Raw genomic sequence first — 85,810 nt, 5'->3', positions numbered from 1 at the left:
GGATTTCACCCGCGCGTGGTTCGCCTGGCAGAACACCCTCTTCGGGGAACTGATTCTCAAGCTCGTAAACGACGGGAAAACGGACCTGCTGAATTCCATCCGATAAGAAGAACCGCGCATCCATCGTCCGGAAGGCCCTCTCCCCGGACTTGTTGCGCGGCTCCGAACGCCGCAATGTCGCTGCTCCCGTCTTTTTCCGGCCTTGCCGTCCCTTGGTGGATCGGTTATGAACCGGCCTGCCGGCGTCCGTGCGAAAGGCAGGGGGGCGGGAAATTGCGGGTTTGTTAACGAAAAGATGCGCTCCCTTCCGGGGCGCATCTTCCGTTTCTCCGAAGCGGGGCCTATTCCTCGACCTCTTCGAAATTGCTCTTGTCGACGCCGCAAACCGGGCATGCCCAGTCGTCGGGAATCTCCTCGAACGGCGTTCCGGGGGCGATGCCTCCGTCGGGATCGCCGACTGCGGGATCGTAGATCCACTCGCAGACTACACAACGATACTTTTTCATCTTTTACTCGTTTTATAAGGTGAATAATGGGTATGCAAATTGGCTGCCGCTTATGCCTCCTCCTCGGCATCTTCGTCGGGGCGGTTTCCGCCCGGCGGGGTGAGTTCGGCCACCAGCCGGTCGGCATCGGCGCACGAGACGTAGAGCCGGTCTTCGTAGATGTCCGTGATCTCGACGAAATTCCGCCACTCCGAGGCGTAGAGCCGCACGCGGTCCAGCCTCCGCAGGTCGATGAAGTGTCCGTAGTAGCCGAAGAATCCGCATCCGCCGAAGATCGGCAGAAACCATTTCATGCGTTTGGGGTCCACCCGACGCACCGAGGCGATTTCGTCGCGGCGTATTTCGGTGATGTCCAGCAGACAGCGCACTTCGATCGTCTCGTCCGACACGACGATCTTGCGGGGAATCGACAGCGACATCAGGGCCACCAGCGCCACGATGAACGAGGTGAACCACGCCGAGAGGTAACCCCCTTCGTACAGGTGGTACAGCAGGCCGCCCAGCAGGACGAAGACGATGATGTAAATCAGCGTCCAGTAGATCGTGCTGTGATCGAAGCGGTATTTATACGTGCTCTGCATCGGTAGTCCCTTCTTCGTTTTCGGCCTCTTCGCGTGTGGCGATCAACGCTTCGGCGATGACGAAATCCCCGGGGGTTGTGAGTTTGAGGTTTTCGCGCTCGCCCTCCGCCAGGCAGACCGCCTGCCCGACGGCCTCGACCACCGAAGCGTCGTCGGTGAACTCCGCGCGGTATTCGCTCTCGTAGGCGCGGCGCAGGACCTCTGCGCGGAAGATTTGCGGGGTCTGCACGATGCGCAGAAGCCGGCGGTCGACGATGTGCGACGCAGCGCGCCCCGCGGCGTCCGCCTCTCCGTCCGTTTCGCGGAACGAATCCACCGGCTCCACGACCGGAATCGCAGCCCCGTGTTTTGCGGCGGCTTCGGCCACACGGCGGATCATCGCGACGCTCCCCAGCGGGCGCACGCCGTCCTGCACGGCGATCAGCCCGGGGTCGGACGTCAGCGCGGCCAATCCGTTCCTCACCGAGTGGAACCGCTCCGCGCCTCCCGCGGCGATTTTGTGTTCGGCGACATCGAAACGCGCCGAGAGGTTTTTCCAGAACCCGATGTGCTGTTCGGGAAGTACCGCCACGATCTCGGCGCCGGGCAGCGCCGCGGCGAACGTGTTGATCGTGCGCGCCAGTACGGGCATGCCGTCCAGAAACCGGAACTGCTTGGGCCGTGCGCCGCCTGCGCGGCTTCCGCTGCCCCCTGCTACGATGATGACTCCCGTGCGTTCCATAGGCCTGTCGTTTTATTGTTTGTCGGGTGCTTGTACGGTTGCGTGCAGGACGAGCGAATCGAGCTGCGTGATCTGCTCCTCGGGGCTGACTTCGCCGTTGAGTTCAGCCGTGATGCGGTCGCGGACGAATTCGAACAGCGCGCGGTTCTCCCTGGCGATCGGCTCGGCGGGTTCCGACGGAATCTTCAGCGGGTCGATCGGCGTGCCGTTCTTCCAGACGCGGTAATCGAGGTGCGGGCCGGTCGATGCGCCCGTCGAACCGACGTAGCCGATCAGCTGACCCTGCGACACGCGCGAACCTTTGACGATGCCCTTGGCATAGCCGCTCAAGTGGAGATAACCCGTCATCAGGTTGCCGGCGTGCTTGATCTTGAGCGTGTTGCCGCCTCCGCCGCCCCAGCCTTTGAAGGTCACCGTGCCGTCGGCCACGGCGTGTACGGGCGTACCTTTCGGCGCGGCGTAGTCGACGCCCGTGTGCGGGCGGTAGACCTTGTAGATCGGGTGTTTGCGGGCGTAGGAGAATTTCGAACTGATGCGCGAGTATTTCAGCGGGGCCTTGAGCATCTGCTTGCGCAGGCTCGCGCCGTCCGCCTCCCAGTACTGGATTTTGCCGCCCTGGCGGAACGGGATGGCGTAATACTCCTTGCCGCCCTGCGAGAACTTCGCGCCCCAGATGCGCCCGATGCCCACCGACACCGTGTCGTCGATGAACCGCTCGTCGTAGATCACCGTGAAGTCGTCGCCCTTCTGGATGCCGAAGAAATCCACCGTCCACTGGTAGATGTCCTCCAGTTCGGCGGCCAGAGCGTAGGGCAGCTGCTGCTCCATGATCGCGCCCCAGAGCGAGGAGTTGATCACGGCGCTTTTCTTCGTGCGGCGCAGCGTGTAGGCCTTGGCGTCCTTGCGCACGGAGACCGAGTCGTCGTGGAATCCGAAGACCACATAGTCGGTGACCGATATTTCATAGGCGAGGTAGTCGAGATGGGGTGCGTAGAGCGAATCCTCGTGGATAAAGGCCGTGTACTTGTGCCCGGCGCGGATGTTGCGCAGCGGGAACACCTCCTTCGAGGCTTTGTCCAGCCGGTCGACCGCGAGGGCCGACACGCCGAATCCGTTGAGTATTTTCCCCAGCGTTTCGCCGCTTCCGACCTCCCCGGTCTCGGCGCGGTAATCGTCGGTATTGATGCCGTAGAGCATGTTGTGAGGCTCCTCTGCGTCCTCCACTTCCACCGCCGGACCCTGGGGCCGGTTGCAGGCGCCTGCCGCTGCGAGCAGCAGGGCGCATATCATTATTTTCAGACCGTTCATAAGATGAAGACAAAGATAGTGCAAGACGGGCGCAAATGCAAACTTGTTTGCAATTTGCCGAGCCGCCGCCTGTATAAGGCGCTGCCAAAGATAGTGCAAGCCGGGCGCAATGCCAAATTTTTTTTGCGGATCGCTTGTCGTCGTGCGGTGCGGACCGCAGGGGCTGTCGGTGCTTTTTGACCGTCCGGGAGACAGAACCGCGGCGGTTGCCGCGGGGTATAGCTACCTTTTGGTGTCAAAAGGTAGCGGCTTTCGCGGGAACAACCTCCGGCCCGCGTTGAGCGGGCGCAGCAAGAACAAGACTATGCAGCCTCCCGCTCCGGGCACGCGGGCTGTCGGTTGTTCTTTCTCCGCTGCAAGCGAGAATGCGGCGGTTTAAAACCGCTTCCAGGGGCGATCGTAGGCTTCTGTGCTTCCTGCTTGTTCCGAACGCATCCTTCCCGCCACGTTCCGCGGCGAACGACTCCCGCTTGGCAAAAAAGGCGTTCAGAAAGATGCGGACTAAAAGCGCGAGCGGAGGGGACGGTTTGTTTACAAACCCGCGAATAGTCGCCCGGAGCCAGCGTTAGGCCGCGTCTTTTAGCCTTTTTTGTCGGCGGGTCGGTTTTTGCGCCGCTTTTTGCCGACCAAAAAGCGGCAAAGAACACCAGTCGCAGACTGCGATCAGTACTTTTTGCGGAAAAAAGGTACAAAACACCCGCGACATCGTCACGGCTTTCTCGCTACTTTTGACACCAAAAAGTACAAAGTACCCCGCGGGCGAAGACCGCGGTTAACAGCCGACCAAAAAGCGGCAAACAACATCAGTCGAAGACTGCGATCAGTACTTTTTGCGACCCAACAGCATCTGGAAATCCCCGCGACAGGGAGCGGTGCCCGGGCCTCCGTTTCCGCAAAATCAGTCGCTATTTTCCGCCCTGGAACCAGATTTGCGACTTTTGGTTTGGTGGTCCCGGGAAAAATCGTTACCTTTGAAAGTTATCTGTTCAAACCGATAGAAAGATGCTCAAATGCCTGCTCGCGCCTGCGGCCTTCCTCTATAAAGCGGGGGTGACGTTCCGTCACCGCCTCTTCGACTGGGGCATCCTCAAAAGCGAGAAGTTCGACATTCCGATCATCTGCATCGGCAACATCACCGTCGGCGGCACGGGCAAGACCCCGATGGCCGAAATGGTGATTGCCTACATGTCCCAGATGCACAATGTGGCGCTGCTCTCGCGCGGCTACGGACGCCGCACGAAGGGGTATCTTGAAGTTCGGGCCGATTCGCACTACCGCGACGCGGGCGACGAGCCGCTGCAAATCAAACTCAAGTTTCCCGATACGGTGGTCGCCGTCTGCGAGAAGCGTTCCGAAGGTATCCGCCGCATCTGCGCCGAGCATCCCGAGGTCGATCTGATCGTTATGGATGACGGCTTCCAGCACCGCTACGTGGAGCCGAAAATCAATATCGTGATGATCGACGCCACGCGGCCCGTCCAGCACGACAGGATGCTGCCCGTGGGGACGCTGCGGGACCTTCCGGAGGAGTTGCACCGCGCCCACTATTTCGTAGTCACGAAATGCCCCGAGCGGATGGCCCCGATCGACCGCCGCATTCTGCGCAAGGTGTTGATCCAGGTGGCCTACCAGCGGGTCTATTTCACGCGTTTCGAGAGTTTCATGCCCCAGCCTCTCTATGCCGAGGAGGCGTCCGGCGAGCCGCTGGCGCAGGGGCGGCCGGTGATCGCCCTTTCGGGCATCGGCAACCCGAAGCCCTTCGTGCAGACGCTCCGCGAACGTTACGAGGTCGTGGCCGAGATGACGCTCGACGACCACCATGTCTACAAAGTCCGCGACATGAACGCCCTCGCGGCGCTTCTGGAGAAGCATCCGGGCGCGGTAATTGTTACCACCGAGAAGGATGCCGTCAAGATGACCAACCGGGCGAAAATCCCCGCCCGGGTCCGCAGCAACCTGTACTATTTACCGATAAATATTTCATTCATAGAGGATTCGGCAACGGATTTTCTGCAAAAATTAGAAGAAGATGTTAGAGGAAATTAAGAAAACCGCCGCTTTCGTCAGAACCCGGACCGAGGATTTCGCGCCCGAAGTGGGGATTATACTCGGAACCGGACTGGGCGATTTCGCCGATAAGATCGACGCCCGGTTCATCATCGAATACAAGGACGTTCCCGGATTCCCCGTTTCGACGGTCGAGGGCCACAAGGGCCGCATGATCTTCGGAGAGATCGAAGGCCGCCGGGTCGTCGCCATGCAGGGCCGCTTCCACTACTACGAGGGCTACACGATGCAGCAGGTGACCTTCCCGGTGCGCGTGATGCAGCAGATCGGCATCAAATACCTCTTTGTGTCGAACGCTTCGGGCGGCATCAACCCGTCGTTCCGCGTGGGCGACCTGATGGTCATCACCGACCACATCAACCTGATGCCCAATCCGCTGATCGGTCCCAACATGGCCCAGCTCGGGCCGCGCTTCCCCGACATGCACAACTGCTACGACAAGTCGCTGATCGCCGCTGCCACGAAGATCGCCGAAGAGGAGTCGATCAAGCTCCAGTACGGCGTCTATGTCGGCGGCACGGGTCCCACGTTCGAGACGCAGGCCGAATACCGCTATTTCAAGGCCATCGGCGGCGACGCCGCGGGCATGTCGACCGTTCCCGAGGTGATCGTGGCGCGTCACATGTCGATTCCCGTCTTCGGCGTGTCGGTCATCACCAACTGCGGCCTTTCGGACGAGGTGGGCGATCACGAGGACGTGCAGCGTCAGGGCAAAAAGGCCGGCGTGCGCATGGAGCTTCTTTTCCGTCGAATGATTAAAAACCTGTAAACTTATGGTAAATAAGGTTATATTGATCGGCAACGTGGGCCTCGATCCCGAGGTGCGTACGACCGAGGGCGGCGTGAAGGTCGCCCGCGTCCGTCTGGCGACGACGGAGCGTCTGTTCGACCGGGCGTCGAACGAGACGAAGGAACACACCGAGTGGCATACGATCACCTTGTGGCGCGGTCTTGCCGACGTGGTGGACCGTTTTGTCCGCAAAGGCTCGCAAATCTATATCGAGGGGCGCCTGCGCACCCGCGAATGGATGGACAAGGACAACAACAAACGCTATACGACCGAAATTCTGGCCGACACGATGAACCTCTTGGGGCGTCGCTCGGACAATCCCGCTTCGGACGGCGCTCCGGCTCCCTCCTACGGCGCACAGCCGCAGGGGGCTTCCTATGGCCAGCAGGGCGGTTATCAGCAGCAGACACCCCGTCCGGCAGCGGCTCCGCAGCCCCAGCCGGCGGCTCCTTCGGTCCCGGCCGACGATCCGGACGACCTGCCTTTTTGATTTTCGATTTATAAGCGGCTGTTTCCGCACATCCCTCGAACGGGGCGAATGGAATGTACTTCAAGTACTACCCATCCGCTCCGTTTTTCACGATGCGCGAAACTCACTCGCTTAAAATCAAAAATTGCAGGGATAATCCGAAAAATCCGTTCTCGGAGGGTTTTATGGCTGATGGCTTGGAGTGCTACCGGTTCAGCCACTGCCTGAAATCGGGCACGCGGTCGGTGCTGACGAACGCCTCCTCCCCTTCGGCGAGGGGCGGGTGGAGCACCACCTTGATTCGGCTGCCCGAGTAGCGTATCATCTCCCGGATGGCGTCGAAGGCGACGATGAAACGGCGGTTGATCCGAAAAAAGAGGTTCGGCGGCAGTTTTTCGCCCACTTCGGTCAGCGTGCGGTCGACGATGTAGTCTTTTCCGTCGTGGGTCACGAGGTGGAGGTACTTGCCGTCGGCCATGAAATAGGCGATCTCGGCCGTGGTGACCGATTTCATCCGGGCGCCCATGTGTACCAGGAACCGTTCCTGGTAAACCGGTGGCGTCTGCGTCGGGGCTCCGTGCTCCGCAGACGCGCTTCCCCCCCCCGATAGAAGCCCCAGCTTGTCGATCGCCCGCTGCAAATCCTCGCGTCCGAAGGGTTTCAGCAGGTAGTCGATGCCCTTGTTTTCGAAGGCTTTCAGGGCATAGGAGTCGTAGGCCGTGATGAAGATGACCGGCACGGAGATCTCCGTGCGCTGGAAGATGTCGAACCCGCTGCCGTCTCCGAGGTGGATGTCCATGAAAATCAGGTCGTGACCGACGCCGGCGATGACAGCGGCGGCCTCCGCGACCGACGATGCCGTGGCGACGACCTCGATCTGCGGCGCGACCTCTGCGAGCGTCGTGCGCAGCTCCGCGACCGACAGCGGCTCGTCCTCTATGATAATGGCTCTCATGGCGTGTAAAATTATAAAAAAAACAGTCCGGTGCAAAAACCGGACTGTTTTTTCATCGGGACTCCGAAGGTCTCCGGACCGTTCCCTCGGTTCAGTCGTTCAGCTCGGGGTTGCTGTCGATGGCCGACTGCGGGAAGGGCAGCGTGTAACGCGCGTCATTCGCATTGAGCGTGTAGGTCCGGTCCTTGTAGGTTTTGACGATGGCCGGCCGGGTCGTCCGGCGGAGGTCCATCCAGCGGTGTCCTTCTCCGATCAGTTCGCGGGCGCGCTCGTCGGCGATCTCTGTGCGCAGCTGCTCCGCATCCATCGCTCCGACCTTCGTGCGCTGGGTCTCCATCGCCTCGGGTTTCAGCCGCTTGGCCTTCAGGTCGAGCAGGTATCCCTTGGCCTTTTCCAGTTCCGCAGGCAGGTATGAGCCGGCTTCGGCGGCGATGAGGTACATCTCGGCGATGCGGATCGACACGCGGTCCGACGACGAGCGGTTCACGCAGTATCCCAGCAGCGTCGGCGTCCAGTTTTCGTCGTAGGCATTCACCGGGTTGAGGTAGTTGCGGCGGTTGTCCGTCGCTTCGTCCAGCAGCCCGAGGATCTTGTCCGACAGGATGCTGGCGCCGCGCAGATCGCCGTTTCCGCCGCCGAACGGGCGTTCCCAGGCCAATATGGCTTCCGGAGAGGTCGCTTTCCACGGCAGGTCGCCGCTTTCGGGAGAGGCATTGAAATCCACCAGTTCGTATTTGGGCAGCAGGCCCGTCGCTGCATCGTAAGCCGCCTGCCAGTTGCGCATGTAGAGCATGACGCGTGCCTTGAAGGCGGCGAGCGCATCGAGCGAGAACCGGTAGTTGAGCGTCGGACTCTCCTGTTTCTCCAGGGTCATCGTCCTTTCGGCGGCCTCGATGTCTTCGACGATCTGCCGGTAGACTGCGGCGACGTTCGTCGGGCGGTATTTCTGCTCGATGTCAATGTAGGTGGACAGGGGTACGCCCCGGTCGGTCGAAGCGGTCTGCGGATCGTAGGGCTTCCCGTAGAGGTTCACCAGATCGAAGTGTGCGTAAGCGCGCATGGCATAGGCTTCGCCGAGAATCTGCCGCTTGTCTTCCGAGGAGTCGTCGTCCGCGTCCGCCACGCCGTCGATCACGGCATTGGCCTGGAAGGCGGCGCGGTAATAATATTGGTAGGGATACTCCCACATCTGCGTTTCGTACTGCCAGGTGTAGTTGTAGGAGAGGGCTATGGCGTCGCTGCTGTCGAAGAAGTTGCCTTCGTGGAACATGCCGACCTCATCGGACAGCAGTCCGGTGTAGGCCTTCGAACTGGTGTAGGGAAACCGGCTGTAACCCTCGGTGAGCAGCGCCCGGTATTCCGAGGTCTTGTGGGGAATCACCTTTCCGACAGGCTCGATTTCCAGGTAGTTGCACGAGGCGAGTCCCAGTGCGGCAAGCAGGATATATGCGTTTTTTCTCATTTTTTCAACGTATTAGAAGGTAATGTTCAGTCCGACCGAGTAGGTGCGCGCCATCGGCTGCGCATAGATGTTGCCGTAGGTCTCGGGATCGAAATAGCCGTCGTAGTTCGTGGCGATCACCAGCGGGTTGCGGGCTTCGAAGTGCACGCGCAATCCGGCCATGCGCAGTTTGCGTGTGATTCGCTGCGGGAAGGAGTATCCCAGCCGGATGCTGTTCACGCGGAAGTAGTTGATCTTCCTGTTCCAGATGTCGAGGCTGTTAAACAGGTTGACGTTTGTCGGGAAATTGTCCATGATCCAGTAATAGACCCTGTACGGATCGGGATTCTCGTCCCAGTCGCCCCAGGCCGAACCGTCGGCCTGCAGGTTGCCCGTGAGCGAAGGATAGGTTCCCGAGGTGTTGGACGGCGACCACACCTTGTTCATTTCGGTGGTGTAGTTTTGCCCGGGGTTGGTCTGCGCGGGGTTGTAGAAGGGCGAGCGCGTCATGAGCTGTCCGAAAACGAAGTTGCACGAGATCGCCAGGTCGAAATTCTTGTAGTAGAACCGGTTGTTGAAACCTCCCGTCACATCCGGGTTGCGGGAACCGACGTAGGTCAGGTAGCTGCGCACGTCCTTCTGCGATACATTCATCGCCGGACCGTATTCGAAATATTCCGGAATTCCCAGTCCCCAGGGGTCGCTGGCTTCCACGCGGAAACCGACGAACTCCTGGAGCGAGATCTTCTTTCCGTCGCGCCAGAACATCGGAATGCCGTTTGCGTCCAGCCCGGCGGTTTTGATGGCGAACACGGCGCCCGACGAATAGCCTTGCAGCGAGGGGCTCCAGCTGTTGTCGTCGATACGCACCTTTTCGACCTTGTCGGTGTTGTGGGCGATGTTGATCGAGGTCTCCCAGCGGAAGTCTCGCGTGCGGACGTTCACCGTGTTGAGCGTGAATTCGATACCTTTGCTTGAGATTTCGCCGTAGTTGCTCGATGTCGAGATGAATCCCGTCTCCGAAGGGATCGTGCGCGTGGTGATCAGGTCCTTGCTTCGGCGTCCGTAGAGTTCGAACGTGAAGCCGATACGGTGTTCGAAAGCAGCGAAATCGAGGGCCGTGTTCCACGAATAGGTCGTCTCCCAGCGCAGGTTCTGGTTGGGCGGCGACGTTACGTCGATGCGGTCTTCGCTCGCTCCGCCGAGCGAGGTGCTGTTCCACGTACCGAGAATGTAGGGCGAGGTGGTGCGGTCGATATTGCCCTGGGCGCCGTAGGATACCCGCAGGCGCAGGTTGTCGAGCCACCGGGCGTCGCGCAGGAACCGTTCGCGGTTGATGCTCCATGCGCCCGAGATGGACCACATCGGGTTGAACTTGTATTTGGGGTCCACGCCGAAGAGGTTCGTGCCGTCGTAGCGCATCGAACCGAAAACGGTGTAGCGGTTGTCGTAGGTGTACGACCCTGTGAAGAAGTACGACATGTAGCGGTTTTCGTAGAAGCTTTTCGTATACTGCCTGAAACTCTCGTCGTCCAGCAGGTCGCTGTCTTCGGGTACGTTGATCGGTTTGGTCGTCATCGTTTTGTGGTCGTATCCGAATCCCTTGGTGTGTACGGTCGTGTTGGTTACGCCGCGCATCTCCAGACCGGCCATCAGGTCTAGTTCATGCTTTCCGCCGAACGTGCCCGCATATTCGGCCTGCGCTTTCCAGTTGTACTGCGAGAGGTCGCCGTTCCAGTTCTGGATTACGCCGCCTTTCGGCAGGCGCACTACCTGATCCACCATTGATTTGAGCTGATACTTGCGGGTGAAGTAGGTGTTTTCCTGCGCCATTTTCTCGGTCGCGGAGTTGTCGACCTGCAGGCCGAACTGCGTGTAGAGTTTCAATCCCTTCACCGGACGGTAATCCAGGTCGAAAATCGTCTTGATCGAACGGGTCTTGAGCGTGTACTCCGTGCGGGCGCGTTCCTCCAGGAAGTTGAAGTCGAGCACGTCGGTGTTGCCCGTATTGACCGTCATGTCGGGGTCGTACGCGTAGCTGCCGTCGGGATTGTAGGCGTTGAGGTAGGGGTTCACCGTGCGGGTGTAGCGCGACGGGTTGGTGAACACGTCCGTGTCGGAGAGGTAGGAGTCGTTCTTGTTCTGCCCCACGAACACCGAGGCTCCGAAGCGCAGGTTCTGCAGCAGGTCGTAGTCGGTCTTCATCGTGAGGTTCAGACGCTCGAATCCCGTTCCGACGGTCGTTCCCTGCTCGTTGTAGTAGCCGCCCGAGAAGTAGTAGCCGGTCTTGCCGCTGCCGCCCGAAATGCTGACGCTGTACTGCTGGTTGAGCGCAGTCCGGTAGATTTCGCGGCCCCAGTCGGTGCCGTTGCGGCGCAGGGCGCCGATCGCGCTCTGCGTCTCGGGGGAGAGCGATGCGAGGCTTCCGCCGTTGACGAGCGCCGGGCGCTCCCCGGCCTTGTCCAGGATGCGGGCTACGCCGCCCATGCCCGGCAGGTAGTTGAGCCGGGCGTTCGCCGCCAGCCCCAGCTCCAGATCGACCTTCTGCGAGGCGTTCATCAGGTTGAGGCGCGAGAGGTCGGGACGGTCGGTCACGAACAGCGATGCCGAGACGTTGACGCGCATCGCTTGGTTGCGGAGGCCTTTCTTGGTGGTGATGATGATGACGCCGTTCGCCGCGCGGGCGCCGTAAATGGCCGTCGCGGCGGCGTCTTTCAGTACGGTGATGTCCTCGATGTCCCACGGGTTGAGTCCCGCGATCGACATGTTGTAGAGGTTGTCGACGCTCTCCTTCGACGACCAGTCCTTCGGAATGTCGTTGCCTTCGAGCGGCATGCCGTCGAGCACCCACAGCGGGTCGGTGTTGCCGTTCAGCGTCACGGTGCTTCGGATCTTGATCTTGCTGGCCGCGCCCGGTCCGCCCGTGGTGGGGGTCGACACGAGACCGGCGATCGAGCCGGAGAGCATTTCGTCGACGCTCGCCACGCCGTCCCGCGCGATGTCCGACATCTTGACAGAAGAGATCGACGAGGTCAGTTTGCGTTTCTCGATGCGCTGGTATCCGGTCACCACCACGGCGTCCACCTTGTTGTCCGACGCCGAGAGGTAGATCGTGAAATCGCTCTTGCCCGAAATATCGAGGGTCCGGGCTTCGTAGCCGAGGTAGCTGACCACGACTTTCCGGACGCTTGCGGGCAGTTTGAAGGCGAAGCGTCCCTGCTCGTAGGCGATTGTTCCCTGCGGATTGTAGTCTTTGGCCTGGGTCTCCTCGGGTGCGATGAAGACGGTTGCTCCCACGAGCGGAGCTCCGTCGGCGCGGTCGAGCACCTGGCCCGTGATCTGCCGGGTCTGCTGCGCCAGCGCCAGCAGGGGACAGACCAGAACGAATAGCGTAAGGAATTTTTTCATATTACAAATATAGATGTGTTTGAGTTGTTTTTCTGTTAAATCGAATCTGTTTTTCCGATATTGCTTCGAGATCGTAACCTCTTTAACAGCCCTTTCAGTTGCCGCAAAGCCGTCTTCCCGGGGTGGAAGACGGCTTTTGCAGCGTTTTGGTTTATAACATTCGCAAGGCTTCTTTCAGCCTCAATTCGAGATCGCGGTAATGGTTCCGGGTCGCCTGGTCGTCGCTTTGGAAGCGGCCCTGCACGACGGTCAGCAGCCTTCGCATTTCAGCCCGTTTGGCCGACGTGGTTTCGCTCACGCGCTGCATCATGTCGTAGTTGCGCGCCGTGCGCAAGCCGATCTCCTCGGGTCTCGGCAGCGGTTCGAGGTTCAGCTCGGGAGCGTCCTGCATCAGCGAGCAGGTGCATCCGCGCCCGTCGTGCGCGTGGTCGCGGAGCGTCGATCCCAGCTTGGTGGTCTTCACCATCGTCAGGTTCGACGAGACGATCAGCGCGTCGACGTAGTTCTTCTGGCTCATCCGTTCCCAGATCGAGAGCGAGCGGCCTCCGGGGCGGATGAAGACGGCGCGCGTGATGTCGTCCATCATCTGCTCGGGCGTGTAGGTCTTCGCCCCGCGCCCCTGCCGCGCCTCGACCTCGTACATGCGGACCAGCCGCTGGTCGGCCAGCAGTTCGTAGTAGGTCTTGTACTGGAGTTCGCGCGCGAAGTTGTAGGGGGCGTATTCCATCTGTCCCACGGGCGACGATCGCTGCGCATAGGCCTTGTCCCACGCCTTGGCGCCGAACAGCCATTCGGGGGTGGTGAACACCTCGTCGATGAGGTATTTGACGCTCTTGCGCTGGTAGTCGGCCGGAACCGGCACGTAACGGTCGATGTCGTGTCCCGCCACGACGTTGTTGAGGTAGAAACCGCCGACATTGGTCTTCACATGGTCGGCATAGGCCAGCCACTGGAAGACGATGGCCATCAGCAGCCGGCCGCCTTCGTATTGCAGTTTGCCCTCCTCCGAGGTCCAGTCCGTCACGTGGGGAATGATGCGCCGGAGGTTTTTCAGGCCGTATGTGCTGGCCAGCACGGCGTCGTTGCTCAAGTCTTCCGACTGTGACCGGGGGTCGATGCCTTCGCGCGACTGTTCGCCGTACCAGTATTCGGGATCGTTCTCGTGCTCGCGCAGCCAGGCGTTGAGCGTCGGCAGCTCCTCGTGCGGGTCCTGCACGTCGAGCCAGCGGTAGCCCCAGTTGATGGCGTGTTTGTCGTAGGTTCCGATCTTGGGCGTCAGTTGCGTGATGCCGTCCTCGGGCTGGGCCACGTAGTTGAAGCGGGCGTAGTCCATGATCGAACTGGCCGTCCCGTTCGTTGCGGTGTAGCTCTTCGAGCGGAGCGAATCCACCGGCACGGAGTACGAAGCCCCGAAATTGTGCTTCAGTCCGAGGCTGTGCCCCAGCTCGTGCGACGAGACGAAGCGCACGGCATTGCCCATCACCTCCGTCGGCAGCGTGTTGCCGCGCGCTGCGGGATCCACGGCGCCGGTCTGGAGGCGGATCCAGGCGTGGAGAATGCTCATCACGTTGTGCCACCAGATGATGTCGGCCTCGATGATCTCGCCGCTCCGGGGGTCGATCACCGAAGGGCCCATGGCGTTGGCCATCTCCGAGGCGGCGTAGGTCACCACCGAGTAGCGCACGTCGTCGATGTCGAACTCCCGGTCGTCGGGGGTGACCTCCCGTGCTACGATGGCGTTCTTGAAGCCTGCGGCCTCGAAGGCCTCCTGCCACTCGACGATGCCTTTCTTGATGTAGGGAACCCATACGGGCGGGGTCGCCGGGTCGATCCACAACTCGATCGGCTTCTGCGGTTCGACCAGTTCGCCTTTCTTGTAACGCTCCACGTCCTCGGGTTTCGGCTCCAGCCGCCAGCGGTTGATGAACGCGCGTTCCTCGGCCTTCTGCTGTTCGTCGTTGAAGTAGAGGTGCCCGATCTCGAAATAGCCCACGCGGTCGTCGGAGAACCGCGGTCGCATCGGCTCCCTGGCGAGCAGCACCAGGTTCGAGGTGATCTCCACGGTCAGGGGGATCGTCGTGCCCTCCTCGGTGTGCGAGGTCGAGAGGAGCGATTTGACGATGATGTTTTCGGGGAACGATTTGACGGATTCGATCTTCGAAAGGTCCTTCTTGGGCGAACCGGGCAGTCCGATGGAGCCGAAAACGTTGTTGAAACTCTTTTCGCTGCCGTCGAAGACCTTGTTGACCTTGATGACCACCGATGCCGAATCCTTGCCGTAGGCATCGATCGGGAATTGCTCGATCGCCGTTTCGCGGTAGTTGTCCCTTACGGAGCGGGTGATGCGGTCGCCTTCGGGCGAGGTGATGCGCGGGTCGTAGGTCATGACCCATACCTTTTTATAAAGGGTATCCTTGCGGAAACGCACGATCTTCTCGCCGTAGCCCATGCCTTTGTTGACGCCCGCGTCGTTCAGGGCGTAGGGGACGCCCGAAATCTTGTTGACGATCAGTATGTCGCGGCCCATCAGCGAGTCGGGAATCTCGAACAGGAAGTCGGTTCCCTTGCGGTGCACGTCGAACATGCCCTTGTCGGTCACGGCGCCTTTCAGCAGTTCTTCGTACCCTTTCTTCTCTTTTTTGGTCGTGTCGGCCTTCTCGGCCGCGGCTTCGGTTTTCTTCGACTTGCGGCCCGGCTTGCCCTTCGCTTCGGCCGTCGGGGCCGTCAGCAGGAGGAGCGTCGCCAGCGCAAGCATGCTCCCGATCAATCGTCTCTTGTTCATCGTTTATTATTGCAGTTATCGCGCGAATCGGTAAAATCCGCAGGATGCAATAATAAAATTTAAATTTTTACCGGAAAAACGATCGGGGGCGAATGCCCGGATCGGGGGAGTGAATGCCTCAATCAGGCGGATTACTTTTCGGGCGGCAGCAGCGGCAGACGGCACCGGAAGGTTCCGGCGCCGACCGAAATCGAGATGTTCTCTTCGGTGTAGAACCGATATACCGAGCGGATTCGTTCCAGTCCCATGCCGAGCGACTCCTTGTCGCCGTCGCTGCGCGGCGTGTAGTTGTTCTCGATCAGGAAGCTTTCGCCCTCGGTGCGGATGCGGATGTGCAGCGGGTTGCCGCCCGTGATGCTGTTGTGCTTCACGGCATTCTCGACCAGCGTCTGGAGGCTCATCGAGGGAATCCGCCAGTTGCGCAGCGCGGGGTCGATGGCCGAGGTGAGTTCGATGCGGTCGTCGAAGCGGATTTTCTGAAGCGTGTAGTACTGCCACGTGAAGTCGATCTCCTCGGCGAGCGTCGAGAGTATCTGCTTGCGGCGTTCCAGCACCCGGCGGTAGACGCGCGAGAGGGTTAGCGTGAACTCCCGGGCCTGATCGGGGTTGCAGCGGATCAGCGCGTAGAGCGAATTGAGCGAGTTGAACAGGAAGTGGGGGTCGATCTGCTCCAGCAGCTGTTGCAGGTGGAGCTGTGCCGACTCCCGTTCCGAATGGCGGCGCAGATCGTATTCGCGGCGCCAGCGGCGTTGTGCCAGGACGAGCAGCACGGCGAAGAACAGCATCGAGATCACGGCGGCGAAAACCGTGTAGAAGTGAAAATCGTCGATCTCCTGCTCGATGACCAGCCGCGGGATGCCGATGCCTGCCACCCAGCGGCGTCCGCCCAGCTGAATGGGGTAGTAGATGCGCTCCTCGTCGATGTTGAGATAGTCCGAGATCGCATGAACGGTGACGCTCTGTCCGGTGGCTGCGACCTTCCGGAATGCCGCCAGTCCCGTCGAGTCGCTCGCCGGACGGCCCAGTTTGAGGCTGTCGGGATGGTAGACGATCACCCCTTCGGGATCGAACAGCGTGGCGTATCCGCTGCTGGCCGGACTCTGCGTCATGCAGGTATAGATTTCGGGCAGCGGAAAATCAATGCCGCATATATGCCTGTGGCCCGTGCGGTCCGTCACCGGGCAGGCCATGCTCCAGACCTGAATCCGTCCCGAACCGGTCACATGGCTGCGCACCGAGTCGCCGTCCGTTGCGGCGATGAGCCGCTGCCGGAAATCTCCGGCTGCCTCCGTGGTGCGGGGCGTTTTTCCGCGCGGGTAGCTGCGGATCGTGCGGCCCCCGGCTTCAGCGAACCAGACGCACCCGGCTTTGGGGTCCATCCGCATCAGCGTCGCCGCGAGCACGTGCAGTTCGGCGTCCGTCGGCGCGGTGCGCTCGCGCATGAATTGCACCGAGGCGTCCAGCACCCCCTCCGAACGCTCGAACTCGACCTGTAACAGTCTGTAATGGTATTCGCTGATATGCCTGACGATACGGCCGCTCATCTGCACGGCCACGCCGTTGATCGTGCGTCCGGCGATCAGGATGCCCGCCACGAGCAGGATCAGCAGAACCGTTCCCGTTATCAGAAGCCGCCCTTTGGGGGTATGTCGCTGTCGTGCCATGCGGAACAAATGTAGTGATTTTTTCGCCCCTGCGAAGAAAAACCCCGCGGAAATCTTTCTGCGGGGCCTTGTCTGGTCAGTCGTCCTTGCGTATGTTCAGCCGCTCCCAGAGCCACTCCGGAATCAGCTTCCAGAAGAAGACCATGAGGGCGTAGCGGCGGTCGATGACCACACGACGGCGGGGATGCCGCAGTACGTGCATGATGCGTGCCGCGACCTTTTCCGTGCGCATCAGCATCGGGTAGCGGCCGTCGCCGGAGAGCAGCGGCGTGGCGACGAATCCCGGGCGGATGTCCGTAAAGCGGATGCCGCAGTTTTCCATGCGGGAAAGCTGTGCCAGCGCGTCGATGTAGGTGTTCTGCATCCGCTTGGTCGCCGAATAGGCCGGGGCCGATCCGAGACCTTTCGTGCCGGCGATCGAGCTGATGACGGCGATCCGTCCGCCGCCGTGGCTGCGGAAGTGGCCGAAAGCGGCCGTGACCATCCTGACGAACCCTTCGCCGTTGGTGCGCAGGGTGTTCAGTTCTATGTCGGGGCGCAGCGCGGTGTTGCGGCTGCCGATGCCCGAGGCGTGGAAATAGATCTCCATGCCGCCCAGCCGTTCGACGAGCCGGGCAAGACGTTCGGGAGCGTCGTCGCGGGTGATGTCGATGGTCTCGGTCTCGACCTGGCCGGGGGCTTCGGAGCGGAGGGCTTCGAGGGCCTCCTTGCGGCGTCCGGCGGCTCCGACCCGCCATCCTGCGCGGATGCAGAGCCGGGCGACTTCGAGTCCGATGCCCGATGTGGCGCCCACGATGACGATACGTTTCATGGCGGTTTGATTTTCAGGGTTTCACACACCGAATATACGAAAGGAATGCCGGAAAAGCAAATCTTCCCGGAAAAGAGAAAGAACCCCGGAGGGTTCTCTTTGTCTTATCGGTTTTTTCCGGGTTTCGGATTCTCCCCTTGGAGCGGGGTGAGCAGCGCTGTGCGCTGTTCCGCGGTCAGCCGGGCCGGGGCGATGCGCAGCAGGTAGTGGGTGAGGCTGTTTTCCTCGCCCGAGGTGTAGGCCTGCACGAGTTCCCATCCGCGGCACACCATGTAGTTGAGCGCCTCTATCCCCGAATTGAAGAGCAGTCTGTTGCCTGCGGCGTCTGTCAGGAAGTTGTATTTCAGGACTTCGGTCTTCTGCCCGAAATCGAACAGCACGCCGTTGTCGCGGTGCGTGGGCAGGTGGTGGGCCGTGATCTCGCAGTAGACATGGGGCGGCAGCGTCGGCAGGGTGTCGGCCTCGATGCTCTGCGCCGAACCGAGTCCGGCGTACGCCAGCGCTGCGAGCAGGAAAAGGACCCTTTTCATCGGACCGTCATTTTTCGTTCAACTCGTACTGTACGCACTCGATTCCCACGCGGCGCAACAGGTTCAGCCCCTCTTCCGAACGGTAATCCTCCGAGTAAACCACCCGCCTGATCCCCGCCTGAATGATCAGTTTCGAACATTCGATGCAGGGTGCGGCGGTGATGTAGAGCGTCGATCCGTCGCAGTTGTTGGCCGATTTGGCGACCTTGGTGATGGCGTTGGCCTCGGCGTGGAGCACATAGGGTTTGGTGTGGCCCTCGTCGTCCTCGCAGACGTTCTCGAAACCCGACGGCGTGCCGTTGTAGCCGTCCGAAATGATCATCTTGTCCTTGACGATCAGCGCCCCGACCTTGCGGCGTACGCAGTATGAATTTTCGGCCCAGATACTCGCCATGCGCAGGTAGCGCATGTCCAGCTGGCGTTGCTTCTCCTCCAGGTAACCCATAATTTTGAATTCTGGTTCTAAATTATGAATCGGAACTGTCAGGGTAAAGGCTTACAGGCCTTTACCGTGACAGTTCTTATACTTCTTGCCCGATCCGCAGGGACACGGATCGTTGCGTCCGGCCTTTTTCTCGGCGTGCAGGGGCATCGGCTTCTGCCGCTCCTCCTGTCCGGCCTGGGCCGCGGCCTGCATGCGCGAAGCCTGCAACTTGTTGACGTCGACCTTGGCGCGCTCCTGCTGCTGGCGCTGCACCGCTTCGGCGTTCTGGTCGCGCACGGGAATATAGGCCTTGTTCAGGATGGCCAGCACGTCGCGGTTGACCTTGATGATCATTTTCGAGAACAGTCCGAAGGACTCGAACTTGTAGATCAGCAGCGGGTCTTTCTGCTCGTAGGTGGCGTTCTGCACGCTCTGGCGCAGGTCGTCCATCTCGCGCAGGTGTTCGCGCCATGCGTCGTCGATGGTGGTGAACATCACCACTTTCGAGAATACCTTGTAAATCTCCGCGCCGTCCGAGCTCTGGCATTTCCGCAGGTTGACCGGCACGTTGTAGCCCAGGTGTCCGTCCGTCAGCGGGAAGTAGATGTTCGAATCCAGCTGGTCCTTGCGGTCCTCGTAGATGCGCTCCATGACCGGACGCACCGTGTCGGCCACGGCCTTCGCGCGGCGTGCGTAGGCCTCCTTGAGGGCCTTGACGATCGCCTCGACCAGTTCGCCGGGTTTCGCGTCCTTGTACGTCGCCTCGTCGATCTGCGGCTCCACGGCCACCTCGCGGATCAGCTCCATGCGGAAATCCTCGAATTCGATGCCGCGGTTCTCCTCCACGAAGTTGTCGGCGTAGTCGTACATGATGTTGTTCAGGTCGATCTCGATGCGCTCGCCGTAGAGTGCGTGGCGACGGCGGGTGTAGATCACCTCGCGCTGCGAGTTCATCACGTCGTCGTATTCCAGCAGTCGCTTGCGGATGCCGAAGTTGTTCTCCTCGACCTTCTTCTGGGCGCGCTCGATGGCCTTGGTCATCATGCCGGCCTGAATCACCGAACCGAACAGACGCATCAGGTCGTCTTCGAGCGATACGAAGAACTGCGACGATCCGGGGTCGCCCTGACGTCCGGCGCGTCCGCGCAGCTGGCGGTCGACGCGGCGGCTCTCGTGACGCTCCGTGCCGATGATCGCCAGACCTCCCGCGGCCTTCACCTCGGGCGTCAGCTTGATGTCGGTACCGCGGCCGGCCATGTTGGTCGCGATGGTCACCTGTCCCGAGCGTCCTGCCTCGGCCACGACCTGCGCCTCCAGCGCGTGCTGCTTGGCGTTCAGCACGTTGTGCCTGATGCCGCGCAGTTTGAGCATGCGGCTCAACAGCTCCGAGATCTCGACCGACGTGGTGCCGACCAGCACCGGACGTCCCGCCTCGACGAGTTTGACGATCTCCTCGATCACGGCGTTGTATTTCTCGCGCTTGGTTTTGTAGATCAGGTCCTGACGGTCGTCGCGGACCACCTTGCGGTTGGTCGGGATCACCACGACGTCCAGTTTGTAGATGCTCCAGAACTCCGACGCCTCCGTCTCGGCCGTACCGGTCATGCCGCCCAGCTTGTGGTACATGCGGAAGTAGTTCTGCAACGTGATGGTGGCGAAGGTCTGCGTCGCGGCCTCGACCTTCACGTGCTCCTTGGCCTCGATGGCCTGGTGGAGTCCGTCCGAGTAGCGGCGTCCTTCGAGGATACGGCCCGTCTGCTCGTCGACGATCTTCACCTTGTTGTCCATCACCACATACTCGATGTCCTTTTCGAACATGGCGAAGGCTTTCAGCAGCTGGATCACCGTGTGCACGCGCTCCGACTTGATCGAGTAGTCGTTGATCACCTCGTCGCGTTTCTGCGCCTTCTCCTCGGGCGTCAGGCTGCTTTTCTCCAGTTCTGCGACTTCGGCGCCGATGTCGGGCATCACGAAGAATCCGTCTTCGTTGAAGTATTTCGACAGCGCCTCGTGGCCCTTGTCCGTGAGTTCCACCGAGTTGAGTTTCTCGTCGATGACGAAGTAGAGGTCGTCGGTGATCTCGGGCATGCGGCGGTTGTTGTCCTGCATGTAGGTGTTCTCGGTCTTCTGCATCAGCGCCTTGACGCCCTGTTCCGAGAGGTATTTGATCAGCGGTTTGTACTTCGGCAGACCCTTGTGGGCGCGGTAGAGCTTCACGCCGCCCTCGTCGTTCTTGCCCTCCGAGATCAGCTGGCGCGCCTCGGCCAGCAGGGCCGTCACGAGGTTCTTTTGCAGGTTGTAGAGGCTTTCGATGGCCGGGCGGTACTGCTCGAACATCTGGTCGTCGCCCTTGGGCACGGGTCCCGAGATGATGAGCGGCGTCCGGGCGTCGTCGATCAGCACGGAGTCGACCTCGTCGACGATGGCGAAATGGTGCTTGCGCTGCACGAGGTCCTTGGGCGACGAAGCCATGTTGTCGCGCAGGTAGTCGAAGCCGTATTCGTTGTTGGTTCCGAACGTGATGTCGGCCATGTAAGCCTCGCGGCGGGCGTCGGAGTTGGGCTGCGTGTCGTCGATGCAGGCCACCGACAGTCCGTGGAACTGGTACATCGGGCCCATCCACTCGGAGTCGCGCTTGGCGAGGTAGTTGTTCACCGTCACCATGTGCACGCCCTTCTTGGCCAGCGCGTTGAGGAATACGGGGAGCGTCGCCACGAGGGTCTTGCCCTCGCCCGTCGCCATCTCGGCGATCTTGCCCTGGTGGAGCACCACGCCGCCGAACAGCTGCACGTCGTAGTGGATCATGTCCCATTTCGTGTCGTTGCCGCCGGCGAGCCAGTGTGTCGCGTAAACGGCCTTGTCGCCCTCGATGGTGACGAAATCCTTCGTCGCCGCCAGGTTGCGGTCGAAGTCGTTTGCCGTCACCACGACCGTCTCGTTCTGTGCGAAACGGCGCGCCGTGTCCTTCATAATGGCGAATGCCTCGGGAAGGATCTTGTCGAGCACCTCCTCGATTTTCTCGTCGATGCGCTTGGTCGTTTCGTCGATCTCCTTCGAAATTTTCTCCTTCTCTTCGAGCTGCGTTTCGGGCTTTTCGAGTATGGCTTTCAGCTCGACGATGCGGGCCTCGTCCGCGGCGATGAAGTCGGCGATCTGCTTTTTCAGCGCTTCGCTGTGCGCGCGCAGCTCGTCGTTGGTGAGTTTCTCGATCGAGGGGTAGACGGCCTTGATCTTTTCCAGATAAGGCTCGATCTGTTTGCGGTCCTTGTCGGCTTTCGAGCCGAAGAGGGCTTTGATTATACTTGCAACTATATCCATAATGCGTTTATTGTTTTCTCGGTTCGGGTTCTAAATCTTACAAAGATACTCATTTTTTGCGATTTGTCAATCTTCGGCGAGGCTTTTTGCGATCCGCCGTCCGACGGGACATTCCGCGCAGCGGCGTGCGGCGCAGTATTCGGTGGCCAGTTGCAGCAGGGCCTGCGATTCGAAGGCGTTGCGCGGACGCACGCCGGCGGCCTGCCATGCGCGCATGTAGCGGTTGTCTTCGGCCGGCAGACGTTCGAGGAGCGTCAGGGCGCTGTCGCGCAAACGTTCGCTGCCGGTGTAGCTTCCGTAGGCGAATTGCAGGACGGCGACGAGGTTGATTCCGATGATGTTGGCCTTGAACGCCCCGATGCGCTTGGGACTTTCGTCGCTCTCGGCGCCGGGGACGTGGTGCGTGCGCCAGTAGGAGGGCGCTTCGATGCAGAAAAGCCGCCGGACGTCCTCCTCCGTGCGGCAGGCCATGGCGCGTTCCATGATGAACTCGTCCTGCGCGAAGAACTCCGCGGCCTGCGCCAGCCGCAGCACGGGGTGGTTGGCCGGACGAATCTCCGTGAGCGCCCACTCCGAAGCGTCCGTCGCCTCGATCCCGTATTTGGCTGCGAGGTACTCGAAACTGCGCCGCAGATCGAGCGTGTAGGCGTCGCCGCGGTAGAGTTCCAGAAGCCCCGAGGCGCCGAGAAGCATCGCTTCGACGGCATGCGGGGCGAGCCGTTCGCGCAGCACGATTTTGTAGGGGACCTTCCGGGCCAGCCGCAGGAAGGCTTCCTGATTCTGACGGTCGCCCAGCGTGCGGAAATAGAGCAGGTAGAAAGTCTGGTTCCAGTTCCCGTCGGCTTCGCCGTGCAGGGTTTCGACCGTGCGCATTTTCCGTTGCAGGCGGTCGAAGATCAGCGCCGTGCAGATTTCGGTGCGTTGCAGTCCGTCGAGCGCGGCCAGATAACCGCCGCAGGCGTAAGTCCCGGCCCCGGCCCGCAGCCGTTCGATCGTCCGTGCCTCCGCCTCCGTCATATCAGAACAGGTTGAGTTCCAGCAGGGCCTCTTCGGACATCATGCTCTTGTCCCACACGGGGTCGAACGTGAGGATGACGTTCACCGATTTCACGCCCTTGACCTTGCCGACCTGTATGTTCACGTCCTCGACCAGCATGTCGGCCATCGGGCAGTTGGGGGCCGTGAGCGTCATGCGGATCGTCGCCACGCCGTCGGGCGTGTAGTCGATTTCGTAGATCAGCCCCAGGTCGTAGATGTTGACCGGGATTTCCGGGTCGTATATGTTCTTGAGGGTCGCGACGATGTCCTTTTCCACCTCAAGTATTTCGTCAGGTGACATACCCTAATTGTGAATTATGAATTGTGAATTATGAATTGCTTTTGGCCTGAAAAGCCAAAGCGTACAACCGCATCTGCTTGACCATCGCCGCCAGCCCGTTGGCCCGCGTGGGCGAGAGGTTGGCCGCAAGTCCGATGGCGTCGATGAAATAGAGTTCCGTATCGAGAATCTCCTGCGGCGTGCGCCCGTTCAGCACGCGGATCAATAACGCGATGATGCCCTTGGTTATTATGGCGTCGCTGTCGGCCGCGTAGTACACCCGGCCGTCCTCCAGTTTCGCATCCACCCACACCCGCGACTGGCAGCCCTCGATCAGGTACCGTTCGGTGCGGTGTTCTGGGGCGATGGCCGGGAGCGTCTCGCTCAGGCCGATCAGGTAGTCGTATTTGTCGAGCCAGTCGTCGAATACGGAAAACTCTTCGATGATCTCGTCTTGTATGCTATCCATGGTATAACGTTTTTTTATGGTCGTTTCTCTTCCGTGCGTCGTTTGCCGGTCTGATTCCATTCCGCCCCCCCCCTCCCTTGGGAGGGACCTGTCGCATGCGACCGGGTTTCGGTCGGAATTACGCCTCGTTCACTCTGCAATTTCCTCTAAAACTCCGCCCTCCGATGCCGCCGGTTCGCGAATGCCCGCCAGACGCGCCAGCGTCGGAGCCACGGCCGTCATGTCCACGCGGCGGTTGACCCGCTGCATGCCTGCGCCCTTGCCGTAGAAGACCAGCGGCACTTCGGTGTCGTAGCCGTACATCGACCCCGACATCGACCAGCAGCGTTCCTGCTCCTCGATCCAGCCGGGCATCAGGTTCAGAATCACGTCGCCCGAACGGCGGGGATAGAAACTGTTCTGCATCCGGCGTGCATAGCCGCTGCCGAAATAGCTCGTGCGCATGGCCGTGGCGGCCAGCGCGTGGGAGATGCCGCTGAACTGCATGGCGAAGATGGCCACCTCGTTCTGTACCTCGGCGAGGTTCAATCCCCGCTCGTAGATCAGGTTGTGGTTGAGCCACAAACACTTGTCGCTGTAATCCACCACCCAGTCGCCTACGCCGTAGCGGACGTTCAGGAATCCGTTGACGATCACTTCGAACTGCCGCGGGTTGAAGCGGTCGGCCTCCTCGGCCCCGGCGTCGAACGCAGGGCTGGTTCCGTGGTCGGAGGTGAGCACCACCGTCACGCTGCCGTCCTTGACCTGTGCGAATACGAAGGTCAGGAAGTCGGCCAGGTCGCGGTCCAGGCGGTAGTACATGTCCTCGACCTCGATTGATTCGGGCCCGTAGGCCTCGCTGATGCGGCGCGGCGAGTCGAGGCAGACGTTCAGCAGGTCGGGGATCTTGTCCTCCCCGAGGCGGTATTGCGCGATGGCCTGTTTGGCCAGCCCCAGTACGGCCGTGTTGCCCGCCGGGGTGTAGAGCATGCGTTCGAAATCGCTCCGCAGTTTCAGACGCCCCGAGCCGCTTTGGTCTTTGTCTTTCTTGCTCTTTCCGCTCAGCGCGATGTCGTAGTTGCGGGTGTTGAGGTAGCGGCCGCGTTCGAGGAGCGTGCGCCACTCGCCCGAGATGTACGAAAGGTTGTAGCGTTCGCGGTTGCTGCGGGCGATCCATTCGGGCACTTCGGCGGCGTAGTAGGGCGAGGTCACCCAGTCGCAGCGCGCCGAGTCGAGCCAGAACACCTCTCCGCCGTGCCCGGCCGTCACCACGGCCGAAACGGCCTCGGGGGCGATCGTGACGGCGCGGCTGCCCGGGGCGTGCCGCAACAGCGTCTCCGCGAGCGTCGGGGCGATCAGGTGGTAGGCGCCGGGACCTTTGCGGCCTGCGGTCAGTTCGACGGTCCGGTTGGTGGTGTAATCCACCCAGCGCGAGCCGATCACGCCGTGGGTCGAGGGCATGGCTCCCGTGGTGAGCGTGGCCAGCGAGACGGGCGTAGTGGTCTGCAAATAGTCGTAGCGGCTGTCGGCATAGACCGTGCCGCCCTCCGTGAGGCGGCGGAAACCGCCTTCGCCGAAGTTTTCGGCGTAGCGGTCGAGGTCTTCGCCGCGCATCGAGCCGACGACGATCTGGACGATCAGCCGGGGCTGTGCCGCGGCGCTCTGAAGCGTCCCGAAAGCGGCTATGGCATATAGAAAGAATTTTTTTGTCATCTGTGTCGTGAGTTGGCCGCAAATTTACGAATTTATTTCGAGACATCGGCGGAAATAGGCCGTTTCCGACTGAAAATCCATCTCCGGAAGTGCGGCGATCCGTTCCAGCTGACGGCGGCAGAAGGCGCGGTGCGCCTTGCCCTGCGGGTTGCGGGGGCGGTGGGCGGCCGCTGCGACGATGGCTTCGGCCTCCGGAAGCAGGCGCAGGGCTTCGTCCGTCAGGACCGCCGGGGCGAATTTCTCCCAGACGTAGGCCACGGCCTGCGGCGCGGGGTGCACCAGGTCGTCGGCGTAGAAGCGGTAGTCGCGCAGGTCGTCGGTAAGTATTTCGAACGCAGGGAAATACGCCGAGCACTTGAACCTTTCCGTCAGCTGCTCGGCGGCCAGCCGCAGCGTCGCCTTGCTCACGGCGTTGCCCGCCAGGGTGTCGCCTGTATGCCGTACCGGGCTGACCGTCAGGATGATCTGCTTTCCGGCGAGCGGCCCTTCGATCAGCTCCGCGAACGTCTCGACGATCTCCTCCACCGAAAGCCGTCTTTTGGAAAATTCCGCGGCGGGCCGGCGGTGGCAGTTGGCGACCGCTTCGCCCTGACGCTCGTAGACCCATGCCGTGCCGAAGGTGAGGACGATGCGGTCGGCCGTGCGGAGTGCGTCGGCCCCGGCCTGCCGCGCGGCGTTCATTTTTTGCAGGGCTTCGTCGGCCGTCGGGGCCGAGAAGTCGCCGTGGAACCCGAAATGGTGCCACACCTCGCCGTCGAACCCCAGCTCCCCGCGCGTCACGGGCGCCGGGTCGGCATAACAGCGGATCGCCGCGGCGATGGAGAGCGGATTGAACAAGATGCCCGAGGGGTTTTCCGCCACCCGGAATTTGGCGCCGGCGAGTTTTCGGGCGATGTGCGCGGCGAAGCACGACCCGAGCGCGAGCACCCGGTTTTCGTAGCCGATTTTCACCCCGAGGGATGTAATTTCGATTTCGGTGCGGAATTTCATGGCGTACAAATGTACAAAATTTCTTACCTTTGTTCTATGATTCTGAAAGCAAACTGCAAAATAAATCTGGGTCTCGACATCCTGCGCCGTCGTGCGGACGGGTTTCACGATCTGGAAACCGTCATGTTCCCCGTTGCGGGCCTTTATGACGAGGTGGAGGTGGTGCGCACCGCTGCGCCCGGCGCGGAGTTCCGCGCCGAAGGGCTGGCCGTGGACTGCCCTCCCGAAGAAAACATCTGTCTCAAGGCGTTCCGGCTGATGCAGCGGCATTACGGCGTGGACGGGGTGGCTATCCGCCTCGGCAAGCGCGTGCCTTTCGGCGCGGGGCTGGGCGGGGGATCGTCAGACGGCACGGCGGTGTTGCTGGCTGTCAACGAGCTGTTTGCACTGGGGCTGTCCGAAGCGGAGCTGATCGCCCGGGCCGCAGAGCTGGGCAGCGACACGGCGTTTTTCGTGCGCAACACGCCGCAGTTATGTAAAGGAAGAGGTGAGGTGATGGAGCCTTTCGCGTTGAATCTGAAAGGAATGACGCTCGTCATCGTCAAGCCCGGCGAGGGGGTTTCGACCCGCGAGGCTTATGCCGGGGTGCGGCCGCGGATTCCGGAGGTGCCGCTCGCGGAGCGTCTCGGGAGGCCTGTGGCCGAGTGGCAGGGGCTGGTGACCAACGATTTCGAAGAGCATATCTTCGCCGCGCATCCGGCCATCCGTGCCGCCAAAGAGCGCCTGCTGGCCGAAGGGGCCGTTTACGCCTCGATGTCGGGCAGCGGCTCGGCGGTTTTCGGACTCTTCGCGGGGCATGAAAAAAGCGAAAGGCTGTGCAGCCTTTCGCCTTTCGTATTCGGTCTGTAAACCGCTGCGCCGGGGCTTTCGGCGGCGGTTTCCTGCTATTTTGCCGGAAGCGAATCCGTGGGCTGCCGCGCCGTTTCGGTCCCGTTAGTTGCGTCCCCGTCCGCTTCAGCCTTATCAGTTTCGGTTCCGTCCGCTTTGGTCCCGTCGGTTTCGCGCCCCTCGTTGAGGGTGTCGGCGATGCCGTCGGCAACGTGCTGCAAGGGGCCTGCTTCCGCCGTTTCCGGCTCTCCGGAGCGGGCGACTCTATTTGCAGCCCGCCACGGGCATCTTGGCGATGCGCGCGATATGGCGTCCGCCTTCGAACTCGGCGGCGAAATAGGCGTCGAGCATCTTGACGGCTTCGTCGTTGGTGATGAAACGCGCCGGGAAGACGATGATGTTCGCGTCGTTGTGGCGGCGGATCAGCGACGCGATCTCGGTGTCCCAGCAGAGACCCGCGCGGATGCCCTGATGTTTGTTGAGCGTCATGGTCATCCCTTCGCCCGAACCGCAGAGCGCGACGCCGCGTTCCAGTTCGCCGTTTTCGATCGCTTCGGCCAGCGGGTGGGCGAAGTCGGCGTAGTCGACGCTCTCGGGCGAGTGTGCGCCGAAATCGAGCACCTCATAGCCCATGGCGTTGAGGTAACCCACCAGGAATTCTTTCATTTCATAGCCGGCGTGGTCGCTGGCGATACCTATTTTCTTCATCGTATTTCGGTTTATTCGTGTTCGGCATTACAAAGATACAAAAAAACGGGCGGTTGTCAAACCGGATTGCATGCTGCCCGGCACGGTAAGACATTCCGACTCCGAAAAGGAGCGTTGCGGTCCCGGCACCAAAGATAAATAAAAATCGTGTCGCACGGCATTTCCCGGTCCCGAATTTGTGTTATTTTTGCACCGTGAAGATTTTTCTCGCCATACTGGGCTGCGCGGCGTTCGTGCTGGGCGTCGTCGGCATCTTCGTGCCGCTGCTGCCCACGACGCCGTTCCTGCTGCTGGCCGCGGCCCTCTGGGTTCGCTCCTCGCCGCGGCTCTACGAGTGGCTTCTGGCGCACCGCTGTTTCGGCGGGTATATCCGCAACTTCCGCGAAAACCGCGCCATACCGCTGCGCGCCAAGGTCGTTTCCATAGCCCTGATGTGGGGCACGATGCTCTACTGCATCTTCGGACTGCTCGACGGGAGGTGGTGGGCGCAGGTCGGCCTGCTGGCCGTGGCCGTCGGCGTCACATGGCACATCCTTTCGTTCGCAACGCTCCGCAAGTGATTTCCCGGCTTAAAAAGCCGGTTTTAGAGGGCGGAGGCGGGACGGTTCGTTTCCGGTCCGGGTCTGCGCAGTCCCCGGTTCATTTATCCGGTATTCCTTCGGAAACCTTTTCCTCGCTCGAAATCAGCTTCGTCAGGCGGTATTTCACCTCGTAGTCGCCCTTCGCGTCGTCGTATTCGGCGACGGGACGGATGAGGAGCCGGGCCTCGAAGCCCGGTTCGAAATCGAAGCCCTCGATCTCCCACGGGAACGGCTCCCACTGCGGGTCGGTGTAGCGCATGTCCTTGATCCAATAACCGCTCGTTGCCGGACTGTCGGCGCGCCGGGAGGCGATGGTGACCTCGAACTCCGGACTGAATTGCAGCGGGTCGATGGCCGGCTGCATCCGGGTGCGCGAAATCAGCCGTTCCATCGTGTAGCGGCGTTCGGGGCCGTCGGCCGGAGGATTGGGGATGGGGTCGATGCGGACCAGCATTTCGGTCTGGTACCCCTTTTCGAAGGTGAAATTCGCGATGGAGCCTGAAAACGTGCGCCATTCGGCGTCAGGGGCGGTTTTGACGATGTAGGCGGGGACGTGGCCGAAGCCCATGAAAATGCCGGCGACGCCCTTTTCGGAAGCCACGGTCCAGGTTTCGACGCGCGATTCGTCGTCGTCGCAACTGCCGAGCACGAGCGGCAGCAGGAGCAGCAGGAAGCGAAGTTTTTTCATAGGAGCAGATGTTTCCCGTAAAACGGAGCCAACACCCTGATACTGCACGGTCTGGCACAAAAAAACGGACCGGAGTCCGTTTTTTCGTATAGTCGGGTCGCGTTCGCTCGATAAGAAGCGGACGGGTTATTTCGCCGCGCGTTTGCGGTCGTTCTCGTCGAGCAGGATTTTGCGCAGGCGCATCGAGTGCGGCGTGACCTCGACATACTCGTCGCCCTGGATGTATTCGAGCGCCTCTTCGAGCGTGAAGACCTTCGGAGGCGCGATCGACGTCTTGTCGTCCGATCCCGAAGCGCGCATGTTCGTGAGCTGCTTGGCCTTGGTGACGTTGACCGTGATGTCGTTCTGGCGCGTGTGCTCGCCGATGACCTGTCCGGCGTAGACCTGCTCCATCGGGCTGATGAAGAAGCGGCCGCGGTCCTGCAACTTGTCGATCGAATAGGCGTAGGCCGTGCCGGTCTCGCCCGAGATGATCGAACCGTTGGTGCGCATCTCGATCTCGCCGACCCACGGTTCGAACCCTTTCAGGCGGTGTGTCATAATGGCTTCGCCGGCCGTGGCGGTCAACATGTTCGACCGCAGGCCGATGATGCCGCGCGAGGGAATGTCGAATTCCAGGCGCGTGCGTTCGCCGTCGGAGGCCATGTTCGTCAGCGTGCCCTTGCGGCGCGTCGTGAGGTCGATCACCGTGCCCGAGTACTCCTCCGGGCAGTCGACGGTCATCTCCTCGATCGGCTCGCACTTCTTGCCGTCGATCTCCTTGACGATGACGTGGGGCTGGCCCACCTGTAACTCGTAGCCCTCGCGGCGCATGGTCTCGATCAGCACCGAGAGGTGCAGCACGCCGCGCCCGAAGACGTTGAACGAGTCGGCCGAAGGGCCGGGCGTCACGCGCAGGGCGAGGTTCTTCTCCAGCTCGCGGTCGAGCCGCTCCTTGATGTGGCGCGAGGTGACGTATTTGCCGTCCTTGCCGAAGAAGGGCGAGTTGTTGATCGTGAAGAGCATCGACATCGTGGGTTCGTCGATGGCGATGGGGGGCAGCGGTTCGGGATTCTCGTAGTCGCAGACCGTGTCGCCGATTTCGAAGCCGTCGATGCCCATGATGGCGCAGATCTCGCCGCAGGGAACCTCCTCGACCTTCTTCTTGCCGAGGCCCTCGAAAACCATCAGCTCCTTGATCCGGGTTTTCTGCATCGTCACGCCGTCGCGCTTGGCGAGGGTCACCATCTGGCCCGCCTTGAGCGAGCCGCGCGTGACCTTGCCCACGGCGATACGGCCCGTGTAGGCCGAATATTCGAGCGACGTGATGAGCATCTGGGGCGTGCCCCCGACGATTTTCGGCTCGGGGATCTCGTCGATGATGGCGTCGAGCAGCGGAACGATCGAGTCGGTCGGCTCGTTCCATTTGTGCGACATCCAGCCCTGCTTGGCCGAGCCGTAGATGGTCTTGTAGTCGAGCTGCTCCTCGGTGGCGTCGAGCGAGAACATCAGGTCGAAAACCTGCTCGTTGACCACCTCGGGACGGCAGTTGGGCTTGTCGACCTTGTTGATGACCACGATGGGCTTCTTGCCCAGCGCAAGGGCCTTCTGAAGCACGAAACGCGTCTGCGGCATCGTGCCCTCGAAGGCGTCGACCAGCAGCAGCACGCCGTCGCACATGTTCAGCACGCGCTCGACCTCGCCGCCGAAGTCGGCGTGGCCCGGGGTGTCGATGATGTTGATTTTGTAGTCCTTGTAGATGACCGAAACGTTTTTCGAGAGGATCGTGATGCCGCGTTCGCGTTCCAGGTCGTTGTTGTCCAGTATGAGTTCGCCGGCCGGCTTGGCGTTGTCGCGGAGGATGTGCCCCGCCAGAATCATTTTGTCGACGAGCGTCGTCTTGCCGTGGTCGACGTGGGCAATAATCGCAATATTGCGCAGTTTTTGCATAAAAGTATATTTTGTGCTGCAAAGGTAACAAATTCTCGGGAAATTATACTAAATTTGCTTGTTTCTCAAAATTCTTAAAAAAGTTAAATAATGAAACCTGCCTTCAACGTTCGCCAGCAGAGCGAAATTTTCATAGGCCCGCTGGCCGACATCCTCTCCGGGGTGCTCCCCGAAGGGCGCGTGGTGGTGGTCTCCGACTCCACGATCGACCGGCTGTACCATTCGGTGCTGGCGCAGTACGACACCGTGCTGATCGGCCTGGGCGAGAGCGTCAAGACGATGCAGACCGTCGAGATGATCTACCGCCGTTTCATCGAGCTGGGCGTGGACCGTTCGACCTTCGTGCTGGCGGTCGGGGGCGGCATCGTCACCGACGTGGCGGGATTCGCCGCATCGACCTACATGCGCGGCGTGAAATTCGGATTCGTCTCGACGACGCTGCTGGGGCAGGTCGACGCTTCGGTGGGCGGCAAGAACGGCGTGAACGTCGACGGCTACAAGAACATGGCCGGGACCTTCACGCAGCCGCAGTTCGTCATCTGCGACCCCGCGCTGCTGCGCACGCTGCCCGAGCGGGAGTTCCGGGCCGGGCTGGCCGAGGTGGTCAAGGCGGCGATCATCGCCGACGCCGATCTGTTCGGGCGTATCGAGCGGACGACCTTCGAGGCGCTGCGCACGGATACCGATCTGTTGTCGGACGCCGTTTCGGCGGCGATCCGCGTCAAGGCCGACATCGTCGAGCGCGACGAACGCGAGTCGGGCGACCGCCGCAAGCTGAACCTCGGGCACACGCTGGCGCATGCCATCGAGAAGGCCTCCAACCGCATGAACCACGGCGAGGCCGTGGCGGTGGGAACGGCGCTGATCGCCGGGGCGGCGGTGAAGCTGGGTGCGCTGACGCAGGCCGACTGCGACCGGATCGTGAATGTGCTGACGGCGCTGGGCTTCGACCTGACGCCGCCCGTGGAGGTGAAACGCCTGCTGAAAGAGGTCGGCAAGGACAAGAAAAACGAAGACGGCATGCTGCGGATCGTCCTGCCGGTCGGGATCGGCGACTGCGAGGTGCGGCCGATGACGATGGATGCCTTCGCGGCGTTGTTTTAGAGTTGGTTCCGGCGCTTTCGGTACAGAGAGGGTCGGGTGTGCGGTAGATACAAAAAAAATCCGGTCGAATCATTCGACCGGATTTTGCTTATTCCTGATAGCGTTTCCGCAGACTCTCGGCATAGGTGTCCCAGTCTGCGATCGGTTGTTTGGCGACGCCCGATTCGACGGCGGCCTTCGCAACGGCGGGGGCGACGGTGCACAGCAGGCGCGGATCGAGCGGCTTGGGGATCAGGTAGGTGCGCCCGAATTCGAGCTTCTCGACCCCGTAGGCGCGCAGGACCATGGTCGGAACCGGCTGGCGGGTCAGTTCGGCCAGCGCATGCGCCGCGGCGAGTTTCATCTCCTCGTTGATCTTCGTGGCCCGCACGTCGAGCGCACCCCGGAAGATGTAGGGGAACCCCAACACGTTGTTGACCTGGTTCGGGTAATCCGAACGGCCCGTGGCGAAGATGATGTCGGGGCGCGAGAGCATCGCGGTATCGTAGGCGATTTCGGGATCGGGATTGGCGAGGGCCATGACGATCGGGTTGCCGGACATCGTGCGCAGCATCTCGGGCGTCAGCGTGTCGGCCTTCGAGACGCCCAGGAACACGTCGGCGTCGTGCAGCGCCTCGGCCAGCGTCGTGATGCGCCGCGTGGTGGCGAATTCGCGCTTCATCGGGTTGATGTCCTCGCGGTAGACCGTGACCGCTCCATGACTGTCGCAAAGCACCATGTTCTCGCGGCGGATGCCGAGCTCCACGAACAGGCGCGCGCAGGCGATGGCGGCGGCTCCGGCGCCGTTGACCACAACGCGCATTTTGTCCAGCTCCTTGCCGGCGATCTTCGCGCCGTTCAGAAGCGCCGCCGAGGAGATGATCGCCGTGCCGTGCTGGTCGTCGTGCATCAGGGGAATGTCCAGCTCCTCGCGCAGGCGGGTCTCGATCTCGAAACACTCCGGGGCCTTGATGTCCTCGAGGTTGATGCCTCCGAAGGTGGGAGCGATGGCTTTCACCGTGCGGATGAACTCCTCGGGATCGGTCGTGTCGACCTCGATGTCGAAGGCGTCGATGCCTGCATAGGTCTTGAAGAGCATGCTTTTGCCCTCCATGACGGGCTTGGCCGCCAGGGGACCGATGTTGCCCAGTCCGAGGACGGCCGTGCCGTTCGAGATCACGGCCACGAGGTTGCCCTTGCCCGTGTATTTGTAAACGTCGTCCGGCTCTTCGGCGATGGCCAGCGACGGAGCCGCCACGCCGGGCGAGTAGGCCAGCGACAGATCGTACTGCGTATGATAGGGTTTGGTCGGGACGATCCCGATCTTACCGGGGTGGCCTTCGCTGTGGTAGCGCAGCGCCGCGTCGTCGAGTTGCGTTTTTGTGTTCATCTCTCTCATTTTCCGTTAGTAACCTGTTAACCTCTAACGGCAAATATAACACAAAAACTGCTCCGATCTTAACAAATTTTAGAATTTTCGGAAATTTTTTTAGAAATAAAACCGCCGGCCGCTGTTGACGCCCGTCCGGGTGCGGGTGGAGCTTTGGATGCCCGGGAGTCGGCGTAGAAGGTGTAACTGACGCCGACGCTGACGCGGTAGGAGATGCGGTATTCGCAGCCGATGCCGAAATGCACGCCGAAATTGCGGATGGAGCGTTTGTCATAGTGACGGCCGAGGTGTTCCGGGCGTGTCGGCAACTCCCCGCGGTCAGAAGAGCGAAGCCTCTCCGTCGCGCGGGTGGGTGAATCCGAGGTGCTGGTAGGCCAGCGGCGTCGCCTCGCGGCCGCGGGGCGTGCGTTGGAGGAAGCCCTCCTTGATCAGGAACGGCTCGTAGACCTCCTCGATCGTCCCGGCCTCTTCGCCCACGGCCGTGGCCACGGTGTTCAGACCCACGGGACCGCCGTTGAATTTCTCGATGATCGTTCCGAGAATCTTGTTGTCCATCTGGTCCAGTCCGCGCGAGTCGATGTTCAGCGCCGCGAGGGCGATGCGCGTGATTTCCAGGTCGATGTGCCCTTCGCCCTTGACCATTGCGAAATCGCGCACGCGGCGCAGCAGGGCGTTGGCGATACGCGGCGTGCCGCGCGAACGCAGGGCCACTTCGTGGGCCGCGTCGTCGTCGATCGAGACGTCGAGGATGCGCGCCGAGCGTCGCACGATGCCCGCAAGCACCGGGGCGTCGTAGTATTCGAGGTGGCACTGGATGCCGAAACGCGCCCTGAGGGGCGAAGTCAGCAGGCCGCTGCGCGTTGTGGCGCCGATGAGCGTGAAGGGCGCCAGCTCGATCTGGATCGAGCGGGCCGAGGGGCCTTTGTCCAGCACGATGTCGATTTTATAGTCCTCCATCGCCGAGTAGAGATACTCCTCGACGATCGGGCTGAGGCGGTGGATCTCGTCGATGAAAAGCACGTCGCCCGGATTGAGGTTGGTCAGCAGGCCCGCCAGGTCGCCCGGCTTGTCGAGCACCGGCCCCGACGTGACGCGCAGCTGCGCCCCCATTTCGTTGGCGATGATGTTCGCGAGGGTCGTCTTGCCCAGTCCCGGGGGGCCGTGCAGCAGGACGTGGTCGAGCGAGTCGCCGCGCATGAGCGCCGCCTTGATGAAGATATGGAGGTTTTCGACGATCTTGTCCTGCCCGGAGAAGGTTTCCAGCTCCTGCGGGCGGATTTTGTTCTCGAATTCGAGATCGCTCTCCGTGTTGCGTACGATTGACATGATGCAAAGATAGCGATTTTCGGCAAATCTGCGCCCTCGGGGCGAAAAAACAATGCGCCGGGAGGCGGGCCGGAGGCCGGTTCGGGGCGCACGGCCGGTGTGGGAACGCACGGCTGGTGTTGGAGCGCGATCCGGGGCATGGCCCGGGAAGGGCCGGCTCGCTTCGCCCGGGGGAGGCCTGCCCGCAACGCAGTTGCGGGCGGACCCCCGGGAGCTGCCGCCTGAAAACGGAGTCGAGGTTCCGGAGAACGAATCTTCCGACCACACGCGCCTCTGCGGGGCGCTGCGGCAGGACGCAAAAAATCCGGTCCGCAGAGTGGCGGACCGGAGCAGCTGCCGTGAGGGAGTGGCTACTTCTTCTGCGGCAGGTCGAGTTTGATCTCCTGGGGACCGTTTTTGTTGGTCTCGATATGCAGGACGACGCCCTTCTTGCCTTCGAGCCGTTCGGCGAGCGGCGTGAGGTTGAACGAAACGTAATAGCCGTCGGTATAGCCCTGCGTGTCGCCGCCGGGGTTGTGGCGCAACTCCAGTTGCAGGTAATCCGTTTCGGCCGCTTCGGACTGTTCGGCGCCTCCGTCACCCTTTTCGCCTTCGTCTTTCACCTCGTTGACGATCACCGTGAACGTGTGTTTCGAATTGTCCGATACGGGGTAGAGCGCATAGAAGGTCAGCCACTCTTTCGTGAGGTTGAACGTATTGCCCTGGAAGCCCGTTTTGGCGCTGCCCAGCTCTTCGAGCCGAGCCGCGTCGGTCACGATCTCCGAAGTGCCGGTGTAGATGTTTTCCACGAAATAGAGGTCGATGTTGTAATCGTAATCGGCAATGCCGTTCTGCAATGTGAACCAGATGATGACCCGCTGCGTTTTGTCGGGATCGGGCTTGTAGCCCGGGACGCGGGACTTGTTGCCGGGGTAGAGCGTCTCCCCGTTGTCGCGCTGGAAATAGTAGTCTCCGCCGTCGAGCGTGCGGACGGTGGTGATGAGCGTACGGAGCGGTTAGCCGCCGTCGTCGTCGTTGCAGGAGGTAAAAGCAGTGACAGCTATAGCTGCGATGAGGAATAAACCGAATTTTTTCATAATATCCATATTTTATGTTACCTTTCGCTCTTAAAACGTCCGGCAGGGCCGAATACTGCATGCGAAATAAATTTTTTTCACCCATGCAGTCTTTTGCCTTCTGCGGCATTTATAGAGTGTATTGAGTAATGCAAATGGAGGAACAGATACTGGCCGAAGGGTGCAGGAAGGGGGACGATATGGCCCGCAAGGAGCTGTACGACCGCTATGCAGGCCGTCTGTTGTCGATTTGCATGCGTTACGCCGGAGACCGCACGACGGCCGAAGACCTGCTCCACGACGCTTTCCTGAAGATCTACGGGGCGTTCGACCGTTTCACCTACCGGGGAACCGGCTCGCTGCGCGCCTGGATCGAGCGGATCACGGTCAACGTGGCGCTGGAGTGGATACGCAGCCGCAGCAAGCTGGGAAGCGTGACGCTCGACGAGGGGAAGGCCGCGGCGGAGGTGGCGGAACCGGACGTGGCGGAGATGGCCCGCGTTCCGCGCGAGGTGCTGATGCGGTTCATCGGCGAGCTGCCCGAGGGTTACCGGGCGGTGTTCAACCTCTACTGCATCGAGGAGTATTCCCACCGCGACATCGCCCGGATGCTGGGAATCAACGAGAAAAGCTCCTCTTCGCAGTTGTTTCGCGCCCAGGCCATGCTGGCCCGCAGGATCAGGGCTTATTTGGAGACGCATTGAAATCGAGAGGATGCAGCTCCGGAATATCAGAAAAAGGTGGATCATCCGGCGCTGCCGGACTCACATAGAACTATGAAACAAGACAAGGATTGGATCAAAGCCATGCGGAACGCGCTTCGCGACGCCGAACTCCCGCCTCCGGCGGGGGGATGGGAGCGTTTGCAGCGCGAGTTGGGCGGTGCGGCTCCGGGGCCGGAGGTTTCCGGGACAAAACCCCGCGGGTCCGTATGGCGGATCTACCGGCCGCGGATTGCCGCCGCAGCCGCTGCCGTGCTGATCTTGGCCGTTGCGGGTGAATTCCTGCTCCGGCCGGACAAGGCGTTGGAAAATGATGGGACTGTTATCGCATCGGTGGCGGAAGACGGAGCAACCGCGGTTGCCATACCGCAGCCCGCGGAGCCGGAAACCGTACGGGACGCCCTTGCAAAGGCGGTGGGGCTGCCCCGGGAGCAGGTTGCTGGGGAGGCATCCTCCGCGGGGCGGCGGTCGCTCCTCGCTGCGGCCGCAGGGCAGCCTGCGCAGACGGCGGCTCTGAAAAATCTCCGGACGGACGGTGAGCCTGCGGTCCGGCCCGGAGAGGTCGCGGCGGAAGTTTCCGGAGAGGCGGCGAAGGCGTCGTCCGGTGAAGTCGCGAAGACGGCCTCCGGAGATACTGCGGAGGCGGAGGCTTCCGGCGAAAGGGCTTCGAAGCAGGCTTCCGGGCGGCCCGCAACGCGGTCGGCGGCCGGCGCGGCCGGTCGCGCCGGGTTCTCCGACGAGCCGTTCGTAGCCTACACCAAACCGCATAAAAAGGCGTCGTTCTCCCTGTTTGCCGGCGGCGGCGTGGCGGGCGGAAACAGCGAAGGTCTGGCTCCCCGGATGCTCAACACCTCGGTGACGAACGATGCTTCGTCGGTGATCGGCAACGGCAACAGCCTGGCGCCCCTGCGCAGCAGCGGATACGGCGAGAGTTCGTTCCGCCACCACCAGCCGTTGAGCTTCGGCATCGCCGTGCGCAAGGAGTTCGCCCACGGACTGTCGCTGGAAAGCGGCGTGAACTACACCCTGCTGCGTTCGGACGTGAGGATGCAGTACACCTCGGACGACGTGGCGCAAAAACTCCATTTCATAGGGGTTCCCCTCCGCTTCAACTGGCAGTTCCTCGAGCGCGGCCGCTTCTCGTTATATATGGGTGCGGGCGGCATGGTCGAGAAATGCGTTTCGGCCCGGCTCGGCTCCGAGACCGTCGACGAACCGGGCGTGCAGTGGTCGGCGCTTGCAGCCGTGGGGGCGCAATACCGTGTAGGCGGTATGGTGGGGCTTTATTTCGAGCCTGAAGGATCGTATTACTTCACCGAAACCGGATTGCGTACGTCGCGTACGGATTCACCTCTGACGCTGACCTTGAGACTGGGCGTGCGCCTCTCTTTTTGAAGTCTGATTTTATAAATCGCACATTTATTGTATAAGAGGAGTTCGCACCGGGAGTGCGGATTCCTTTTATCGTATTACGGGCAGGCGTGTCTAAAAGTGGCATTCGGGCGATTAAATATGCTATTTTTTGTTGTATGATCGAAATTTGTTACTATTTTTGTTGAATAAATTAAGTGACGCCCGACTTTGCATTCGCCCAGATACGATAAAAAAAAGCACAAGTGCGCTTGTTGCGCACCTGTGCCTGGTAGTCCCGACGGGAATCGAACCCATATCGTAAGAACCGGAATCTTATATTCTATCCATTGAACTACGGGACCGGGTGTGCAAAGATGCAAAAATTTTTTTAATATTCGAAAAAAAATGCGAGAAAAGCAGAATAATTGGCAAAGAATCGAGGCCGTAATCAAGTGGGCGAATATGTCGACCAACTATTTTGCGCTATATATCGGCCTGGCGCGCGGCGAAAACCTCTATCAGATAAAGCGGGGCAACAACGGCATTTCGCTGGACGTCGCCGACCGTATCGTCAGCAAATTCCCCCAGGTCGACAAACTCTGGCTGCTGACGGGGGAGGGGCAGATGTTCTCCGAGGAGCGGATACGCGGCGCGCAGATACCTTATTATAATGTGGATGTCGAACAGGGCATCGCACATCTGGAGCATCTCGACGCCGAGAGCAACCTCGTCGTGCCTCCGGTGGGGGCGTGCGACCTGGCGATGTGCTATACGGGGCGTGCGATGGGAAACATCGTGCCGCCCGGAACGGTCGTGCTGCTGAAAGCCGTGGACCGCGATGCAATTATTCCCGGGGGTGAATATGTGATAGTCTGCCGAAAAATTGTAACTTTGCGGATAGTTCGGGCCGCCGACGAGGAGGGCAAAGTCCGCCTGGTGGCCGGGGATCGGGAGAATTACGATGACATCGTTTTGAACGTCAACGATATAGTCTCGGTCTACAAAGTGAAGGGAAAATTGATCATAAACAGTTGAAGAGTATGTTTTCAGGCATCGTGGAACGTACGGCGGAAGTGGTTTCGATCCGCACGGACCGTCAGAACAAGGATTTCACGCTCCGGGCGGATTTCTGCAAGGAGTTGAAAATCGACCAGAGCATAGCACATAACGGCGTATGTTTGACAGTTGTGGACATCACGGAGGACACCTACACCGTGACGGCCATGAAGGAGACGCTCGACAGGAGCAACCTCGGGTTGCTGCGCGAAGGCGATCTGGTCAACCTCGAACGGTCGATGAAACCCGATGCCCTGCTCGACGGGCACATCGTGCAGGGGCACGTCGACCAGACGGCGGTCTGCACGGCGAAGGAGGATGCCGACGGAAGCTGGTACTTCACCTTCGAGTACGAGCCGCAGGGCGCCGGACTCTGCACGGTCGAGAAAGGTTCGGTGACGGTCAACGGCGTGAGCCTCACGGTCTGCGACTCGAAAGAGAGCAGTTTCCGGGTGGCGATCATTCCCTACACCTTCGAGCACACGAATTTTTGCCGCATCGAAGTCGGTTCGGTCGTGAACCTCGAATTCGACATCGTCGGCAAATACATCGCCCGGCTGATGCAAAACTACATGAAGTAAGCCTATGGTACACATCAAGACAAAGGAGGGCGCGTCGCTGTGGATCGCCCTGCTTGCCACGGCGATCGTCGCCGTGGGGATGGTTATACAGCATATCGAGTGGTGGATCACGCTCTGCACGTCGGTCGGGGTGTTCGTCGTGGTGGCGCTCGCGGCGCTGTTCATCATCCGCAAGTACGTGGCTTACAAACTCAAGCCGATCTATTCGATCGTGCTTTCGCGCGACGTGCACACCAACGAGATCTTCTCGGAACTGAAGGACAAGCGCGTCGAGAACATCGGCGAGGAGCTGACGGCCTGGGCCGACACCAACGACCGGGAGATCGCCCGGCTGAAAGAGGCCGAGTGCTTCCGCAAGCAATATCTGGGCAACGTGGCCCACGAACTGAAAACCCCGATATTCAATATCCAGGGATATATTTCGACGCTGCTGGACGGAGGGCTGGAGGACGAACTGATCAACCGCAAATACCTCGAACGCGCCGAGAAGAGCATCGACCGTCTGATCAACATCGTCAACGACCTCGACACCATTTCGAAACTCGAAAGCAGCATGAACAAGCTCAATCTGGAGCGATTCGACGTGGTGGCGCTGGCCAAGGAGATCGCCGAGCAGGCCGAGATGGAGGCCGACAGGAAGGAGATCCGGATTTCGGTCAAGGGGACCGACAACCTGCCTTCGCCCTTCTGGGTGCTGGCCGACAAACACTACATCGGGCAGGTGTTCGTCAACCTGATCATCAACTCGATCCGCTACGGCAAGGAGGGCGGGCAGACCCGCATCCGTTTCCGCGACATGCTGGATAAAATTCTGATCGAGGTGGAGGATAACGGTTCGGGTATTGCCAAGGAGGACCTGCCGCGTGTGTTCGAACGCTTCTACCGTACGGACAAGGGGCGGTCGCGGGAGCAGGGCGGCACGGGACTCGGGCTGGCCATCGTCAAACATATCGTCGAAGCGCACGGCGAACGGATCACGGTCCGCAGCGAACTCGGCGTGGGCAGCACGTTCTCCTTCACGCTGAAGAAGGTGAATTTGCAGGAGATGAAATAGAATGTACGAAATCCGGAGTAAGATCCGTTAGCATTTCGGTCTGAATTCCGGTTGCGTCGCGACAAGTCCTTTACGTGGGTCGTTTGAGAGACGGCTTTCGGACGAGAGGCGCGGGGCGTACGCCGTCTCCCTCCCCGAAAGAGGGGCGGGGTGGCAGATTCGAATGCGACGCCGGAGACGGCGACTGTGACCGCCCGAAAAGGAATCGGGGCTGAATAATAAAGAAACAACTTAAATAAATGATTCTACAACCTCTTTCCGTTGTCTGGAATTTCGATCCGGTGCTGTTCAGCATCGGGTCGCTCGACATCCGTTATTATGGGCTGATGTGGGCGCTGGCCATTCTGATCGGCGCGAAATTCTTCGATAACTTCGTCAATCGAGAAGGACTTCCCGCAAAGGTCTCGGAGTCGATTTTCATTTACGGAACACTCGCCACGATCCTCGGCGCGCGGCTCGGCCACTGTCTGTTCTACGACACGATGGAATACCTTTCGAAGCCGTGGACCATCATCACGGGATTTCGCGACGGAGGAATGGCCAGCCACGGCGCGGCCATAGGCCTGCTGATCGGGTTGTGGCTCTTCTCGCGCCGCAACAAACTGCCTTATATCTGGTCGCTGGACCGCATTATGATTCCGGTGGGCATCGGCGGTGCGATCGTGCGGTTGGGCAACCTGTTCAACTCGGAGATTTTCGGCCAGGCGACGACCCTGCCGTGGGGCTTCGAGTTCGTCCGTTCGCACAAGTGGGTGGCCGAGTTCGCCCCTGCGGCGGTGCACCCGACGCAGATTTACGAGGCGCTCTGCTACCTGGCGACTTTCGGCATCCTTTGCTGGCTCTATTACAGGAGGGACATTGCGCGCCGCCGTCCGGGCATTCTGTTCGGAATCGGCCTGATCGGTACGTTCCTCACGCGCTTTTTCATCGAGTACATCAAAACCGAGCAGGAGCCTTTCGAAGTGGGCTGGGCTTTGGACATGGGCCAGTGGCTCAGCATTCCCTTCATCCTGCTGGGAATCTATATGATCTGGCGGGGCGCGACCCGGCCCGGAACGGTTCCGGCCCCGGTGCCGAAAGCCCCGGCCGCAACGCCTAAAAAGAAGAAAAAATGAACGCGAACCCGATGGAAGAGCAGATCGGCAGGCTTGTCGGCAACCTGCTGGCCGGCGGCGGGGAGATTTTTCTGCCCGGCGTAGGCTCGCTCTACACCGAGCGGCAGGGAGCCAGGCGGCTCAACCGGCGAACCGTACTGCCGCCGAGCCGCACGGTGGCCTTCACCTCGCAGCAGCGGGGCGTGTCGCTGGTCGACGAGATTGCCCGCGTCATGCGTGAGGCCGGCGGATACGAAAATCCCGAAGCCGAGGCGCAGGCCGTTTACGACCGCTGGATCGCCCGGGTGCACCGGGCCGACCTGCTGACCGTCGAGGGTGTCGGGGAGCTGAAATTCAAGAATTTTATCCCCGACGAGGCGTTCGACCTCCGGCTGAATCCGCAGGGGCGCGAACCCGTGCGGGTTCGTGTGCAGCGCCGTTTCGACTGGCCGCTGTGGGTCGGCATCGCGGCAATCGGGATTGCGGCGGTCTATGGCGGGCGGGAGTTCCTGCTGCTCTATCCGGAGGCGCCGGAAGCGGCGGCCGTGACGGAGATTCCCGCTGCGTCCGACAGCTTCGGGACCGTCGAAGCGCCCGATGCTTTGGTCGAGGCTCCTCCGACGGAACGGTCTGTGGCCGGGGTGTCCGCTGCGCAGGCGGGGGGCGCGGCTTCGGGGGCTTCCGTTCCCGATGCAGCCCCGGAACCGGAGACCGCCGAAACGCATCCGGCGCAGGAGCAGGACGCCCCGACGGCGTTGCTTTCGGGCCGCCACTATGTCGTGCTGGGGGTTTTCAGCACTGAAGAGAACGCCCGGCGCGCCGTGCGGGAGACCGAGGCCAGGGAGTCGGCGCTCCGTTGCCGGATTTATCGTTTCGGAGGGAAATTCATGGTTTCGCCCTTCTCGTCGGACGATGCCGGAGCCTGTGCGCAGTTCATCCGCGTGCAGGACGGGCGTTTCCCCGACATGTGGACCTACACCGCCCGCTGATGGCCCTTGCGGAGTTGATAATCCGGGCGATCGACTGGTTTTACATCCGGCCCGTCGCCGCGGTCCTGCCCCGGCAGGTGTTCCGTTACGCGGTCTGCGGCGGTGTGACCTACATCCTGTTCGATCCCGTCTGCTATTTCCTCTTTTACAATTTCATCGTGGCGCACCGCTACGTCGACCTGGGATTCGTGGTCGTCTCCCCGCACATCGCGGCGATGATTCTCGTCTTTCCGTTCACCTTCTTCGTGGGCTTCTGGCTCAACCGTTACGTGGCGTTCCGCCGGTCGCCGATCGGGGCCGGGACGCAGCTTCTGCGCTACCTGCTTTCGGTGGCGGGGTCGGTGCTGCTGACCTATGCGGGGCTGAAGTTCTTCGTGGAAGTCTGCGGCGTGTGGCCCACGCCGGCGAAGATGGTCACGACGCTGCTGACGACGGTTTACAGTTTCCTCGCAGCCAAATATTTCACCTTCCGCCACGCGGAAAAACCGGAATAGACAAGAACCTGAATTCCATTCATAGCCGAATGACTTTTCGTGTCGTCGGGAGCGGACTTTCAGGCCGATTTTTGCAGAATGCCCGATTATGAATTGTGAATTGTGAATTTTGAATTCTGATTCCGGTTCTCCTCCCGCAGTTTCTGGAGTTCGTACATCCGGTCGCGGAATTTCGCCGCGGCGAGGAAGTCCAGCGATTTGGCTGCGCGTTCCATCTCCTCGCGGGCCTTGTCGATCAGCGCGTCGATGTTCTCGCTGGCCGTGTAGCTTTTCTGCACGTCGGCCGCCGCCGCGTAGTGGTCTTCGGCGATGGGGTAGGCCGTCATGTTGACCTCCGACGTGTCGACGCGGCCCGCCAGCAGCGCGCTCTGTCCCGAGCCGCTCTTCTGCGCCTGCCGCGGCAGCATTTCGTGCTCCATGTTGTAGCGCACCTGCTTCTCGCGGCGGCGGTTGCTCTGCTCGATGGCGTAGCGCATCGAGTCGGTGCAGGTGTCGGCGTAGAGGATCACGTTGCCCTGCGAGTGGCGCGCGGCGCGTCCGGCGATCTGCGTGAGCGACCGGACGTTGCGCAGGAATCCCTCCTTGTCGGCGTCGAGGATCGCCACGAGCGCCACCTCCGGCAGGTCGAGTCCCTCGCGCAGCAGGTTCACGCCCACCAGCACGTCGAACATCCCGGCCCGCAGGTCTTCGAGAATCTGGATGCGCTCCAGCGTGTCGACGTCCGAGTGGATGTAGCGGTTGCGCACGCCCACGCGGTCGAAGTATTTCGAAAGCTCCTCGGCCATGCGTTTGGTGATGGTCGTCACGAGCACCTTGTCGTCGTTCTTCACGCGCTTGTCGATCTCCCCGATCAGGTCGTCGATCTGGTTCAGCGTCACGCGCACCTCTAACGGCGGGTCCACCAGCCCTGTGGGGCGGATCAGCTGTTCGACGATCACGCCCTCGCTCTTCATCAGCTCGTAGTCCGCGGGCGTGGCGCTCACGTAGATCGACGTGCCCTGCAACTGTTCGAACTCCGAGAAGGTCAACGGGCGGTTGTCCTTGGCCGCCGGGAGGCGGAAGCCGTACTCCACGAGGTTCTCCTTGCGGGCGCGGTCGCCGCCGAACATGGCGTGGACCTGCGGCAGGGTGACGTGGCTCTCGTCCACGACCATCAGGTAGTCCTTCGGGAAATAGTCGATCAGGCAGAAGGGGCGCGTCCCGGCGGCGCGGCCGTCGAAGTAGCGCGAGTAGTTCTCGATGCCCGGGCAATAGCCCAGCTCCTTGATCATTTCGAGGTCGTACTCCACGCGCTGCTTGATGCGCTGCGCCTCCATCGGACGCCCGGCGCGTTCGAAGAACTCGATCTGCTTGCCCAGGTCGAGGTAGATCTGCTGCACGGCGGCGTTGATGCGCTCTTTGGTCGTCACGAACAGGTTCGTGGCGTAGAGCGTGATGCTGTCGAGAGAGGCGATGCGCTGTCCCGTGACGGGGTCGATCGACTGGATGGCCTCCACCTCGTTGTCGAAGAACATCACGCGGAAGCACTGGTTGCCGAACTCGCCGAAGGCCGCCATGATGTCCACCGTGTCGCCGTTGACGCGGAACGTCGCAGGCTCCAGCTCGCGTTCGGTGCGGGTGTAGAGCGCCTCGACCAGCTTGTAGAGGAAATGCTTGTAGCTGACGACCTGCCCCACCTTGATGTTGATGGCCGTGGCGTGGAAGTCCGCCGGGTTGCCCGCGCCGTAGAGGCACGAGACGCTCGACACGACGATCACGTCGCGGCGGCCCGACAGCAGCGTGGCGACCGTGCCGAGGCGCATCTTCTCGATCTCGGCGTTGATCTGGAGGTCTTTCTCGATATAGGTGTCCGTCGAAGGCAGGTAGGCCTCCGGCTGGTAGTAGTCGTAATACGACACGAAATATTCCACGGCGTTCTCCGGGAAGAAGTTGCGGAACTCCCCGTACAACTGCGCCGCGAGGGTCTTGTTGTGGCTCAGGACCAGCGTCGGACGGTTCAGCCGCGCGATGACGTTGGCCACCGTGAAAGTCTTTCCCGAACCCGTCACGCCCAGCAGCGTGTTGTGTTTGGACCCGTGTTCGATCGAGCTGACGAGCTGCCCGATCGCCTCCGGCTGGTCGCCCATCGGGGCATAGTCCGATACTAACTTGAAATCCATAGATGCAAAGGTAGTGAAGAATTAAAAATTAAGAATTAAAAGTCGCGAATTATTTCCTCGTGTTCGAATCTCATGCCGAAGAAGTGCGGGGACATCGGATGGAAGACGGCGGGCGGAGAATAATTTTTAATTCTTAATTTTTAATTCTTAATTCGATTATTCGTACCTTTGTAGGCTATGATCGACCGGGAAACAGTAGACCGCATTTACGCCGCCGCCAATATCGTGGATATTATCGGCGAATACGTCACGCTCAAACGAAAGGGCGTGAACTATGTCGCGTGTTGTCCTTTCCACAACGAGAAGACCCCGTCGTTCGTAGTCTCTCCTTCGAAAGGCCTTTATAAATGTTTCGGTTGTGGGAAGGGCGGTAATGCCGTGACTTTCGTAATGGATCAGGAAGCCACAACCTATGCCGAGGCGCTGAAGATGGTGGCCAAGCGTTACGGCATCGAGGTTAAGGAGGAAGCGTTGACCGAAGAGGAGGTGCGCCGCAACGACGACCGCGAGTCGATGTTCGCCCTGAACGGCTGGGCCGCGGAGTATTTCGCCAACTACCTCCAGCGCGAGACCGAAGGACAGAGCGTGGGACTGGCCTACTTCCGCCAGAAGCGCGGGATGACCGACGCCACGATCAAGAAATTCGGACTCGGATTCTGCCCCGCGAAGGGCGACCGGATGTCGAAGGACGCCCTGGCGGCGGGTTACAAGAAGGAGTTTCTCCTCTCGACGGGACTTTCGCTGGTCAGCGACCGGGACGGCTCGTTGTACGACCGGTTCCGCGACCGCGTGATCTTCCCCGTGCACAACATTTCGGGGCGCATCGTGGCGTTCGGAGGCCGCACGCTGCGCACCGACAAGCAGGTGGCCAAGTACCAGAACTCCCCCGAGAGCGAGATATACAGCAAGAAACGCGAACTTTACGGTCTCTATTTCGCCAAGAAGGCCATTCAGCAGCAGGATTTCGCCATCATGGTCGAAGGATACACCGATGTGATTTCGATGCATCAGGCAGGGGTCGAGAACGTCGTGTCTTCGTCCGGCACGTCGCTTACGACGGAGCAGATACGCCTGCTGAACCGCTTTACGAAGAATATCACGGTGATCTACGACGGCGATTCGGCGGGCATTCACGCCTCGCTGCGCGGTATCGACATGATCTTGAAGGAGGGCATGAACGTGCGCGTGGTGCTGCTGCCCGAGCCGGAGGACCCCGATTCGTTCGCGCGCAGCCATACGGCATCCGAGTTGCAGGAGTATATCCGCGCCAACGAGCAGGACTTCCTGGAGTTCAAGGCCAAACTGCTGTTGCAGGACGCCGAGGGCGACCCGATCCGCAAAGCGGCGCTGATCGCCGACATGGTGCAGTCGGTGTCGGTGATTCCCGATCCGATTCAGCGCTCGGTCTACATCAAGGAGTGCGCGCGGATCATGGACATCGACGAGCAGATACTCATTTCGGAGGTGGCGCGCAAGCGCATGACCACGTCGGGCGACCGCGAGACCGACGAGTTCCTGCGCCGTCAGACGACCCTCCGGCAGCGGGAGGCGCAGCAGCCCGGGGTGGAGTTCGTCAAACAGGTCGAGGCGGGGAGCAGTTTCGAGACGCTGGAGCGCGAGATCGTGAAATACCTGCTCAAGTACGGGCACTGCTCGTTCGATTTCAAGGAGGGCCGGACGATGGTGGCGTGCAACGTCGCGGAGGTGATTTTCTCGGAGCTCAGCGACGACAACATCGCCTTCCGCAATCCGGTCTACAACAAGATCATGGCGGCCTACCGCGAGCAGTGGGCGCAGCTGGGGACGGGGGTGGAGGTTCCGGCGCACGTCTTCCTGAACCATATCGACCCCGAGGTGTGCAACATGTCGGTGGACATCCTCACCTCGGACGACAACTATGTGGCCAGCGAGCTGTGGCGGCGTAAGGAGATCCACATCGACACCGACGCCGAGATGCTGGCCGTGGGGGTTCCGAAGGCCGTGACGCTCTACAAGTTGAAGGTGATCGAGGCGCTGATCAAGGAGTTGCAGGGCCGGCTGGGCGACGAGAACATTTCCGACGAGGAGATGCGCGACGTGGTGCAGCGGCTTACGGCCTACAATCAGGTCAAAGTGACGATTGCAAATAAGATACAACGATTGATTTTATAACCCGTATTTGACGGGCCGCATTGAAGGGAGACTTCGGGATAAGGATTTTTTAAGAAAAAGGGGGCGGGTCTCGGGTCGTACACGCATCACTGCGCATACCGTGTGCAAACAGAAAATAAACAGAAAGATGTGTAAAACATATCAAAGATAAAAGAATTAGTTACCTTGACCGATTCCCACCCCCGCAATTAAAATCGCAATTTGTGTGCCGTTTTTGAGTATTATGAGTGAACAGAAAAAGATAAATATCCGGAACAAGCGCGCGACGTTCGACTATGAGATTCTGGAAGAATACGTTGCGGGCATCGTGCTCGTCGGAACGGAGATCAAGTCCATCCGCGCCGGCAAGGCCTCGATGGTCGATACGTTCTGTTATTTCGACAAGGGCGAACTGTGGGTGCGCGGCGTCAACATCGCCGAATACGCCTGGGGAACGTGCAACAACCACGTGCCGCGCCGCGACCGCAAGCTGCTGCTCACGGCCCGCGAACTGGACAAGTTGCAGCGCGCTTCGCAGGACAAGGGCCTGACGATCGTGGGCCTGCGGCTGTTCCTGAACGAGCGCGGCCTGGCGAAGGTCGTCGTGGGGCTGGCCCGCGGCCGCAAGTCGTACGACAAGCGCGAATACCTCAAGGAGAACGACGCCCGGCGCGAGATGGACAAGGCGATGAAAAACTACCGGTAATGATAAAGGCTATATTTTTGGACGTCGACGGAACGCTGATCAGCTTCAAGACCCACCGGGTGCCCGCTTCGGCGCTCGATGCGTTGCGTGAGGCCCATGCGCGCGGCGTGCAGCTGTTCATCGCCACGGGGCGCGCGGCGGCCGATCTGGCCGATCTGGAGGCGATTCCCTACGACGGCGTGGCGGCGCTCAACGGCGCCGACTGCCTGATGCGTGACGGCCGCGTCGTGGCCCGGCATCCGATTCCGCGCGCCGACTTCGAGAAGTCGCTCGCCTTGTCGGCGGAGCTGGATTTTCCGGTCGGGTTGGAGTTGAACGACGGGGTTTTCGTCAACCGCGTGACGCCCGAAGTGGTGCGGCTGGCGGAGATGGTGGCGCATCCGGTCCCCGAACAGGTCGATCTGCGGGCGCTTTTCGACCGGGGCGACTGCTGCCAGATGTGCTTTTATTTCGATCCCGAACTCGAAACGAGGGTGATGGCCGAACTGCCGTCGCTCGTGGCGTCGCGCTGGTGCCCGATTTTCGCGGACGTCAATGTCCGGGGTGTCGACAAGGCGACGGGCATGGCCGAGTTCGCCGCGCATTTCGGCTTTGCGAACGGCGAGACGATGGCTTTCGGCGACGGCGGCAACGACGTGGCGATGCTGCGGGCCGCAGGCGCGGGCGTGGCGATGGGCAACGCATGCGACGAGGCGCTCGCCGCCGCGGACTATGTGACGGCTTCGGTCGATGACGACGGAATCCGGCGCGCATTGGAGCATTTCGGGGTGATATAGCGTCTGCGTTCCGGCGGATAATCCGGGTTGCGTCGCGACGAGTCCCTTCCGAGGGAGGGCAGATTTGCAAACGACGCCGGAGGCGGCGACAACCGCCGATGGTGGCGAGAAAACGATAGGATAACTTATGAGTTTAATACTTGCTATTGAGACCGGAACGGACATCTGTTCCGTGGGCATCGCCAAGGACGGCGAACTGCTGTCGCTGCGCGAGAGCGACGAGGGGCGCGACCACGCCCGCAAGGTCGGCGTGTTCGTCGACGAACTGCTGCGCGAGACGGACATTGCGCCCGACGAACTCGACGCCGTGGCTGTGGGTAAGGGACCCGGATCGTATACGGGACTGCGCATCGGCGTGTCGTTCGCCAAGGGATTGTGTTACGGGTTGCAGAAGCCGCTGGTGGCCGTCGGGTCGCTGGATGCGCTGGCCGAGGTGGCCCGCGAGGACTACGAGGCGGGGATTCTCGCCGTAGATGACTGGTCGAACGCCTTGCTGTGTCCGATGGTCGACGCCCGGCGCATGGAGGTCTATGCGCAGGTTTTCGACGCCGAAGGGCGTCCGCAGAGCGAAGTTTCGGCCGAGGTGGTCGACGCCGGGAGTTTCGCCGCCTTCCGCGGTCAGGGGCGTCCGTTCGTGATCTTCGGCAGCGGGGCGCGCAAATGCGCCGGCATCCTTTCCGACGCGGTGTGCGTGGAGGTGACCCCGTCGGCCCGCGGGCTTGCCCGGCTCGCCCAGCAGGCCCTCGACGAAGGCCGCACGGAGGACATCGCCTATTTCGAGCCGTTCTATCTGAAGGATTTCGTCGTTACGACATCCCGCAAGAAGTTGTTTTGAGCGGTTTCCGGCAGTATGACCGAGGCTGACCTGATACGGCTCCTGTCGGAGCGGTTCCACGGCAATTTCGCCGACGAGACGGCCCGGAGGGTGCGCGATGCCGGGGCTGTGGACCTGTTGTACGAGGTGGCGACCGCGCCGCATCCGGAGCTGCCGGGACCTGTCCGGCAGAAGGTGCTGTTCCGCGGCGCCTATGTGCTCGAACGGATCTATTTCGACGCCCCCGAGGCGTTCATGCCCCGTGCCGAATCCTTTTGCCGGGTCGATTTCGCGGCGTGCGCCAACGCCAGCGCGCAGCGTCATTTCGGGAAGATCATGGCCGACCTGCTGGGACGTTATGCGCCCGAACCCGGCGATCTGGAGCGGATCGCCGAAACGGCCGCCGGATGGGCCGTGTCGCCGGAGGCGAAAGTTGCCGTGAAGGTCTGGGCCGTGGAGGTCCTGAAACGCTGTCGGGAGCGTGTCGGCTGGGTCGCCGAATCGTGGGACGACATCGTGGAGGCGGTGGCCCTCGACGCTACGCCGGGCATCGAAAGCCGGATGCGCAAAAGCTGGAAAGCGAAGCGGTGACAGAGCGCCTGAATTTAGAAACGCCGTCCGGAACGTTGTAACGTTCGGGCGGCGTTTCCGTTAGCCGGGTGGGGGCTTTGGGTGGGGCTTACCAGCTCATGACGCGGACCTTGTACATGTCCAGGTCGGGGACTTTGATCGTGCGCGTCGCGGCGGAGCCGTTTCGGTCGGAGGCATAGCGGATGGTCTGTGTCGACCAGGCTTGCGAACCCTCCGGAATCGTCGAATCGGTGTACCACAATTCGCCCGTGTCGTCGTTGTAGTTGATCGACTTGATGGCGGTGGAACTGGCGAAGAGCGTCATTTCGGTAAACTGGTTGGCGCCGATGTCGTAGAGGTATGCCCGGCGTCCGCCGATGCAAAGCGTATTGGAGTTGACCAGCGACATGTCGTGCAGGCCGCCGTAGGGCGTTTGCACGGTTTTCTCCAGTTCGAGCGAAGGCGTCGCGCTCGTCCAGTCTTTCAGTTTGTAGATCTGGAGGCTCTGGCCGCCGATGGCGTAAAGCCGTTGGGTCGTTTCGTTCCAGACCACGCCATGTGCCGAGCCGAGTTCCGACTGGAACAAGACGAGGTTCGGACGTGCGATGTCGTAGACCTGGACCTTGTTGTTGTCGGAGTTGCTGCCTTCGGAGCAGGCTACGGCGATGCGGTTGTCCGGGAGCATCTCCGCCGAATGGGCGTTGGGGGCCGCCGTGGTGTGGAAAAGCACCTCCCCGGTTGCGATGTCGAGCAGCGCGCACCAGTTGTAGGAACTCGTGACCAGGAGCTTCTTGCCGTTGTCGACGGGTTTGCAGTCGTCGAGATGGTTGCAGCGCGATGCGGCCAGCCCGAGCGTCGCTGCGGCGGTGGTGGCGTCCCAACTCCACGTGACGGCATTTTTGTAGCCTGTCTCGTCGGCCAATCCCGCGTCGATCATGTAGACCATGTTGTCGCCGCAGAAGATCAGTTCGGTTACCTCCGTCGAACGGGCGTCGTCGGTCTCGATTTTGTCACCGGCCGTGAGCGTCACGGCATCGGTCGAACCGACCGAGAACGAATGGCCGTCGGTGTCGGTGAGGGTCACGGTATACCCCTGCGAAAGTGTCACGGGGGCGATCATAACCGGAATCAGCCGGGCCTCGCCGGTGCAGTCTATGGGCGAAGGCGGCGTCACGGTGATCGTCTGCGCCGATGCGTTGACCGATCCGTCGTCGATGCCGATCGAAATGTCCCCGGCAATCGTTTCGCCGCCGTTGGCTTTGACGACGGCCTTGCTGATCGAGTAATTTCCTTTTTTGACGCTGACGTACATCGTGCAGAAAAGCTGTTTGAGTTCGATGTCGTAGCCTTCGTAACTGTTGGCGCGGGCCGTGGCCTTGCCCACGAGGCAGGGCGTGATGCTGCCGCTCTGGGTGGCGGGGATGGTCGCCTTCAGGGTGTTGTCTTCGCACGCGAGGGCCGCGTCGGAAGGGTAGAAGCCCACGAGCGTCGCATCGGCGTGCGCCGGCGCGTCGACCGTGAAGAGGAAGAGCGACTTCTGCGACCCGGGGAGGATCGGCGCCGCGTAGGCAGGCTCCGCCGCGCCGTGTCTGACGGCGAAGACGGCTCCCCGGTCGGAGCTTTTCCACGTGACGAGCGATGTCGCGCCCTGGTCGTTGTAGTATTTCGAAAGTGTCAGGGTGACTTTGGCGGCCAGTTCCGAGGTTTCGCCCGAGTCGTCGTTCGAGCACCCTGCACCGAGGCTGGCGGCGCAGAGGCCGAGCCACAGCATCGGCCGGATTTTGTTCAGCAGTCCGTGTTTCATGGCAGTGTATTTTGTCGGTTATTTTTTCTTGTTGCCGAGTATTACCTCGTTATAGGTTTTGACGATGTTATCGGGCGTGGCGGTCTCCCCGGCGCGGACTTCGTGCATGAAGACTCCCTTGTAGCCGGAAGCCTGCAGGCGGCGGAGGAAGTCGGGCCAGTCGATGACGCCTTCGCCCGGCAGCCAGTGACGTTCGTCCTTGCGGTCGTAGTCCGAAGCGTGGATCGTGCCGATGCGGTTGCCGACGGCCTCGAAAAAGTGCGCATGCTCCTCTTTGAGCAGGTGGTTCGAATCGAAGCAGACCATGACTTCGGGGTAGTCGGCGATGAGCCGCATAAGCTCGCCCGAGTCGCGGCCCAGGCACGTGCGGGGCAGGTTCTCGATGCAGAGCACCGCGCCGATCTCTTTGGCGGACAGCGCGAGGCGGCCGATGGAGTTGGCCGAGTTTTGCAGGCGGATCTCCCGTTCTTCGTCGGCAATCGGCTCCGAACTGGGATGGAGCACGAGCCGCTGCGGGCCGAAGATCGACGCGAGGCGGATCATCCGCTCCATGAGCGCGACGTTCTGTTCGCGCAGCGCCGGATCGGGTACCGAGATGTCGAGCTGGCGGCTGAACGGCAGGTGGCAGGACCAGACTTTCAGCCCGGCTTCTTCGAGCAGTGCCTTGACCCGGTAGGCCCGGGTGTAACATTCGTTCTCGGGGACGTTGCGCCAGAAGTAGTTGAAGACGACCTCGACGTGATCGACCCCGGAGGCCTTGATTTGCGCAAGTCCTTCGGCAGAGGGTGTTTTTAGTATGCTGAGGGAGATGCCGACCGGATATTTGGCTTGTGAAACGGAGTCTATCAGCAGAAAGGCCATGGTGAGGATTATAAGTTTTTTCATTGCGGGTTACGAATTAGGGGTGTAAAGGGAGGCCCCGGTGCGGCCGGCGCCTCCCGAATCGGTTATTTTACGCAGCACGAGCCGCAGATGTCTCCGCCGTGGGTGCTCCAGCTCGAAGCCCGTTCGCCTCCGACGTATTTGCCGACGAAGATTCCGTTTTTCGAGGAACTGCCGATGAACGCCGAATAGAGAACGCCGTCGAGGTAGTTGTTGCCGCCCATCTGTTTCTGGTTGGCGTCGCTGCCCTCGTAGCTCCACGAGTCGAGGATGCTGCCGTTCGCATCGAAGATGTAGGAGACGTTGGAAGCCTGTCCCGCTGTGATGTAGAACCGGTTTTCGGAGTCGACGCAGGGGTGCGCGAAGTTGAATGCGTTGGTGAGCGGCGCTCCGCTGGGGGTATGCGCATATTCCCAGTTCTTGGCCGAAAGGTCGCCCTTCACGTTGAACACCTCGCCGCTCTTCGATCCGGCGAAGACCGAGCCGTTGGGGGCCACGACGGGTTCGTAGATGTCGTTGGCCGCGGCATTGCCGCCTCCGGCCAGAAGTTTGCCGTGGATGGTGCGCGAAGTCAGGTTGACGGCTCCGATGTAGCCGGATTTAGCGCCGAAGTAGGCCAGCGTCTTGTCGTTGCTGACGGCAAAACCCGTATTGTTGACCATCGTGCAGCCCAGTGCGACTTTGGCGATCTCCGCGCCGGTTTCGGCGTTGAGGAAGATGGCGTTGGAGGTCGTGCCGACGAGCAGTTCGTTCGCGAGGACCAGCAGGCCGCAGCCCTTGGCGCCGGCGGCATAGGACCAGATTTTCGATCCCGACGAAGCGTCGATGCCGAACGTGTTGCCCGTGGCGTCGCTGATGTAAACGACGGTGCCGGAGGCGTTGACGGCCGGCGAGCAGCTTTGCATGGAGCCGGCCTCGGTGAAGGTCCACTTCAATTGGCCTTCGGCGGTCACGGCATAGAATTGTCCGGCGCCGGTCGTTCCGTAATAGATGTCGCCGGTGACGGGGTTCACCGTGAGCATGTTGTAGCTGTTCGACTTGGCCGCCGGGATGTAACGCCACTTCTCGCTGCCTGTGGCCAGGTCGAAGGCGTACAGGCCCGCCACCTTGTTGAACGTGATGATGTAGACGGTTTTCCCGTCGGGCGAGAATACCGGACAGGAGCCTTTGAAGCCGTTGTAGTTCGAGCCGTCCTGCGCCCAGTCGGTGCTGTAAACGACGTATTCGCGGATCTCGACCTCGAGGTTCCAGGTCCGTACGTTGCCGTTGATGGTCGCGCTCAGTTTCACGGTCTGCGTGCCGACCGATCCGAGGCCGTATTTGACGACCGTGCCCTGCTTGACGACATCGCCCGGGAAAGTCCATTTGACATCGGTGGCCGTCGGGTAATCCGCGGTGTTGAACGTGAAGGTGATGGGCTGATTCTTGGCTGCCTTGTCGCGGTCGAGGCTGTAAGGGATGGCCTGGGTCGGCATGGCCTTGACGGTGGCCGCTTCGGAGGTTCCCTTGGCATAGTTGGCCACTAACGAGAAGTAGTAGTTCTTGTCGTTGACCAGGTTGTCCAGCGTGATGGCGGTCGCATCCTTGTCGAGGGGCAGTTCCGTCACGTCGCCGGTGGCGTCCTCGTTGTAGTAGGAGAGCGTATAGGAGAGCACCGTCGTTGAAGGCTTCGACCACGTGAGCGTGACGTAGGCATCGCCGGCTTCGATCGCCAGGTCGGTGACGGGGAACCGCGAGGTCGACGGTTTGCCCGTAATGCCCACGTAGTTCGAGATGTTTTCGCCGTAGACGGCCTGCACGTAGAATGTGTATTGCGTGCCGTTGGCAAGCCCGGTTACCGTGCAGTTCATCAGGCCGCCCGTACGCCGGGTCACGGTTTTCGAATCGGTGTTGGTGTAGTAGACGATAAAGTCCGTCGGGTTCCAGCCTTCGGGCATGCTCCACGAGAGCAGCACCTCTTCATCGCCCGGCGTGGCCGTTAGGCCGGTGACCTGGTGGCGCGCCGCACCCGCCTCGGGAATGTCCTCGGTCCAGCACGCTGCGAGGTTCGCCGTGAGGACGAGGGCCAGCAACAGGTTGATTATCTTTTTCATGCTTGTTTTGACTTTAAGGGTTGATGGATTAGAAACCGGGGTTTTGCCACAGGATCGAGGGGTTGTTCACGATCTCGATCTGGTTCTGCGGGATGGGGAAGATCAGGTTGTGGGCGTCGAGCGTGTAACCCAGGTTGCGGAAATGCTCCACGGCCAGCCCCAGCCGCACCAGGTCGAACCAGCGGTGGCCTTCCAGGGCGAATTCGCGTCCGCGCTCGGCGGCCAGTTCGCGTATAAACTCGGCTTTGGTCTTCACGTCGTCCGAGGTCAGTTCGTCGAGTCCGGCACGGATGCGGGTTTTGTTGAGCCATGTCAGCGCCGTCGGCAGGTCCGTTTCGGCGAGCGCCTCGGCGTACATCAGCGTGATGTCGGCATAGCGCAGGTGTGGGAAGTCGTTGCCGACCTGCGTCGTGTAGGTGGCGTCGTAGGTGTCGTACCACTTGGTCATGGCGAAGAGATTGCTCTGTATCTTCGTGTAGGTGTCGATCAGCGCCAGCCGGTTGTCGGACTCGTCGTAAATCGCCTTGAATTCGGGGGTCGGGTTGCGGATGTCGGCCATTACATCGGTATTGGCGCTGTACCAGTAACCGTGTCCGTTGTCGTTGGTTTTGTTGTAGTAGAGCGCGAAGATGACTTCCTTGTTCATCTTGTTGTTGATGTCGAAGACCCGTTTCGTCGTGGATTCCAGTCCGTAGCCCGTGGCCTTCATCGCCTCGTCGAGCGCGGTCCTGGCTTCGGCATGCTTGCCGAACGTAAGGTATACCTTCGCCAGCAGCGTATAGGCCGCGATACCGGTCACACGGGCCTTTTCGGCGTTACGGGTGTCGGGCAGCAGGCGTGCGGCCTCGGCAAGGTCTTCGGTCAGCAGGCTGTACATCTCCTCCTCGGTGCAGCGCGGGATGAGTTTGGCCGCAGCCGGGGGGACGACCGTGCGGGCGATCGGAACCACGCCGAATGTGCGGTAGAGGTTGAAATACCACCAGGAGCGCATGAAGAGGCATTCGCCGCGGTATTTGTTGTAGTTGGGAATCTGCACGCCGTTCATGTGATCGAGTACGTCGTTGCAGCGGTAGATGCCGTTGTACCAGGCATCCCAGATGTCGCTCAAAATGCCGTTGCTCGCCGTCTCGATGAAATTGTCTATGTCGTAGCGGTCCTGCGTCGAGACGGCCATTGATTCGAGAATATTCTCGTCGCTGCGGTAGCCGATCTCCGTGAGGTGGAAACTCATCATTGTCTTGAGCTTGGCGTAGCAGGAGACGACGCCCTGGTTGAAATCATCGTCGGTTTTGTAGAAGTTGCCTTCGGTGATGTCGTTGCTCGGGTACTGTTCGAAGAAGCCTTCGCCGCACGAACTCAACGCGAAAGCGGTGAAAACGAGGTAGTATTTCAGTTTCATAATCTTCGTCTTTGAAATTACAGGTTAAAGTTGATGCCGACGCTGAACGTGCGCGAAAGCGGGTAGGAGCAGTAGTCCTCGCCGGGGCGCAGGGCGTCTGCCGCGCGCTTGTTGACCTCGGGGTTGTAGCCCGAATAGTCGGTCCAGGTGAAGAGGTTGCTGCCCTGCACATAGATGCGCAGTTTCGAAATTCCGGCCCGGCGGGTCCATTTGTCGGGGAAGGTATAGCCCAGCGAGAGGTTTTGCAGGCGCAGGTAGGAGCCGTCCTCCAGGTGGAAGGTCGACGTGCAGGCGCCGTTGTTGCCGCTCGATTTGCGGGTCGCGCGGTTCAGCTCGCCGTAGGGGTAGCGCTGGAGCGATTCGCGCATCATGTTCGACGAAGCCTCCATGTTAAGCAGGTAGCGTCGTTCGAGATTGAGGATTTCGTTGCCGTAGACCCCCTGGAACGCTGCGGCGAGGTCGAAGCCTTTCCAGGAGAGGTTCACCGAGAATCCGTAGTAGAAATCGGGCATGTAGTTGCCTACGATCACCCGGTCGGCGTCTTTTTCGAGGATGCCGTTGCCGTTGGCGTCGACGAAACGGAAGTCGCCCACCTGCGTCGTGTCGAAATGCGGGTAGGAGTTCAGCTCCTCCTGGTTGTGGAAGATGCCGTCCTGAACCATCAGGTAGTAGCAGCCGACGGGCTGTCCGACGCGGGTGATGTAGTAGCCGCCGGCGTAGGAGGACTCCTTGATGATGTCGGCGTTTTCATCGCCGAGGCTCAACACCTTGTTGCGGTTGAGCGACCAGTTGGCCGAAACGGCGTAGGAGAAGTCGCCGAACGAGCGGCGCGAGGAGAGCGACAACTCGACGCCTTTGTTTTGCATCGAACCGATGTTCATGTTCGAGGTCGTGAGGCCCGATACCGACGAGACGGGAACGTCGAAAAGCATGTCGGTGGTCTTCGAATAGTAGAAGTCGGCGTTCAGTCCGAGCAGTCCGCGCCAGAGGCTGATGTCTACGCCGACGTTGTACTGGGTGTTCTTCTCCCAGCCCAGGTCGTTGTTGGCGATCTGTTTGGGGTAGACCTGCGAGGTGAGCCCGTTGCCCAAGTCGATGTTCGTCGTGCCGTAGAGCGCCAGGTATTCCGAATTGCCGATCTGGGCATTGCCCGTCTGGCCGACGCTGGCGCGGAACTTCATGTCGTCGATCCACTTGATGCCGCGCATGAAGTTTTCGTCGCTGATGCGCCAGCCGATGCTTACCGCCGGGAAATAACCCCAGCGGGTGTTGGGAGCGAAGCGTGACGAACCGTCGCCGCGGATCGAGACCGAGGCCATGTAACGTCCCTTGTAGGAGTACTGCGCACGCAGAAGCCAGGAGGCGAACGTATAGGCGTATTTGTTGTTGTAGGTGTTGTCCTGGTCGATGGTTTTGCCCTTGGTGGACCGGATCTTGTCGTCGCCGATCGTGCCCGTGGAGACGATCTGCGCCGTCTGGGTGGTGTATTTCTCGGCTTCGTAGACGGCTACGGCATTGATCGTATGGTCGCCGAACGAGCGGTTGAAGGAGAGCTGGTTCGAGAGGGTCCAGTGGAAATAGTTGTTGTTGTAATAGTTAGCCTGCGGGGTCGACTGTGCGTCGAGGTATTTGTAACCGCGCAGGGGGAGCGACGAGGGGCGGTAGTAGTTGCGGATGTAGGAGTAGTAGTCGCCGCCGGCCGTGATTTTGTATTCGAGGCCCTTGATGAACTCGTAGGAGGCGAAGACGTTGCCCAGGATGTTGAGTTTCTCGCGGATGTCGTCGATTTCGAGCGCCAGCGCCACGGGGTTGAGCACCTCGTTGGTCTGGGTGTCCCACGTATTGATGCGCAGGAAGCCGTTCATGTCCCAGTTGTAGGAGCCGTCGGAGTTGTAGACCGGGAAAACCGGGGGAGCCATCAGCGCCGAGGCGATTACGCCGTCGCCGCCGTACTGGGCGTCGGCGTCCACGTAATTCGACTTCGAATAGGAGGGCGAGAAGCTGACTCCGTATTTCAGGCGGTTGCGCTTGCCGTCGAGGTTGACGCGCAGCCCGTAGCGTTCGAAGTCCGAACCGATGATCGTGCCTTCGCGGTAGAGGTAGTTGGCGCCGACGAAATAGTTGATGCTCTTGGTGCGGCCCGATATAGAGAGCGAATGTTTGGTCGAGTAGGCCGTGCGGAAGATGGCGTCCTGCCAGTCGGTGTTGACCATCGTGCCGGTCTTGTCCTGCAGGTAGGCCGTGATGAGCGGGTCGACGCGGTGGTAGGTTTGCGGACGGCTCTCGTAGGGATCGTCGATCGAACCCGTCGGGACATTGAACAGATAGGCGCCGTCGCGGGCCTCCTTGAAGATTTGGGCGAATTCGTAGGCGTCGAGCATGTCCATCGTTTTGGTGACGTTCGAAACGCTGAACTGTCCGTCGTAGCTGACGACGGGGTGTTCGCTCTGCCCGCGTTTGGTGGTGATGAGGATCACGCCGCATGAACCGCGCGAACCGTAGATGGCTGCTGCCGAGGCGTCTTTGAGCACTTCGAGGCTCTCGATGTCGCTGCCGTCGAGGTTGGCGAAGGCCCGGGCATCGCACGGGATGCCGTCGATGACATACAACGGGTCGTTACCCGACGTGGCGGACTGGATGCCGCGGATGCGGACCGAAACGTTGCCTTCGGGCTGGCCGCCCAACTGGAGCACCTGCACGCCCGGCATTTTGGCGGCCATGGCGTCGCGGAAGTCGGCCGTCGGCATGTCGGCGAAATCCTCGGCTTTGATCGACGAGATGGCGGTCGTCACGTCGCGCTTGTTCTGCACGCCGTAGCCTACGACCACGACGTTGTCCATGGCGATGGCATCGGCGGTCAGCCGGACATCGGCCTGCGTCTGGTTGTCGGCGAGGGCCAGTTCGACTTTGTTGTAGCCGATGAGCGAAATTTCGAGTACGGCGTTGCTCTGCCGGATGTTGAGTGAATAGTTGCCGTCGAGACCCGACGCCGTGCCGGTCGTCGTGCCCTTGAGGATGACGGTCGCACCGACCACCGGGGCGCCCTCGTCGTCGGTTATGCGGCCCGTGATTGTCCGGCTGGCGCCGGCATTGCGGGCGGCGGGTTTACCCCCCCCCGAACGGGTCGTAAGCAGTATCTTCAGTCCCTTGATCTCGACATTCACCTCGGGCAGGACCTCGGCGATAATTGATTCGATGCTCCGGTTATCGGCCTTTACCGAGACCCGTTTTCCGGGGGTGATGTCGGCGTCGGCATAGGCGAACGTGTAGGGACTGTTGGCTTCGATGAGCCGCAGAAGCTCTTTGACGGTGACGTTTTTCGCCTCGAGGGTGACGTTCGGCGCCTGGGCCGAAGCCGGGACGACCGACACCGCACACAGGATGATGACGGTGCAGAGGCATCGGCAAATCCGTTTTAAAACGTTGGGTTCATTCATGTTAATTGGGTGTTTTTCGGTTTTTCAGTTCAAATGGAAGGCATTCCGGAACCTCTTCGGAGGAGGCGCCGGCTGGAATGGATGCTCGTTATTTCCGGAATTTACTTCTTGGTTATCAGCACTTGGTTGCCGTCGATCCGGTAGCGGATCGGGATGAGTGTGGCCATGACATCCAGAATATCTTCCAACGGTTCGTGGTAGACGACCAGCGAAAGCCGTTTGTCGACGCGGATGTGCGAAGAGAGCGCTATTTCGACGTTGTACCTGCGTTCGAGATTGGTGATGATGTCTGCGAGCGGTGTGTTGTCGAAGATCAGGCGGGATTCGAACCAGCTGCAATAATTCCGGGCGTCGACCTGCCGGACGGTGACCTGCCGGGTGCGGGTGTCCAGCGATAATTTTTCGTCGGGCCGCAGCAGGACGGGTTTGCCGAGGTCGGCGCCGGAGACTTTGACCGATCCGGTTTTGAGGATGATCTCCTGGTGGGACCCGAACGAGTAGCCGATGGCGTCGAACGATGTTCCCAGGACCTCGACCTGCAGGTTGTCCATGTTGACGCGGAACGGCCGCAGGGAGTCTTTGCTGACTTCGAAGAAGGCTTCGCCCGAGAGGGCGACCTCTCGCGTCGGGCCGGAGAACTCCGCCGGGTATTTCAGCCGGCTTTCGCCGTTGAGCCAGACACGGGAACCGTCGGGCAACGTGAATTCGCCGACATTGCCTTTGGCCGTCAGCAGGGTGATCTCCTCGGCGGGCCGGACGGTCCGTGCCGCGAAGTAGTAACCTCCGGCAAAGATCAGCAGGACAGCGGCGGCCATGCCGGCGTAGCGCAATATGCGGCGTCCCAGCATGCGGACCCGCCCGGGTTTGATCGCGGCATGGAGCCGCTGGAGGCCCAGCCGGGTCTCTTTGATCGTGGCGTCGGCCGTATGCCGGTTCCACATTTCCAACAGGATTTCGTCGATCTCGGCCTCGTTTTCACGGGTGAGCATCCACTCTTCGAACGCCCGGCGGATTTTCGCGGGGACATTCGGATTGTTGAAAATGTAGTCGATGATTTGTTTGCGCTGCTGTTTGCTCATGGTAGCCGGGCGTGTTGGGGTTTGTGCTGCCTGCGGACAGTTACTGTTTCTGTGTCAGCGTGAAGGTCTCCGTATAGGTTCCTGCCTTGAACGTGACGGTTCCGGTACGCGGGGCGGCTGACGGATTGGCCGTGTAGCTGAGCTTCACGACATGGATGCCCTTTTCGCCGCCGGCGACGGGGTTGACGGTGATCCAGGTGTCTCCGGCGGCCGTCCAGGCGCAGGTGGTGAAGATCGTCACGGAGTGCGTGCCGGCCGCGGCATCCACCGTTCCCGTCGTGCTGTACATGTACACGCTGTCGGGCGCCGCCTCATCTTCGTCCTTACAACTGCTTGTCAGACACACGCATACGAGTGTCAGCAGGAGTAGTAGATGTTTTTTCATGTTAGGTTTTTTCAGGTTAAACGATTTTTTCGGATCCGTTTCTATTAATAAGACAACTTTCGGCGGCAGGATGCCAGTCTGTCCGGCGATATTTTTTACATTTTTTTTGCGCGGCGGCTGTTTTGCGCGTCGGAACCGTTCGGAGCCATGATGTGTGTGCAGAAACCGTGAATATTTTATAAAATAGTCGTGAATAAATAAAAAAATAATTCGAAAAGTTTTTTAATTCTTTGGACTTAAATCTATATTTGCACAAACGGACCATGAATAGCGACGAACATATCCTGTTGCGGAAATTGCGGGAAGGGGATACCGAGGCTCTCGATATTCTTTACTTGCGTTATGCCGCGAAAGTCCGGGACTTTGCGTTTCGGCTGCTCGGCGACAGCGTTGAGGCCGAGGATATTACACACGATATTTTCCTCAAGGTGTGGGAGCAGCGCAAGACCTTGGGCAACGTCGTGTCGTTCAGGGGGTATCTTTTCCGGATGACGCGCAACGCCATTTTCAATGCCTTCAAACACCGGCAGGTGGAGTCGAAATACCAGGCCCGGGCTGCGGAGGACGGGACGGAGGCGCCTGCCGATACCGACGACCGCGTATCGACGAACGACCTGATGGAGATGATCGACCTGGCGGTGAGCAATATGCCCGAGCAGCGGCGTAAGGTGTTCTGCATGAGCCGTTACGAAGATATGTCTTACAACGACATTGCCGAGGCGCTCCATATCAGCCCCAAGACGGTGCAGTATCATATCTCGGGCGCGCTGGCCGAATTGCGCAAATTGCTTTCGGCGATTGCGTTCTTCGTGTAGCGGTCTATCTCACCTTCAAATAAAAATCCCCGGAATAAACTTCCGGGGATTTTCTATGCGGGCGGCTATTTCACGCCACCGATCTGCGCGCGCAGTCGTTTTTTGAAATTTTCACCGATGATGGTCATTTTGTCCGTGGTCTCGAACAGCGCGGCCTTGTTCTTCTCGTAGGCAGCCAGGTAGCCGGCGATGCGGTCCGGGTCTTCGAGAATGAAATTGGGGCACTGCGAGACGTTGAGGTACTCCTTGGGCAGCATGAGGTAGGGTTCCGTCTTGCCCTGTTCGGTCTTGAATTCGACGGTCAGGTCGATGCAGCGTTTGAAGACTCCGCTTTTGCCGTAGAGGTCGGCCTGGTGCGCCGCGGCGTGGTCGTCGAAGGTCAGCACGACCTCCAGCGGACGGTCGCAGGGCGCGGCGTCCGTGTAGACGACCGGGGCGAGCGTGTAGGCGTCGTAGGTCCATTGTCCGGCTTTCGGGAAGCGGGCGTAGGGGATTTCGCGGCCGTTTACCTGCACCGTTTTGGGCGGGAAGGTCGCCGGGAAGCGCATTTCGTAGCTGCGGCTGTCGGGAGCACCGGCGTAGGTGCCTTCGCGGGGCGCGACGACGGCGCGCAGGGTGTTGCCCTCCTGCTTCTTGGTGACCTTCGTGGTGGCGTAGGCCGTGGCGTACTGCTGGCTGACGCCGTCGTCCTCGTAGTGGACAAGCTCGCCGTCGGCCCCGGGGATGAAGGTCAGCACCAGCGTGTCGCAGGGCTGCTGGAGGTTTTTCACCGTCTGTGGGTTCATCGGGAGGATGGCTCCGGCCCGCGCGTACCAGGGATTTTCCGAGAGGGTGTAGTGCAGCTCCTCGGTGCGTCCGCCCTCGTACATGGCTCCTGTGGCGCAGTCGTACCACCGGCCCTCGGGGAACCAGATCTGGCGCGCGGCCAGCCCCGTGACGCTGTCGACCGGCTCCACGACGGCCGTGGCGAGGATGTCGTTGCCGAACATGAACTGCTCGGGGACGTTGTAGGCCTCGTCCCGTTCGGGATGGTCGTAGTACATCGGACGGCACATGCCGACGCCGGTGTCGTAGTTCTCGCGGGCGGCGTTGTAGACGTAGGGCGCCAGCGTATAGCGCAGGCGGATGGCGTCGCGCATGACGAACAGGTGGTCGGGGAAGAACCAGAGGTAACGCTCGATGCGCGGGTCCTTGGTCGAGTGGGTCTTGAAGATCGGGGTGAAGACGCCGTATTGCAGCCAGCGGGTGTAAAGTTCGGGATCGGTGGCTTTCGTCTCCTTCTTGAACATGTGGCCGCCGATGTCGTGCCCCCAGTAGCCGTAGTTGACGTTGGACGAGGTGGCCGTGAAATAGGGCAGGAAGGCCAGCGTCTCCCACTTGGCGTAGGTGTCGCCCGAGAATGCCAGCGGATAGCGGTGCGATCCGAGACCGCCCCAGCGGTGGTAGATGAAGGGCCGCAGCGCGGGGTTCTGCTGCTCGGCGTGGTGGAAGAAGGTGTAGTTGAGCCAGAAGGTGTTCGAAAGTCCCGGGGTGAATTTCGACTCCATCCACTGCTGCCAATCGAGCCACCAGAAATCGACGCCCTGGCGCTCCATCGGGTTCAGCACGGTCTTGAAGTAGGCGTCGGCCCATTTTTGTTCGTCGATATGGAACGGCACGCTCTTGCCCTTTTCGGTCCATCCGTACTCCCGGGTGAACGGCTCGTAAACGTCTTCGTAGGGTTGGATGCCCGAGGCGGGGTGGAGGTTGAGCGCTACTTTCAGCTGCTCGTTTTCGGTCCATCGGAGGAAATTCGCGGGCGAGGGGAACAGCTCCTTCTGCCAGGTGTAGCCGGTCCAGCCGATGCGCTGTCCGTACTCGTCCTTGGCGGGGTTTTTCTTGCGCAGGCCCCAGGTCTCGTGCCAGTCCATGTCGACGATCAGCACGTCGATCGGAATGTCGACCGACTTGAGTTTCTGCACCAGGTCGACGAACTCGTTGTCCGAATACTGCCAGTAGCGGCTCCACCAGTAGCCGAAGGTGTACTTCGGGGGCAGCGGCGCGCGGCCTGCGACGAGCTGGAAATCGGCGAGCGCCTGCTTGTAGTCGTGCCCGTAGGCGAAGAGGTAGAGGTCCTGGCGGTCGCCCGCGGGGCGCGCCTCGACCCACTCTTTCCAGGCGGAGCCGTCGGGCGTCAGCACGTGGCGGCCGCTGTCGTCGACCACCGACCATCCTGCGCGCGAAAGAAGCCCCTGCTCCATCGGTTCGCGCCCCAGCTTCCTGCCGTCGCATCCGTCGAGCGTGCGGGTCGTGCCCATGAGGTTCTGCGGGTCCTCCGTGCCGGGGGTCCATACGACCTCGCGGCCGTTGAGCCGGAAGACGGCTTTCAGGTTTTTGTCCGAAAACTTGCCGCCTTTGGTGTAGGTCAGCGTCAGGGCCGGGGTGGTGATCGTCAGCCGGGATTTCGTGTCGCGGACCTTGAAGTCCGGCACGGGCGTCTCACGGTTGACGAAGGTCAGCGTGGCGCGGTCCTCGAAACGGCCGTCCTCGCTCCACTCCATGCGGATCAGCTGCGGGGTGAGGACCGTGAAGCGTGCGTTGCCCGCCTCGACGACGGCCCGCGGGTCGGCCTTGGGATTCCCGGCCGCGGCCGCACCCAGCGTCAGCCACAGGACCGTAAAAAGAATTGTCGCTCTTTTCATAAGTTTATGGGGTTAGTTTGCTGAATAGACACATCCCGCAGGCAAAACGATGAGCCTGCGGTGCGATTTTTTTTGCGGAGGGGCTATGCGCCGCTGTCCGGCAGGGCGGCGGGGGCCTCGGAACGGTCGTCCGAATCCGTATCGCTGCCGGCGATTTCGAGCGTGCGCGCGGCATGCTGCCGCTTGGTTTGCAGGCGGGCGGTTTTGCGCAGGCGTTCGCCGACGCGGATGATGTTGTCGTTGCCCGTGCAGAGGCGTTTGTGGGCGTCTTCGTAGGCGTCGCGGGCCTTGTCCAGCGCTGTGCCGACCCCTTCGAGCGAGGCGGTGAAGGCCACCAGCTGTTCGTAGAGCTTCAGTCCGCAGGCGGCGATCTCCTTGGTGTTCTTGTCCTGGTCGTTGTATTTCCAGAGGTCGGCGACGAGTTTGAGCAGGGCGAAAAGGTTCGTCGGCGACGAGATGATCACCTTTTTGTCGTAGGCGTCGGACCAGATGGCCGTGTCGTTCTGCAACGCCGCGAGGAACGCCGGTTCGTTGGGGATGAACATGATGACGAAGTCGGGCGAATTGAGCCGCCGCTGGTACTCCTTGCGGCCCAGTTCGGTGACGTGCTGCCGCACCGAGGCGATGTGCGCCGCGAGATAACGCCGCCGCTCCTCCTCCGTGTCGGCCGAGGAGTAACCCACGAAGGCCGTGAGCGAGACTTTCGAGTCGATGACGATGTCCTTCTTCTCGGGCAGGTGCAACACCACGTCGGGCCGCAGGTTGCGCCCCTCCTCGTCCTTGATGTTGTACTGCGTCTGGTAGTGGATGCCCTTCGAGAGGGCCGAACTGTCGAGGATCGTTTCGAGCAGCATCTCGCCCCAGTCGCCCTGCACCTTCGAATTGCCTTTCAGGGCGTCGGTCAGGTTCCGGGCCTCGGTGGAGATCGTCTGGTTGAGTTCCATCAGGCGTTTGAGTTCCGATTTCAGCTCGCCCCGCTGGGAGGTCTGCGTGGTGTAGATCTCCTCGACGCGCTTGCGGAAGTCGACGATGTTCTCCTTGAACGGTTTCAGCAGGATGTCGATCGACTCCCTGCTGGTCTCCTTGAACCGCTGCGACTGCTCGCCCAGAATCTCCGTCGCGAGGTTTTTGAATTGCATGCGGAAACGCTCTTCGAGCTGTTCGCGTTCGGCTTTCTCGGCGGCGCGCTCCTCGGCGTTCTTTTGTTGCAGGCCGGCGATTTCCGTCTGGGACGAGGCGCGCAGGGCGGCCAGTTCGGTTTCGGTGCGCAGCCGCGTTTCGATCTGCACGCGGATGTCCGCTTCGGCTTGCAGGCGGGCCTGCTCGGCGGCGGTCTTGTCGGCACGCAGGTGGCCGGCTTCCGGCGAGCATGGCCCCGAGCGCCGCCGAGAGGGCGCCGAGCACGATGATTGCAAGAATGAATGCGGTGTTCATACTGACAAAGGTAGAATTTTCCGTGGAATTTTTCGTATCTTTGACCGACAAACTCTTTGATTCATGCAACGTATAGTAGCCCCTTCGATGCTCTCGGCCGACTTCGGCCATCTGGAGCGCGATACCCGGATGGTCGACGCCAGTGCGGCCGAATGGGTTCATATCGACGTGATGGACGGCGTTTTCGTCCCCAACATTTCATTCGGGTTTCCCGTGCTGAAAGCCATCCGCAAGGCGACGGCGAAATTTCTCGACGTGCACTTGATGATCGTCAGCCCGGAAAAATACGTTGCGCGCTTCGCCGAGGCGGGGGCCGATCTGGTGACCTTCCACCTCGAAGCGACGGACGACCCCGCGGGGTGCGTCGCGCTGATCCGCCGGGCCGGAGCCAAAGCGGGCGTGTCGATCAAGCCGGCGACGCCGGTGGAGGCGCTGCGCGAGGTGCTGCCGCTGGTGGACCTGGTGCTGGTGATGAGCGTCGAGCCGGGGTTCGGCGGACAGTCGTTCATCCCGGGGTCGCTGGAGAAGATCGCGCAGCTGCGGGCGATGGCCCGGGAGATGGGTCTCGAAACGATCATCGAGGTCGATGGAGGCATCTCGGCCCGCAACGCCGGAGCGGTTTACGGGGCGGGCGCCGACGTGCTGGTGGCCGGCAGCAGCGTTTTCGGAGCCGAAGATCCGCAGGCCGAGGTCGTGAAGATGCTCAACGCCTGACCGGAGGGTCCGTCCGGAAGAGCGCAGGGGATTTCATTTCGGAAAAAACACTCCATCAGCGTCCGGCGTGCCGGGCCGTCTCGGCGTCGAGCAGTCGGCGCAGTCGGCGCAGGAGCGCATCGTCGCGGAACCACTCCGCGCCGTAGGTCAGGTTGAATTCGTAATCGAAATCGGCGGGATTGGCTCCCTGATTGTGCTGGAGGATGGTCTCGGCCTTGTCGAGCGCCTTGACCCAGCGGGCTTCGGGCGTGGCGCAGGCTTCGTACTCCTCCCAAAGCGTCCGGATGCGTGCTGCGGCTTCTGCGGGCAGCAGGGGCGTGAGCCGCTCCATGGCCGCAAGTTCCGCCGCGGCCTTGGAGGCGGGGTCGCACTGCGCAACGGCCGGGATGTCGCCTTCGTAAGCCTCCCCGAGGTCGTGGACCAGGCACATCGCAAGGACCCGAGGCAGGTCGAGTTCCGGTTTTTCGTCCGCAAGGACGAGGGCCAGCAGGGCCAGCCGCCACGTGTGTTCGGCGGTGCTTTCGTGCCGTCCGGTCGAGGTGCGGGCCGAGCGCAGGACGTTTTTCAGCCGTTCGGCTTCGCGCATGAATTGCAGGTATCGTTCCAGTTTTTCCATCTCCGGGATTCTGTTTCGGGACCGTAAAGATACGATATGTCGGATTAAATCGCTAACTTTGCGGTGTTTTTAGATTCGCCATGATTTCATTAGACAACCTTACCGTCAGTTATGGGGGCTGGACCCTTTTCGACAATATTTCGTTCCTGATCAACCCGAAGGACCGCATCGGACTGGTGGGCAAGAACGGAGCGGGCAAAACCACGCTCCTGCGCATCATCACGGGCGAACAGCAGCCCACGTCGGGCGCCGTGACGCTCAACGGCGACTGCACGATCGGATACCTGCCGCAGACGATGCGCGTGGCGGACACCACGACGCTCGCGGAGGAGACCGCCAAGGCCTTCGAGGAGGTGTTGCGGCTCGAGGCCGAGATCGAGGCCCTGACGCGCGAGATCGCCGAGCGCACCGACTACGAAAGCCCCGAATACGAACAGCTCCTGCACCGCCTGAACGACGCGCAGGACCACTATCATATCCTCGGCGGCGAGACCCGCGACGCGGACATCGAGAAGACGCTGCTGGGCCTCGGGTTCAAACGGTCGGATTTCGGGCGCGCCACGAGCGAGTTCTCGGGCGGCTGGCGCATGCGTATCGAGCTGGCGAAACTGCTGCTCAGGCGGCCCTCGATCTTCCTGCTGGACGAACCGACGAACCATCTCGACATCGAGTCGATTCAGTGGCTCGAAGAGTATCTCCGGAATTACAACGGCGCGGTGCTGCTCATTTCGCACGACCGCGCCTTTCTGGACAACGTCACCAACCGCACGGTCGAACTGTCGCTGGGCAAGATCACCGATTACAAGGTCTCCTATTCGAAATACGTCGTCCTGCGCGCCGAGCGCCGGGCGCAGCAGATGGCGGCCTACGAGAACCAGCAGCGGATGATCGAGAAGACCGAGGAGTTCATCGAGAAATTCCGTTACAAACCCACCAAGTCGAACCAGGTGCAGTCGCGCATCAAGCAGCTGGAGCGGCTGGACCGTCTCGAGATCGAGGAAGAGGACCTCGCCACGCTCAACATCAAGTTTCCGCCCGCGCCCCGCTCGGGGCAGATCGTCGCGGAGATCAGCGAGGCCGGCATGTCGTTCGGCGAGAAACATGTCTTCAGCGGCGCGAATTTCGTCATCGAGAAGGGCGACAGGATCGCGTTGGTGGGCCGCAACGGCGAGGGCAAGACGACCCTCGCACGCATGCTGATCGGCCAGCTGACGCCCACCGAAGGGTCGGTGCGCCTCGGGGCGAACGTCAATATCGGCTATTACGCCCAGAATCAGGACGATCTGATGGACGGCGATTTCACGGTCTACGACACGCTGGACCGTGTGGCCGTGGGCGACATCCGGACCCGCCTGCGCGACATTCTGGGGGCGTTCCTGTTCCGCGGCGAGGACATCGACAAGAAGGTCAAGGTTCTCTCGGGCGGCGAGCGGGCGCGTCTGGCGATGGCCCGTATGATGCTCGAACCGCGCAACCTGCTGGTGCTGGACGAGCCGACGAACCACATGGACATGCGCTCGAAGGACATCCTCAAGAACGCCATTATGAAGTACGACGGCACGGTGGTCGTGGTGTCGCACGACCGCGAATTCCTCGACGGCATGGTCGAGAAGGTCTACGAGTTCCGCGACGGCGGGGTGAAGGAGTATCTGGGCGGCATCTACTATTTCCTCGAAAAGCGCAAGCTGGAGTCGTTGCAGGAGATCGAGCGGCGCGACGCTCCGGCCAAAACGCCTGCGAAAGGCGACGAACCGAAGCCGGCCGTATCCGGAAAGCTCTCCTACGAGCAGAGGAAGGAGCAGGAGAAGCAGCTGCGCAAAGCGAAAAAGGTCGTGGAGACGATCGAGGCGGAGCTGGCCGACATCGAGAAGCGGATCGCGGAGTACGATGCGCGGTTCGCCGCCGCGACCGAATACAACGAGGCCGACTACAAGGCTTACAACGAACTGAAAACCCGTTACGACCACCAGATGCACGAGTGGGAGAAGGCGTCGTACGAACTGGAAATCGTAGCGGATTAGCCCGCTTGAAATCAAAAATCGGGATGCGGGGAATGGAATGCAGAATGAATAATGCATAATGTCATCCTGAGCGAAGCGAAGGATCTTTTGGAAGATAATATGCAGGGACATTATTACGTATATATGATGGGCAGTGCCAGCGGCAGGGCTTTGTACGTTGGAGTAACAAATGATCTCCAACGTCGGGTTCTGGAACATAAAAATGGAGAAACAGCAGGATTTACAAGCCGTTATCGGTGTTATGCCTTACTTTATTACGAGCCTTATTCGGACGTTCGAGATGCAATAGCCAGAGAGAAGCAGATCAAAGGATGGTTGCGGGAACGAAAAGAGCGATTGATAGAAACGATGAATCCGGGCAGAGTGGATCTTGCCGCTGATTTTTAGATTCTTCGCTGTGCTCAAAATGACAAATATAACAATTTACACGATGGATAGCAACCTTATTTTCGGGATTCGTCCCGTGGCCGAAGCGATCGAGGCCGGAAAGCAGATCGAGAAACTCTACATCCGCAAGGGCGCCGAAGGGCAGCTGATGCAGGAGCTGAAAGATCTTTGCATGCGCCACCGTCTGCATTATCAGGAGGTTCCGGTCGAGAAGCTCAACCGTCTGACGCGCGGCAACCACCAGGGCGTCGTGGCGCAGACCGCGGCCATCGAGTATGTGCAGCTGACCGACATTCTGGAACGTGTGCCCGAAGACGAGACGCCGCTCGTGGTGTTGTTCGACGGGGTGACCGACGTGCGGAATTTCGGGGCCATCGCCCGCTCGGCCGAGTGTGCCGGGGCGCACGGGCTGATCACGCCGCTGAAGAACTCGGCGCCCGTGAACGCCGAGGCGATCCGTTCGTCGGCCGGTGCGCTGACGACGATTCCCGTGTGCCGCGTCGGCTCGGTCCGCAATACGCTCAAGGCATTGCAGGCGGAGGACTTTCAGGTCGTGGCCGCCACGGAGAAGAGCCGCAAACTGCTCTACGATGCCGATTTCCGCCGTCCTACGGTGATCGTGATGGGCGCCGAGGATACGGGCATCTCGAAAGAGGTGCTCAAACTCTGCGACGAGCAGCTGGCCATTCCGCTGATCGGCCACATCGAGTCGCTCAACGTCTCGGCCGCGGCGGCCGTGATGCTGTTCGAGGTCGTGCGCCAGCGCATCGGGCCGGAGAACTGAAAGGAGGAGACGGAGTCCCGTCATTGCGAGGAGCGCAGCGACGCGGCAATCCTTGCGGCGTTACGACACTCTCCGCAGATGGCCGCGGCATCTGACGACGCCTCGCCATGACGAACGAATATGCAAAGCCGATAATCAAAATCATAATTCTGTGAAAGCCAAACTCGAATACTGCCTGCGCTGGCTCCGCGAAGGGGCCGTGCGGGTCGTGCGGTCGTACCCGGTCGAAACGCTCCTGGCGCTCTACGCCTGCATCCGGTGCCTGCTCACCTACGAACTCGACTGGAGCGAGGAGGAATTGTTTAATAGACTCGGCCTCGTGCCGCTGTTCTTCGCTCTGGCGCTTGCCGTCAACAACCTGGCGGGGCGCGGACCGTGGCGGAAAGTCTATTGGGTCGTGTGGGCGCCGATCGTGCCGCTGACGCTTTGGAGCGGTCTCGGCGACTGGGTCGAAAGCGCGTCTTTCCGCATTTCGCTCGGCATACTGGCGCCGCTGCTGTTGCTGTTGAGCCTGCGGGCCGTGCGCAACGACCGGTTCGTCAACGGCGCGCTCGTCTGGCTGCGCTCGGGTGCGCTGGCCCTGCTGTTCGCCAATGTCGCGCTGGGGCTGTTCTATGCGATACTCTATTCGGCGACCTATATCTTCGGCCTCGACGGAGCGTGGATCGAACACGTCGCGGTGTGGGCCGTGACGATCTGCGAGACGCTGGCCGTGCCGCTGCTGTTCCTGATGATGGCCGACCGCTGGCGGGACGCCGAACTGCGCGGCAGCCGCATCCTCGAAATGCTGCTGAACTACATCGTGACCCCCGCGCTGCTGATCTACGCCGCAATCCTCTACCTCTACATGGCCAAAATCCTCGTCACGTGGACGCTGCCCGAGGGCGGCGTGGCCTATCTGGTCTTCGGGTTCACGATGACGGCGCTGGCCGTGAAGGCGCTGGGGCGGCTGCTTGAAAAACGGATTTACGACTGGTTTTTCGACCGTTTCAGCCTTGTGTCGCTGCCCGTGCTGACGCTGTTCTGGATCGGCGTGGTGCGCCGCACGAACGAATACGGCCTGACCGAACCGCGCGTCTACCTCGTGGTGTGCGGCGGTCTGATGACCCTCTGCGTGCTGTTGTTCCTTTCGCAGCGTACGGGCCGTTACCTGTGGGTGTGTCTTGCGGCATGGGTGAGCTTCGCCGCGCTGGCTTACGTTCCCTTCCTCGAGCCGGAGCGTATCGCCGTGCAGTCGCAGACGCAGCGCGCGGAGCGGGTGGCGGAGCGGCTCGGACGCCTCGGCGGGGACGGACGGCTGCTGCTGACGCCGATGCCGCTGGCCGATACCGTTTATAAGAAGGAGTACCGGAAACTCTACGAGTCGCTCGACTATATCCGCCGCGACAGCGCGGCTTTCGCCCGTTTCGGCGTGAAGGACCTCGACGATCTGGCCGCGATTTTTCCCGAAGCGATGCGCGATTACGTGAGGTGGGGCTATGATTGGAGCTGTGTCGATACATGTGTCGATACCAATATTATTGAACTGGAGGCGCCCGTTAATGTCCGGTTCGAGGTAAATGCGGAATATCCGCATTATTATACGAATCTCCGGAACTGGTACAACGATCATAGTTATGATGTCAGCAACGATACGCTTCGTCTGTTTTTGGGGGAGGAGTGTGCCGTGTACCGGATTTCCTGTCGGGATTTGCTGGAACGCCAGCTGGAAAGGAGCGGATTCGATCCGGCCGAAGCGTGCGAGCCTGCGCCGGAGCAGTTGTTGCGGTTGTTGGATTACCGCGATGACCGTTGCCGGATTCTGTTCGAAAATATTAAGTTGGAACGTACGGATTCTGCCGTTGTAATACAGGGAATGGCGATCAATGCTGTGCTGATGCGATGACCTCCCTCTATGTGCATCCCCGGCTGGGCGAGGTGACCCTCTCGCAGACCGTGCGCGCCCGCCGCATTTCGATTTCGGTGCGTGCCACGGGTGCCGTGCGGCTTTCGTTCCCCTGCGGGGTGCCGCAAAAACGGGCTTTGGATTTTCTGGAGCAAAAAGCGGAATGGATCGGGGCGGCGCGCGAACGGCTCGCCCGCAAGCGGGCATCCCTGCCTCCGCAGTTGCCGCCCGAGGAGCGGAAAGCCCGTATCGAGGAGCTGCGCCGTGCGGCGAAAGCCGACCTGCCGGGCCGCATCGGGCGACTGTCGGAGGCGACGGGCCTGAAGTACGAAAAACTTTCGATCCGCGCCTCGCGCACGAAGTGGGGGAGTTGCTCGGGGCGCAACCACATCTCGTTGAGCCTCTTTCTGATGACTCTTCCGGAGCACCTGCGCGACTATGTGATCGTCCACGAACTCTGCCACACGGTTCACCACGACCATTCGCCCCGTTTCCATGCCTTGGTCGACCGTCTGGTCGGAGGGCGTGAAAAAGCCCTTAACCGGGAGTTAAGGGCTTTCACGATTCGTTAGCGGGAATTTTCTATCGGGAGAGAGCCTGTTTCTCGCGTTTCCAGGTTGTGGCACAGAATGCCGTGGCAAGCAGGCTGGCGACAATGAACATCCAGAAGGTGGCGTTCCATCCCAGCGAGTTGTCGTTGGCGACCGAACCCATGACGATTTTCGCCAGCACGGCGTCGCCGAACAGGTAGCCGAACAACCCGACGAATCCTGCGGCCGTTCCGGCTGCATTCTTCGGCACGAGGTTCAGCGCCTGAATGCCGATCAGCGCCACGGGACCGTAGATGCAGAACCCGATTTCGCAGAGCGCCGTGTAGACGACCGTGCGGCCGATGGCGGCAGGGTCGCCGCCGAAGATTTCAGCCAGCGACTGGGCAATGGGAGCGGCTTTCCAATAGACCAGAATGCCGATTAGCACCAACACCATGTAGATCACGTTGGCCGGGGCGCAGCGTCCCTTGAAGAATTTGGCCGAGATCCATCCGCAGATGATCGTTCCGGGGACGCCCGCGTAGTTGTGCAGCGAGAAGGCCAGGTTGCTCTGCGAGGCATCCATGATATTCATCTCCTGCAGGTAGACCGGCGCCCAGTCGCTGATGCCGTAACGCACCAGATAGACGAAAGCGTTGGCCAGGGCGATGAGCCAGAGAATCTTGTTCTTGAAAATGTAGTCGACGAAGAGTTTTTTGAAGGGGATTTTCTGTTCTTCTCCCTTGGCGGCCTTTACCGCCGAGTAATCGTTGCGGTATTCGTCGATGGGAGGCAGCCCGCAGGCCTGGGGCGTGTCGCGCAGCGCCCACCAGCAGAAAACGGCCAGAAGAAGCGCCACGCAACTCGGGAAGATGAAGGCTGCACGCCACGTGTCGCCCCATCCCAGCATGGCGAAGATGGCGATTCCGGCGGTTACGAGCAGTCCCAGCGAGCCACTGCCGATCGTGTGCGACGTATTCCATACCGACATTTTGAAACTGCGTTCGTTCTGGGAGAACCAGTGGGCCATGATACGCCCGCAGGGAGGCCATCCCATGCCCGAAAGCCAGCCCACCAGCAGCATCAGACCGAAGATAATGCTTACGTTGATGCCGGGATTTGTGTGGCTGTAAGGGATCAGTCCCGTGCAAATCATCAGCAACGATGAGAGAATAAGTCCTACGACAAGGAATTTGCGTGCGTCGGAACGGTCGGAAAGGCTGCCCATGATGAACTTGCTGAAGGCATAGGCGATCGAGATCGCCGAACCCGCGAGTCCTACGCTGGCCTTGTCGAGGAGTCCCGACTCGATCATGCCTGGCGCTGCGAGCGAAAGATTCTTGCGCACCAGATAGTAGGCTGCGTATCCCAGAAACGCACCCAAAAATACGCGCAGACGCATCTGCGCGTATTTGGCCGGGATTTTGTCCTGGGAGAGCCTCGGTTTGGGAGCCGGAGGATTAAAAAAATTGAACATTTTAAGCTTGGGTTAAAGTCCGTTTAAGCTTCAAAGATATAATTTTTCGCCATCTTCGTGAAACTTTCGACCTGCGCATCGATCCATGCCTGGTCGCGGCCCAGTTCGCGGGCCATCGTTTCGGCGACCTTCGGGGCGGCGGCCATCGCCTCGCGGGCGTCGACGAACAGCAGCCGCACGCGGCGCGCCAGCACGTCCTCGACCGTGAGGGCCATCTCCTCGCGCACGGCCCAAACCACCTCGGCAAGCGTGTAGCCGAACTTCGGAGAGAGCTTTTCGCCCAGCGCCGGGTTTTCCTTGATCAGATTCAGGATCTTCGGCTCGTCCGAACCGTAAACGTACATATGGTCGGCGAGGTTGGGATTCTTGCGGTAGCCGTGGATGTGGAATTTCTTGGTCACGCACTTGCGCCGGGGAAGTCCCGCTACTTCGATGGCCTTGTCCACCGTGTCCTCGGCCATCAGGCGGTAGGAGGTCCACTTGCCGCCGGTGATCGTCACCAGACCGTTGTCCGAGGTGATGACCTTGTGGCTGCGCGAAATCTCCTTCGTGTTCTTGCCCTCCTTCTTGGGCGCCGCCAGCGGACGCTGACCCGCGAATACCGAGAGGATGTCCTTGTAGGTGGGCGCCGGGTTCATGTAGAGTCCCGCGGTGCCGAGGATGAAGTCGATCTCCTCCTTCAGCGGACGCGGCTCCTCCTCCGGGGTGGGGCGCACGATGTCGGTCGTTCCGACCACGACCTTGTCGTGCCAGGGCACGGCGAACAGCACGCGGCCGTCCGAGGTCTTGGGAACCATGATCGCATAGTCGCTCTGCAGGAATTTCATGTCCAGCACGAGGTGCACGCCCTGGCTCGGGGTGACCATCTTGCGGTGTTCGGGGCTGTCCATGTGCATGATGTCGTCGACGAAGCAGCCGGCGGCGTTCACGACGCTGCGCGCCTTGATCGAATACTCCTCGCCGGTGGTGTTGTCGACGAACTTCACGCCGGCGACCTTGCCCGCCTCATTGTGCAGGATGCCCGTCACGGTGGCCTCGTTGACGACCGTGCCGCCGTTCTCGACGCAGGTCTGGGCGAGGTTGATGGCCATGCGCGAGTCGTCGAACTGTCCGTCGTGGTAGACCACGCCGCCCTTCAGCCCCTTTTCGACCGAGGTGGGGATGTATTTCATCACTTTCTTGGCGGAGATGTACTTCGAACGTCCGTAGCCGAAGCCGAACGAGAGCAGGTCGTAGAAGGTCAGGCCGCAGAAGTAAAGGAAATTGTCCCAGTAGCGGTAGTTCGAAATGACGAACGCCTGGTCCTTCACCAGATGCGGGGCGTTGGCCTTCATGCGGCCGCGCTCGCGCAACGCTTCAAGCACCAGCATCACGTCGCCCTTTTGCAGGTAGCGCACGCCGCCGTGCACGAGTTTGGTCGAACGGCTCGACGTACATTTCGCAAAGTCGGTCTTCTCCAGGCAGGCTACGCTCATGCCGCGCGTGGCTGCATCCACCGCGACGCCGAGTCCGGTCGCACCGCCGCCTACGACTACCATGTCCCAGATTTTGCCCTTGTCGGACAACTTTTTGATTTGTGATGCTCTTTCCATAAATATCGGTTTGATGATTGATTTCGTTTCGGAACAAAAGTACAAATCATTTCGGCGATTTCAAAATAAAAAACCTTTTAATTTGAAATATTCTGATCGGGCATGCAATTTCTTGCGGGAGTGAAAATAATCGCGGCGGAATGTTCGTGTTTCGAATATTTTTCGTATATTAGTCTCTCAAAACTTTAAAATTTTAATTGCGCATGAACAAACCAGGTGAAGAACCACTTTTGAGCCTTCCGGAACGGCACAGCCGTATTTTGTCGCTGTTGCAGCAGAACGGCTCGATTTCGGTGACACAGCTCTCCGAGCTTTTCAAGGTTTCGGAAGTGACCATCCGCAAGGACCTGTCCTACCTCGAACAGCAGAAGAAACTCTACCGGACGCATGGCAGCGCCATTCTTATAAGCCCTTATATCAGCGATCGCCACGTCAACGAGAAAGAGAAGAAGAACGTCGCCGAGAAGCGGGCGATCGGTGCCGCCGCCGCGGCCCTCGTGTCGCAGGACGATTCGATCATCATCGCTTCGGGCACGACGATGGCCTTTCTGGCCCGGGAGATCAAACCCGTAGGCCGCCTGACGGTCATCACGGCGGCGGTTCCCGTGACGCAGATTCTCTCGCAGCACGCCGATGTGGACGTCATCCAGCTGGGCGGCATCACCCGGAGCAGTTCGGTTTCGGTCGTGGGACCCTTTGCCGAGTCGATGCTCCGCAATTTCAACTGCAGCAAGCTGTTTGTCGGTGTCGACGGCATCGATACCGAGTTCGGGCTGACGACGACCAACATGCTCGAGGCATCGCTGAACGGCGCGATGATCAACGCCGCGCAGAAGGTCGTGGTGCTGGCCGACAGTTCGAAGTTCGGGCGCCGCGGATTCAGCAAGATCTGCGACCTGGAGGCGGTGGACCGCATCATCACCGACAGCGGCGTGCAGCCCCTCTATCTGGAGCGCCTGCGCGAACGCGGAATCGAGGTGACGGTGGTGGATGTCTGATATGCCATTCTTCCCCGAACGTGGAATCATAAAAAAGCGGCCGTGAACATCACGGCCGCTTTCAGGTTAAGCGAAAAATAGAGGTTCGGCACGGTTTATCATTTCGGTTCCGGTTTACGGTAAAAGTCACCTGCATGTTGGAAGTCGAATCCTATCATTTTTTCATTATACGTGTCTTTCATTTTGGAAATCGTGATCTCTATTTTGATATTTGTCCAATGTGCCGGATTAGCTACCGTAGGCTTTTTATCATAAAATTGGTAATAATCCGCATTCGGAGTTTCGATGACGTATGCAGGTGCGCCGCAATATTTCTCGATCGCCTGGACGACCTCTTCCCGCGTGGCCGTCTTACTCTTTAAACCGAAAACGGCAAAGTCCGAGATATTGTGCCAATTATCGGAACGCGGTCCGATGCTGATGCTGTTTACAAGGCAGTCGGCTTCATCGAGTTCCTGCGCCGTGGGGTTGAATAGCGTAGCCTCGATTCTCTCTCCCTTCCCGTTGGTTAAAGTTACGGCCCAAAATTCGTTTTCGCCGGTAGGAGGAATTTTGGTGTTGACTGAGCCGCTTTTATAATTCGAGGTCTGCATCAGGTCGATAAGTTTGCAGGGAAATTCGATTTTGCAACCGTTGAGAACAAATCCCGACTCCCAGAACGCCTCCGGGATGTTTACAATGTCTGTTTGTGCAATGACCGCATCTCCTGGCCCGAGGCTCAGCAATCCCAGCATCAGTAGCGCTTTTTTATACATATCTTTAGCGGCTGTCTGACGAATCGGCCGGTCGTTATTTCAGCAGGGCTTGCAGCCGCTCGGGGTAGTCGGTGGTGATGTAGTCCACGCCCAGCCCGATGAAATACTTCATGTCCTCCTCCGAATCCACGGTCCAGACGTTGACTTCGAGACCCAGATCGTGCGCCTCCTTCACCCATTGGGGATGCTTGCGCAGCACGCCCATCGAGTAGTCGATGCCGGCCAGCCCCAGTTTCTTGATGCTCTTGGGAGCCAGGTCGCCGTTGAGGTAGTAGATTTTGGTGTCGGGAATGAGCTTCTTGAATGCCATGCAGGCGTTGATCGAGAAGGCGATGATCTCCGTCTGGTCCAGCACGCCGTATTTCTTGAGCTGCTTGACGATCTTTTTGGCGGCGAGGTCTTCGCGGTTGTAATCCGAAAGCGACTTCATTTCGAGAATCAGGCGCGTGTCGGGTTTCGAGGCGACGAGTTTCAGGTAGGCGTCGAACGTGGGGATGTTCTCGCCGTTGGGCAGCACGATGGCCGTGATCTCCTTGGCGGTGGCTTTCTCCATGTTGACGTCCGTGCCTTTGTAAATGCGGTCGTGGTTGACGATCAGTTTGTCGTCGGCGGTGAGCCATACGTCGATTTCCGAGCCGAAGACACCGACGGCGTCGGCTTTCGTGAACGAAGCGATCGAGTTCTGCGCCGATTCGGGGGCTGTCCAGTAACCGCGGTGTGCGATTACCTTGGGTTGGGCTGCGACGGCGCCTCCTGCTAACAGCATGGCGGCGGCCAAAATGAGGTTTTTTGTCATATCGTTTGAAATGTTAGTTGGTGACTTCTGAAACGAAACCATTACAAAGGTAGCAAACATTTCCGGATTTACAAGTCGAAAGGGAGGCAAAACTTTCGTTTGCATAAGGATGTCGCCGCAGCCGTTTTCGGGGATTCCGGGCATGAAATGGTCGATTTTTATTGTTAATTGAAGCAAAATTATGCCGGGCGTCACGGATTTTTTTCCTATCTTCGTGCAATCCGAATCCGGATACTCAAACTTAAAACCACAAAATAAGAGCCATGAAAGAAAAAGTCAGCAAGAAATTCAATGAACTTTACGGCGAAGGAGCCATCCTGTTCGCCTCTCCGGGCCGCATCAACCTGATCGGCGAGCATACGGACTACAACGGGGGCTTCGTCTTCCCGGGGGCGGTCGATAAGGGTATTGTCGCGGCGATCCGGCTCAACGGCACGGACAAGGTGCGCGCTTATGCGCTCGACCTGGGCGAAAGCTCGGAGTTCGGTCTGAACGAGGCGGACAAACCGGCCGAGAGCTGGGCGTGCTACATCTTCGGCGTCTGCCGCGAGATTCAGAAGCGCGGCGGCAAGATCGGCGGTTTCGACACGGTGTTTGCCGGAGACGTGCCCCTGGGCGCCGGCATGTCGTCGTCGGCAGCGCTGGAGTCAACCTACGCCTTTGCGCTGAACGACCTCTATAACTGCGGTATCGACAAGTTCGAACTGGCGAAGATCGGTCAGTCGACCGAGCACAACTACTGCGGCGTGAACTGCGGCATCATGGACCAGTTCGCCTCGGTGTTCGGCAAGAAGGGCAACCTGATCCGTCTGGACTGCCGTTCGCTGGAATACGCCTACTTCCCGTTCGACCCGAAGGGCTATAAGTTGGTTCTGCTGGATTCGCGCGTGAAGCACGAACTGGTAGGCTCTCCGTACAACGACCGCCGCGCTTCCTGCGAGCGCGTTGCGAAAGTGCTGGGGCAGGAGTTCCTGCGCGGCGCCACGATGGAGCAGCTCGAAGCCGTCAAGGATCGGATTTCGGAGGAGGACTACAAGCGCGCCCGCTATGTGATCGGCGAGGAGAAGCGCGTTCTGGACGTATGCGAAGCGCTCGAAAAGGGCGACTACGAGACGGTCGGCAAGCGCATGTACGAGACCCACTGGGGCATGTCGAAGGACTACGAAGTGTCGTGCGAGGAGCTGGACTTCCTGGCGGAGGTCGCCGAGGAGTGCGGCGTGACGGGTTCGCGCATCATGGGCGGCGGCTTCGGCGGCTGCACGATCAACCTGGTGAAGGACGAACTTTACGACAACTTCATCGCCACGGCCAAGGAGAAGTTCAACGCCAAATACGGCCACGAACCGAAGGTTTACGACGTCGTGATCTCCGACGGTTCGCGCCGGCTGTAATTTTCGATGATTGCGGCGCATCCGCCGCAATCACCCCCCCCCCGAACGGGACGAATGGAGCATACGTCATCCATTCGTCCCGTTTTTACGATGTATGCCTCGCTGATCAAAAACGACGGAACTTTCGGGGGGGGCAATCCGTGGACGGCTTCGGTCGAATTGAAAACAGCGGACTCTTGTGGTCCGCTGTTTCAGTCGAATATCTTTTGCAGCATCACCTCGTCGTGATAGCCGTTGGGCCGCCATAGCCAGTCGCGTTTGACGCCGATCTCGGTGAATCCCGCGCTGCGGAACAGGCGCAGGCTCGCTTCGTTGTCGGCACCGACGTTGCACCACAGCTGATGCGCGCGCAGCGTATCGTGTGCATAGCGGCAGAGGGTTTCCACGGCGTCGGAGGCGTAGCCGCGTCCCCGGTCGCTCTGTTCGTAGATGAGGATGCCGATGCCTGCCCGGCGGTGGATCGGGTCGTATTCGAACAGGTCGATCGCCCCGACCGGCTTGGAACTCAACAGCGTCTCGATGATCAGCCGCAGTTGTCCGTCGCAGAGCACCCCGACGATGTCCTGATGCCGTTCGACGAAGCGCTCCAGCTGATGACGCGAGAACGGCTCCGTCGTCCCGCTGACCGGCCAGATGTCGCAGTCGTTCTCCCACTCGTACATCAGGTCGACGTCGCCCGGCTCCACGGCCCGCAGGCGGATGGTGCGGCCCTCGATGTTCATTACAATCCGATGATCTTGTTGCGGATCAGCATGGCCACGCCCCAGGCGTTGGCGTTCTCGGTCATCTTCGACACGCGGAACTTGGTGTCCTTGTAGACCAGGTTGAGCGAATATTTGTTCGTCGCCGATTTGAGCGGCAGCATGATGTAGTCGCCCGCCGCCGCGAGGTTGCCGCCGACGATGACCGTCTCGGGGTTGAACGTGTTGATCAGGAAAGCCACGGCCTTGCCGACCTTCTCGCCCGCCTCCTCGATCAGTTCGATCGAAAGGTTGTCGTCGTTCTTCGCCGCAGTGATGATGTCGTCGATGTGGATGGTCTTCTGCTGGTCGTATTTCTCCTTGAGGATGGTGTTCACGCCCTTTTGGATCAGGTGGCACATCTTGTCCTCGATGGCGATGCCCGAAACCTCGGTTTCGAGGCAGCCCTTCTTGCCGCACGAGCAGATGATCTCGTTGTCGAAGAAGGGAATGTGGCCGAACTCGCCGGCGAAGCCGCTCTTGCCGTAGTAGAGCTGTCCGTCGACCACGATGCCGATGGCCACGCCGCGGCCCATGTGGAGGTACAGCACGTTGCTCTCGTCCTTCGATTTGCCGCAGGTGTATTCGGCATAGCAGCGGGCGCGGGTGTCGTTCTCCAGCAGTACGCGGATGCCGACGCGCTCTTCGAGCAAGTCGCGCAGCGACTGTTCGCTCGACGTGAAGTATTTGTAACTGCGGCCCGTGTCGGGGTTCACGCGTCCCGTCATGCAGACGCCCAGCCCGAGAATCTTGCCCCGGTCGATGCCGCATGCGGCGATGAAGTTCTCGATGCCCGAGCAGATGCGCTCGATGCACTGCGGACGGTCGAGCAGCTCGAACGTGAAGTCGTTCTCCTCTTTGATGATGTTGTTTTGCAGATCGGTGATCAGGAAGCGCATGTTGTCACGACCGACGTTCACCCCGGCGAAATAGATTGCCGAGTTGGCCAGGCCGAAGATGTTGGGGCGCCGTCCGCCCGGGGTTTCCACCTTGCCCAGGTCTGTCACGATGTTCTCGTCGACCAGTTCCTGAACCAGTTTGGTGATCGTGGGGACACTGATGTGAAGCTCTTTGGTAAGCTCCGAAAGCGTGCATTCTCCGTTGACAGCCATGTGCGCGATGATGTTGCGCTTGATGATGCTGTTTTTGTGCGTAATGCCCTTCAGGGCGTCGTCTTCGTGTTTGTTGAAAAATTCGGTAAGTGATGTCATCCTTCCAGGCTCATTTTTAACTAACTCTGCAAATATATACACTATCTTTAATAAATGCAATAAGTTTTTAATAAAATTTAATAAATTTTGCTTCAAAATGAGGGGTAAAAAATTAACGCCCTGAAAATCAGGGCGTTAATTTTTAAGCGAAACTTTTTGTTTTACAGCGTCGATTTCGATTCCACGACTGCGTTGGGGTCCACCTTGCGGATGAGTCCCTGCAACACGCTGCCGGGGCCGAGTTCGGTGAATTCCGTCACGCCGTCGGAGAGCATGTTGCGCACGATGTAGGTCCAGCGCACGGGGGCCGTCAGCTGGGCGATCAGGTTGGCCTTGATGGCGGCGGGATCGGTATAGGGCTTGGCGTCGACGTTCTGGTAAACGGGGCATACGGGCGTTTGGAACGGCGCTTCGGCGATGGCTTTCTCGAGTTCCTGCTTGGCAGGCTCCATCAGCGGCGAGTGGAACGCTCCGCCCACCGGCAGGCGCAGCGCACGGCGCGCTCCGGCGGCCTTGGCTTTCTCGCAGGCGGCGTCTACGGCCTCCACGGCTCCCGAGATCACCAGCTGGCCCGGGCAGTTGTAGTTGGCGGCGACGACCACGCCGTCGACCGACGCGCAGATCTCCTCCACGACCTTGTCTTCCAGACCGAGAATGGCGGCCATCGTTCCGGGCTGCGCCTCGCAGGCGGCCTGCATGGCCATGGCGCGCTTCGAAACGAGCTTCAGACCGTCCTCGAACGAGAGCGCTCCGGCGACCACGAGGGCCGAGAATTCGCCTAAAGAGTGTCCGGCGGCGGCATCGGGCTTCACGCCCAGCGCCTTGGCCATGATCACCGAGTGGAGGAATACGGCGGGCTGGGGGACGCGGGTCTGCTTCAGTTCTTCGTCCGTACCGGCGAACATGATGTCGGTGATGCGGAAACCGAGGATCTCGTTGGCTTTCTCGAAGAGTTCCTTCGCAGCCGGAACGTTGTCGTAGAGGTCTTTGCCCATTCCGACGGCCTGGGCGCCCTGGCCCGGGAATACGTATGCGTGCTTCATAATTTTTTTGCGAATTTTATGTTTGCGGAGGCAAAGATACGAATTTATTTCCTAAATTTGCACCGCAATGGTTCACAAAGGGCCGGGCAAGGCCCCGTGTGATTAAATGGGAATGCCGTGAAAATCGGCAGCAGTTCCCGCTGCTGTAAGTTCCGATAGTTGCCGCGACACGCTGAAAGCCACTGGTCCGAGAGGGCCGGGAAGGCGTTGCGGCAGGAACGAGCCAGAAGACCTGCCTTGCAGCTTCCCGACGAGGAAGAATCTTTTTTCGGGGTGTGTCTGCGGAGAACGGAGCATCGCAAGTCTTGGTATTTCGTGGCTGAAATACGGGTATGGACGTGAAAAAGGTTCGATTCAGAGAGGCTCTCGAACCTACGCTTTCAAAAAATATCATAAAATTGCAAATCACTGATAATCATATATTATATACAATGCAGAGTAAATCTAAATCTTTCTAAATACCTTTTGCTATTTCAATTTTTGGGTGTATATTTGGGTGTAGAAATTCAAACGCACCCAAATATGAATATCAAACGTAACATCATTTTTGCATTGGAGGGCCGGAAGAAGAACGGTGTGCCAATCGTGGAGAACGTGCCTATCCGTATGCGTGTCATATACGCAAGCCAACGCATCGAGTTTACAACAGGCTACCGGATTGACGTAGCCAAATGGGATGCCGACAACTGAAATACTATGCCGAAATGCAAAACGTGTTCAAGGAGTTTGAGGTACAGGAAACCATGCCCACCACCCAACAGCTAAAGGATGCGTTCAATCTGCGGATGAAAGACAGCAGTGAAGAACAGCAGGAAGAAGCGCAGATAAGTTTTTGGGAAGTGTTCGATGAGTTTGTAAAAGAGTGTGGCAACCAGAATAATTGGACGGTATCCACATACGAGAAATTTGCAGCGGTGAGAAATCACCTCAAAGAGTTCAAGGAAGATGTAACCTTTGAATACTTCAACGAGTTCGGGCTGAACGAGTATGTTAATTTCTTGCGTGATAAAAAGGAATTGAGAAACAGCACCATCGGTAAACAGATTGGGTTTCTCAAATGGTTCCTGCGTTGGAGCTTCAAAAAAGGGTATCATCAGAACATTGCATACGACGCATTCAAACCAAAATTGAAAACAACCCCTAAAAAGGTAATATTCCTAACATGGGATGAACTGAACAAGCTGAAAGATTATCAGATACCACATGACAAGCAGTATTTGGAACGTGTCAGGGATGTCTTTCTGTTCTGTTGTTTCACGAGTTTACGATATTCGGATGTTCGTAATCTTAAAAGAAGTGATATTAAGCCCGACCACATTGAAGTCACCACAGTCAAGACTGCGGACAGCCTGATAATCGAACTGAACGACCACAGCAAAGCGATTCTTGAAAAATACAAGGATGTTCATTTCGAGAACCACATGGCATTACCCGTCATCAGCAATCAGAAGATGAACGATTATCTGAAAGAACTGGGTGAACTGGCGGAAATCAACGAACCTGTACGGGAAACCTACTACAAGGGAAATGAGCGCATAGATGAAGTCACGCCCAAATACGCATTGTTAAGTTCCCATGCCGGAAGAAAGACTTTCATCTGTAATGCGTTGGCACTCGGAATTCCGGCACCGGTGGTCATGAAATGGACGGGACACAGTGACTACAAAGCCATGAAACCCTACATTGACATAGCAGATGACATCAGGGTAAACGCCATGAACAAATTTAATCAACTATAAAAGTATCAATTAGTTTCATAAACAGTTATCAATAAGTATATTTGCAGAAACCATTATCACAATATGAACAACAAGGAATCCAACATAGAAAAAACGGACTTAAATGCGTTCATACACGCAGTCGGTTCGGAAATAGAACAGGCACAAGTAAGACTGATTGTCGCAGCCAATGCGCAAATGCTGTTCCACTACTGGAAAGTGGGCAACTATATTCTCTATCATCAGCAACAGCATGGGTGGGGAAGTAAAATCATCAAGCAATTGGCAAAGGCTATCCGGTTCAATTATCCCGAAAAGAAAGGCTATTCGGAACGCAACCTTACTTATATGTGCCAATTCGCACGGACATATCCGCTGAGTGTGCTAAGAAGTTTCATTGATACGGATGTAAGACTATCTGTTCCAAACATACAGAATGTGACAAACGAAGTATTGAAACGAGAAAACCGTTTCTGCCATTTACAGGATGGGGATTATGGAGATAGAAAAAATTTTCTTGAACTCCCCTGTCGCCAGAATAAACTGGGCAAGCCAAATGGTTATACTTGATGGCTCATTACCGTTAGGCATAGGATATTGGTACATGAAACAGTCCGTGGAAATGGGCTGGAGCAGCAATGTTCTTAAAATACAAATTGAAACCAATCTGTATAGCAGACAAATCAGCAATAATAAGGTAAACAATTTCACATCCACGCTTCCTGCACCTCAAAGCGACCTTGCCAATTACCTTCTGAAAGACCCGTACATCTTTGACTTGGCTGGAACTAAGGAAAAGGCAGACGAAAGGGA

At 60.0% G+C, this 85,810-nt stretch carries 70 protein-coding genes, 1 tRNA gene, 3 pseudogenes and 1 riboswitch; of the genes and pseudogenes, 31 read left to right on the top strand and 43 right to left on the bottom strand.

The annotated features are described in order from the left end of the window. Nucleotides 1-106, top strand: a 106-nt coding sequence (locus tag BHV64_RS04985; protein WP_288115618.1) for a glycoside hydrolase family 125 protein, incomplete at its 5' end; no start/stop codon positions are given. 235 nt (nt 107-341) lie between these two features. Here BHV64_RS04985 and rd read toward each other — a convergent pair. From rd to BHV64_RS04965, 4 genes are read right to left on the bottom strand one after another with little or no spacing between them, the layout of a single operon-like run. After that, a complete protein-coding gene (gene rd, locus BHV64_RS04980; protein ID WP_015547243.1) occupies nt 342-506 on the bottom strand; it encodes a rubredoxin in 165 nt (54 codons plus the stop codon). A 50-nt stretch (nt 507-556) separates the two neighbouring features. Then, on the bottom strand, nt 557-1,087 hold the full coding sequence (locus tag BHV64_RS04975) for a PH domain-containing protein (RefSeq protein ID WP_217727717.1): 531 nt from the start codon (nt 1,085-1,087) through the stop codon (nt 557-559). Next, nucleotides 1,071-1,808 (bottom strand): 2-C-methyl-D-erythritol 4-phosphate cytidylyltransferase, encoded by a 738-nt coding sequence (gene ispD / locus BHV64_RS04970; RefSeq protein WP_288115616.1) that lies wholly within the window; start codon nt 1,806-1,808, stop codon nt 1,071-1,073. The genes BHV64_RS04975 and ispD overlap by 17 nt, the downstream gene beginning before the upstream one ends. A 12-nt stretch (nt 1,809-1,820) precedes the next feature. Beyond that, the gene (locus BHV64_RS04965) at nt 1,821-3,116 is read right to left on the bottom strand and encodes a peptidoglycan DD-metalloendopeptidase family protein (RefSeq protein WP_288115614.1); all 1,296 of its coding nucleotides are present in this window, start codon (nt 3,114-3,116) and stop codon (nt 1,821-1,823) included. Between the two features lie 1,002 nt (nt 3,117-4,118). On the opposite strand from BHV64_RS04965, the gene lpxK reads away from it, so the two are divergent. Genes lpxK through BHV64_RS04950 form a run of 3 tightly spaced genes read left to right on the top strand, consistent with a single transcriptional unit; the run spans nt 4,119 to nt 6,463 of the window. Then, nucleotides 4,119-5,162 carry a tetraacyldisaccharide 4'-kinase gene (lpxK, locus tag BHV64_RS04960; RefSeq protein ID WP_015547238.1) on the top strand — a complete coding sequence of 348 codons (1,044 nt, stop codon included), beginning with the start codon at nt 4,119-4,121 and terminating at the stop codon, nt 5,160-5,162. Further along, nucleotides 5,146-5,952 (top strand): purine-nucleoside phosphorylase, encoded by an 807-nt coding sequence (locus BHV64_RS04955; RefSeq protein WP_015547237.1) that lies wholly within the window; start codon nt 5,146-5,148, stop codon nt 5,950-5,952. Before lpxK ends, BHV64_RS04955 begins: the two co-directional genes overlap by 17 nt. Before the next feature lie 4 nt (nt 5,953-5,956). Continuing rightward, nucleotides 5,957-6,463, top strand: a complete 507-nt coding sequence (locus BHV64_RS04950; protein WP_022062656.1) for a single-stranded DNA-binding protein — start codon at nt 5,957-5,959, stop codon at nt 6,461-6,463. Nucleotides 6,464-6,647: 184 nt separating this feature from the next. Here the strand turns inward: BHV64_RS04950 and BHV64_RS04945 are convergent, their stop codons facing one another. The 14 genes from BHV64_RS04945 to BHV64_RS04880 form a co-directional block, all read right to left on the bottom strand. Then, nucleotides 6,648-7,397, bottom strand: coding sequence for a LytR/AlgR family response regulator transcription factor (locus BHV64_RS04945; RefSeq protein ID WP_015547236.1), 750 nt, complete (start codon nt 7,395-7,397; stop codon nt 6,648-6,650). A gap of 91 nt (nt 7,398-7,488) precedes the next feature. Beyond that, nucleotides 7,489-8,859, bottom strand: a complete 1,371-nt coding sequence (locus tag BHV64_RS04940; protein WP_118406729.1) for a RagB/SusD family nutrient uptake outer membrane protein — start codon at nt 8,857-8,859, stop codon at nt 7,489-7,491. A 12-nt stretch (nt 8,860-8,871) separates the two neighbouring features. Then, entirely contained in the window at nt 8,872-12,246 is a 3,375-nt protein-coding gene (locus BHV64_RS04935) for a SusC/RagA family TonB-linked outer membrane protein (protein ID WP_288115613.1), read from the bottom strand. 151 nt (nt 12,247-12,397) lie between these two features. Then, nucleotides 12,398-15,028 (bottom strand): zinc-dependent metalloprotease, encoded by a 2,631-nt coding sequence (locus BHV64_RS04930; protein ID WP_288115612.1) that lies wholly within the window; start codon nt 15,026-15,028, stop codon nt 12,398-12,400. A gap of 131 nt (nt 15,029-15,159) precedes the next feature. Then, nucleotides 15,160-16,692: a histidine kinase gene (locus BHV64_RS04925; protein WP_288115611.1), complete on the bottom strand. Its 1,533-nt coding sequence runs from the start codon at nt 16,690-16,692 to the stop codon at nt 15,160-15,162. Between the two features lie 76 nt (nt 16,693-16,768). Continuing rightward, complete coding sequence (locus BHV64_RS04920) at nt 16,769-17,503, bottom strand: SDR family NAD(P)-dependent oxidoreductase (protein WP_118406732.1); 735 nt, start codon at nt 17,501-17,503, stop codon at nt 16,769-16,771. Between the two features lie 104 nt (nt 17,504-17,607). Continuing rightward, nucleotides 17,608-18,033 (bottom strand): hypothetical protein, encoded by a 426-nt coding sequence (locus tag BHV64_RS04915; protein ID WP_288115610.1) that lies wholly within the window; start codon nt 18,031-18,033, stop codon nt 17,608-17,610. Between the two features lie 7 nt (nt 18,034-18,040). Beyond that, a complete protein-coding gene (locus tag BHV64_RS04910) occupies nt 18,041-18,478 on the bottom strand; it encodes a deoxycytidylate deaminase (RefSeq protein ID WP_015547231.1) in 438 nt (145 codons plus the stop codon). Nucleotides 18,479-18,529: 51 nt separating this feature from the next. Next, on the bottom strand, nt 18,530-21,775 hold the full coding sequence (secA, locus tag BHV64_RS04905; RefSeq protein ID WP_288115609.1) for a preprotein translocase subunit SecA: 3,246 nt from the start codon (nt 21,773-21,775) through the stop codon (nt 18,530-18,532). A gap of 66 nt (nt 21,776-21,841) precedes the next feature. Continuing rightward, nucleotides 21,842-22,792, bottom strand: coding sequence for a DUF2851 family protein (locus BHV64_RS04900; RefSeq protein WP_022062647.1), 951 nt, complete (start codon nt 22,790-22,792; stop codon nt 21,842-21,844). Nucleotide 22,793: 1 nt separating this feature from the next. Continuing rightward, a complete protein-coding gene (locus BHV64_RS04895; protein ID WP_022062646.1) occupies nt 22,794-23,114 on the bottom strand; it encodes a metal-sulfur cluster assembly factor in 321 nt (106 codons plus the stop codon). A 28-nt stretch (nt 23,115-23,142) separates the two neighbouring features. Then, nucleotides 23,143-23,562 (bottom strand): SufE family protein, encoded by a 420-nt coding sequence (locus tag BHV64_RS04890; protein ID WP_015547227.1) that lies wholly within the window; start codon nt 23,560-23,562, stop codon nt 23,143-23,145. A gap of 129 nt (nt 23,563-23,691) precedes the next feature. Continuing rightward, nucleotides 23,692-25,254, bottom strand: coding sequence for an alkaline phosphatase family protein (locus BHV64_RS04885; RefSeq protein ID WP_217727709.1), 1,563 nt, complete (start codon nt 25,252-25,254; stop codon nt 23,692-23,694). 24 nt (nt 25,255-25,278) lie between these two features. Continuing rightward, a complete protein-coding gene (locus BHV64_RS04880) occupies nt 25,279-26,244 on the bottom strand; it encodes a GSCFA domain-containing protein (RefSeq protein WP_217727708.1) in 966 nt (321 codons plus the stop codon). Nucleotides 26,245-26,280: 36 nt separating this feature from the next. Between BHV64_RS04880 and ispE the strand changes: the two genes are divergently transcribed. Further along, nucleotides 26,281-27,093, top strand: a complete 813-nt coding sequence (gene ispE / locus BHV64_RS04875) for a 4-(cytidine 5'-diphospho)-2-C-methyl-D-erythritol kinase (protein ID WP_217727707.1) — start codon at nt 26,281-26,283, stop codon at nt 27,091-27,093. Between the two features lie 243 nt (nt 27,094-27,336). Here ispE and BHV64_RS04870 read toward each other — a convergent pair whose 3' ends face one another. Further along, nucleotides 27,337-27,780, bottom strand: coding sequence for an RpiB/LacA/LacB family sugar-phosphate isomerase (locus tag BHV64_RS04870; RefSeq protein ID WP_015547224.1), 444 nt, complete (start codon nt 27,778-27,780; stop codon nt 27,337-27,339). Nucleotides 27,781-27,974: 194 nt separating this feature from the next. Between BHV64_RS04870 and BHV64_RS04865 the strand changes: the two genes are divergently transcribed. Further along, a complete protein-coding gene (locus tag BHV64_RS04865; RefSeq protein ID WP_044054791.1) occupies nt 27,975-28,340 on the top strand; it encodes a YbaN family protein in 366 nt (121 codons plus the stop codon). Between the two features lie 79 nt (nt 28,341-28,419). Here the strand turns inward: BHV64_RS04865 and BHV64_RS04860 are convergent, their stop codons facing one another. Both BHV64_RS04860 and typA read right to left on the bottom strand, forming a co-directional pair. After that, a complete protein-coding gene (locus BHV64_RS04860) occupies nt 28,420-29,049 on the bottom strand; it encodes a DUF4377 domain-containing protein (protein WP_217727290.1) in 630 nt (209 codons plus the stop codon). A gap of 126 nt (nt 29,050-29,175) precedes the next feature. Then, on the bottom strand, nt 29,176-30,978 hold the full coding sequence (typA, locus tag BHV64_RS04855; RefSeq protein WP_022062640.1) for a translational GTPase TypA: 1,803 nt from the start codon (nt 30,976-30,978) through the stop codon (nt 29,176-29,178). Between the two features lie 90 nt (nt 30,979-31,068). On the opposite strand from typA, the gene aroB reads away from it, so the two are divergent. Then, complete coding sequence (aroB, locus tag BHV64_RS04850) at nt 31,069-32,082, top strand: 3-dehydroquinate synthase (protein ID WP_138265999.1); 1,014 nt, start codon at nt 31,069-31,071, stop codon at nt 32,080-32,082. Nucleotides 32,083-32,170: 88 nt separating this feature from the next. Here aroB and BHV64_RS04845 read toward each other — a convergent pair whose 3' ends face one another. The 3 genes and pseudogenes from BHV64_RS04845 to BHV64_RS04835 all read right to left on the bottom strand — a co-directional run bounded on the left by BHV64_RS04845 (nt 32,171) and on the right by BHV64_RS04835 (nt 35,853). Then, nucleotides 32,171-33,451, bottom strand: a complete 1,281-nt coding sequence (locus BHV64_RS04845; RefSeq protein WP_217727291.1) for a malic enzyme-like NAD(P)-binding protein — start codon at nt 33,449-33,451, stop codon at nt 32,171-32,173. A gap of 318 nt (nt 33,452-33,769) precedes the next feature. After that, nucleotides 33,770-34,777 carry a Holliday junction branch migration DNA helicase RuvB gene (ruvB, locus tag BHV64_RS04840; protein WP_195285218.1) on the bottom strand — a complete coding sequence of 336 codons (1,008 nt, stop codon included), beginning with the start codon at nt 34,775-34,777 and terminating at the stop codon, nt 33,770-33,772. 350 nt (nt 34,778-35,127) lie between these two features. Continuing rightward, nucleotides 35,128-35,853: pseudogene (locus tag BHV64_RS04835) on the bottom strand (NigD1/NigD2 family lipoprotein). Nucleotides 35,854-35,987: 134 nt separating this feature from the next. On the opposite strand from BHV64_RS04835, the gene BHV64_RS04830 reads away from it, so the two are divergent. Together BHV64_RS04830 and BHV64_RS04825 are read left to right on the top strand one after the other, a co-directional pair. Further along, the gene (locus BHV64_RS04830) at nt 35,988-36,536 is read left to right on the top strand and encodes an RNA polymerase sigma factor (RefSeq protein WP_288115608.1); all 549 of its coding nucleotides are present in this window, start codon (nt 35,988-35,990) and stop codon (nt 36,534-36,536) included. Nucleotides 36,537-36,608: 72 nt separating this feature from the next. Then, nucleotides 36,609-37,949: a hypothetical protein gene (locus BHV64_RS04825; protein WP_288115607.1), complete on the top strand. Its 1,341-nt coding sequence runs from the start codon at nt 36,609-36,611 to the stop codon at nt 37,947-37,949. A gap of 245 nt (nt 37,950-38,194) precedes the next feature. On the opposite strand, the gene BHV64_RS04820 is transcribed toward BHV64_RS04825, so the two are convergent. Next, nucleotides 38,195-38,269, bottom strand: a tRNA-Arg gene (locus BHV64_RS04820). Nucleotides 38,270-38,312: 43 nt separating this feature from the next. Between BHV64_RS04820 and BHV64_RS04815 the strand changes: the two genes are divergently transcribed. The 6 genes from BHV64_RS04815 (at nt 38,313) to BHV64_RS04790 (ending at nt 43,175) form a co-directional block, all read left to right on the top strand. Beyond that, nucleotides 38,313-38,942 carry a hypothetical protein gene (locus BHV64_RS04815; RefSeq protein WP_044054409.1) on the top strand — a complete coding sequence of 210 codons (630 nt, stop codon included), beginning with the start codon at nt 38,313-38,315 and terminating at the stop codon, nt 38,940-38,942. Between the two features lie 5 nt (nt 38,943-38,947). Beyond that, nucleotides 38,948-39,544, top strand: coding sequence for a riboflavin synthase (locus tag BHV64_RS04810; protein WP_015547206.1), 597 nt, complete (start codon nt 38,948-38,950; stop codon nt 39,542-39,544). 4 nt (nt 39,545-39,548) lie between these two features. After that, nucleotides 39,549-40,598, top strand: a complete 1,050-nt coding sequence (locus BHV64_RS04805; protein ID WP_015547205.1) for a sensor histidine kinase — start codon at nt 39,549-39,551, stop codon at nt 40,596-40,598. Between the two features lie 242 nt (nt 40,599-40,840). Beyond that, nucleotides 40,841-41,713, top strand: coding sequence for a prolipoprotein diacylglyceryl transferase (gene lgt / locus BHV64_RS04800; protein WP_044054790.1), 873 nt, complete (start codon nt 40,841-40,843; stop codon nt 41,711-41,713). Further along, nucleotides 41,710-42,681, top strand: a complete 972-nt coding sequence (locus BHV64_RS04795) for a hypothetical protein (protein WP_195285215.1) — start codon at nt 41,710-41,712, stop codon at nt 42,679-42,681. The genes lgt and BHV64_RS04795 overlap by 4 nt, the downstream gene beginning before the upstream one ends. Beyond that, on the top strand, nt 42,681-43,175 hold the full coding sequence (locus BHV64_RS04790) for a GtrA family protein (protein ID WP_015547202.1): 495 nt from the start codon (nt 42,681-42,683) through the stop codon (nt 43,173-43,175). Before BHV64_RS04795 ends, BHV64_RS04790 begins: the two co-directional genes overlap by 1 nt. An 86-nt stretch (nt 43,176-43,261) precedes the next feature. Here BHV64_RS04790 and uvrB read toward each other — a convergent pair whose 3' ends face one another. Next, entirely contained in the window at nt 43,262-45,334 is a 2,073-nt protein-coding gene (gene uvrB, locus BHV64_RS04785) for an excinuclease ABC subunit UvrB (protein WP_147620620.1), read from the bottom strand. Between the two features lie 177 nt (nt 45,335-45,511). Between uvrB and dnaG the strand changes: the two genes are divergently transcribed. The 5 genes from dnaG (at nt 45,512) to BHV64_RS04760 (ending at nt 50,351) form a co-directional block, all read left to right on the top strand. Further along, complete coding sequence (gene dnaG / locus BHV64_RS04780) at nt 45,512-47,485, top strand: DNA primase (RefSeq protein ID WP_288115606.1); 1,974 nt, start codon at nt 45,512-45,514, stop codon at nt 47,483-47,485. A gap of 223 nt (nt 47,486-47,708) precedes the next feature. Continuing rightward, nucleotides 47,709-48,170 carry an SsrA-binding protein SmpB gene (gene smpB, locus BHV64_RS04775; RefSeq protein WP_015547199.1) on the top strand — a complete coding sequence of 154 codons (462 nt, stop codon included), beginning with the start codon at nt 47,709-47,711 and terminating at the stop codon, nt 48,168-48,170. Further along, a complete protein-coding gene (locus tag BHV64_RS04770) occupies nt 48,170-48,946 on the top strand; it encodes a Cof-type HAD-IIB family hydrolase (RefSeq protein WP_168949605.1) in 777 nt (258 codons plus the stop codon). Before smpB ends, BHV64_RS04770 begins: the two co-directional genes overlap by 1 nt. Before the next feature lie 127 nt (nt 48,947-49,073). After that, nucleotides 49,074-49,781, top strand: coding sequence for a tRNA (adenosine(37)-N6)-threonylcarbamoyltransferase complex dimerization subunit type 1 TsaB (gene tsaB, locus BHV64_RS04765; RefSeq protein WP_015547198.1), 708 nt, complete (start codon nt 49,074-49,076; stop codon nt 49,779-49,781). A 15-nt stretch (nt 49,782-49,796) separates the two neighbouring features. Further along, complete coding sequence (locus tag BHV64_RS04760; protein WP_288115605.1) at nt 49,797-50,351, top strand: hypothetical protein; 555 nt, start codon at nt 49,797-49,799, stop codon at nt 50,349-50,351. Nucleotides 50,352-50,439: 88 nt separating this feature from the next. On the opposite strand, the gene BHV64_RS04755 is transcribed toward BHV64_RS04760, so the two are convergent. The 7 genes from BHV64_RS04755 to BHV64_RS04725 form a co-directional block, all read right to left on the bottom strand. Next, nucleotides 50,440-52,134 (bottom strand): DUF6528 family protein, encoded by a 1,695-nt coding sequence (locus tag BHV64_RS04755; protein ID WP_288115604.1) that lies wholly within the window; start codon nt 52,132-52,134, stop codon nt 50,440-50,442. A gap of 18 nt (nt 52,135-52,152) precedes the next feature. Further along, nucleotides 52,153-53,019, bottom strand: coding sequence for a sugar phosphate isomerase/epimerase family protein (locus tag BHV64_RS04750; RefSeq protein ID WP_288115603.1), 867 nt, complete (start codon nt 53,017-53,019; stop codon nt 52,153-52,155). 62 nt (nt 53,020-53,081) lie between these two features. Then, entirely contained in the window at nt 53,082-55,109 is a 2,028-nt protein-coding gene (locus BHV64_RS04745) for a fibronectin type III domain-containing protein (RefSeq protein WP_217727297.1), read from the bottom strand. Between the two features lie 28 nt (nt 55,110-55,137). Then, nucleotides 55,138-56,508, bottom strand: a complete 1,371-nt coding sequence (locus BHV64_RS04740; RefSeq protein WP_217727298.1) for a RagB/SusD family nutrient uptake outer membrane protein — start codon at nt 56,506-56,508, stop codon at nt 55,138-55,140. 17 nt (nt 56,509-56,525) lie between these two features. Further along, complete coding sequence (locus BHV64_RS04735) at nt 56,526-59,945, bottom strand: SusC/RagA family TonB-linked outer membrane protein (protein WP_253092236.1); 3,420 nt, start codon at nt 59,943-59,945, stop codon at nt 56,526-56,528. A gap of 101 nt (nt 59,946-60,046) precedes the next feature. Then, on the bottom strand, nt 60,047-61,024 hold the full coding sequence (locus tag BHV64_RS04730; protein ID WP_168949597.1) for a FecR family protein: 978 nt from the start codon (nt 61,022-61,024) through the stop codon (nt 60,047-60,049). 40 nt (nt 61,025-61,064) lie between these two features. After that, nucleotides 61,065-61,409: a BACON domain-containing protein gene (locus BHV64_RS04725; protein WP_217727301.1), complete on the bottom strand. Its 345-nt coding sequence runs from the start codon at nt 61,407-61,409 to the stop codon at nt 61,065-61,067. A gap of 263 nt (nt 61,410-61,672) precedes the next feature. Between BHV64_RS04725 and BHV64_RS04720 the strand changes: the two genes are divergently transcribed. Then, nucleotides 61,673-62,224, top strand: a complete 552-nt coding sequence (locus BHV64_RS04720) for an RNA polymerase sigma-70 factor (RefSeq protein WP_253092238.1) — start codon at nt 61,673-61,675, stop codon at nt 62,222-62,224. 65 nt (nt 62,225-62,289) lie between these two features. Here BHV64_RS04720 and BHV64_RS04715 read toward each other — a convergent pair whose 3' ends face one another. Beyond that, nucleotides 62,290-64,905 (bottom strand): glycoside hydrolase family 31 protein, encoded by a 2,616-nt coding sequence (locus tag BHV64_RS04715; RefSeq protein WP_217727303.1) that lies wholly within the window; start codon nt 64,903-64,905, stop codon nt 62,290-62,292. 83 nt (nt 64,906-64,988) lie between these two features. Continuing rightward, complete coding sequence (locus BHV64_RS04710) at nt 64,989-66,320, bottom strand: DNA recombination protein RmuC (RefSeq protein WP_288115602.1); 1,332 nt, start codon at nt 66,318-66,320, stop codon at nt 64,989-64,991. Nucleotides 66,321-66,402: 82 nt separating this feature from the next. Here BHV64_RS04710 and rpe point away from each other — a divergent pair, with 82 nt between their 5' ends. Beyond that, nucleotides 66,403-67,053, top strand: a complete 651-nt coding sequence (rpe, locus tag BHV64_RS04705; RefSeq protein ID WP_083810221.1) for a ribulose-phosphate 3-epimerase — start codon at nt 66,403-66,405, stop codon at nt 67,051-67,053. A 55-nt stretch (nt 67,054-67,108) separates the two neighbouring features. Here rpe and BHV64_RS04700 read toward each other — a convergent pair whose 3' ends face one another. Further along, nucleotides 67,109-67,669, bottom strand: coding sequence for an HD domain-containing protein (locus BHV64_RS04700; RefSeq protein WP_015547195.1), 561 nt, complete (start codon nt 67,667-67,669; stop codon nt 67,109-67,111). A gap of 80 nt (nt 67,670-67,749) precedes the next feature. On the opposite strand from BHV64_RS04700, the gene abc-f reads away from it, so the two are divergent. The 5 genes from abc-f (at nt 67,750) to BHV64_RS04675 (ending at nt 73,318) form a co-directional block, all read left to right on the top strand. Further along, a complete protein-coding gene (gene abc-f, locus BHV64_RS04695; RefSeq protein WP_147620626.1) occupies nt 67,750-69,690 on the top strand; it encodes a ribosomal protection-like ABC-F family protein in 1,941 nt (646 codons plus the stop codon). A gap of 51 nt (nt 69,691-69,741) precedes the next feature. Continuing rightward, nucleotides 69,742-70,077: a GIY-YIG nuclease family protein gene (locus BHV64_RS04690; RefSeq protein ID WP_254886364.1), complete on the top strand. Its 336-nt coding sequence runs from the start codon at nt 69,742-69,744 to the stop codon at nt 70,075-70,077. 43 nt (nt 70,078-70,120) lie between these two features. Next, nucleotides 70,121-70,861 carry a 23S rRNA (guanosine(2251)-2'-O)-methyltransferase RlmB gene (gene rlmB / locus BHV64_RS04685; RefSeq protein ID WP_288115600.1) on the top strand — a complete coding sequence of 247 codons (741 nt, stop codon included), beginning with the start codon at nt 70,121-70,123 and terminating at the stop codon, nt 70,859-70,861. A 151-nt stretch (nt 70,862-71,012) separates the two neighbouring features. Beyond that, complete coding sequence (locus tag BHV64_RS04680) at nt 71,013-72,746, top strand: DUF4153 domain-containing protein (RefSeq protein WP_217727305.1); 1,734 nt, start codon at nt 71,013-71,015, stop codon at nt 72,744-72,746. After that, nucleotides 72,743-73,318, top strand: a complete 576-nt coding sequence (locus BHV64_RS04675; RefSeq protein ID WP_022062315.1) for a M48 family metallopeptidase — start codon at nt 72,743-72,745, stop codon at nt 73,316-73,318. Before BHV64_RS04680 ends, BHV64_RS04675 begins: the two co-directional genes overlap by 4 nt. 10 nt (nt 73,319-73,328) lie before the next feature. On the opposite strand, the gene BHV64_RS04670 is transcribed toward BHV64_RS04675, so the two are convergent. Both BHV64_RS04670 and BHV64_RS04665 read right to left on the bottom strand, forming a co-directional pair. Next, nucleotides 73,329-74,753, bottom strand: a complete 1,425-nt coding sequence (locus tag BHV64_RS04670) for an MFS transporter (protein WP_138266014.1) — start codon at nt 74,751-74,753, stop codon at nt 73,329-73,331. A 23-nt stretch (nt 74,754-74,776) separates the two neighbouring features. After that, complete coding sequence (locus BHV64_RS04665; protein ID WP_015547190.1) at nt 74,777-76,345, bottom strand: glycerol-3-phosphate dehydrogenase/oxidase; 1,569 nt, start codon at nt 76,343-76,345, stop codon at nt 74,777-74,779. 203 nt (nt 76,346-76,548) lie between these two features. Between BHV64_RS04665 and BHV64_RS04660 the strand changes: the two genes are divergently transcribed. After that, nucleotides 76,549-77,343: a DeoR/GlpR family DNA-binding transcription regulator gene (locus BHV64_RS04660; protein ID WP_149887439.1), complete on the top strand. Its 795-nt coding sequence runs from the start codon at nt 76,549-76,551 to the stop codon at nt 77,341-77,343. A gap of 98 nt (nt 77,344-77,441) precedes the next feature. On the opposite strand, the gene BHV64_RS04655 is transcribed toward BHV64_RS04660, so the two are convergent. Beyond that, nucleotides 77,442-78,077, bottom strand: coding sequence for a hypothetical protein (locus BHV64_RS04655; protein WP_022062311.1), 636 nt, complete (start codon nt 78,075-78,077; stop codon nt 77,442-77,444). A 55-nt stretch (nt 78,078-78,132) separates the two neighbouring features. Continuing rightward, nucleotides 78,133-78,894 (bottom strand): glycerophosphodiester phosphodiesterase family protein, encoded by a 762-nt coding sequence (locus tag BHV64_RS04650; RefSeq protein WP_217727306.1) that lies wholly within the window; start codon nt 78,892-78,894, stop codon nt 78,133-78,135. 263 nt (nt 78,895-79,157) lie between these two features. On the opposite strand from BHV64_RS04650, the gene galK reads away from it, so the two are divergent. Beyond that, a complete protein-coding gene (gene galK / locus BHV64_RS04645) occupies nt 79,158-80,285 on the top strand; it encodes a galactokinase (RefSeq protein ID WP_015547187.1) in 1,128 nt (375 codons plus the stop codon). Between the two features lie 191 nt (nt 80,286-80,476). On the opposite strand, the gene BHV64_RS04640 is transcribed toward galK, so the two are convergent. From BHV64_RS04640 to fabD, 3 genes are all read right to left on the bottom strand, one after another. After that, complete coding sequence (locus BHV64_RS04640) at nt 80,477-81,007, bottom strand: GNAT family N-acetyltransferase (RefSeq protein ID WP_015546301.1); 531 nt, start codon at nt 81,005-81,007, stop codon at nt 80,477-80,479. Then, entirely contained in the window at nt 81,007-82,236 is a 1,230-nt protein-coding gene (locus BHV64_RS04635) for an ROK family transcriptional regulator (protein ID WP_022062210.1), read from the bottom strand. Before BHV64_RS04635 ends, BHV64_RS04640 begins: the two co-directional genes overlap by 1 nt. Before the next feature lie 161 nt (nt 82,237-82,397). Then, the gene (gene fabD / locus BHV64_RS04630; RefSeq protein WP_288115599.1) at nt 82,398-83,279 is read right to left on the bottom strand and encodes an ACP S-malonyltransferase; all 882 of its coding nucleotides are present in this window, start codon (nt 83,277-83,279) and stop codon (nt 82,398-82,400) included. 51 nt (nt 83,280-83,330) lie between these two features. Next, nucleotides 83,331-83,533: riboswitch (cobalamin riboswitch) on the top strand. 268 nt (nt 83,534-83,801) lie between these two features. Here fabD and BHV64_RS04625 point away from each other — a divergent pair. After that, nucleotides 83,802-85,018, top strand: a pseudogene (locus BHV64_RS04625) (phage integrase SAM-like domain-containing protein). Nucleotides 85,019-85,081: 63 nt separating this feature from the next. Beyond that, nucleotides 85,082-85,810, top strand: a pseudogene (locus BHV64_RS04620) (DUF1016 N-terminal domain-containing protein); the annotation flags it as partial.

This window comes from Alistipes sp. 56_sp_Nov_56_25 (genome assembly GCF_001915285.1).
Lineage (GTDB): Bacteria > Bacteroidota > Bacteroidia > Bacteroidales > Rikenellaceae > Alistipes > Alistipes shahii.
Note: the sequence above shows the minus strand (reverse complement) of the source record. Positions and strands in the feature narration are given on the sequence as shown.

What these genes read in the sequence shown, in the direction of transcription:
- rd (WP_015547243.1), bottom strand. Translation starts at nt 506, where the DNA reads ATGAAAAAGTATCGTTGTGTAGTCTGCGAGTGGATCTACGATCCCGCA.
- BHV64_RS04975 (WP_217727717.1), bottom strand. Translation starts at nt 1,087, where the DNA reads ATGCAGAGCACGTATAAATACCGCTTCGATCACAGCACGATCTACTGG.
- ispD (WP_288115616.1), bottom strand. Translation starts at nt 1,808, where the DNA reads ATGGAACGCACGGGAGTCATCATCGTAGCAGGGGGCAGCGGAAGCCGC.
- BHV64_RS04965 (WP_288115614.1), bottom strand. Translation starts at nt 3,116, where the DNA reads ATGAACGGTCTGAAAATAATGATATGCGCCCTGCTGCTCGCAGCGGCA.
- lpxK (WP_015547238.1), top strand. Translation starts at nt 4,119, where the DNA reads ATGCTCAAATGCCTGCTCGCGCCTGCGGCCTTCCTCTATAAAGCGGGG.
- BHV64_RS04955 (WP_015547237.1), top strand. Translation starts at nt 5,146, where the DNA reads ATGTTAGAGGAAATTAAGAAAACCGCCGCTTTCGTCAGAACCCGGACC.
- BHV64_RS04950 (WP_022062656.1), top strand. Translation starts at nt 5,957, where the DNA reads ATGGTAAATAAGGTTATATTGATCGGCAACGTGGGCCTCGATCCCGAG.
- BHV64_RS04945 (WP_015547236.1), bottom strand. Translation starts at nt 7,397, where the DNA reads ATGAGAGCCATTATCATAGAGGACGAGCCGCTGTCGGTCGCGGAGCTG.
- BHV64_RS04940 (WP_118406729.1), bottom strand. Translation starts at nt 8,859, where the DNA reads ATGAGAAAAAACGCATATATCCTGCTTGCCGCACTGGGACTCGCCTCG.
- BHV64_RS04935 (WP_288115613.1), bottom strand. Translation starts at nt 12,246, where the DNA reads ATGAAAAAATTCCTTACGCTATTCGTTCTGGTCTGTCCCCTGCTGGCG.
- BHV64_RS04930 (WP_288115612.1), bottom strand. Translation starts at nt 15,028, where the DNA reads ATGAACAAGAGACGATTGATCGGGAGCATGCTTGCGCTGGCGACGCTC.
- BHV64_RS04925 (WP_288115611.1), bottom strand. Translation starts at nt 16,692, where the DNA reads ATGGCACGACAGCGACATACCCCCAAAGGGCGGCTTCTGATAACGGGA.
- BHV64_RS04920 (WP_118406732.1), bottom strand. Translation starts at nt 17,503, where the DNA reads ATGAAACGTATCGTCATCGTGGGCGCCACATCGGGCATCGGACTCGAA.
- BHV64_RS04915 (WP_288115610.1), bottom strand. Translation starts at nt 18,033, where the DNA reads ATGAAAAGGGTCCTTTTCCTGCTCGCAGCGCTGGCGTACGCCGGACTC.
- BHV64_RS04910 (WP_015547231.1), bottom strand. Translation starts at nt 18,478, where the DNA reads ATGGGTTACCTGGAGGAGAAGCAACGCCAGCTGGACATGCGCTACCTG.
- secA (WP_288115609.1), bottom strand. Translation starts at nt 21,775, where the DNA reads ATGGATATAGTTGCAAGTATAATCAAAGCCCTCTTCGGCTCGAAAGCC.
- BHV64_RS04900 (WP_022062647.1), bottom strand. Translation starts at nt 22,792, where the DNA reads ATGACGGAGGCGGAGGCACGGACGATCGAACGGCTGCGGGCCGGGGCC.
- BHV64_RS04895 (WP_022062646.1), bottom strand. Translation starts at nt 23,114, where the DNA reads ATGTCACCTGACGAAATACTTGAGGTGGAAAAGGACATCGTCGCGACC.
- BHV64_RS04890 (WP_015547227.1), bottom strand. Translation starts at nt 23,562, where the DNA reads ATGGATAGCATACAAGACGAGATCATCGAAGAGTTTTCCGTATTCGAC.
- BHV64_RS04885 (WP_217727709.1), bottom strand. Translation starts at nt 25,254, where the DNA reads ATGACAAAAAAATTCTTTCTATATGCCATAGCCGCTTTCGGGACGCTT.
- BHV64_RS04880 (WP_217727708.1), bottom strand. Translation starts at nt 26,244, where the DNA reads ATGAAATTCCGCACCGAAATCGAAATTACATCCCTCGGGGTGAAAATC.
- ispE (WP_217727707.1), top strand. Translation starts at nt 26,281, where the DNA reads ATGATTCTGAAAGCAAACTGCAAAATAAATCTGGGTCTCGACATCCTG.
- BHV64_RS04870 (WP_015547224.1), bottom strand. Translation starts at nt 27,780, where the DNA reads ATGAAGAAAATAGGTATCGCCAGCGACCACGCCGGCTATGAAATGAAA.
- BHV64_RS04860 (WP_217727290.1), bottom strand. Translation starts at nt 29,049, where the DNA reads ATGAAAAAACTTCGCTTCCTGCTGCTCCTGCTGCCGCTCGTGCTCGGC.
- typA (WP_022062640.1), bottom strand. Translation starts at nt 30,978, where the DNA reads ATGCAAAAACTGCGCAATATTGCGATTATTGCCCACGTCGACCACGGC.
- aroB (WP_138265999.1), top strand. Translation starts at nt 31,069, where the DNA reads ATGAAACCTGCCTTCAACGTTCGCCAGCAGAGCGAAATTTTCATAGGC.
- BHV64_RS04845 (WP_217727291.1), bottom strand. Translation starts at nt 33,451, where the DNA reads ATGAACACAAAAACGCAACTCGACGACGCGGCGCTGCGCTACCACAGC.
- ruvB (WP_195285218.1), bottom strand. Translation starts at nt 34,777, where the DNA reads ATGTCAATCGTACGCAACACGGAGAGCGATCTCGAATTCGAGAACAAA.
- BHV64_RS04830 (WP_288115608.1), top strand. Translation starts at nt 35,988, where the DNA reads ATGGAGGAACAGATACTGGCCGAAGGGTGCAGGAAGGGGGACGATATG.
- BHV64_RS04825 (WP_288115607.1), top strand. Translation starts at nt 36,609, where the DNA reads ATGAAACAAGACAAGGATTGGATCAAAGCCATGCGGAACGCGCTTCGC.
- BHV64_RS04815 (WP_044054409.1), top strand. Translation starts at nt 38,313, where the DNA reads ATGCGAGAAAAGCAGAATAATTGGCAAAGAATCGAGGCCGTAATCAAG.
- BHV64_RS04810 (WP_015547206.1), top strand. Translation starts at nt 38,948, where the DNA reads ATGTTTTCAGGCATCGTGGAACGTACGGCGGAAGTGGTTTCGATCCGC.
- BHV64_RS04805 (WP_015547205.1), top strand. Translation starts at nt 39,549, where the DNA reads ATGGTACACATCAAGACAAAGGAGGGCGCGTCGCTGTGGATCGCCCTG.
- BHV64_RS04795 (WP_195285215.1), top strand. Translation starts at nt 41,710, where the DNA reads ATGAACGCGAACCCGATGGAAGAGCAGATCGGCAGGCTTGTCGGCAAC.
- BHV64_RS04790 (WP_015547202.1), top strand. Translation starts at nt 42,681, where the DNA reads ATGGCCCTTGCGGAGTTGATAATCCGGGCGATCGACTGGTTTTACATC.
- uvrB (WP_147620620.1), bottom strand. Translation starts at nt 45,334, where the DNA reads ATGGATTTCAAGTTAGTATCGGACTATGCCCCGATGGGCGACCAGCCG.
- dnaG (WP_288115606.1), top strand. Translation starts at nt 45,512, where the DNA reads ATGATCGACCGGGAAACAGTAGACCGCATTTACGCCGCCGCCAATATC.
- smpB (WP_015547199.1), top strand. Translation starts at nt 47,709, where the DNA reads ATGAGTGAACAGAAAAAGATAAATATCCGGAACAAGCGCGCGACGTTC.
- BHV64_RS04770 (WP_168949605.1), top strand. Translation starts at nt 48,170, where the DNA reads ATGATAAAGGCTATATTTTTGGACGTCGACGGAACGCTGATCAGCTTC.
- tsaB (WP_015547198.1), top strand. Translation starts at nt 49,074, where the DNA reads ATGAGTTTAATACTTGCTATTGAGACCGGAACGGACATCTGTTCCGTG.
- BHV64_RS04760 (WP_288115605.1), top strand. Translation starts at nt 49,797, where the DNA reads ATGACCGAGGCTGACCTGATACGGCTCCTGTCGGAGCGGTTCCACGGC.
- BHV64_RS04755 (WP_288115604.1), bottom strand. Translation starts at nt 52,134, where the DNA reads ATGAAACACGGACTGCTGAACAAAATCCGGCCGATGCTGTGGCTCGGC.
- BHV64_RS04750 (WP_288115603.1), bottom strand. Translation starts at nt 53,019, where the DNA reads ATGAAAAAACTTATAATCCTCACCATGGCCTTTCTGCTGATAGACTCC.
- BHV64_RS04745 (WP_217727297.1), bottom strand. Translation starts at nt 55,109, where the DNA reads ATGAAAAAGATAATCAACCTGTTGCTGGCCCTCGTCCTCACGGCGAAC.
- BHV64_RS04740 (WP_217727298.1), bottom strand. Translation starts at nt 56,508, where the DNA reads ATGAAACTGAAATACTACCTCGTTTTCACCGCTTTCGCGTTGAGTTCG.
- BHV64_RS04735 (WP_253092236.1), bottom strand. Translation starts at nt 59,945, where the DNA reads ATGAATGAACCCAACGTTTTAAAACGGATTTGCCGATGCCTCTGCACC.
- BHV64_RS04730 (WP_168949597.1), bottom strand. Translation starts at nt 61,024, where the DNA reads ATGAGCAAACAGCAGCGCAAACAAATCATCGACTACATTTTCAACAAT.
- BHV64_RS04725 (WP_217727301.1), bottom strand. Translation starts at nt 61,409, where the DNA reads ATGAAAAAACATCTACTACTCCTGCTGACACTCGTATGCGTGTGTCTG.
- BHV64_RS04720 (WP_253092238.1), top strand. Translation starts at nt 61,673, where the DNA reads ATGAATAGCGACGAACATATCCTGTTGCGGAAATTGCGGGAAGGGGAT.
- BHV64_RS04715 (WP_217727303.1), bottom strand. Translation starts at nt 64,905, where the DNA reads ATGAAAAGAGCGACAATTCTTTTTACGGTCCTGTGGCTGACGCTGGGT.
- rpe (WP_083810221.1), top strand. Translation starts at nt 66,403, where the DNA reads ATGCAACGTATAGTAGCCCCTTCGATGCTCTCGGCCGACTTCGGCCAT.
- BHV64_RS04700 (WP_015547195.1), bottom strand. Translation starts at nt 67,669, where the DNA reads ATGGAAAAACTGGAACGATACCTGCAATTCATGCGCGAAGCCGAACGG.
- abc-f (WP_147620626.1), top strand. Translation starts at nt 67,750, where the DNA reads ATGATTTCATTAGACAACCTTACCGTCAGTTATGGGGGCTGGACCCTT.
- BHV64_RS04690 (WP_254886364.1), top strand. Translation starts at nt 69,742, where the DNA reads ATGCATAATGTCATCCTGAGCGAAGCGAAGGATCTTTTGGAAGATAAT.
- rlmB (WP_288115600.1), top strand. Translation starts at nt 70,121, where the DNA reads ATGGATAGCAACCTTATTTTCGGGATTCGTCCCGTGGCCGAAGCGATC.
- BHV64_RS04675 (WP_022062315.1), top strand. Translation starts at nt 72,743, where the DNA reads ATGACCTCCCTCTATGTGCATCCCCGGCTGGGCGAGGTGACCCTCTCG.
- BHV64_RS04670 (WP_138266014.1), bottom strand. Translation starts at nt 74,753, where the DNA reads ATGTTCAATTTTTTTAATCCTCCGGCTCCCAAACCGAGGCTCTCCCAG.
- BHV64_RS04665 (WP_015547190.1), bottom strand. Translation starts at nt 76,345, where the DNA reads ATGGAAAGAGCATCACAAATCAAAAAGTTGTCCGACAAGGGCAAAATC.
- BHV64_RS04660 (WP_149887439.1), top strand. Translation starts at nt 76,549, where the DNA reads ATGAACAAACCAGGTGAAGAACCACTTTTGAGCCTTCCGGAACGGCAC.
- BHV64_RS04655 (WP_022062311.1), bottom strand. Translation starts at nt 78,077, where the DNA reads ATGCTGGGATTGCTGAGCCTCGGGCCAGGAGATGCGGTCATTGCACAA.
- BHV64_RS04650 (WP_217727306.1), bottom strand. Translation starts at nt 78,894, where the DNA reads ATGACAAAAAACCTCATTTTGGCCGCCGCCATGCTGTTAGCAGGAGGC.
- galK (WP_015547187.1), top strand. Translation starts at nt 79,158, where the DNA reads ATGAAAGAAAAAGTCAGCAAGAAATTCAATGAACTTTACGGCGAAGGA.
- BHV64_RS04640 (WP_015546301.1), bottom strand. Translation starts at nt 81,007, where the DNA reads ATGAACATCGAGGGCCGCACCATCCGCCTGCGGGCCGTGGAGCCGGGC.
- BHV64_RS04635 (WP_022062210.1), bottom strand. Translation starts at nt 82,236, where the DNA reads ATGACATCACTTACCGAATTTTTCAACAAACACGAAGACGACGCCCTG.
- fabD (WP_288115599.1), bottom strand. Translation starts at nt 83,279, where the DNA reads ATGAAGCACGCATACGTATTCCCGGGCCAGGGCGCCCAGGCCGTCGGA.